Origin of the sequence: Polycladomyces abyssicola (assembly GCF_018326425.1) — a bacterium.
Lineage (GTDB): Bacteria > Bacillota > Bacilli > Thermoactinomycetales > JIR-001 > Polycladomyces > Polycladomyces abyssicola.
The window spans coordinates 2,720,196-2,835,538 of sequence record NZ_AP024601.1 but is presented as its reverse complement, the minus strand read 5'-3'; the positions used below and the strand labels follow the sequence as shown (position 1 = coordinate 2,835,538).

At 53.1% G+C, this 115,343-nt stretch carries 105 protein-coding genes and 3 pseudogenes (1 of these 108 only partly in view); 74 read left to right on the top strand and 34 right to left on the bottom strand.

Features of this window, described 5'->3' with window-relative positions:
* The 5 genes from metH to KI215_RS14085 all read left to right on the top strand — a co-directional run.
* Positions 1-3,161: the 3' portion of a methionine synthase gene (gene metH / locus KI215_RS14105; RefSeq protein WP_246512130.1), read on the top strand. The gene continues 286 nt to the left of window position 1, outside the view; 3,161 of the gene's 3,447 nt are visible here — the last part of the coding sequence; its start codon lies off the left edge, out of view; it ends in the stop codon at positions 3,159-3,161.
* A gap of 12 nt (positions 3,162-3,173) precedes the next feature.
* The gene (locus tag KI215_RS14100) at positions 3,174-5,045 is read left to right on the top strand and encodes a bifunctional homocysteine S-methyltransferase/methylenetetrahydrofolate reductase (RefSeq protein WP_212773331.1); all 1,872 of its coding nucleotides are present in this window, start codon (positions 3,174-3,176) and stop codon (positions 5,043-5,045) included.
* A 290-nt stretch (positions 5,046-5,335) separates the two neighbouring features.
* Positions 5,336-6,352, top strand: a complete 1,017-nt coding sequence (locus KI215_RS14095; protein ID WP_212773330.1) for an ABC transporter substrate-binding protein — start codon at positions 5,336-5,338, stop codon at positions 6,350-6,352.
* 31 nt (positions 6,353-6,383) lie between these two features.
* Entirely contained in the window at positions 6,384-7,658 is a 1,275-nt protein-coding gene (locus KI215_RS14090; protein WP_212773329.1) for a BaiN/RdsA family NAD(P)/FAD-dependent oxidoreductase, read from the top strand.
* Positions 7,659-8,721: 1,063 nt separating this feature from the next.
* A complete protein-coding gene (locus KI215_RS14085; protein ID WP_212773328.1) occupies positions 8,722-9,672 on the top strand; it encodes a 4-hydroxy-3-methylbut-2-enyl diphosphate reductase in 951 nt (316 codons plus the stop codon).
* A 63-nt stretch (positions 9,673-9,735) separates the two neighbouring features.
* Here KI215_RS14085 and KI215_RS14080 read toward each other — a convergent pair whose 3' ends face one another.
* Positions 9,736-9,906: a hypothetical protein gene (locus KI215_RS14080; RefSeq protein ID WP_212773327.1), complete on the bottom strand. Its 171-nt coding sequence runs from the start codon at positions 9,904-9,906 to the stop codon at positions 9,736-9,738.
* 221 nt (positions 9,907-10,127) lie between these two features.
* Here KI215_RS14080 and KI215_RS14075 point away from each other — a divergent pair, with 221 nt between their 5' ends.
* The 3 genes from KI215_RS14075 to KI215_RS14065 all read left to right on the top strand — a co-directional run bounded on the left by KI215_RS14075 (position 10,128) and on the right by KI215_RS14065 (position 12,068).
* Positions 10,128-10,358 carry a hypothetical protein gene (locus tag KI215_RS14075; RefSeq protein WP_212773326.1) on the top strand — a complete coding sequence of 77 codons (231 nt, stop codon included), beginning with the start codon at positions 10,128-10,130 and terminating at the stop codon, positions 10,356-10,358.
* Between the two features lie 384 nt (positions 10,359-10,742).
* Positions 10,743-11,669: an alkaline phosphatase family protein gene (locus tag KI215_RS14070; protein ID WP_212773325.1), complete on the top strand. Its 927-nt coding sequence runs from the start codon at positions 10,743-10,745 to the stop codon at positions 11,667-11,669.
* Between the two features lie 12 nt (positions 11,670-11,681).
* Positions 11,682-12,068 carry a hypothetical protein gene (locus KI215_RS14065; RefSeq protein ID WP_212773324.1) on the top strand — a complete coding sequence of 129 codons (387 nt, stop codon included), beginning with the start codon at positions 11,682-11,684 and terminating at the stop codon, positions 12,066-12,068.
* 135 nt (positions 12,069-12,203) lie between these two features.
* Here the strand turns inward: KI215_RS14065 and KI215_RS14060 are convergent, their stop codons facing one another.
* Positions 12,204-12,563, bottom strand: a complete 360-nt coding sequence (locus KI215_RS14060) for a DUF2512 family protein (protein WP_212773323.1) — start codon at positions 12,561-12,563, stop codon at positions 12,204-12,206.
* A 99-nt stretch (positions 12,564-12,662) separates the two neighbouring features.
* On the opposite strand from KI215_RS14060, the gene KI215_RS14055 reads away from it, so the two are divergent.
* A complete protein-coding gene (locus tag KI215_RS14055) occupies positions 12,663-12,854 on the top strand; it encodes a hypothetical protein (protein WP_212773322.1) in 192 nt (63 codons plus the stop codon).
* A 52-nt stretch (positions 12,855-12,906) separates the two neighbouring features.
* On the opposite strand, the gene KI215_RS14050 is transcribed toward KI215_RS14055, so the two are convergent.
* The gene (locus KI215_RS14050) at positions 12,907-14,610 is read right to left on the bottom strand and encodes a bifunctional metallophosphatase/5'-nucleotidase (RefSeq protein ID WP_246512129.1); all 1,704 of its coding nucleotides are present in this window, start codon (positions 14,608-14,610) and stop codon (positions 12,907-12,909) included.
* A gap of 311 nt (positions 14,611-14,921) precedes the next feature.
* Here KI215_RS14050 and fabI point away from each other — a divergent pair, with 311 nt between their 5' ends.
* Together fabI and speD are read left to right on the top strand one after the other, a co-directional pair.
* Entirely contained in the window at positions 14,922-15,695 is a 774-nt protein-coding gene (gene fabI / locus KI215_RS14045; protein WP_212773321.1) for an enoyl-ACP reductase FabI, read from the top strand.
* A gap of 207 nt (positions 15,696-15,902) precedes the next feature.
* The gene (gene speD, locus KI215_RS14040; protein WP_212773320.1) at positions 15,903-16,307 is read left to right on the top strand and encodes an adenosylmethionine decarboxylase; all 405 of its coding nucleotides are present in this window, start codon (positions 15,903-15,905) and stop codon (positions 16,305-16,307) included.
* Between the two features lie 158 nt (positions 16,308-16,465).
* On the opposite strand, the gene ptsP is transcribed toward speD, so the two are convergent.
* The 5 genes from ptsP to KI215_RS14015 all read right to left on the bottom strand — a co-directional run bounded on the left by ptsP (position 16,466) and on the right by KI215_RS14015 (position 22,538).
* On the bottom strand, positions 16,466-18,175 hold the full coding sequence (ptsP, locus tag KI215_RS14035) for a phosphoenolpyruvate--protein phosphotransferase (RefSeq protein WP_212773319.1): 1,710 nt from the start codon (positions 18,173-18,175) through the stop codon (positions 16,466-16,468).
* Positions 18,176-18,390: 215 nt separating this feature from the next.
* Positions 18,391-18,651, bottom strand: a complete 261-nt coding sequence (locus KI215_RS14030; protein ID WP_212773318.1) for an HPr family phosphocarrier protein — start codon at positions 18,649-18,651, stop codon at positions 18,391-18,393.
* A 6-nt stretch (positions 18,652-18,657) separates the two neighbouring features.
* Entirely contained in the window at positions 18,658-19,005 is a 348-nt protein-coding gene (locus tag KI215_RS14025; RefSeq protein WP_212773317.1) for a PTS lactose/cellobiose transporter subunit IIA, read from the bottom strand.
* A gap of 112 nt (positions 19,006-19,117) precedes the next feature.
* Entirely contained in the window at positions 19,118-19,438 is a 321-nt protein-coding gene (locus KI215_RS14020; protein ID WP_212773316.1) for a PTS sugar transporter subunit IIB, read from the bottom strand.
* Between the two features lie 364 nt (positions 19,439-19,802).
* Complete coding sequence (locus KI215_RS14015) at positions 19,803-22,538, bottom strand: sigma 54-interacting transcriptional regulator (RefSeq protein WP_212773315.1); 2,736 nt, start codon at positions 22,536-22,538, stop codon at positions 19,803-19,805.
* A 213-nt stretch (positions 22,539-22,751) separates the two neighbouring features.
* On the opposite strand from KI215_RS14015, the gene KI215_RS14010 reads away from it, so the two are divergent.
* A complete protein-coding gene (locus KI215_RS14010; protein ID WP_212773314.1) occupies positions 22,752-23,315 on the top strand; it encodes a beta-class carbonic anhydrase in 564 nt (187 codons plus the stop codon).
* 52 nt (positions 23,316-23,367) lie between these two features.
* Here the strand turns inward: KI215_RS14010 and KI215_RS14005 are convergent, their stop codons facing one another.
* Positions 23,368-25,683, bottom strand: coding sequence for a transglycosylase domain-containing protein (locus KI215_RS14005; protein WP_212773313.1), 2,316 nt, complete (start codon positions 25,681-25,683; stop codon positions 23,368-23,370).
* A gap of 302 nt (positions 25,684-25,985) precedes the next feature.
* Between KI215_RS14005 and bioA the strand changes: the two genes are divergently transcribed.
* The 6 genes from bioA (at position 25,986) to bioC (ending at position 31,984) form a co-directional block, all read left to right on the top strand.
* Positions 25,986-27,344, top strand: a complete 1,359-nt coding sequence (gene bioA, locus KI215_RS14000) for an adenosylmethionine--8-amino-7-oxononanoate transaminase (protein WP_212773312.1) — start codon at positions 25,986-25,988, stop codon at positions 27,342-27,344.
* Positions 27,341-28,063 carry a dethiobiotin synthase gene (gene bioD, locus KI215_RS13995; protein WP_212773311.1) on the top strand — a complete coding sequence of 241 codons (723 nt, stop codon included), beginning with the start codon at positions 27,341-27,343 and terminating at the stop codon, positions 28,061-28,063. Before bioA ends, bioD begins: the two co-directional genes overlap by 4 nt.
* A 206-nt stretch (positions 28,064-28,269) precedes the next feature.
* Entirely contained in the window at positions 28,270-29,271 is a 1,002-nt protein-coding gene (bioB, locus tag KI215_RS13990; RefSeq protein ID WP_212773310.1) for a biotin synthase BioB, read from the top strand.
* Positions 29,268-30,458, top strand: coding sequence for an 8-amino-7-oxononanoate synthase (gene bioF, locus KI215_RS13985; protein ID WP_212773309.1), 1,191 nt, complete (start codon positions 29,268-29,270; stop codon positions 30,456-30,458). Before bioB ends, bioF begins: the two co-directional genes overlap by 4 nt.
* The gene (locus tag KI215_RS13980) at positions 30,451-31,212 is read left to right on the top strand and encodes an alpha/beta fold hydrolase (RefSeq protein WP_212773308.1); all 762 of its coding nucleotides are present in this window, start codon (positions 30,451-30,453) and stop codon (positions 31,210-31,212) included. Before bioF ends, KI215_RS13980 begins: the two co-directional genes overlap by 8 nt.
* Positions 31,175-31,984 carry a malonyl-ACP O-methyltransferase BioC gene (gene bioC, locus KI215_RS13975; RefSeq protein WP_212773307.1) on the top strand — a complete coding sequence of 270 codons (810 nt, stop codon included), beginning with the start codon at positions 31,175-31,177 and terminating at the stop codon, positions 31,982-31,984. Before KI215_RS13980 ends, bioC begins: the two co-directional genes overlap by 38 nt.
* A 303-nt stretch (positions 31,985-32,287) precedes the next feature.
* On the opposite strand, the gene KI215_RS13970 is transcribed toward bioC, so the two are convergent.
* Both KI215_RS13970 and KI215_RS13965 read right to left on the bottom strand, forming a co-directional pair.
* On the bottom strand, positions 32,288-33,700 hold the full coding sequence (locus KI215_RS13970; RefSeq protein ID WP_212773306.1) for a branched-chain amino acid transporter BcaP: 1,413 nt from the start codon (positions 33,698-33,700) through the stop codon (positions 32,288-32,290).
* A gap of 169 nt (positions 33,701-33,869) precedes the next feature.
* On the bottom strand, positions 33,870-35,288 hold the full coding sequence (locus tag KI215_RS13965; RefSeq protein ID WP_212773305.1) for a branched-chain amino acid transporter BcaP: 1,419 nt from the start codon (positions 35,286-35,288) through the stop codon (positions 33,870-33,872).
* A gap of 226 nt (positions 35,289-35,514) precedes the next feature.
* On the opposite strand from KI215_RS13965, the gene KI215_RS13960 reads away from it, so the two are divergent.
* The 3 genes from KI215_RS13960 (at position 35,515) to KI215_RS13950 (ending at position 38,299) form a co-directional block, all read left to right on the top strand.
* Positions 35,515-36,288, top strand: a complete 774-nt coding sequence (locus tag KI215_RS13960; RefSeq protein ID WP_212773304.1) for a sporulation protein — start codon at positions 35,515-35,517, stop codon at positions 36,286-36,288.
* Between the two features lie 181 nt (positions 36,289-36,469).
* A complete protein-coding gene (locus KI215_RS13955) occupies positions 36,470-37,237 on the top strand; it encodes a sporulation protein (RefSeq protein ID WP_212773303.1) in 768 nt (255 codons plus the stop codon).
* A 798-nt stretch (positions 37,238-38,035) separates the two neighbouring features.
* Positions 38,036-38,299, top strand: a complete 264-nt coding sequence (locus KI215_RS13950) for a hypothetical protein (protein WP_212773302.1) — start codon at positions 38,036-38,038, stop codon at positions 38,297-38,299.
* A gap of 122 nt (positions 38,300-38,421) precedes the next feature.
* On the opposite strand, the pseudogene KI215_RS13945 reads toward KI215_RS13950, so the two are convergent.
* Together KI215_RS13945 and KI215_RS13940 are read right to left on the bottom strand one after the other, a co-directional pair.
* A pseudogene (locus tag KI215_RS13945) lies at positions 38,422-38,564 on the bottom strand (NucA/NucB deoxyribonuclease domain-containing protein); the annotation flags it as partial.
* 218 nt (positions 38,565-38,782) lie between these two features.
* On the bottom strand, positions 38,783-39,595 hold the full coding sequence (locus KI215_RS13940; RefSeq protein WP_212773301.1) for a calponin homology domain-containing protein: 813 nt from the start codon (positions 39,593-39,595) through the stop codon (positions 38,783-38,785).
* 446 nt (positions 39,596-40,041) lie between these two features.
* Between KI215_RS13940 and KI215_RS13935 the strand changes: the two genes are divergently transcribed.
* The 15 genes and pseudogenes from KI215_RS13935 (at position 40,042) to KI215_RS13870 (ending at position 53,552) form a co-directional block, all read left to right on the top strand.
* On the top strand, positions 40,042-41,262 hold the full coding sequence (locus KI215_RS13935; protein WP_212773300.1) for a 2,3-diketo-5-methylthiopentyl-1-phosphate enolase: 1,221 nt from the start codon (positions 40,042-40,044) through the stop codon (positions 41,260-41,262).
* Entirely contained in the window at positions 41,259-41,930 is a 672-nt protein-coding gene (locus tag KI215_RS13930) for a 2-hydroxy-3-keto-5-methylthiopentenyl-1-phosphate phosphatase (RefSeq protein ID WP_212773299.1), read from the top strand. Before KI215_RS13935 ends, KI215_RS13930 begins: the two co-directional genes overlap by 4 nt.
* A 100-nt stretch (positions 41,931-42,030) precedes the next feature.
* Complete coding sequence (mtnB, locus tag KI215_RS13925; protein WP_212775211.1) at positions 42,031-42,609, top strand: methylthioribulose 1-phosphate dehydratase; 579 nt, start codon at positions 42,031-42,033, stop codon at positions 42,607-42,609.
* A gap of 84 nt (positions 42,610-42,693) precedes the next feature.
* Positions 42,694-43,233: a 1,2-dihydroxy-3-keto-5-methylthiopentene dioxygenase gene (locus KI215_RS13920; protein WP_212773298.1), complete on the top strand. Its 540-nt coding sequence runs from the start codon at positions 42,694-42,696 to the stop codon at positions 43,231-43,233.
* A 195-nt stretch (positions 43,234-43,428) separates the two neighbouring features.
* Complete coding sequence (gene mtnK, locus KI215_RS13915; RefSeq protein ID WP_212773297.1) at positions 43,429-44,649, top strand: S-methyl-5-thioribose kinase; 1,221 nt, start codon at positions 43,429-43,431, stop codon at positions 44,647-44,649.
* A 1-nt stretch (position 44,650) separates the two neighbouring features.
* Positions 44,651-45,724, top strand: a complete 1,074-nt coding sequence (gene mtnA, locus KI215_RS13910; protein WP_246512128.1) for an S-methyl-5-thioribose-1-phosphate isomerase — start codon at positions 44,651-44,653, stop codon at positions 45,722-45,724.
* A gap of 217 nt (positions 45,725-45,941) precedes the next feature.
* A pseudogene (locus tag KI215_RS16380) lies at positions 45,942-45,989 on the top strand (hypothetical protein); the annotation flags it as partial.
* A 521-nt stretch (positions 45,990-46,510) separates the two neighbouring features.
* Positions 46,511-47,422: a DMT family transporter gene (locus KI215_RS13905; protein WP_212773296.1), complete on the top strand. Its 912-nt coding sequence runs from the start codon at positions 46,511-46,513 to the stop codon at positions 47,420-47,422.
* Positions 47,423-47,740: 318 nt separating this feature from the next.
* Positions 47,741-48,625 carry a sulfite exporter TauE/SafE family protein gene (locus tag KI215_RS13900; protein ID WP_212773295.1) on the top strand — a complete coding sequence of 295 codons (885 nt, stop codon included), beginning with the start codon at positions 47,741-47,743 and terminating at the stop codon, positions 48,623-48,625.
* A 91-nt stretch (positions 48,626-48,716) separates the two neighbouring features.
* Complete coding sequence (locus KI215_RS13895) at positions 48,717-48,905, top strand: YezD family protein (protein ID WP_212773294.1); 189 nt, start codon at positions 48,717-48,719, stop codon at positions 48,903-48,905.
* 108 nt (positions 48,906-49,013) lie between these two features.
* Positions 49,014-50,027 carry a sulfonate ABC transporter substrate-binding protein gene (locus tag KI215_RS13890; protein ID WP_212773293.1) on the top strand — a complete coding sequence of 338 codons (1,014 nt, stop codon included), beginning with the start codon at positions 49,014-49,016 and terminating at the stop codon, positions 50,025-50,027.
* A complete protein-coding gene (gene ssuD / locus KI215_RS13885) occupies positions 50,024-51,205 on the top strand; it encodes an FMNH2-dependent alkanesulfonate monooxygenase (RefSeq protein ID WP_212773292.1) in 1,182 nt (393 codons plus the stop codon). Before KI215_RS13890 ends, ssuD begins: the two co-directional genes overlap by 4 nt.
* Complete coding sequence (locus tag KI215_RS13880; RefSeq protein ID WP_212773291.1) at positions 51,171-51,947, top strand: ABC transporter permease subunit; 777 nt, start codon at positions 51,171-51,173, stop codon at positions 51,945-51,947. Before ssuD ends, KI215_RS13880 begins: the two co-directional genes overlap by 35 nt.
* Positions 51,948-51,972: 25 nt before the next feature.
* Entirely contained in the window at positions 51,973-52,740 is a 768-nt protein-coding gene (locus tag KI215_RS13875) for an ABC transporter ATP-binding protein (RefSeq protein WP_212773290.1), read from the top strand.
* A 236-nt stretch (positions 52,741-52,976) separates the two neighbouring features.
* Positions 52,977-53,552 carry a hypothetical protein gene (locus KI215_RS13870; protein ID WP_212773289.1) on the top strand — a complete coding sequence of 192 codons (576 nt, stop codon included), beginning with the start codon at positions 52,977-52,979 and terminating at the stop codon, positions 53,550-53,552.
* Positions 53,553-53,959: 407 nt separating this feature from the next.
* Here the strand turns inward: KI215_RS13870 and KI215_RS13865 are convergent, their stop codons facing one another.
* Positions 53,960-54,277 carry a YmaF family protein gene (locus KI215_RS13865; protein WP_246512127.1) on the bottom strand — a complete coding sequence of 106 codons (318 nt, stop codon included), beginning with the start codon at positions 54,275-54,277 and terminating at the stop codon, positions 53,960-53,962.
* A gap of 665 nt (positions 54,278-54,942) precedes the next feature.
* Here KI215_RS13865 and KI215_RS13860 point away from each other — a divergent pair.
* From KI215_RS13860 to KI215_RS13850, 3 genes are all read left to right on the top strand, one after another.
* Positions 54,943-57,366: a 3-hydroxyacyl-CoA dehydrogenase/enoyl-CoA hydratase family protein gene (locus KI215_RS13860; RefSeq protein WP_212773287.1), complete on the top strand. Its 2,424-nt coding sequence runs from the start codon at positions 54,943-54,945 to the stop codon at positions 57,364-57,366.
* A gap of 23 nt (positions 57,367-57,389) precedes the next feature.
* Positions 57,390-58,571, top strand: coding sequence for an acetyl-CoA C-acetyltransferase (locus tag KI215_RS13855; RefSeq protein ID WP_212773286.1), 1,182 nt, complete (start codon positions 57,390-57,392; stop codon positions 58,569-58,571).
* A 142-nt stretch (positions 58,572-58,713) separates the two neighbouring features.
* Positions 58,714-60,489, top strand: coding sequence for an acyl-CoA dehydrogenase family protein (locus tag KI215_RS13850; RefSeq protein ID WP_212773285.1), 1,776 nt, complete (start codon positions 58,714-58,716; stop codon positions 60,487-60,489).
* Positions 60,490-60,722: 233 nt separating this feature from the next.
* On the opposite strand, the gene KI215_RS13845 is transcribed toward KI215_RS13850, so the two are convergent.
* Positions 60,723-61,484, bottom strand: a complete 762-nt coding sequence (locus KI215_RS13845; protein ID WP_212773284.1) for a MerR family transcriptional regulator — start codon at positions 61,482-61,484, stop codon at positions 60,723-60,725.
* A 274-nt stretch (positions 61,485-61,758) separates the two neighbouring features.
* Between KI215_RS13845 and KI215_RS13840 the strand changes: the two genes are divergently transcribed.
* The 3 genes from KI215_RS13840 (at position 61,759) to KI215_RS13830 (ending at position 65,504) form a co-directional block, all read left to right on the top strand.
* Positions 61,759-63,036, top strand: a complete 1,278-nt coding sequence (locus KI215_RS13840; RefSeq protein ID WP_212773283.1) for a nickel pincer cofactor-dependent isomerase, group 22 — start codon at positions 61,759-61,761, stop codon at positions 63,034-63,036.
* A gap of 5 nt (positions 63,037-63,041) precedes the next feature.
* Positions 63,042-63,812, top strand: coding sequence for an SDR family oxidoreductase (locus KI215_RS13835; protein WP_212773282.1), 771 nt, complete (start codon positions 63,042-63,044; stop codon positions 63,810-63,812).
* A 564-nt stretch (positions 63,813-64,376) separates the two neighbouring features.
* Positions 64,377-65,504, top strand: coding sequence for a hypothetical protein (locus KI215_RS13830; protein ID WP_212773281.1), 1,128 nt, complete (start codon positions 64,377-64,379; stop codon positions 65,502-65,504).
* Between the two features lie 167 nt (positions 65,505-65,671).
* On the opposite strand, the gene KI215_RS13825 is transcribed toward KI215_RS13830, so the two are convergent.
* From KI215_RS13825 to KI215_RS13815, 3 genes are all read right to left on the bottom strand, one after another.
* Positions 65,672-66,295 carry a LysE family translocator gene (locus tag KI215_RS13825; protein ID WP_212773280.1) on the bottom strand — a complete coding sequence of 208 codons (624 nt, stop codon included), beginning with the start codon at positions 66,293-66,295 and terminating at the stop codon, positions 65,672-65,674.
* A gap of 162 nt (positions 66,296-66,457) precedes the next feature.
* Entirely contained in the window at positions 66,458-67,222 is a 765-nt protein-coding gene (locus tag KI215_RS13820) for an SDR family NAD(P)-dependent oxidoreductase (protein ID WP_212773279.1), read from the bottom strand.
* Between the two features lie 300 nt (positions 67,223-67,522).
* Positions 67,523-68,443, bottom strand: a complete 921-nt coding sequence (locus tag KI215_RS13815) for a proline dehydrogenase family protein (protein ID WP_212773278.1) — start codon at positions 68,441-68,443, stop codon at positions 67,523-67,525.
* A gap of 183 nt (positions 68,444-68,626) precedes the next feature.
* Between KI215_RS13815 and pruA the strand changes: the two genes are divergently transcribed.
* Positions 68,627-70,174 (top strand): L-glutamate gamma-semialdehyde dehydrogenase, encoded by a 1,548-nt coding sequence (gene pruA, locus KI215_RS13810; RefSeq protein WP_212773277.1) that lies wholly within the window; start codon positions 68,627-68,629, stop codon positions 70,172-70,174.
* A 25-nt stretch (positions 70,175-70,199) separates the two neighbouring features.
* Here pruA and KI215_RS13805 read toward each other — a convergent pair whose 3' ends face one another.
* From KI215_RS13805 to KI215_RS13795, 3 genes are all read right to left on the bottom strand, one after another.
* Entirely contained in the window at positions 70,200-71,600 is a 1,401-nt protein-coding gene (locus KI215_RS13805; protein ID WP_212773276.1) for a DCC1-like thiol-disulfide oxidoreductase family protein, read from the bottom strand.
* Positions 71,597-72,211 carry a DUF5819 family protein gene (locus KI215_RS13800; protein WP_212773275.1) on the bottom strand — a complete coding sequence of 205 codons (615 nt, stop codon included), beginning with the start codon at positions 72,209-72,211 and terminating at the stop codon, positions 71,597-71,599. Before KI215_RS13800 ends, KI215_RS13805 begins: the two co-directional genes overlap by 4 nt.
* Before the next feature lie 63 nt (positions 72,212-72,274).
* A complete protein-coding gene (locus tag KI215_RS13795) occupies positions 72,275-73,513 on the bottom strand; it encodes a cation:proton antiporter (RefSeq protein ID WP_212773274.1) in 1,239 nt (412 codons plus the stop codon).
* A gap of 383 nt (positions 73,514-73,896) precedes the next feature.
* Here KI215_RS13795 and KI215_RS13790 point away from each other — a divergent pair, with 383 nt between their 5' ends.
* The 6 genes from KI215_RS13790 to KI215_RS13765 all read left to right on the top strand — a co-directional run bounded on the left by KI215_RS13790 (position 73,897) and on the right by KI215_RS13765 (position 78,568).
* Positions 73,897-74,625, top strand: coding sequence for an amino acid ABC transporter ATP-binding protein (locus KI215_RS13790; protein ID WP_212775209.1), 729 nt, complete (start codon positions 73,897-73,899; stop codon positions 74,623-74,625).
* Positions 74,626-74,640: 15 nt separating this feature from the next.
* On the top strand, positions 74,641-75,480 hold the full coding sequence (locus tag KI215_RS13785; RefSeq protein WP_212773273.1) for a glutamate ABC transporter substrate-binding protein: 840 nt from the start codon (positions 74,641-74,643) through the stop codon (positions 75,478-75,480).
* A gap of 406 nt (positions 75,481-75,886) precedes the next feature.
* A complete protein-coding gene (locus tag KI215_RS13780) occupies positions 75,887-76,540 on the top strand; it encodes an amino acid ABC transporter permease (RefSeq protein ID WP_212773272.1) in 654 nt (217 codons plus the stop codon).
* 13 nt (positions 76,541-76,553) lie between these two features.
* Positions 76,554-77,207 carry an amino acid ABC transporter permease gene (locus KI215_RS13775; protein ID WP_212773271.1) on the top strand — a complete coding sequence of 218 codons (654 nt, stop codon included), beginning with the start codon at positions 76,554-76,556 and terminating at the stop codon, positions 77,205-77,207.
* A gap of 421 nt (positions 77,208-77,628) precedes the next feature.
* Positions 77,629-78,234 (top strand): undecaprenyl phosphate transporter UptA, encoded by a 606-nt coding sequence (gene uptA / locus KI215_RS13770; RefSeq protein ID WP_212773270.1) that lies wholly within the window; start codon positions 77,629-77,631, stop codon positions 78,232-78,234.
* 163 nt (positions 78,235-78,397) lie between these two features.
* Positions 78,398-78,568, top strand: coding sequence for a twin-arginine translocase TatA/TatE family subunit (locus KI215_RS13765; protein WP_212775208.1), 171 nt, complete (start codon positions 78,398-78,400; stop codon positions 78,566-78,568).
* 164 nt (positions 78,569-78,732) lie between these two features.
* Here the strand turns inward: KI215_RS13765 and KI215_RS13760 are convergent, their stop codons facing one another.
* From KI215_RS13760 to KI215_RS13745, 4 genes are all read right to left on the bottom strand, one after another.
* Positions 78,733-79,398 carry a peroxiredoxin-like family protein gene (locus KI215_RS13760; protein ID WP_212773269.1) on the bottom strand — a complete coding sequence of 222 codons (666 nt, stop codon included), beginning with the start codon at positions 79,396-79,398 and terminating at the stop codon, positions 78,733-78,735.
* 125 nt (positions 79,399-79,523) lie between these two features.
* Positions 79,524-80,198: a haloacid dehalogenase type II gene (locus tag KI215_RS13755; protein WP_212773268.1), complete on the bottom strand. Its 675-nt coding sequence runs from the start codon at positions 80,196-80,198 to the stop codon at positions 79,524-79,526.
* Between the two features lie 285 nt (positions 80,199-80,483).
* Positions 80,484-80,690, bottom strand: coding sequence for a YbdD/YjiX family protein (locus tag KI215_RS13750; RefSeq protein ID WP_212773267.1), 207 nt, complete (start codon positions 80,688-80,690; stop codon positions 80,484-80,486).
* A 12-nt stretch (positions 80,691-80,702) separates the two neighbouring features.
* Positions 80,703-82,766: a carbon starvation CstA family protein gene (locus KI215_RS13745; protein WP_212773266.1), complete on the bottom strand. Its 2,064-nt coding sequence runs from the start codon at positions 82,764-82,766 to the stop codon at positions 80,703-80,705.
* A 642-nt stretch (positions 82,767-83,408) separates the two neighbouring features.
* On the opposite strand from KI215_RS13745, the gene gatC reads away from it, so the two are divergent.
* The 5 genes from gatC (at position 83,409) to KI215_RS13720 (ending at position 87,981) form a co-directional block, all read left to right on the top strand.
* On the top strand, positions 83,409-83,699 hold the full coding sequence (gene gatC, locus KI215_RS13740) for an Asp-tRNA(Asn)/Glu-tRNA(Gln) amidotransferase subunit GatC (RefSeq protein ID WP_212773265.1): 291 nt from the start codon (positions 83,409-83,411) through the stop codon (positions 83,697-83,699).
* A 12-nt stretch (positions 83,700-83,711) separates the two neighbouring features.
* A complete protein-coding gene (gene gatA / locus KI215_RS13735; RefSeq protein WP_212773264.1) occupies positions 83,712-85,178 on the top strand; it encodes an Asp-tRNA(Asn)/Glu-tRNA(Gln) amidotransferase subunit GatA in 1,467 nt (488 codons plus the stop codon).
* On the top strand, positions 85,175-86,608 hold the full coding sequence (gatB, locus tag KI215_RS13730) for an Asp-tRNA(Asn)/Glu-tRNA(Gln) amidotransferase subunit GatB (protein WP_212773263.1): 1,434 nt from the start codon (positions 85,175-85,177) through the stop codon (positions 86,606-86,608). Before gatA ends, gatB begins: the two co-directional genes overlap by 4 nt.
* 212 nt (positions 86,609-86,820) lie before the next feature.
* On the top strand, positions 86,821-87,114 hold the full coding sequence (locus KI215_RS13725; RefSeq protein ID WP_212773262.1) for a hypothetical protein: 294 nt from the start codon (positions 86,821-86,823) through the stop codon (positions 87,112-87,114).
* Positions 87,115-87,201: 87 nt separating this feature from the next.
* Entirely contained in the window at positions 87,202-87,981 is a 780-nt protein-coding gene (locus KI215_RS13720; protein ID WP_212773261.1) for a sirohydrochlorin chelatase, read from the top strand.
* 118 nt (positions 87,982-88,099) lie between these two features.
* Here the strand turns inward: KI215_RS13720 and KI215_RS16050 are convergent, their stop codons facing one another.
* The gene (locus KI215_RS16050; protein ID WP_246512126.1) at positions 88,100-88,336 is read right to left on the bottom strand and encodes a hypothetical protein; all 237 of its coding nucleotides are present in this window, start codon (positions 88,334-88,336) and stop codon (positions 88,100-88,102) included.
* A gap of 49 nt (positions 88,337-88,385) precedes the next feature.
* Between KI215_RS16050 and KI215_RS16045 the strand changes: the two genes are divergently transcribed.
* Positions 88,386-88,835: a hypothetical protein gene (locus tag KI215_RS16045; protein WP_246512125.1), complete on the top strand. Its 450-nt coding sequence runs from the start codon at positions 88,386-88,388 to the stop codon at positions 88,833-88,835.
* An 85-nt stretch (positions 88,836-88,920) separates the two neighbouring features.
* On the opposite strand, the gene KI215_RS13710 is transcribed toward KI215_RS16045, so the two are convergent.
* Positions 88,921-89,424, bottom strand: a complete 504-nt coding sequence (locus KI215_RS13710) for a hypothetical protein (RefSeq protein ID WP_212773259.1) — start codon at positions 89,422-89,424, stop codon at positions 88,921-88,923.
* Positions 89,425-89,534: 110 nt separating this feature from the next.
* Here KI215_RS13710 and KI215_RS13705 point away from each other — a divergent pair, with 110 nt between their 5' ends.
* Both KI215_RS13705 and rlmD read left to right on the top strand, forming a co-directional pair.
* Complete coding sequence (locus tag KI215_RS13705) at positions 89,535-90,470, top strand: YegS/Rv2252/BmrU family lipid kinase (protein WP_212773258.1); 936 nt, start codon at positions 89,535-89,537, stop codon at positions 90,468-90,470.
* A 71-nt stretch (positions 90,471-90,541) separates the two neighbouring features.
* On the top strand, positions 90,542-91,921 hold the full coding sequence (gene rlmD / locus KI215_RS13700) for a 23S rRNA (uracil(1939)-C(5))-methyltransferase RlmD (RefSeq protein WP_212773257.1): 1,380 nt from the start codon (positions 90,542-90,544) through the stop codon (positions 91,919-91,921).
* Positions 91,922-92,072: 151 nt separating this feature from the next.
* Here the strand turns inward: rlmD and KI215_RS16040 are convergent.
* Positions 92,073-92,330 (bottom strand): annotated as a pseudogene (locus KI215_RS16040) (FAD-dependent oxidoreductase); the annotation flags it as partial.
* A gap of 244 nt (positions 92,331-92,574) precedes the next feature.
* On the opposite strand from KI215_RS16040, the gene KI215_RS13690 reads away from it, so the two are divergent.
* From KI215_RS13690 to KI215_RS13665, 6 genes are all read left to right on the top strand, one after another.
* Complete coding sequence (locus tag KI215_RS13690) at positions 92,575-93,783, top strand: MGDG synthase family glycosyltransferase (RefSeq protein ID WP_212773255.1); 1,209 nt, start codon at positions 92,575-92,577, stop codon at positions 93,781-93,783.
* 149 nt (positions 93,784-93,932) lie between these two features.
* The gene (locus KI215_RS13685; RefSeq protein WP_212773254.1) at positions 93,933-95,390 is read left to right on the top strand and encodes an O-antigen ligase family protein; all 1,458 of its coding nucleotides are present in this window, start codon (positions 93,933-93,935) and stop codon (positions 95,388-95,390) included.
* Positions 95,391-95,421: 31 nt separating this feature from the next.
* Complete coding sequence (gene yfbR, locus KI215_RS13680) at positions 95,422-96,018, top strand: 5'-deoxynucleotidase (protein ID WP_212773253.1); 597 nt, start codon at positions 95,422-95,424, stop codon at positions 96,016-96,018.
* A gap of 140 nt (positions 96,019-96,158) precedes the next feature.
* Positions 96,159-96,806, top strand: a complete 648-nt coding sequence (locus KI215_RS13675; protein WP_212773252.1) for a 3D domain-containing protein — start codon at positions 96,159-96,161, stop codon at positions 96,804-96,806.
* A 240-nt stretch (positions 96,807-97,046) separates the two neighbouring features.
* Entirely contained in the window at positions 97,047-97,955 is a 909-nt protein-coding gene (locus KI215_RS13670; RefSeq protein ID WP_212773251.1) for a DNA-3-methyladenine glycosylase family protein, read from the top strand.
* Between the two features lie 3 nt (positions 97,956-97,958).
* Positions 97,959-98,105: a hypothetical protein gene (locus tag KI215_RS13665; RefSeq protein ID WP_212773250.1), complete on the top strand. Its 147-nt coding sequence runs from the start codon at positions 97,959-97,961 to the stop codon at positions 98,103-98,105.
* A 25-nt stretch (positions 98,106-98,130) separates the two neighbouring features.
* Here KI215_RS13665 and KI215_RS13660 read toward each other — a convergent pair whose 3' ends face one another.
* Both KI215_RS13660 and KI215_RS13655 read right to left on the bottom strand, forming a co-directional pair.
* The gene (locus tag KI215_RS13660) at positions 98,131-99,105 is read right to left on the bottom strand and encodes a mechanosensitive ion channel family protein (protein ID WP_212773249.1); all 975 of its coding nucleotides are present in this window, start codon (positions 99,103-99,105) and stop codon (positions 98,131-98,133) included.
* A 15-nt stretch (positions 99,106-99,120) separates the two neighbouring features.
* The gene (locus KI215_RS13655) at positions 99,121-99,987 is read right to left on the bottom strand and encodes a YitT family protein (protein WP_212773248.1); all 867 of its coding nucleotides are present in this window, start codon (positions 99,985-99,987) and stop codon (positions 99,121-99,123) included.
* 214 nt (positions 99,988-100,201) lie between these two features.
* On the opposite strand from KI215_RS13655, the gene KI215_RS13650 reads away from it, so the two are divergent.
* The 6 genes from KI215_RS13650 (at position 100,202) to KI215_RS13625 (ending at position 106,848) form a co-directional block, all read left to right on the top strand.
* Positions 100,202-100,525, top strand: coding sequence for a hypothetical protein (locus KI215_RS13650; protein ID WP_212773247.1), 324 nt, complete (start codon positions 100,202-100,204; stop codon positions 100,523-100,525).
* A 2-nt stretch (positions 100,526-100,527) separates the two neighbouring features.
* Positions 100,528-101,901 carry a hypothetical protein gene (locus tag KI215_RS13645; protein ID WP_212773246.1) on the top strand — a complete coding sequence of 458 codons (1,374 nt, stop codon included), beginning with the start codon at positions 100,528-100,530 and terminating at the stop codon, positions 101,899-101,901.
* 13 nt (positions 101,902-101,914) lie between these two features.
* Entirely contained in the window at positions 101,915-103,021 is a 1,107-nt protein-coding gene (mutY, locus tag KI215_RS13640; RefSeq protein WP_212773245.1) for an A/G-specific adenine glycosylase, read from the top strand.
* 76 nt (positions 103,022-103,097) lie between these two features.
* Positions 103,098-104,489, top strand: coding sequence for a VanW family protein (locus KI215_RS16210; RefSeq protein WP_338048304.1), 1,392 nt, complete (start codon positions 103,098-103,100; stop codon positions 104,487-104,489).
* A 243-nt stretch (positions 104,490-104,732) separates the two neighbouring features.
* Complete coding sequence (locus KI215_RS13630; RefSeq protein WP_212773244.1) at positions 104,733-105,290, top strand: RNA polymerase sigma factor; 558 nt, start codon at positions 104,733-104,735, stop codon at positions 105,288-105,290.
* Positions 105,274-106,848 carry a DUF4179 domain-containing protein gene (locus KI215_RS13625; RefSeq protein WP_212773243.1) on the top strand — a complete coding sequence of 525 codons (1,575 nt, stop codon included), beginning with the start codon at positions 105,274-105,276 and terminating at the stop codon, positions 106,846-106,848. The genes KI215_RS13630 and KI215_RS13625 overlap by 17 nt, the downstream gene beginning before the upstream one ends.
* Positions 106,849-107,006: 158 nt before the next feature.
* On the opposite strand, the gene KI215_RS13620 is transcribed toward KI215_RS13625, so the two are convergent.
* Positions 107,007-107,744: a uracil-DNA glycosylase gene (locus tag KI215_RS13620; RefSeq protein ID WP_212773242.1), complete on the bottom strand. Its 738-nt coding sequence runs from the start codon at positions 107,742-107,744 to the stop codon at positions 107,007-107,009.
* Positions 107,745-107,981: 237 nt separating this feature from the next.
* On the opposite strand from KI215_RS13620, the gene KI215_RS13615 reads away from it, so the two are divergent.
* The gene (locus KI215_RS13615; RefSeq protein ID WP_212773241.1) at positions 107,982-108,296 is read left to right on the top strand and encodes a VOC family protein; all 315 of its coding nucleotides are present in this window, start codon (positions 107,982-107,984) and stop codon (positions 108,294-108,296) included.
* 199 nt (positions 108,297-108,495) lie between these two features.
* On the opposite strand, the gene KI215_RS13610 is transcribed toward KI215_RS13615, so the two are convergent.
* Positions 108,496-110,601 carry a molybdopterin-containing oxidoreductase family protein gene (locus tag KI215_RS13610; RefSeq protein WP_212773240.1) on the bottom strand — a complete coding sequence of 702 codons (2,106 nt, stop codon included), beginning with the start codon at positions 110,599-110,601 and terminating at the stop codon, positions 108,496-108,498.
* A gap of 77 nt (positions 110,602-110,678) precedes the next feature.
* On the opposite strand from KI215_RS13610, the gene KI215_RS13605 reads away from it, so the two are divergent.
* Positions 110,679-111,383, top strand: a complete 705-nt coding sequence (locus KI215_RS13605; protein WP_212773239.1) for a hypothetical protein — start codon at positions 110,679-110,681, stop codon at positions 111,381-111,383.
* A 228-nt stretch (positions 111,384-111,611) separates the two neighbouring features.
* Here KI215_RS13605 and KI215_RS13600 read toward each other — a convergent pair whose 3' ends face one another.
* The gene (locus KI215_RS13600) at positions 111,612-111,788 is read right to left on the bottom strand and encodes a cytosolic protein (protein ID WP_212773238.1); all 177 of its coding nucleotides are present in this window, start codon (positions 111,786-111,788) and stop codon (positions 111,612-111,614) included.
* A gap of 87 nt (positions 111,789-111,875) precedes the next feature.
* On the opposite strand from KI215_RS13600, the gene pabB reads away from it, so the two are divergent.
* Entirely contained in the window at positions 111,876-113,303 is a 1,428-nt protein-coding gene (pabB, locus tag KI215_RS13595) for an aminodeoxychorismate synthase component I (protein ID WP_212773237.1), read from the top strand.
* A 145-nt stretch (positions 113,304-113,448) separates the two neighbouring features.
* Here the strand turns inward: pabB and KI215_RS13590 are convergent, their stop codons facing one another.
* Positions 113,449-113,811, bottom strand: coding sequence for a hypothetical protein (locus KI215_RS13590; protein WP_212773236.1), 363 nt, complete (start codon positions 113,809-113,811; stop codon positions 113,449-113,451).
* Between the two features lie 103 nt (positions 113,812-113,914).
* On the opposite strand from KI215_RS13590, the gene KI215_RS13585 reads away from it, so the two are divergent.
* Both KI215_RS13585 and KI215_RS13580 read left to right on the top strand, forming a co-directional pair.
* On the top strand, positions 113,915-114,553 hold the full coding sequence (locus KI215_RS13585) for a hypothetical protein (protein ID WP_212773235.1): 639 nt from the start codon (positions 113,915-113,917) through the stop codon (positions 114,551-114,553).
* A gap of 125 nt (positions 114,554-114,678) precedes the next feature.
* On the top strand, positions 114,679-115,287 hold the full coding sequence (locus KI215_RS13580) for a class I SAM-dependent methyltransferase (RefSeq protein WP_212773234.1): 609 nt from the start codon (positions 114,679-114,681) through the stop codon (positions 115,285-115,287).
* Positions 115,288-115,343: the final 56 nt, after the last annotated feature.

Sequence of the window (115,343 nt, the reverse complement as noted above, 5' to 3'; positions counted from 1 at the left end):
GCGCAGCGGTGGCTTGCGCCCGCAAAGCTGTGGACAAATGGACGCGGGACGGTTCTCCCCGGTATGTGGCCGGGGCGATGGGACCGACAACCAAGACGCTCTCGGTGACGGGCGGTATCACGTTCGACCAGTTGGTGGACGCGTATTACGAACAGGCACGTGCGCTGTTGTTGGGTGGCGTGGATGCGTTGCTGTTGGAGACCTCCCAGGACACGCTGAATGTGAAAGCGGGCGGAATCGGGATCCGGCGGGCATTTGCCGAGTTGGGAACCGAAGTTCCGATCCTGATTTCCGGCACGATCGAACCGATGGGCACCATGTTGGCCGGGCAAAATGTGGAGGCTTTCTACGTGTCTATCTCCCATCTCCGTCCCTTGTGTGTAGGGTTGAACTGTGCGACCGGCCCGGAATTTATGCGTGACCACTTGCGAACGCTGGCTTCTATGGCCGATTGTGGGGTGAGCTGTTATCCCAACGCCGGTTTGCCCGACGAGGAGGGAAGGTATCACGAGACGCCGCAGGGACTGGCTGCCAAACTGGCTGCCTTTGCCGATGCCGGCTGGCTCAACATGGCGGGAGGATGTTGCGGTACGACACCGGATCATATCCGTGCGCTGGCGGAGGCATTGAGGGACAAACGCCCCCGCCCCGTACCGGAACGGCATATTCCGGCGGTATCCGGTATCGAACCCGTTTATGTAGAGGCGGACAATCGACCGATTCTCGTCGGTGAGCGGACGAACGTGATCGGATCGCGCAAATTTCGTACCTTGATCCAGGAGGGGGAGTATGAAGCCGCCGCGGAAATTGCCCGCAAACAGGTGAAAAACGGTGCCCAGGTGATCGACGTGTGTCTGGCTGATCCTGATCGGGACGAACTGGAGGATATGCGGCGGTTTTTGACCTACGCTGTCAAGGTGATCAAAGCACCGCTGATGATCGACTCCACATCGCCCGAGGTAATGGAGGAGGCGTTGAAGTTTTCGCAGGGCAAAGCCATTCTCAACTCGATCAACCTGGAAGACGGGGAAGAGCGGTTTGAAAAGGTGGTGCCCCTGATTCACCGCTACGGTGCGGCGGTTGTGGTGGGCACAATCGACGAACGTGGCATGGCCGTCGACCGCGAGCGGAAATGGGAGGTGGCCGAACGCTCCTACCGCTTGTTGACGGAAAAGTACTGCATTCCGGAAGAAGATATCATTTTCGACCCGCTGGTTTTCCCCGTCGGGACGGGCGATGAAGCGTATATCGGATCGGCCAAGGAAACTGTGGAGGGCATTCGTCTGATCAAGGAACGTTTGCCGCGTTGCCAGACGATTTTGGGTATCTCCAACGTGTCGTTCGGCTTGCCGCCGGCGGGACGGGAAGTGTTGAACGCCGTCTTTTTGTATCACTGTACCAAGGCGGGATTGGACTACGCCATCGTCAATACCGAAAAACTGGAGCGCTATGCGTCCATCCCGCAGGAAGAAGTCCGTTTGGCGGAACGTTTGCTGTTTGAGACCAACCATGAGAACTACGAAGCAGTGTTGGCCGAGTTTGTGCAGTTTTACCGCGCCAAGAAAACGGAGACGAAGTCATCGGGAGAAACGTTGCCGTTGGAAGAGCGACTGGGGCAATATATCGTGGAGGGAACCAAGGACGGATTGATCGATGATCTCAAGCTGGCGTTGGAGAAGTACAGTCCGCTGGAGATCATCAACGGTCCGCTGATGGCGGGAATGGACGAAGTGGGACGGTTGTTCAACGACAACCAACTGATCGTGGCCGAAGTGCTGCAAAGTGCCGAAGTGATGAAGGCGGCTGTCGCGTTTCTGGAGCCGTACATGGAGAAAACGGAGTCGAACATCAAAGGCAAGATTCTGTTGGCCACGGTCAAGGGGGATGTGCATGACATCGGGAAAAACCTGGTGGAGATCATCCTGTCCAACAACGGATTTGAAGTGGTCAACCTCGGGATCAAGGTGCCACCGGAACAACTGATTGCCGCCTGTCGAGAGGAACAGCCGGACGCCATCGGTCTGTCCGGGCTGTTGGTCAAATCGGCACAACAGATGGTCGTCACCGCACAGGATTTGAAAGCGGCGGGAATCAATGTCCCTTTGTTGGTGGGCGGGGCTGCTTTGACCCGAAAATTCACGGAAACCCGTATCCGCCCCGAATACAATGGGCTGGTCCTGTACGCCAAAGATGCGATGGACGGATTGGAATTGGCCAACCGGCTGACCGACCCTGACAAACGGAAACAGTTGGAGCGTCAGTGGCAGGAGCAATTGACAGCGGCGACCACGGTCACGGTTCGACCAAGTGAAGAAAAGGTGCCGACGGCACCGCGTCGATCCGATGTTTCCCGCGAAGCGCCGGTATTTACCCCGCCTGATTTCGACCGGCACATTTTGCGGAACTATCCGCTGTCCCATCTGCGGCCGTACATCAACGAACAGATGCTTTTGGGCAAACACCTGGGGCTCAAAGGCAACGTGGAGCAGCTGTTGGCAAACGGCGACGAAAAAGCGTTGCGGTTGAGGGAAGAGGTGGACCGCCTGCTGGGAGAGGCGCGGGAAAACGGGATTTTGCAGGCGCACGGGATGTATCGGTTCTTCCCTGCACAGGCGGATGGAGATGCAGTGCTCGTGTATGATCCGAATGACACGAACCGTGTGTTGCAACGGTTTGATTTTCCCCGCCAGAAGAAGCCGCCCTACCTGTGTTTGGCTGATTTCCTGCGGCCGAAAGAGTCCGGCGTGATGGATGTGGTCGGGTTTTTGGTCGTGACGGCGGGCGCGGGTGTCCGGGAACTGGCCGAGGAGTGGAAGCAACGGGGCGATTATTTCCGTTCGCATCTCCTGCAGGCGACAGCTTTGGAGTTGGCGGAGGCGTTCGCAGAGCGGCTGCATCAGGTGATGCGCGACGTGTGGGGATTTCCTGATCCGCCGGAAATGACGATGAAGGAACGCTTCGGCGCTCGTTATCAAGGAATTCGCGTCTCGTTCGGCTATCCCGCATGTCCCCGTCTGGAGGATCAGGAAAAGTTGTTTGCTTTGATGGAACCGGAGGCCATCGGTGTTCACCTGACGGACGGGTGGATGATGGAACCGGAGGCATCGGTGTCCGCGATGGTGTTCGCGCATCCGGAAGCACGATATTTCAATGCGGAATAAGGGGGGAGAAAGGTGTCCGGACGAGATTTGCGCCAGTGTTTGCAAAACGGTTTGCTCGTCGGAGACGGGGCGATGGCCACGTACCTGTACCAACAGGGCATCCCGGTGGGAATTTGTTACGAAGAGCTGTCATTGACGCAGCCGGATGTGATCCGTTCGGTCCATCGAGCCTATTATGAGGCGGGTGCGCGACTGATCGAAACCAATACGTACGGTGCCAACCGGGAGCGATTGGAGCGCTACGGACTGGCGGGGAAAGTAACGCGGATCAACCGTGAGGCGGTGGCGGTGGCCCGTTCCGCTGTGGATGACGATGCGTTTGTCGTCGGGTCGATCGGATCGATTTTGGCCGGGAGAGTGCCGCATTACGACACTGAGGCGTACCGCGACATGTATGAGGAACAGGCCACAGCGCTGTTACACGCCGGGGTGGACGGGATCGTGCTGGAGACGTTTCTCGATTTGGAAGAACTTCTCTTGGCCGTGGAAGTGATCCGTCCGCTGACAGACCGGCCGATCATCGCCCAGTTGGCTTTGATGGAAGTGGCACGGACACGGGATGCCTATACGTTGGATGGGGCGTTTGCCCATTTGGCCAAAAGCGGGGTGGACGGAGTCGGATTCAACTGCCGATTGGGTCCGACTGAATTGTTGCGTGCCTTGGAACAGACGGTGATGCCTACTGACTTGTGGATTTCTGTTTTCCCCAACGCGGGACGGTTGGGATTGGTTGACGGAAATTACGAATACCAGACATCGCCCGCCTATTTCGGTGAATCCGCATTGCGGTTGCGTGAACAGGGGGTGCGCATCATCGGCGGTTGTTGCGGTACCACGCCGGCGCACATTCGGGCAATGGCCGAATCGCTCCGGGATTTGCCCCCTCTGCCGCGGGTGAACCCGAAAAACAAGACCGAATCATCTGCCCGCCGCGTGCCGATCCATTTGCGCCAACGCAACAAGCCGACGATCGTCGAGCGGGTGCAGCGGGAATACACCGTCATCGTGGAGCTGGACCCACCAAAAGATCTGGAAACTTCCTCGTTCCTGGAAGGAGCTGCACGCCTGCATGCGGCGGGAGCGGCGGCGATCACCATGGCGGACAATTCGTTGGCCACCACGCGGATGAGCAACATGGCGCTGGGCGCGATCGTCAAATCGCAATTGGGGATTGATCCGTTGGTTCACATCACTTGCCGGGACCGCAACCTGATTGGGCAACAATCCCACGTGATGGGGCTGCATGCGCTGGGCATCGACCAAGTGCTGGTCATCACGGGGGACCCGACGCGGATCGGCGATTTGCCTGGGGCCAGTTCGATCTACGACGTCACCTCGTTTGAGCTGATCCGCATGCTCAAACAGCTCAACGAAGGCATTTCCTTCTCCGGCAAACCGCTGAAACAACGGGCACAATTCGTGGTCGGTGCCGCATTCAACCCACATGTGCGTCATCTGGATGCGGCCGTTCGACGATTGGAGAAAAAAGTGGAGGCCGGAGCCGATTTCATCATGACCCAGCCCGTTTACGACGCCGATGGAATCCGCCAGATCGCCGAAGCGACCGCCCATTTGGACATCCCGGTGTTTATCGGTATTATGCCGTTGACTGGTTACCGAAATGCGCTTTTTTTACACAATGAGGTACCCGGAATTAAAATTCCGTCGGATGTGTTGGAGCGGATGAAAGATCTGAAAGGGGAAGAAGGAAGAAAAATGGGCGTGGCGATCGCCAGGGAGCTGTTGGATGTGGCGATGGCGTACTTCCGCGGTATTTATCTGATCACGCCGTTTGCCTATTGGCAAATGACGGAGGAGCTGACCCGCTACGTGCTTCGGGCAAAGCAGAATGCATTGGTACAGAGCGCCGGCGGGCAGGGATGATGTCGTTAACAGTCCGTTTGAGATCCCTCTTTTGGGGAGTACCTTATTAAATGTACAACAAGGTGTTTGACCGTCAAAAGAATCCCGGCACCCTGTACGCTAAGGAAGCCGGGATTTGTTTATTCGTGATCACCACGTACTCTGCACCTGTCACATGCTGGGTGTAGGATCGTATCTGTCTCAATAAGAAATGGATTTGTTCACCTTTCTTTTCCTTGCCGGATTAACCTACTTAGGCTATATTGAAACGTGTTTCGACAATTCCCATATTATCCGTAAGGAGTGGGGCCATGTTCTATCACCGTTCCGTGAAACTGACGGTTGGGCGGTCAGGGATAATCTGGAGTTTGTGTCTGTGTTTGTTCCTCACCGGCTGTATGTCGCCAATGGCAGCCTCTGCTTCACAATCGCCGGTGACGGTGCATCACGAGCTGGGTGAGACTACGTTGAAATCGCCGCCTAAACGGGTGGTGCTGACCGATCCCTATCTGTTGGAAATCACGTCGGCCATGGGGATTCAACCGATCGGCGTGACCAAGGAGAATGAAAAACAAACGGGCATTCCAAGCTATTTGAAAGGGCGTATCCAACTCAACTTCAAGTGGGTCGGTACCAAACAGCAACCGGATTTGAACGCCATCCTCAAATTGAAACCCGATCTGATCATCGCCGATGTCAGTCAAAAGCAATGGTATCCTCAATTTTCTTCTATGGCGCCGACATTGGTGGTACGGGGATCGGGGGCGGATCATTGGCAGAAAGTGGCCAATCTCCTGGGCGTGGTGTTTCAAAAATCGGGACAAGCACAGGCGTTGATGAAGCGGAGTCAGCAGACGGCTAATCGTGTCCGCACATTGGCATCCCAGTATCAGGGGATGAAAGTGTTGCCGGTGGAAGTGATTGGTCCCCATCGCGTGCGGGCGTACACGAAACTGTCGGATTTGGCCGTTTTGCTGGACAATGTGGGATTGAGCGTTTCCTTTTCCAAGCAAAAACAACCGTACGTGGATCTGGATGGCGGAAAATTGGCGGGTCTTCCCACAGATACGCTGATCGTATTGCGCAAACCTTCGGATCCATCGGGTCAAATCAAAAAGGACCCGGTCCTGCGGCAACTGCCGGCAGTCAAAGCCGGGCGGGTGATGGAAGTGACGGCGGAATGGGCGTTGAAGCGAAATGGACCATTGTCCGACGAAAAATTGATGAACGAGCTGTACGGACAATTAAACAAAGGTCTGAACTGGGCAAATCCAAATCCGGCTCATCATATGCAACCGGCTAAGCCTGAACCGTCAAAAGTGGAATAACGTGATGTCGATGAGGCGAAGGAGCTTGAGGATGAGGTACGATGTTATCGTGATCGGCGGCGGCCCGGCCGGGTTGATGGCAAGTGTGTCAGCTGGTATGCACGGCGCCAAAGTGCTGCTGCTGGAGAAGGGTGAAAAACTGGGAAGAAAGATGGCTATCTCCGGTGGCGGACGATGTAATGTCACCAATATCAAGGAAATCGATGAACTGATCCGGCATATCCCGGGAAACGGCCGCTTTCTCTACAGCGTGTTTTCCATTTTCAACAATCGGGATTTGGTCCGTTTTTTTGAAGAAATGGGGGTCCCGTTGAAGGAAGAGGACAACGGACGCATGTTTCCCGTATCCGACAGCGCTCAATCGGTGGTGCGGGCGCTGGTGAAAAAGGTAAGAGCGGTAGGGACCGATATTCGGCTCAATATGCCGGTTCAGCGTGTTTTGTATGAAAACGGGAAAGTCAAGGGTGTCTTATGTCGAAACGGCGACGTCTGGAAGGCGCCGGCTGTCGTCGTGGCGGTGGGAGGAAAAGCGGTTCCCCAGACCGGTTCCACCGGGGACGGATATGCTTGGGCGGAAGAAGCGGGACATACCATCACCGAATTATTTCCGACCGAAGTGCCACTGACGTCGTCCGAGCCCTTGATTCAAAACAGAGTGTTGCAAGGCCTTTCCTTGCGCGATGTCGTTCTCACCGTTTACAATCCCAAGGGCAAAAAGCTGGTCCAACATCGCGGGGACATGATCTTTACGCATTTTGGCCTCTCCGGTCCGGCAGCACTGAGATGCAGTCAGTTTGTTGTCAATGCCTTGAAAAAGTCGGGTGCAGCTTCGACACCTTTGGCCATCGACCTCTTTCCGGATCACTCACTGGGGCAACTGGAACAACAATGGTGGGAAGTAAGGCAACAACATCCCAAAAAAACGGTGCGCAACACATTACGAGTGTTCCTGCCTGAACGGCTGATCCCGGTTTTGATGGAGCGGGCTCATCTTCCCGAAGATCTGACTATATCACATCTCTCCCGCGAGCAACTGCATCGTCTTTGCCGGGAGGCCAAACACTTGACCATCATGATTGATGGGACATTACCGCTGGAAAAAGCGTTTGTAACCGGCGGGGGCGTTCATGTGAAGGAGATCGACCCCAAAACTATGCAGTCCAAAAAAATGCGCGGATTGTATTTTTGTGGTGAAATCCTGGACATTCACGGTTATACGGGCGGTTATAACATTACCGCCGCTTCCTGCACTGGATATGTGGCCGGCAAGAGTGCTGCTGAACAGGCCCTCGCACAACCGTTGTGAAGAGTGAAACATTTTTTCATGGAGAAGCAATTTTATCCGTCACCATAACGGAATCCGTCAAAGATACGCCAATCTTTCACAAAATAGGGATGTCCAAAACAATGTATGGACGGTAAAATAAAGGCGAATCAGTACGTGGAATATACGCAACTTCATGATTCGCGGGAACGACCGACCGGGCATTCGGAGGCGTCAAGGAGGGATTCCAGTGTTGAAGCAAGAAGTTGCGACGACGGTCATTATCACATTTTTGATTATCATCATTTTGGTGTTGACGGCTCTGTATATACGCGAACGCGGTAAAAACAGCAAGTGAAGAGTGCCATATTCAAAGCCGGATCTCAGCCTCGCTGATGGAAAGGTTGTGGGAGCGAGGCGGGTGCGGCTCTTTCTTTTTGCAAAAAAAACTCCCCACATCGGGGAGGGATAGAGATGGCTGTTGCGGGGTTGATTCATCAAGATGAAATCTCAGGTGGAGCTACCCCCAACTGCGGGAGGAACTGTCCCATCTGCGGGAAGAACTTCCCCATCCGCGGGAAGAACTTCCCCATCCGCGGGAAGAACTGTCCCAGCGATGGTAGCCGCCATAATATTTCATACAGCGTCTCATGAATTTCTTCTCCAACCTATGGCACATTCTCATGTGGCGGTACCAATACCGCATCATCATCGGGTCCATCATGGGCATATGATGGTAGTGGTCGTACGGCATATGATGGTAGTGGTCGTACGGCATATGATGGTGATGGGGCCATCTGGGTATATGAGGTTTGTGGGGTATGGGGTATTTATGGGAATCTTTCGGCGGTAACGGCGGTGGGGGCGGCGGCAATGGAAATTTTTTTGGTGGTTCACCCATTCAACTTCACTCCTTACATCCTTTATGGGTACGCATCACAGTGTATCGTATGAATGTCTAGCCGCGGATGTACCGAGTGTACATGCCCAACTTTACGTCCAAACAGGCTGGTCAGCGGATCATGGTCGCTTGGTTCCACCGTCGAAAAAGGATATAATAGAGGCGGCCCTGACTGAATATACAGGGCAGGAGGGAATGGGTTTTATGGAAGTGAGAAAAATCACCCCGCGAGGGTATTGTTACGGTGTGGTAGATGCCATGGTATTGGCACGGCAGGCGGCAAAAAACCTGGACTTGCCGCGGCCGATTTACATCTTGGGCATGATCGTACACAACCGTCATGTGGTGAAGGCGTTTGAAGAGGAAGGCATCATCACACTGGACGGGGCCAATCGGTTGGAGCTTTTGGAGAAAGTGGATAAAGGAACTGTCATTTTCACCGCTCATGGTGTATCTCCGGAGGTGCGGCGCCGGGCACGAGAAAAAGGCCTTACGATTGTGGACGCCACTTGTCCGGACGTGACCCGCACCCATCAATTGATCAAGGAAAAAGTGGAAGAAGGCTACGAAGTGGTCTATATCGGCAAAAGCGGCCATCCTGAGCCGGAGGGAGCGATGGGGGTGGCCAAAGGTCACGTGCATCTGGTGGAAAAGGAAGAGGACATAGAAAAGTTGGATCTCAAAACGGACAAGGTGCTGGTGACCAACCAAACTACCATGAGCCAGTGGGATACTGCGCATCTGATGAACAAAGTGCGGGAGAAATATCCGACTGCCGAGATCCACAATGAGATCTGCCTGGCCACCCAGGAACGGCAGGAAGCGGTAGCCGAACAAGCCAAGGGAACGGATCTGGTGATCGTGGTCGGGGATCCCCGTAGCAACAATTCCAACCGTTTGGCGCAGGTGGCGAAGGAAATCGCCGGTGTCGATGCGGTTCGCGTCAGTGATGTGACGGAAATTCAACCAGAGTGGTTGTTCGGCAAAAAGTTGGTGGGAGTGACGGCGGGGGCTTCGACGCCCACACCGATTACGCGTGAAGTGATCCAGTATCTGGAGCAGTTTGACGAAAACGATCCATCTACTTGGAAACCGAAACGAACGGTCAACATGAAAAAGCTGTTGCCCCCCGTACGGGAGAAAAAAGTGCGATAATACGATCAACCGGGGTAATCCCCGGTTGATTTTCGTGCGAAACTTTCAGATAATTCAACCCAATTACATGCGCGTGTTGGGATACCGGGTCAGGATGTAATCGTAGCATTCATTCATGCTTCCGCGAAATTCCACCCGATGATCTTTTTTCATTGGATTGTACCATTGGAAATAATCGTCTTCTTTGAGGATGGAAGGCGGATATTTTTCAGAATCCCGGATGACGTAATACATGGCTGACACCTCCTGATTCCTATTATGTTCAAAAAACTTGCAACATAATCATTTTGAGGAGCGACGGGAATCAGTGTCGAATCCATAAAGACTCTTCACGCCAGGGGCGAGAATCGTTATCATGGAAAGGTAATCATTTTCCCTCGACATCCATTGTTTGAAGGATCGCCCCTCCGCTCCGGGGGGCCCTCGGTCGATCCTGTAGTGAAGGAGCTGAAAGGATGAGATGCAGCAGTTGTGAACACACTGTAGCGATGAGCGGCAAAGTGCTTGTTTGGGTGATCGGTTTGGAGGCTGGAGGACTGTTGGAGATTGGGCTTCTTAACCTTCCGTTGTTACCGACCGGGCTGAGAGAAGGCGTTTCCGTAGGAATCGGATTGTTTGTGGGTGGAATTTTATTTCGCAAATTGATGACGCAACCTTGTGCTTCTTGTCCGGTCAAGAGTAAATAAGGTGCTGATACATCTGTTGTCCTCGCTAAGCGGTTGTCTTGTTCCGGGGAGGCGGATGAGACTGATCGGAATCGTAACGGTTTCCCGTTCGCCTTCCCATTTGCCCCATGGTCATGACGCCGTTGATTTTTTCAGTGGAAACGGTCGGGGTGATCCTCCACCTCGTACACGACACCGGCTCGGATGAGCGAAGCGTCCGATTTCAAAACGAAGCTTTTCTTCTCATTTGACTGAACAGTTTCATATCGGTGTCTCTTTGTCCAATCAGGTACGTTGAGAAATGATACAATACTTCCCCTTTCCTGTTCGGTGACCGGTCAGATTGCCGTCACGTCCCGCTTTTACTGTGATACAATGAAATTGAGATATGGGATGGAGTGAGCAATGTTGGCGGTGATTCTGTTATTCATCGACGGAGTCGGCCTGGGAGAGGAATCCGATCACAATCCTTGGTATGTTCGGCCAACTCCGCATATCGACCGGTTGCTGGGCGGTCGTTCATTGGTCAGGAGCGCCGTTGGGCAGATCGGTTCGGACATGGTGTTGCTGGAAACGGACGCTTCTTTGGGTGTACCCGGGTTGCCGCAGAGTGCGACGGGTCAAGCCACTATCTTCACCGGACGCAATGCGCCAAAAGCGATGGGGGCCCATCAGAGCGGTCTTCCTTTTCAACGTCTTCGAAAATGGGTGCAGGCAGACAACATTTATCTGCAGATGGAACGACAGGGATGGCGTGCGACCTTTCTCAATTGCTACACGCCGGAGTACTTTCAACGTCCAGCCACTCGCAGGGGTTGGGTGTCCGTCTCCACTGCCGCCCTGTTGAGTTCTCGCGAACCCGTTCGTATGTTATCCGACTTATTGGCCGGGAAGGGAGTATACCATGATTTGACTCGGTGGACGTTAGCCCGAACAATTCCGGATGTCCCCGTGATTGAACCGGAAACCGCCGCCGACCATCTGCTGGATGTGGCACGGCAATACGATCTGGTCATCCATGAGTATTTTTTGTCCGATCTGGCAGGTCACAAACAGAATGAAGAGTTGATGCAAACCGTCATTGACCATTACGACCGATGGCTTGGTGCATTGGTCGACCGCAAGCAGACGGATGATGTCATCGTACTGGTAAGCGATCACGGTAACAGCGAGGATATTCGGGTGAGCACCCATACGAACAACCCGGTTCCCACATGGATCATTGGCGATGCTCATACGTGGCGGGAGATACCGCATCAGAAATGGGATTTGACATGCATTGTTCCTCTTTTGTTGCGTTTGGTGGAAAAAAGACGTATCACCACATCATGAGGGGGAATCGGAATGACACGGCGATACATACCGCAAGTGCGCTCGGCCGTCCTGCCGGATGATGGGGCATGGACCGAACTGAACGGTGAGGATGTCCTGATTTTGTCCGTTACGGAATGGCAGGGTCAATTAAGAGCATCGAGCCGAGGATACGAATATGTTTGGTTATATGATCGTCAATCCAAAGCGTATATTTTCTGCATCCGGATGTCCAACGGTGAAGAACGGGCAATCGCGTTCCCTCGCGAGCATGCGGGAACCTTGCTCCAGGACGGACGGGCATATGAGCCGTTTACGATTTTGGTGACCGATCAGCCGTTGGACAATATCGGGGAACAGTCGCAATTTCTGCTGTTCCGGGATGTCAAATTGAAGCGGCATCCGGAAGCAGGCTGGTAAACGACTTTGGACTGAGGTAAAACAGGTGTAAAAGGAAAAAAGGTTCAGTCGGAACAAGACATATGGATGGAACACGCTCCAGGAGTGTTTGGTATATCCGTAAGGGGAATGGTTTTCCCAGGTGGTCGACGAGAGCTATGCCCTATCTCCATTTTTTATGCCGTTCCGATACCGAAGGATGAATCGGTGCATCACCCATTCCACCGCACCCATTACCATACTGATGACAACGGCAGAATGCAAAGAGATCCACCAATAGGGCAACTCGATCGATCCGACGATCATGACGGACAGCATAAAAACGGTTCCTGCCACGGTAGATGGACCGTTTCCCAACCGGGGCAAAATCCATCGGTCGGCAAAATGTCCGACGACCGCAAAAAACAAAGCCAGAATGAACGGAACAATCATATGTTGGTAGTGTACGTCGGGCGTCAAATACGAAGCTGATTCCAAAATGGCGGCGTAAATGATGAATTTGAGTAATCCGTTCATCTATTTCCTCCAATTGGCGACGGTTGAATCCCTCCGTCGGGGGTTAATGGATGAAACCGGGGGAATCCTATCAATGAATGACTGAAGGAGGGAGCCGCCGTGTATTTGACTGACAAGGAGCGCCCCATCATCATCCGGGCGTTGGAAAAAGTGCTGGAAACGGAACCTGCCTATGCACGCGTTGATGAATACAAAAAGTTGCTGGATCGCCTCAAAGCGGAAGATCTGGCTCAATATGAGGCATCCCTGGGTGAAATTCACAGTCATGATTATTATGTGGATGAAGTGTGAGGAATATGAATAACCGGCCGCTGAACGGGTGCGGCCGGTTTTTTATGCAGAACTAATCTATTTTTGCGCCGACCACTTTCCAGTTTCCATCCGTCTCCGCATGCACCGTCCCGTGTTCACGGATGTAGTTGGTGATCAATTCGGAGACTTCCACATTAACCTCCCGTACCACAGGTTTCCCAGCAAACATGTTGTATCCGCCGCCTCCGCCGGCGCGGTAGTTGTTCAGCACGATCTCATATTCTTTATTCATGTCCAAAGGTTGACCGTTCAGATCGGTCAGCTCGGTGATCCGTTGTCCTTCCGGCTTGGAGACGTCAATGGTGTAGCGAATGCCTTCCCACATGTCGTAATTGTAATGTTGCGGATTCGGATACTCGAAGGCCGGATTGACCGCGATCGGGTCCGAACCGTTGTTTTGCTGAAAGTAGGTGGCCGATCGTTCCAATGCGTCTTTGATGTCTTTGCCGGTCACTTTGATCACTTTCAGCGTGTTGGGATAAATGTAGGTACCCAAAATATCGCGCACGGTCACATCGGACGGCAGCCCGCGAATATCGTTGCTGAACAGCGCAGTGGAGGAGATTGAAGTACCGCTTGCCTCCATCTGTACCCGGTTGAGGAACTGGATCAACGCCGTATCGTGTGTGCGCGTATACATCGGGTCCTTCACCGTCATGTCTCCTTGGATCTTCCCGACGGGATTGTCCAGAAACTCTTGCGTTTGCTTTTCGTAGGATTCGATCAGTTTGACTACTTCCGTGTCAGGTTGGGCTCGGGACGCTTCGAGAAGTTGCGCTTTTTTCTCTTGTACGATCCATTTGCCGTGAGATTGGATCAGTTTCATATCAACCACCGACAGGTGGGACCCCCATTTGTTGGGTTCGGTGATCAAAACACCGTTTACGCGGACATCGGCGATGGGAACATGCATGTGACCGGCCATAATGACGTCAATCCCCGGCACTTGCGTGGCCAATTGATATACCTGATTCTCCCCGTCGCTTTCCGGTAGGGGGATGATCTCGCCGTTCGGTCCGATTTTGTGTTCCAAACCGCCGTGATAAGAGACGAAGATCACGTCCGCCTTCTCTTTTTTCTTCATAATCGGCACCCATTTTTTTGCTGCCTGCACCACATCCACAAATTCCAGATTCTGAATGTTTTTGGGATCTTCCCAGCGCGGCACAAACTGCGTGGTCAGGCCCAGGACGCCGACGCGCAGGCCGTTGGGCATTTTGATGATTTTGTACGGCTTGGTGTAGACCTGATCAGTTCCCTTCATCAGAGTGTTGGCTGACAACCAGGGGAATTCCGCTTCACTCCGCGCTTTTGTAAACACTTGCGGACCGTAGTTGTACTCATGGTTCCCGATGGCCATCGCATCGTATCGCAGATGATTCATCACCAGCATCATCGGATCAATCGGACGATTGTCCACACGTGCGTGGTAGTAAGCCATCGGCGAACCCTGGATCGTGTCACCACTGTCCAGTAGCAGGGCATGTGGATTGCGCTGGCGGACTTGTTTGACCAGTGTGGCGATCTTGGCAAGACCGTGGTCTTTCGGTGCATTGTTGGTGTAATCCAGTGGCATGATGTATCCGTGGAGGTCGCTGGTGGACATGATGGTTAACAGCATGCGTCGGGGCGGATTCTCTTGGGTGGCTTGGGCGACGGGATAAGATGCGAGGATGAGGGAAACACAAAAGATGAGGATGATGGTCGCCACCCAGCGCGGGCGTTGCAAATTCAACCTTTTCTCCTCCTCTGGATGGAAAAGTTTTTGACGATTCATTTTCAGTCTACCCATTTTGGGATAAAAAGGAAAGGATGCTTTGCGTCTGACGATGAACTTCTGTGGCAAGCCGTCACGCTCATATCTCTGTATTCTTGTGACGCCTGCACGTACGTGCCCTGATCAACAGTTGCACTTGACTAACCGTTCACAAACATTGACAGGCACTCTGTTTTCCGTTACGCTGTTAGTTGGAATTAGGAGCAGGTACTAAATCCGAGGGTATGAAACATCGAAGGCATAGATCCTAAATGGAAGGGGAATGAAAAATGGCCAATTTGATGGAAGGCAAGCGGGTGCTGATCATGGGCGTGGCCAACAAGCGGAGCATCGCTTGGGCGATCGCCAAATCCCTACACAATCACGGAGCGGAACTGGCGTTTACATACCAAGGTGAACGGTTGGAACGCAAAGTGCGCGAACTGGTGGATGCCGAAATGCCGGGTTCGATGTTGATTGAATGCGACGTCACATCGGACGAACAAATCCAGTCCGCCTTTCATAAGATTGAAGAAGAATGGGGAAGCTTGGACGGCTTGGTCCATAGTATCGCATTCGCCAAGAGTGAAGATCTGGATGCCCCGTTCCACCAAACATCTCGTGACGGATACGCCCTGGCGCAGGATATCAGTGCGTACTCTCTGGTCGCCTGTGCCAAAGCGGCGAAACCGTTGATGAAAAATGGTGGCAGCATCATCACCATGACCTATCTGGGAGCGGAGCGCGTCATCCCCAACTACAACGTGATGGGCGTGGCTAAAGCGGCATTGGAAGCGAGCGTCCGCTATTTGGCCTCTGAGCTGGGACCGGAAGGAATCCGGGTGAACGCCATTTCCGCCGGACCGATTCGCACGTTGGCGGCCAAAGGGGTAAAGGATTTCAACTCCGTGCTTCATGTTGTGGAAGAACGCGCTCCGTTGCGTCGGACGACCGACCCCGCGGAAGTGGGAGATACGGCCCTGTTCTTGTGCAGTGACTTGTCCCGCGGCGTCACCGGTGAAGTGATCCATGTGGACAGTGGATTCAACATCATGGGAATGTAAGGGATTTGTCAAAATCTCGCGGTAAGGGTATTGAACTCTCCACCAAAATGTGATACGTTTGTACTCGTGAAATTGAGCTAGTAGGATCCAGGATTCACTTAAAGGGTTGGGACCTCACAGGACTAACCTTCCCCCGTGGTGAACGAGCAGATCCTAGCGGAATATTGGCTCAAGACCAAATATTTCCTAGGAAGGGGGCCGAAAGGTATGGAATACTCCACTTTCGGAAGACATGTGGCCATGGATGCGTGGGGCGTTGATTTTGATCTGCTCAACGACGCCTCCTGGTTGGAACACCAAATGGTGGAAGCGGCCAAGAAGTGTGGAGCGACGGTTTTATCCGTTCAATCCAAACAATTCGAGCCTCAGGGCGCTACGGTTTTGGTATTGCTGTCAGAAAGTCACATTTCTATTCACACCTATCCTGAAAAAGGGTTTGCAGCGTTGGACTGCTATACCTGTGGCCACACGGTTGATCCGATGCTGGCGATCCAGCACATGCTGGAAGTCCTGAAGCCGACGCAAGCGTTCCCGAAAATGCTGAAGCGCGGCGAAGGCCCAATCGAGGTCGTTCAACCTATTTTGACTGAGAAAAAAGAAGTTACGGTTTAAAACGATTTGGCGGATGAAAACAAACGCCCCTGACATGGGGCGTCTTTTAAATGCACTCATCTCTTTTGTAATCCTAGGAATAGCAGTCCACAGCTGACGAACCTGAATCTATTGGGAAAATAAAAAACCCACCCGTATTTCAACGGGTGGGTTTTTTATTACTCTTGTGCGATACGGCGTACCGCGTCAGGATCGGATTGAGCGAGAGCCCGTTCAGATTTGGCTTCGGCTGCGTTGGTTTGTACGCTTCTGATCCGTTCCTTCACTTCCGGAATGGCGCCGGCGCTCATGGACAGCTCGTCCAGCCCCAGCCCGACGAGGATCTCCGTCATGTTCGCGTCACCGGCCAGTTCACCGCACATGCCCACGGGGATACCTGCTTTTTTCCCGGCGAGGCAGGTTTGACGAACCAAACGGAGCACCGCAGGATGGGCCGCGTCGTAGAGATGAGCCACTTGTTCGTTTCCGCGGTCGGCGGCCAGCGTGTATTGGGTCAGGTCGTTGGTGCCGATGCTCATGAAATCAACTTCCGGTGCGAGCAAATCGGCTGTTACCGCTGCGGCCGGTACTTCGATCATGATGCCGACAGGAATCTTTTCTGCGACTTGAACGCCTTCTTTCACCAGCTCTGCCCGGCATTCAGCCAGCAGTTCTTTGGCCTGACGGATTTCCGATACGTTCTCGATCATCGGGAACATGATCCACAAGGTTCCGTGAACACTGGCTCGGAGCAGGGCACGCAATTGCGTTTTGAAAATCTCCGGATGGGAGAAACAGAAACGGATCGCGCGATGGCCGAGGAACGGGTTTTCTTCCTTAGGCAGTTCCGCGTACGGCAGATCTTTGTCTCCCCCGATATCCAGGGTACGAATGATGACCGGGTTCGGATTGAACGCTTCCAGGACCCGGCGATAGGCTTCGTACTGCTCTTCTTCCGTCGGCCAATGATCATTTTCCAAGTAGAGAAACTCGGTTCGGAACAATCCAACCCCTTCCGCCCCGCTTTGCAGAGCCAGTTCGATATCATTCAGGCTGCCGATGTTGGCAAACACCTGAACCCGTTTGCCGTCTGCCGTGCGGGCATCTTCTTTGGCCGCCGCCAACGCCCGTTCACGCCGCTCCCGTTGCCGGCGCATTTCTTCCCGTGCCGCCTGTTCGGCCTGCGGGTTAGGATTGCGGGTTACGTCACCCGTCGTTCCGTCCAGAATCAGTGTGTCGCCGTCCTGGATCTGATCAAGCGCTTTTCCGAGTCCCAAGACGGCCGGAATTCCCAGTGTGCGTGCCATGATGGCGGCGTGCGCCGTTTTGCTCCCGCGCGCGGTGATCATACCGGCGATGCCTTGCGGGAATTGCGCGGTATCCGACGGGGTCAGCTCCTCAGCGACGACTACGGAACCGGGTTCCAACAGCGATGGGTCGAACGGCTGACGTCCCGTGAGAATCAACAGCAAACGGTCGCCTACATCACGGATGTCATCTGCCCGAGCCTGCATGTATTCGTCCGGCAGAGCCGCCAACATGTCGCTCATTTCCTGTGTGACGGCGGCACAAATCGCTTCGGCGTTTTTCGCTTCGTCGCGGATGCGGCGTTCCATCTCCCCGGTGTAGGCAGGGTCGCTCAAAAATGCCAAGTGAGCGTCAAAAACGGCCGCTTCACTTTCGCCCATCCGTTCGGCTGCGGTTTCCCGCAAACGGCTGATTTGCTCTTGAGCCTGCTCGATTGCTTGCTTCAAACGTGCCACTTCACGTTCCGGATCTTCGACTGTATGAATGGTAAACTCAGGTCGCTCCTTACGCCACCACACGGCACGACCGATCGCCAAACCAGGAGCCGCACCGATGCCTTTCAACAGTTGGTCGGTTTGCATGTCAATCCCTCTTTTCATCGACAATCCCGTTTTTGCTCAGATGAAGGCGGTTTCGCAGTTTAGGACATGTCAGGGAAATCAATGAATCAATGAGACGATCTGGAAACCCTTTCCCCGGCTCGTCCCCCACGTGGTGAAGGCTCTCGGGGAAAGGGTTCCCTACCACTTGTCAGACACACCCTAGAACTGGGGATGATTTCCCTTCCATCGGTTTGTTATTCGCTCAAGTTTTCCAGACGCTCGACCAGCGCGGACACAGCTTGTTCGGCATCCGCTCCTTCGGCACGAACCGTGATTTCGTCACCTTGTTTGACTGCCAAGGACATCACGCCGAGCAAGCTTTTGGCATCTACTTCTTTGCCGGCTTTAACCAGGGTGATTTTGCTTTGGAATTTGCTCGCTTCTTGCACCAGCAATGAAGCCGGACGAGCGTGCAAACCACTGGGATGTTGAATGGTCAGGGTTTTTTCCGTCATGTGCCATCACTCCGCTTGTTCCAATTTTTCTACTCGCGTTTTAAGGTCCGCGATCACTCGATAGTTGTTCACCAACCGCTTGATCAGGTTCAATTCCGCCATGGCGGTCATCAAGTGGTCCTGTGCATGGATGACGAGAAATGGGGCGGCGGTGTCATGGGGGTTGTCGGAGTTTGTTTGTACCAGTTCCGTTTGATACCGGTGACCGGCGGCCAACTCTTCTTCCGCTTTTTCCAGGTGGTGCTCCGCAGTGGCAAAATCTAAGTTTTCAGCTGCATCCAGTGCTTCGTACGCTTCTCCGCGAGCATTGCCGCCGTGAAGGACGATATGAAAGATGATTTCCTCCAGGGTCAACGCTTTCACTCCTTCGGTGACAGGATCCGCCGACCCACTCCGAACGGCGGAGGGATGTGGTCAGGTGCTGAGCAGAATTCTGAAGTCTGATTCTCTTTGATTCGGTTAATCGTTAATCCTGTTGAATCAACCGCAACACCTGTTCCAATACCCGGTCACCGTCCATGGTGGCGAAAGCGACCGGATCGACCAGATCCCACGGGATGCCGCGTTCACTGGCCGCTTTGGACACCTCTTTTTTCAAGTGGCGCACCTGCGGCTCCAGCAGGGCGACATCACATGGTTTTTGCCCTTGTTTGAAAGCGCTGATGCCGTCTGCATCCGCTACCAAGGAGATCCCGCGCCGGTTGGCGGCTTCCTGCACCTGCTTGGCCAATCGGCTGGAGGTAGCACCCCAACTGCACAAGATCAGTAATCGGATCGGTTCCTTCATGAAAATCCCTCCGCGTATTGAATGGGTGTGTGAGACAACCACCCCACAACCGAAACCTGCGCCGGAGCACTTGATGTAAAGGGAGAACCCGTCCACGGTTTTGGGAACAACAACGAGGGAATGATCTCACCTTATTTTAACGCAAGTTTCATGCCAATTATCAATAGAAGCTCGCCAATTTGCAAACAAGAAATAGTGTGCAATTTTCGGTTGCACACTAGGGTGCGTATGGTCATTCCGTAAAGAGGCGATTTTTTCCCAGGCGAGCGACTGACCGAGCCCGGCCGAGCGAAGAACCGGAAAGCGCAGAAATCAAATCCATTACAAGATTCGGGTCCTGTTGTATGCGGTTCGGCAAAAACGGTCATGTTGACGGAGGGCGGCGTGACAATCCACACAGATGTATGGCCATTTGTTCCGGAATGGTCACGGAGAAGGTTTGAGACAATGCTTCCAGTACACGCTGCCACGTGCGGATGTCGGACGGGGATGCCGCAGACGGGAGATTGTCTGATTCCGATTGCGGACATTCCGGTGTTTGTCCGTCCAATTGGACACCAATCCATTGGTCAATCCAAGTGCCCATATGCATCCACAATCCCAATTCCCTGTCCGCCGAGAGGTCAAATTGCTCCCGAACTGCGTCCATCTCTTTCTGCATGATTCGGCAGAACAGCCTCGGATTGAGATGACGAGCCGTTTCCGACAACCCCTGTTCCACCAAGGAGGGAATCCGGTCATATGTCAAACGGTCGGACCGGGAAGGGAAGACGGGAGAGGTACGCGTGGCTGAAAGTAATTGTTTCAGCCGTCCCACGCCTTCCGGCTGCAACAGTTCCCATGCAGGAAGATAAGGAACACCCGGCAGCTCCGGCGCAACGGTGCCGACAACTGCGATCAGTCGGTGCGTGCGGGCAAGGTGTTCCAACAAGGGGGAGCGTCGGCTTTCCGGATCGATCCGGACAGAACGAACGGTCACGTCGGGATCCGTATCAGGCAGATGTTCCCTCAGCCAGTTTTCCAAGGTGACGGCGGCCCCTTCACCGGTGTAACAGACCGTGGCGATAATGCGGTTTGAAGGCCGATTCGACAGGATGGAAGGCAATTGCGCTGCACGGCGAACTGCATCTGCGATTTCCTCCAGTCGGTTTTCCGTGTACAAAGACTTTCGCCCGGCTTCGATCACCATGGGCAGGCTGACGTGTGGAACCGTCTCCACCGCTATGCCCAATTCACGGCTGATCGCTTCCCCCATGGTGGTCAGAGAGCCGATATCCACCAACAGCAACACGCCGGCTCCTTGATCAATCCGTCGCACGGTTTGCTTAATCCGTTCAAATGCGACGGATGAAGGTTGATGAAGCGGCATATCGACGGCATGAATCACGGGGCATCCCAGCAGGTTGTTGGTCACGTCCGCCATTGAACGCGCGGCGGATTCTCCGTGCATGGCCACCAGGACGGCCACCCGGCGTTCGGGCGATCGTTCCTGATCCCGGGGAGAGAGGATCAGTGCGATCAATCTGATTTCCCTTGTCGGTAAATTCAATCCCCAACGCACTTTAACATGGGTGGCGATACATTCCGCAGCACGGGTATAAGGAGCAGGGGCCGGTGGAATCTCAGGCAGGGAAGACAGGTTTTTTCTCCGCTCGGGATCGTTCAGCAAAGCTTGTATGTGCAGTCCCACAGCGGTCAATTGATGGATACTCACCGGGGAAGGCAAGAACACCCCCGCTTCGGAAACCGCTTTCTGCAGAAGCTTGTACAATTCCGGTTCGATCAGGCGTACGCCTCCCGACAGATCGTCCACATCCTGACGGGAAGTTTGCATCAATACACGGACATATTGATCCACCACTTCCTCCAGCGATTGCATCATCCGTGCATCGTCCACTCCACTTTCCCGTAACATCTGTTTGCGGTGCACCAGTTGTTCATAAATATTGGGGATCTGATCGACCTTCCCCTGGTTGCGGGGAAGCGGTTGTTCGACGGTTGTGACCGCTGTCTTCTCTGAGGCTTCCTGCAACACTGTTTGTGGCAAATCTTCGACCGTGACGGTGACGCGCGGCCCGGGCTGTTGAAGGTGACGCAGAAAAGCGCGGGCACAGGCGATTTGTACATCGGATTGCAATTGACCGATGTTCCCTTTGCAGGGATACGTCAACAGCATCTGTCGGCATTCGTCGCTCATGTTAAGCGGAACACCCATCTTCTCTTCTTCTCGCTCCAAAAACCGGCGCAATAAAATTTCCCGCTCTTCACGTGTCCGCTCGCTCAACGGAGGCAAGGTAACTTTAACGGAAAACCGCCGGTAGAGCGTTGGCAACAGCACGGTTTCCGGCGTTTCAGTGGTGGCACCGATCAACAGGACACGGGCCCGGCGTTCCATGGCCGTTTCTCCCAAACGACGAAACACGCCCTGATCGATGAGATAGAACAGCATTTCCTGCCCCGCAGGAGGAAGACGATGGATTTCGTCCAGGAACAGGGCGCCACCGTCAGCACGTTCCACCAGCCCTGGCCGATCATCGACGGCGCCGGTGAAAGCCCCCTTCTTGACACCGAACAATTGTCCCATGAGCAATTCGGGATTTTGGGCGTATTCGGCGCAGTTAAATGCGACAAACGGGGCGTCGTGGCGCAATCTACCCCTCTCCGCGGCGATCCGGTACAGGGTGTGGGCCAAATAGCTCTTCCCGGTTCCTGTTTCGCCGGTTATCAGCATCGGCAATCCATGTGGAGGGTACATCACAGCGGCGAGTGCTTCCTCCAAAACGGAGCGCAAACTGTGTTGGGCGCCTACGATCTCTGAAAAAAGTTCACTGATTGAAGCTTGTCGCGAAGAGGGTGACATGGAATCTGCCGCCCCCTTGCCGGAGTTTTCCTCTGTTTTTGCGGGAGGGTGAGGGAGATATCTCACCGGTCGTCCCGGAATTTTGCGTGCTTTTCCCTCTCTGACCAATTCATTGAGGTAACGACTGGCTGTGGACCGATCCAAATACAATTCTTGCCCCATCTGTTCCGCACTGATTCCGCGGGGGTACTGTTCACTCAATGATCGCAACGCGTTTTCGACCAGATCCGTTTTTTTCATGGTCTACTCCTCCCGTTCCTTCTTAATCATACACACTTTGCACACTATAGACCAACCCTGAGAACGTGGAAATTATTGGGTTGAGGGAGCTTCCGAAATGAAGGGATGAGAGTTTACGCCGTAATTTCCGGATTTTTTATGCCCCAGCTTGTTGATGTCAATCATGTCCAAAGGTAGAATCATGGGGGACAACAAAAGAAAAGGGTGAAGGGCATGCGATTGTTGGAAGCGGTGTTGCAACACAACGCGTCGTTTGTGGAAGGCAAAGGATATGAGCCGTATAGGACGAGCAAATACCCGGACAAAAAAATGGCGGTCCTCTCTTGTATGGATACACGCTTGACGGAATTGTTGCCCAAAGCGATGAATCTGAAAAACGGCGATGCGAAAATCGTCAAAAATGCAGGAGCAGTCATCACCGATCCGTTCGACAGTGTGGTACGCAGTCTGTTGGTCGCCATCATTGAACTGGGAGCGGAAGAAGTTTTTATCGTCGCCCATCACGGTTGCGGTATGGGGGCCATTCAACCGGAAAAAACACTGGAGAAAATGGTGAATCGCGGAGTATCCGCCGATGCGGTGCTGACACTGCAAGGAGCGGGAGTGGATTTGCACCAATGGTTGGAAGGGTTTGAATCAGTGGAGGAAAGCGTGAAAAGAAGTGTGCAAATGTTGCGGCAGCATCCGTTGTTTCCGCCGGATGTGCCTGTTCACGGTTTGGTCATCGATCCGGAGACGGGCAAGTTGGACCTGGTAGTGGATGGATACAAGGAATGACCTTCGCTGAAACAAAAGCCCAGCGGTTTATGCCGCTGGGCTTTTTTTACGTTTATGGCGTGGTGGGCGGGGAGGCGTTGTTGGATGAACCGGTGCCACCGGTTTGACCGGTATCGCCGCCGGTTTGACCGGTATCGCCGCCGGTTTGACCGGTATCGCCACCAGTTTGACCGGTATCGCCGCCGGTTTGACCGGTATCGCCACCGGTTTGACCGGTATCGCCACCGGTTTGACCGGTATCGCCACCGGTTTGACCGGTATCGCCACCAGTTTGACCGGTATCGCCCGGTTGACCGGTGTCACCTGTTTGACCAGTATCGCCGCCCGGTTGACCGGTGTCACCCGGTTGATCCATGTTGCCGGGTTGATCGGTATTCCCTGGTTGTTCTTTTGGCGGCTTTTGCTGTTGGTCGTCCTTATTCTGATCTTGATTTTGGTCTTCATCCGGCTCATCGTCTGTCACCGGAGGCGTCCAGGTTGCGGCGCCACCACCCAAGGCGTCAAATTTGAAGTGGGAAACTTTTCTACCGTCCAGCGCCTTGCTCATCACGACGGAAAAGAATTTGGCCGGATACTTGCCCCCTGACAATTCCACCATATCGGCTTTACCGTTGTTGAAAAACGCCACCGCCATGACGTATTCCGGCGTGTAACCGACAAACCAAGCCTCTTTCCCGTGTTGGGTGGTTCCCGTTTTACCGGCCACATCACGCCCGTCAGGCAATTGGGCTGCTTTGGCCGTTCCGTTTTGCACGACGTATTCCAGGATTTTCGTCATCAATTGTGCGGTTCGTTTACTGAACACCTGTTTGACTTCGACCGGGCGATCCAAATCCTTTTCATCGTTGTCCCGGCTGACGATTTTGGTGATGGCGTGTGCCTCGTACATCTGGCCGTTATTGGCGAAAGCGGAGTACGCTTGCGCCATTTGCACCGTGTTGACACCGTGGTTCATTCCGCCCAGTGCCATCGCCGCCAACGAGCGGTCTTCCTTGTCCGGATTCAATCCCAACTTTTGGGCATATTCGTATGCGGTTTTCAATCCCACTTTTTCATTGAGCAGCCAGACCGTCGCTACGTTGAGCGATTTGGCGGCCACCGTTTTCAGCGGGACATAACCGTGAAACTGATGATCGTAGTTGTCGGGTGAATATCCACCGACCGAGTACGGTTCATCCCGCACGGGCGTGTTCGGCCCGTATCCTTTTTTCTCAATGGCCGGAGCGTACACGGTCAGGGGCTTGATCGACGACCCGGGTTGCATACGCTGAGTGGCGAAGTTGATGTACCCCGGCAGATAGTTGCGTCCGCCGGCCATCGCCACGATTTGTCCATTGTGCGGGTTGACAATCGTCGCTCCAGCATCCAGTTGATCGTGGTTTTTGAACAGCGACGGATCTTTCATCGCTTGTTCCAGCGCATCCTGTGCTTTGGGATCCAAGCCTGCGTATACCTTGTAACCGCCGCTGGTCAGTTCCTGTTCGCTGATGTGATACAGCCGTTTCGCCTCTTCGATGACGTACCGTTTGTAAGCGGCGTATTTGTCTTTCTTGATGTACTTTTTGAGGTTGGCCCGATCGACGACCAATGGTTTCTTGGAGTAGAGTTCCCGCTCTTTTTCGGAAATCAGACCGGCATCCTGCATCTTTTTCAACACGATGTTGCGCCGTTTTTTAGCCAGTTCCGGGTTGTAGTACGGGTTGTATCCCTCGGGCGATTGCGGCAGACCAGCCAGCAGGGCAATTTGGTCGATACTCAGATTTTCTTTGGTGATATCTTTGTCGAAATAGATCTTGGCAGCCATTTTGACGCCGCGGACGTTGTTGCCCAAGTAGATGTAGTTGATATACGCTTCCAGAATTTCGTCCTTGGTGTATTGGCTCTCCAAGTTCAACGCGATGGCGATCTCGTTCAGCTTCCGCCAGATCGTTTTGTCCCGGTTGTCCAAAATGGCGTTTCTCGCCACCTGCATGGTGATCGTACTGCCGCCCTCAGCATGGCTCATCGTCAGGATATCCTTGACCAATGCCCGGGCCAAGCCTTTATAGTCAACACCGCTGTGTTCATAGAAGCGGCGATCCTCCACGGCGACGAAAGCTTTCGCCAGCATGGGCGATTTGATATCTTCCAGCTTTACGTATTCCAGAGGGGCGTCGCCTAATGTGGCGAAGCGTTTACCGTTGCGGTCGTAAAGGCCGGAGGCGAACTCCATCTTTTTCAGGTCGTATACCGTCGTTACCATCAAGACCGCGATAGTAGATATAATGACCAATAAAAAAGAAGTAAGGAAGACCAAAAGCCACCATTTTTTGCTTGCTTTGAAATTAAGAAGGTACTTTAGATAAAACTTCGGAAATCGCGAATTCATCCCATCACCCCTCCTAAACAATATATAACATAACTGGTAGATCGGGAATTTGAAACTTGTATAACATTCACGGCTGTTTCAGGCTGTGACAGTCGATATGTGCACGATATCTCCCGATTCCTCTTTTTTTTCTCCACATATACATTTATTCGTAAGCGTGCGTTTTTTTCCGTCAAGTTTCCCCGGAATAAAGAAAGCGGTGAACAGTATGTCTGGACGCGAGTTTTTACCCGTGCTATACTCAAAAAAGATGTTATGTTAACCACCTAAATATAATAAGTTGACATTCGAGGAGGGGAAACATGGGCCGGGTGACGACCCGATATGCGGAACTGTTGGAGAAAAACCGGCGGTATTTGTGGAATCCCTTCACACAAATGAAGGAATATTTGGACGATGAGCCCGTGATCGTCGAACGGGGCGAAGGTGTAAAACTGATCGACGTCAACGGCAGGGAGTATTACGACGGCAATGCTTCGGTCTGGCTCAACGTGCACGGTCACAACCGACGGGAATTGAATGAGGCGATCACGGAACAACTGGGAAAAATCGCCCACTCCACCTTGCTGGGGGCAGCCAACGTTCCTGCGTTGGAGCTGGCGGAGCGACTGGTGCAGCTGGCCCCGGACGGATTGAACAAGGTGTTTTATTCGGATAGCGGGGCCGAGGCGGTGGAAATTGCCCTCAAAATGGCTTTTTTGTACTGGAAACACCGTGGCCGACCGGAGAAGCGGCTGTTTTTGGGAATGACGAACGCTTACCACGGGGATACGGTCGGGGCGGTCAGTGTGGGCGGGATCGACTTGTTTCATGCTTCATTTGATGCCCTTCTGTTTGAGACGGAAAAAGTACCCTATCCCTACACGTACCGGTATCCCGGAAGTGAAGAAGAATGCGTTGAGGCTTGTTTAGAAGCGTTGCGACGGAAGTTGGAGGAAAAGGCGGATGTCCTCGCCGCGCTGATTGTTGAACCAATCGTACAAGGGGCGGGCGGCATCATCACCATGCCACCGGGATTCCTGAAAGCGGTTTCTGATTTGTGCAAACAGTACGACGTGTTGTGGATCGCCGACGAGGTGGCTACCGGATTCGGTCGAACCGGCAGGATGTTCGCGTGCGAACACGAGGGAGTAACCCCCGATCTGATGGCGCTCGGCAAAAAGATTACGGGCGGCTATCTGCCGGTGGCGGCGACACTGGCCACAGATGAAATCTATGACGCGTTTTACGGAGATTACGCTGAGTGCAAAACCTTCTTCCACGGCCATTCCTACACGGGCAACCCGCTCGGGTGTGCGGTGGCGTTGGCCAACCTGGATCTGTACGAGCGGGAGGATTTGATCACGCACGTACAGGAGGTGGCCGAACATACGGCCCGGGAGTTGGCACGTTTTTATGAGCTGCCTCATGTGGGCGATATCCGTCAGCGCGGATTGATGATCGGCATCGAATTGGTGCGGGACAAAGAGACCAAGGAACCGTACCCCTGGGAAGAAGCGATCGGTGTCAAGGTGTGTCGCCGGGCGCGTGATTTGGGCTTGATCACCCGTCCGCTGGACAATGTGATCACCTTCCTTCCGCCGTTGGCTGTCCGTAAGGAGGAAACAACAGAGATGCTGAGCATTTTGTATCAAGCCATTGCCGAGGTGACCGGTCGATGACGCGTGGGATCTTTGTAACGGCAACGGATACGGAAGTGGGGAAAACCGTTGTCACAGCGGGCTTGGCATTGGTACTCCGAGAACAGGGCTTACGCGTCGGTGTGATGAAACCGGTGCAAAGCGGGCATTTGGCCGACGATCCCGAAGGGGACGGGGGTCGTTTGAAGCGGTGGACCGGTGTGGAAGCGGGGCCGGAGGAAATCGTGCCGTATTCTTTTTCTCTGCCGGTGGCTCCTTTGATTGCGGCCAGGAGTGCCGGTGTCGCGATTGATCAAGCTGGGTTGGTTGAACGCATCCGCACGATGGCGGAACGATACGATCTGCTGTTGGTGGAAGGAGCGGGCGGCCTGTTGGTGCCGGTCGGCCCCGATTGGACGATGGCCGATCTGGCGGTGGAACTGGAATGGCCTCTTGTCATCGTCGCCCGTCCCAACTTGGGAACCGTGAACCACACGGTGCTCACCTTGGAGGCAGCACGCAGTCGGGGACTCCATCCGCTGGGTGTGATTCTCAACGGGTATCGCGAAGGGGAACGGGACCCCAGCCTGGAGGCCAACCCGGAAATGATTGAACGCTTCGGCGGAGCACCCGTGTTGGGCCGGATTCCGTGGATGGAGGAACCGATGACGACGGAAAAGCTGCGTGACGTATTTATTCGTGCATTGGACGGTCGTGCGTTGATGGAGAGGCTCCGGTTAACTGTCCGGGTTGAGGGATAACCGTTTGATATGACCTCGGAAACCAGACACCTCAATTCTCGGATTGTTGCGGGGAACCGGACAGCGCAGGAGCAAGAACGTGGGCAATTTACCACTAAGTGAAGCGTGTTTTGTCCGTCTTTCTTTACTTCTTTGCAGGGCGCAGGTGGAACAAGCCGGGTTGCGAATGATCGCGAACATTCAGATCGGAAAGGGGCAGTTTTCACATGTGGGAACAGCAAACTGTCGGGAACCGTTGGGAAACGTTGGCGGATAAAGCATTGGCGGGCCAATGCCTGACACGGGAGGAAGCGTTGTCGGTCCTGCGGGCGGACGATGATGAATTGTTGCCGCTGTTGCATGCGGCCTTTCGGGTTCGTCGCCATTATTTCGGAAAAAAAGTGAAACTGAACATGATCATCAACGCCAAAAGCGGTTTGTGCCCCGAAGATTGCGGGTATTGCTCACAATCCATCGTATCGCAGGCACCGATCGAAAAATATACCTTTTTGAAAAAGGACGTACTCGTGCAGGGTGCCCGACAAGCCTGGGAGAGAAAAGCGGGTACATACTGCATTGTCGCCAGCGGCCGCGGTCCGACGGAGCGGGAACTGGAGGAAGTAATCGCTGCCGTTCGTGAAATCAAGCAGGAGTTGCCGATGAAAATTTGCGCCTGTTTGGGTATTTTGACGGAGGATCAGGCGCGGCGGCTGAAAGAGGCCGGCGTCGACCGTTACAACCACAACCTGAATACCAGTGCCGATCATTATGCCAATATCACCACCACACATACGTACGAGGACCGGGTACAAACAGTGGAGACGGCCAAACAGGCGGGCATTTCCCCTTGTTCCGGATGCATCGTAGGGATGGGGGAGACAGATGAGCAGATCGTGGACGTGGCATATGCGTTGCGCGAATTGGATGCTGATTCGATCCCGGTCAACTTTTTGAACGTCATCCCCGGCACGCCGCTGGAGGGAATGGATGAACTCAACCCGCGGCGCTGTCTGAAAGTGCTCTGTCTGTTCCGCTTCATCTGCCCCAGCAAGGAGATCCGCGTCTCTGGCGGTCGGGAGGTCAATCTGCGTTCGTTACAACCGTTTGCTTTGTATCCGGGTAATGCCATCTTCATCGGGGATTATCTCACCACGCCAGGGCAACAGGCGGAGATGGATCATCAAATGATCCGGGATTTGGGATTTGAAATCGAGGAGTGTGCACTGTGAGTGTCTGGGAGGAAACCTTGCGCAGTCGATTGGCTCGTCTGGAGCAGGAAGGTCGTCTTCGTTCCCTGGTGCCGGTTGCACGCGCGGTGTACCCGGTGTTGGAACGGGACGGACGATCGCTGATCAATTTCTCCTCCAACAATTATCTCGGATTGGCGAATCATCCAGAGTTGATGGAAGCGGCTCGGAAAGGGGCGCAACGGGGAGCGGGAGCGACCGCTTCCCGTTTGATTGTGGGCCATGACGAGGAGACGGAACGGTTGGAACAGGAGATCGCCGCTTTTAAAGGAACGGAAGCCGCTCTCGTGTTTGGATCCGGGTACACAGCCAATATGGGGGTTTTGTCCGCCTTGCTGCAACGGGGCGATGCGGTGTTCAGCGACAAGTGGAACCATGCGAGCATTGTTGACGGCATTCGCCTGAGTGGGGCGACGCTGTTCCGGTATCGGCATCTGGATATGGATCATTTGGAAGCGCAGTTGCGTCTGGCAGAGAAAAAAGGCATTCGACGCAAGTTGATCGTGACCGACACGGTGTTCAGCATGGATGGGGATGTGGCTCGTTTACACGACCTCATCTCACTGAAGGAGCGTTACGATGCGGCATTGATGGTGGATGAGGCCCATGGCGGAGGCGTGTTTGGCCCCTACGGAGAAGGGGTTGCTCACCACATGGGTTTAGCCGGCAAGGTGGATCTGCATATGGGCACATTCAGCAAGGCATTCGGCGTAGTGGGAGCATATGTTGCCGGCAACCGGACATGGATTTCTTATCTCGTCAATACGTGTCGTCCCTTCATCTATACCACGGCATTGCCACCTGCCGTGATCGAGATGATTCGCACTTCCCTCCGGTTGGTGCGGGAGGCGGGAAGCCGGCGGATCGCACTTCATCGAAAAGCGGCCCGATTTCGCAACCGTTTGAAAGCGTTGGGTTTGAATGTCGGTCCGTCAGAAACGCAAATCATCCCGTTGATCGTCGGCGACGTGCACGCTACCGTCAAACTGAGTCAATCTCTGATGGAGAATGGTGTGCTGGCAGTTCCCATCCGTCCGCCCACCGTTCCGGAAGGGACCGCCCGGCTGCGGTTTTCCCTGATGGCGACCCACACGGAAGAACATCTCGAAACGGCGATTGACGCGATTGAACGGGCGGTGCGAACGGAGGGAGTAACCATCCATGATTGAAGAAATGTCTGTTTTGTGGTTGGCGGGTTGGAGCGCTCCTCCCTCCGTTTGGCAGCCGGTCATCGATCGCTTTTCCCGTTACAATTCTCGCGCCCGACACCAACTGGTTGATGTGCACACCTTACTGGAAAGGGAAAGCGGTATACCCTCGCAGGCTCACGATTGGTTGGCTGATGGGTTGTGGTGGGTAGTGGGCTGGTCGATGGGCGGGATGATGGCGTTGGAATGGGCACGGACGTTTCCCGATCGGATAAGGGGGGTTTTTGCGATCGGCGTGACGGATCAGTTCGTCCGGTCGCCCCGCTCGCCCGAAGGTTGGGATGAGCGTGTACTGAGGCGGATGGAACGACGGTTGCCGGATGATCCGGCACAGGTGCTTGCCGATTTCGACTGTCGGATGTTCTCTTCCACCGAGATGAAAGCAGGATGGCTCGAGCAGTGGCGTCAGTCATGCCGGAATCAGCAGCAACCGGATGTTTCCGGTCTGTTGACTGGTTTGGACTATCTTCGTCGTTTTTCGTTCCCGGATTCACTGTTGTCCGTTCCGGTTTTTCTGCTGCACGGCGAGGACGACGCGATTTGTCCCGTCTCGGGTGCCAGGCGTTTGGCCCGAACCCTGCCGAAGGCGGAATTGACGGTATGGGAAGGCGCAGGGCACTTGCCGTTTTGGACCCAACCCGAACGTTTTCATTTCTGGCTGAAGGAGCGAATGGAACGTGTTACTGAACAAAAAACGGGTGGCCCGTCAATTTAATCGCCATGTATCCACATACGATGAATACGCGGTTGTACAGAAGCGGATGGCCCATCGCATCATGCAGACGCTGTCGGAGCGTGATGTCAGGGCGGAGCGGATTTTGGAAATCGGGTGCGGGACGGGGTATTTGACGCAATTACTGTCGGAGCGGTACCCTTCAGCGAGGATCACGGCGGTGGATTTGGCCGAAAACATGGTGCAAGCCGCTAGAGAGCGGTTAGGCCATTTGGCGACAATTCGTTTTTTGATCGGAGATGCGGAAACGATGGAATGGGACGAGACATTTGACCTGATCGTTTCCAATGCTACCGTGCAATGGTTTGGTGCTCCCGAGCACTCGTTCCGCACATTGAGCGACCATTTACAACCTAGAGGCTGGATCGTGTTCTCCACTTTCGGCCCCGACACTTTCCAGGAGCTGCACCAACAATTCCGGGAGGTGGAGCATGATCTTCGTCTGCCTTCGGGCATGCACGGATTACGCCTTCGCAGCGCGGCGGAATGGGAGATCATCCTCCGACATGCCGGATTGGCGGACATCGGATCGATCGTTTGCTCGCATCGGATGGAATATCCGGACTGCTATGCTTTTCTGCAATCCATCAAGCAAACGGGGGCCAGTTACAGCGTTTCCTCCGCGGTTTCCCTGTCCGCTCAACGCTGCTTGTTGCGCGAAGTGGTCCGCCGATATAACCAGGTGTACCGGTCCAAAGACGGTGTATATGCTACGTATCAGCTTGTGCAGGTATGGGGGCGAAAAGAGGGATGAACCGAGCCGGAATTAACGTGATAATGTGTGGCTTTTGCACTCTATCGGAAAAATGGGCTTTGAAGTGGAAGGGGGCAAGTGGCACTCACTCCGGGTGGCGGGATGTATATGTGGATGCTGTAGATACGAAAAAATCCCCCATGTTATAGGGGGATTCAGGTTGAGGATATCGTCCGCGGGGTCCGAATTTCCCGTCCTAAACTCCGTGCGAGACGGGAAATTTGGACCGACTCCCTGAAAAATTCGCGAGTGGGTAGACCGCTTTGTCTACAGTCTCACCCCACACATACTCAGGGGGGTTGTTTAATGCGCTTTGGATGCATTCAGCGCGGAATGCTTGCGGGAATAGGTGAAGTAGACGATTAACCCGATCGTCAGCCAGATCAGAAACGCCGCCCAAGTGATCCACAGCAATTGGGACATCAAGAAAGCGCACAGCACGATCGACGCCGCCGGAACGAACGGGACGGCGGGACAACGGAATCCCCGCGGAAGATCGGGCTGGGTTTTACGCAGAATGATCACGCTGACGGAGACCATGATGAATGCAAACAAGGTTCCGATATTGACCAATTCGGCGATTTGGGTGATCGGCACCAACGCGCCGATCAGTCCTGCGACGATGCCCAACAACCAGGTGACACTGTAAGGGGTACGGTATTTTTCGTGTACGCGGGAAAACCATTTGGGCAACAGACCGTCTCGCGACATGGCGAATGCCACACGGGTTTGGGCGTAAAGAATCACCAGCATGACCGTTGTCATGCCCACGATGGCACCGAGGTCAATAAACGCGGCGAACCAGTTTTGACCGGCGATCTGCAGGGCCAGCGAGACGGGATGGTCTTCATGCCCGCGGATTTGCTGATAAGGGATGATCCCCGTCATAATGGCAGAAACCACCATGTACAACAATGTGCAAATTCCCAGTGAATACAACAGTCCCCGCGGTAACGTGCGTGCCGGATCACGCGCTTCTTCGGCCGCAGCACTCACCGCATCAAACCCCAAGTAAGCCGAAAAGACAACCGCCGCAGCTGTAAAGATGCCTTGGGTTCCAAAAGGAGCAAACGGTTGCCAGTTGGTCGGCTTCACGTAAAACACGCCGATCAGAATAAACAGCAGGACCACGCCCACTTTGATCAGAACCATCACGTTGTTGACCCGCTTGGACTCTTTGATGCCACGGGACAACAGCAGCGTGATCAGCATGACGATCAAAAAGGCGGGCAGGTTGAACAGCGTCGTCTTTCCGGGAACGGCACCGGGGGCCGCCGTCAGAGCGTCGGGCAATTTCAGTCCGAATCCGCCGAGCAGCGACTGGAAGTAACCGGACCAGCCGGATGAGACGGCGCTGACGGCAAGCAAATATTCCAACACCAAATCCCAACCGATGATCCAGGCAACCAGTTCGCCCAAAGTGACATAGCTGTATGTGTACACCGAACCGGACACGGGAACCGTGGAAGCGAACTCCGCATACGCCAAAGCGGAAAATGCACAGGCCAGTCCGGCGATGACAAATGACAACATCAATCCGGGGCCTGCTTTCAGCGCACCCGTACCGGTCAACACAAAAATACCGGTGCCGATGATGGCCCCGATGCCGAGCAGGGTGAGATCCCATACACCCAGTTCCCTTTTCAGCCCTTTATTTCGTCGACTGGTATCAATCAGTGAACGAACATTTTTTTTTCGAAACAGATCCACTTCCAATACCCCCAGGCAATATTATCTCCACTTCGCTAAATAGTCGCGCAATTCAGTTCAGAGTAGCCATCATTCCACATGTCCTATATATTAACGCGTTGGGGCATTAAAATGCAAAGGAAAAAACAAGAAAAAAGCCCCGGTTGAAAACCGAGGCTTTGGGACATAGTGGAGATCACTGATCGAGATGGATCGTCGATTGCGTGTTCAACGAGGAGCGCTTACGGGAATAAGTGAAGTAAATCGCAAAACCGATGGCCAGCCAGATGGCGAATCGGATCCAGGTGATTAGGGGTAGATGCGCCAACAGTAATACACAGAAGAGGATCGCCAAGAGCGGAATCCACGGCACGGCCGGGCAACGGAACGCACGAGGCAGATCCGGTTGCGTTTTGCGCAGGATGATGACGGCGATCGAAATCATGACGAAGGCAGCCAGGGTACCCATGTTGACCAATTCCGCGATGTCTCCCAGGGGAACCAGCGCACCAATCAACGCTGCAACAGTTCCCGAAATCCAGGTCGCACCGAATGGTGTGCGGAATTTTTCGTGTACGGTGGAGAACCCTCTTGGCAACAGACCGTCCCTGGACATGGCGAAAATGACCCGTGTCTGTCCGTACAACATCACCAGCATCACGGTGGTCATCCCGAGAATGGCACCGAGGCTGATGAAACCTGCGAACCAGTTTTGCCCAACCGTCTGCAGTGCCAGCGCGACCGGACGGTCTTCATACCCTTTGAATTCTGGATAACGCACGATACCGGTCAAGATTCCGCTGACCACCACGTACAGCAGGGTGCAGATTCCCAGCGAATACAAGATCCCGCGCGGCAGGTCACGGCCGGGATTCCGCGTTTCTTCGGCCGCAGTACTGACGGCGTCAAATCCGAGATACGCGAAGAAGACCAGTGCCGCTGCGTTGAAAATGCCATCCCAGCCGAATGGGGTAAACGGTTGCCAGTGGGCGGGTTTCACATACCACACACCGACGAAGATAAAGGCAAGAACCACCGCCACTTTCAGGACCACCATCACGTTGTTGGCCCGTTTGGACTCCCGAATCCCGCGCGCCAGCAAGAACGTGAGCAACATGACGATCAAAAAGGCGGGCAGGTTGAACAGCGTTGTCTTTCCGGGAACGGCTCCCGGTGCTGCAGTCAACACTGTCGGCAAGTGGATACCAAACCCCTCAAGCAGAGATTGAAAATATCCCGACCAACCGGCCGAAACCGCACTGACGGCCAAAAGATATTCCAGAATCAGGTCCCAACCGATGATCCACGCCCAAAATTCGCCCATGATGGCGTAGCTGTAGGTGTAGACGGAACCGGACACCGGTACGGTCGAGGCAAACTCCGCGTAGGACAGTGCAGCGAATGCACAAGCCAGACCGGCGACGACAAAAGAAAGGATCAGTCCCGGCCCTGCTTTGAGTGCACCTTCACCAGTCAGCACGAAAATCCCCGTGCCGATGATGGCGCCGATGCCGAGTAGGGTTAGATCCCATGCATTGAGTTCCTTGCGCAGGGTTCGACCTTGTTGCGTGGTTTTGATTAGATCAGGAATGCTTTTTTTGCGAAAAAGACTCATGTAAGACCCCCCTTGAAAAGAAACATGTGCGAATGAAAACGCTCGCCACATGATTATTCGACGTCAATAAAGTTTATCCCTTTAGAATTATCAGTCAATTTTGATGCCAAAAATATCCGGTTATTCGTATGGAAAAAAGATCCCCCATTTTCGGTTGAAACAGCGACATAGCGAAGACGATATGTTACGATTTTTTGTATGATCGGAATAAAGGAGGCAATTGTGTATGTTCAAAACCTTGCTTGCTTCATTGGGAGTGGGCGCTGCCAAGATTGATCTGATCCTTGATGATGACACCGTCACCATGGGGCAACCCGTCAACGGCAAGTTGGTGCTGACAGGTGGGAACGTTGAACAGAAAATTGAAAAATTGACGGTCGAATTTCATGTGACTTCAGCGTTTCAACGCGGTGATCAAACGATATATGTAGATGATACAGTATCCACAATCCCTGTGACAATGGATGCTTTTACCATCCATTCCGGAGAGGTACAGGAATTTTCCTTCTCGTTCGTATGTCCCGCGTATTTGCCGGTGTCCTTGGTACGTACGCGTTATGATTTTCGCAGCAATCTGGCGATAGTGGCAGGTGTCGATGCCAAGGACCGGGATGCGGTCGTCGTCCGACCGCAAGGGTTGTTGCGCAACTTGTTGGAAGGGTTTCAGCGATTGGGCTTCATCCCCATCTCAGAGGGATACACCGGCATCAGGAACGGCGGCGTGCAATTCATCCAGTTTCAACCGACCGACTGGATGCGGGGTCAATTTGATGAAGTGGTGTTTTCATACTCACCGGCTCGCACGCAAGAGCGGATCGAAGGGCACTTTGAGCTGGATAAGAAGACGCACGGCTTGATCGGTATGCTCGCCGATCAACTGGATCTGGACGAGAAAAAGGGGTTTTTCCGTTTTGAGGCGGCGGAGTTGGCCAGTGTCGAACGGGCTGCGGACACGATCAAACGATTCATCGAACGGCATGCACAGGGACTGATCGGATAGGGTGTGTCTGGTCATTTGCTAATGTGAGAGAAGGGTGGCCTGAATTCTGTAAGAACCTTTGAAAAGTCCTCCGGATCGAGTGAGGTTGAATCCTCAAAAATTCTTAATGTATATCTGATGCCCCCAAAATGCGGGTGTGCTATTATTTGAATCGTAAGACATGGAAAAGGAGGAATTGTCATTGTTCAAGACATTGCTTGCATCGCTCGGAATCGGCTCCGCACGCATCGACCTCGTGCTCGATCGCGATGAAGTCATTATGGGCGAAAAAGTGACGGGTCAACTGTATGTCTACGGCGGAAATGTGGAGCAGGAGATTGAAGGGCTGTCCGTCGATCTGCGTTTGATATCCCATCACGCCAAAACAGCGCAGGAAATGGAAGAAACCGTTTGCACTATCGAAGTGACCGACGAGGAATTCACCTTGCGTCCGGGTGTGGAGATGAAATTTCCGTTCTCATTCGTATGTCCGTACACCTTGCCGATTTCCTCAATCAATACAAAATATTACTTTGTGTCCAATCTGGAAATCGACAACGGGATCGACGCCAAGGATCGGGACTTTATCAAAATTAAACCGGCCGGGCCGATCGAGCAATTCCTTGAAGGCATGTACGAACTGGGAATGGAGCTGAAATGGGAAGGATTGTCCGGGAAAGAGGACGAGTATTTGCAAATGTTCCAATTCCGTCCGACCGATTGGCTTAAAGGTCAGGCGGATGAAATCATCTTCTGGTATGATACGGTCAAATCGAAAAAAGAACTGCGTGGCTTTTTTGAGTTCGACGGACAGTTTGCAGGTGAAGGTGGGGATCTGGCTGACTTCTTCAACTTAGACGAGTCTTCCGGTTCTTTTGTGTTTACTCAGGAACAACTGGCAACACGGAAGTCGGCGGCGGAAACGATTCGAGCTCATTTGAAACGCCATTTAAAAGGGCTGCAGGTCTAAAGGTAAGCATCCAACCGGTTTTGCGTATGTGATCTCTCTCAGATTGAGTCAAACATATGATTTCTCCGAGGCGCTGTCTTCCACGGCAATTTGGGTGGAAAATCAGCGCCTTTGACTGTTGATTGCAGTCGCTGTCGTCGCCGTTTTGGCGTCATCAGTGTGATGCATGAAGATCCAATTTACTATTTTTAATATAGGTAGAAATTTTCGCATTAATAAGATAACTAACTACTTTACCAGTTGATTGGAAGAAAAGGTAGGGAGAAAAAAGTAACGGATTGTGCTACACTTTGGGTGATTTTATGAAAAGAAATGATCTTTCTGTTTCGGGAAATGATTTTTGTAAAATCATCTCATATATTGGAAGAGAGCTTCTAGGGGGAAGGACTTTGAAAATATTGCTAGGATTATTTCTTCTCTTACTTGGAACTGCTGGGGTAATTTTATCTTGGGTGTTGAGATGGAAACCGAAAATACTTGAGAATCATATTATTGTTGATGCAATTATTTCTACTGTAGCATCATTTCTTGTCATTAATCGTTTTACGTTGGGCCTCTTCTTCCTCTTTATGGCGATATATGGATTATGTATGCTTTGGTGGAATTAGAAAACCCCATCAGCTACTTTGTGGACTTTGCCCAGCTTTTATGCTGGGTTTTTGTCTGTTTCTTCTGGATGTGGTACGTAAAGCGGGGAAAACGTATGATCATGGTTCACGCCTGGTTGTAAGCGTGGTAAGAGTAGATTAAATTAAGACAACGCCCTTATAGGCGTATGGTAACAGGGGGAACTTATCTATGGTAAAAAAAATAAAAACAATCATTGATTGGCTCTTTTTACCCCTTTTCTTGTCTTACATTTATTTTGGTATTACTAACACTACACCATCTTGGTATGACTACTTTTTAGGAGTAACGTATATATTAGCAGCTATTAGATATTGGATAGATTATTTTATGGAAGAAAAAGAAAAAAAATCATTGCTTATTGTTGCAGCCATCTTTGTAGTTATTGCCATTCTAATCTTTCTTATAAAACCTATAAAACAAGGAATAATCTAGAAAGCATTTCAAAAGTCGTTCTTTTCGGTGACACCTTAGCGAACTGAATTTCTGATGAAACTTGCCCATTCTGTTACCCGGAACACACGAAAAGCTACCCTTATCGGGTAGTTTTCTTCTTTTCATTGAACAATAAATTTTACCCGAGTACCGTCCGGATAATCCTCAAGTTGGTTGCTTACCCAGGCACCGGCTCCTCGGTTATCCGATGGGGAGATGTACCGAACCTCGGCACCTACACCGCCTTCAAACACATAGCCATTGGCTCTGTTTCCGCTACATCATCTAAAAATTCAACACCTTACCCATGATACTAGCTGTAAAATAATCATGTGTAAACGGTAACAACCTTTATATAACCACCCGAATCGTGTCCAATGAAGAATCACTTTATTTTGGAAGTGATGATTACTTCTCAGGTGCTCATACAGTCCAAAGTGATTTCAAATAATACAAAGGACCGCGTGACAGCGGTCCTTTTTCTTATCCCCAAATCACGGGATTGCCGGTTTCCACAGATGCCTGAAACACATTGATCAGCGGTTGAAGGATGTAGTCGAAGTCTTTCCCCGATATCTGTCGTTTCTCCACTTGCAGCAATCGGGGCAGCCGTTCCCCATCCTGGATGGACAGGTTGGACAAGATGCGGGTACCGGAACGGAGATCCTGAAACAAAACGGCCCTTCCATTGGATTTTCTTATCTGTTCGAAGTGGATGGACCGAAACAGGATTTCTTCCACCTTTAGATCCCGCTCCGCCAGTTTACCCACGAAAAATCCTTCTTCATCCAATCCGATGGCGGTACGATCTTGTACGTTCCAGCCGAGAAAACTGACCGCATCGGAGGTGTGCAGATAGAGCATTTCCCCCGTTTCTCCGTCCAAGAGATGGACTCCTGTTCCCAAATCGGTTCCCTCACGAACATCATGCAGTTCTTCCAAGGCCCTGCGAGCCAGTGCAGCGTCCGTTCGCCCCTCGTTACCGGAGGGGAGTGCCTCGTACAGTGCGGGGAAACGTTGCCAACCAGCCTGCTCCAACACTTGTAAAAAACGAGTGTATCCTTCCCAATCGGTGATCCGTTCATCTGCATACCATAAGTTGGGATGTGGACAACACGATCCCAACCATTCGTCAAACATGGCCAGATATTCGTCAAACCGTTCGTCTTCCATCGGAAAGTCGAGATCGGGGTATCCTTCCTCATCCGTCACGATGTAGGTACGAATCGTTTCCGGCGGTGGTTCGGTGACCCCCTCCCGGAAACAGGTACAATACACGACAGCATCCAGTCCCATTATCCTTCTCCTTTCTCACTGGGAGTGTGGACATGCCAGGGTCTGAGGAAAGAGCGGTCTTTTTCCCTCTAGCAACTTTGGCGTGTTAAGAAACAGAAGGTAGGGAAAAAGGCACGTGATCTGACTGATCGAACGGTTTGCAGACGTTTCGTATCCTCAGAATGGAGTCGATGGCGGGTGACGGCTCACGTCCTTTGGTAGGACATGTCATGTCTCATTGTACCACAACCGATTGAAGACCACCGCTGTTTCGTGTAAACCCATGTATTCCAACCTTTTTACACGAAATTAGTCGAAAAAGCGTCATCATCTTTGCAAAATCGTGCTTTACATTAGAGGGGAAGCTGTTGCATAATTGCATGAAAAAAGATACAATGCACTCTTGATTTTCATTTCAAAAAGGAACGTCGCATACGAATCAATGATGGTGGGAAGGCGGTGAACCGATGGACTCCGGTTACATATATGCAACGTATCTCATAGAAGGGGCATCGGACTTGGAAAAGAAAGCCCGCGGCATCGCTGTCGGATTGACGGTGGGAACATGGACTGGGTTGCCTCGGGAAAAGCAGGAGCAGATGGCCCCGTATTTGGGTAAGGTGGAGGAAGTAGTTCGTCTGGAGCCGGCTGACGACGGTTCGCCTCGCGGTCGAATCACCATCGGGTATCCGATGCGCAATCTGACAGCTGATCTGCCGGCCGTGTTAACGACCGTATTCGGTAAATTGTCAATGGACGGCAAAATCAAACTGATCGATCTGCAATTGCCGGAGGAATTTTTGTCCCGTTTTCCGGGACCGCGGTTTGGGATCGAGGGCATTCGCGAGCGTTTGGGTGTACACGACCGGCCGCTGTTGATGAGCATTTTCAAGCAATGTATCGGTCTTCCCCTTGACGAGTTGGAAACGGAGTACCAAAAGCAAATAGAAGGCGGCGTCGATCTGGTCAAAGATGATGAAATATTTTTCCGGGATGATTTGGCTCCGGTGGGGGAGCGGGTCAGGGCGTTTGAACGGCGCAACCGTGTTTGGGAAGAGCAGACCGGAAAGAAAGTGTTGTATGCGGTCAATCTGACTGGTCCTGTCACGCAATTGCCCGATCGGGCTAAGCGATTGGTCGAAGCCGGCGCTTCCTGCCTGCTGCTCAACGTGGCGCCGTACGGATGGGATGTGCTGCATCGGTTGGCGGAGGACCCGGACATCCCCGTTCCGATCATGGCGCATCCGGCGTTTACTGGTGCCATCTACGCATCTCCCGATCACGGTCTGTCCGCCGCATTGCTGTTGGGCAAACTCCTGCGCTGGGCGGGGGCGGATATCGTGCTGTATCCGTCACCGTACGGCAGTGTGGCCATGCCGAGAAAAGAAGCACTCAAAGTGGCGCAGCATTTGCGGGAGAACAACGGGGTACACCGACCGGCATTCCCCGCCCCCTCGGCCGGAATCCATCCGGGGTTGGTACCCGTGCTGTACCGCGATTTCGGCAGGGACGCAATTGTCAATGCCGGAGGCGGTATTCACGGACATCCGGACGGCTCAACGCAGGGCGGTCGCGCTTTTGTCGATGCCATCGAGGCGGTGGTGTCCGGTGTGACGTTGGAGGAAAAAGCGGAAACGTCGGCGGCACTCCGCAAGGCTATTGATGCGTGGGGAGTGGTGAAAGCGTGACGCATGAGCGCAAACGCGTCATTTTTTGCGACTTTGACGGCACGATTACGACCAACGACAACATCGTGCAGATCATGAAACACTTCGATCCACCCGGCTGGAAGCGCATCGTGGATGACATCCTGTCGCGACGGATCAGTGTTCGCCAGGGCGTGGGACAGCTGTTTTCACTGCTCCCGTCCGCCCGGAGGGAGGAAATCGTCTCCTATGTCCTGGAACAGGCTGAGATCCGTCCGGGATTTGAGGAGTTCCTGGCATTTTGTCGCGAGCGGGATATTCGCCTGCTGATCACCAGCGGGGGAATCGATTTTTTCGTCTATCCGATTTTGTCCAAATTCGACATACCCCGTGACGACATTTACTGCAACGCCAGCGACTTTTCGGGAGAGACGATTCAAATCCTGTGGCCGCATTCTTGTGACGAGCACTGTGACAATGACTGCGGCATGTGCAAAACCAGTATCATTCGTTCCTTTTCTTCGGAGCGATACGAAAAAATCGTGATCGGCGACAGCGTCACCGATTTGGCCGGGTCCCGGTTGGCCGATTGGGTGCTGGCGCGAGACTACCTGCTGGAGAAATGCCGGGAGCTGAACCTCCCGCATGCGTCGTTCGATACCTTCTACGATTGTATCGACCGGTTGAGCTCCCCGGTTGGTGTGAAGTGAGGAGGAAGACTACGTGACAGTGAACCAAACAAGCAATCGGGGGATTGAAGTTCCGCTCGAATCCGTGCAACAGGCATTTGATACCTTGCGGCGGATCAAAATGCGCTTGGCCGAACGCGGTTGGTTTCCCGCCACGAGCGGCAATCTGTCCGTCAAAGTGACGTATGGCGGGGCATCGGTGATCGCCATCACCGCCAGCGGCAAAGATAAGGCGGTTCACACCCCGGAGGATTTTTTGCTGGTGGATGAAAATGGTGTTCCGGTGGCACCCACCGAACTGAAGCCTTCTGCGGAGACGGCGGTTCATACGGCGCTGTATCGGAAGTTTCCCGAGTGTGGAGCGGTGTTTCACGTTCACACTGTCTCCAACAACTTGGTTTCCGAGTTGTACGGTGACAACGCTGCCGTCACCTTTACCAATCATGAACTGATCAAAGCTTTGGGACATTGGGAGGAAGGTGCCAGCGTCACGGTACCGATTGTGCCCAACCACGCTCATATCCCCGCATTGGCGGCCGCTGTGGAACGGGTGGCGGCCTGGGACAACCGGGGCGTGTTGATCCGAAATCACGGGATTTACGCCTGGGGGGATGATGCATTTTCCGCTTTACGCCATTTGGAAGCTTGGGAGTTTCTGTTTGAGTATGAAATCAAGCGGCGTTTATTGATGAGTGGGTAAGTTCCTAGTAGAGCAGGAGATGAGTTTCGCAATCATTTGGCATGGATTTTTTTGTTGATATTCAATGTGAAAGGAGCGATAACGATGGCCAGCATTCGCATTCGAAATACGGGAGAGCGGATCGAAGGAGAGGCAAACGTTCGCGCATTTTTGGAAGAGCAAGGTGTGTTGTATGAACATTGGGACACGGAAAAACTGCCGGAAAAGCTGAGAGACAAATTTGTCCTGACCGATGAGGAAAAAGAGGAGATTTTGCGGGCGTACGATGAGGATATCCGGTCATTGGCCGAGCGAAACGGCTATGTGAAGTGGGATGTGGTGGCGCTGTCACCGGAAACGCCCAACCTGGACGAGTTGCTGAAGAAATTTGAGCAGGTTCATGTTCACACGGAGGATGAAGTACGGGCCATCGCTGCCGGCAATGGCATTTTCACGATCAAGGGCAAAGAGGAAACGGGCTATTTCGATGTTGAACTGTCCGCCGGTGACGTCATCTCGGTTCCGGTGAACACACCGCATTTCTTTACGCTGATGGAGAACCGGCGTGTGGTGGCCATCCGCTTGTTTATCGATCCGTCGGGTTGGGTGGCCCATCCGGTGGAAGACCCGGCATTTCAACCATAAGAGCCATAGGTGGAGTTGGCTTATGAGGAACGGAAGCCGTCTCCTAACCTAAGTCTGATGAACAGATACGGAGCGGAGACGGCTTTCCGCATGGTGATGAGCGGCTGGGTTGGGCAATCCTGTGGCCAGATGCCTCATCGTAAACCGAATTTTCAATTGGTTAAAGCAAAACGATTGCGAGGGAGGAGAGGGGATATGTCAAATTACCATCCGCTGACGGAAGCTGAAGCGGTTCAATACGCGCGATCCGTTCCGGGGCTGTTTTCCGAAGGGGCTGTATTGACCAGCAGGGAAATCGGGGACGGCAATCTGAATCTCGTGTTCCACATTCGGGAGGAAGGCCGGGAAAAGGGAGTCATTCTCAAACAGGCACTCCCTTATGCCCGCGTGGTCGGCGAATCATGGCCGCTTACGTTGGACCGGGCGCGCATCGAATCCGAAGCGTTGCAGGTACAGGCGAAACTGGCGGAGGGTTTGGTTCCCCGGGTGTACAGGTATGATCCTGACCTGGCTCTGACTATCATGGAAGATCTGACCGATCACATCGTGATGCGAAAAGGGTTGATCGCTCGTCAACAATATCCGTATTTCGCTGAGCACATGGCCCGGTTTCTGGCCCGGACGCTCTTTTTCACCTCCGATTTCTATGTAGACCGTCAGGAGAAAAAAGAGTGGGTGCGCCGGTTTCTCAACCCGCAAATGTGCGACATCACCGAAGGATTGGTCTTTACCGATCCCTATTACGATGCAGAAACCAACTCGTTCAACCCGTTGATCAGGGACGAGGTGGAGGCGATTTGGCGGGATGATGCGCTCAAGCGGGAAATCGCCGAACTGAAAGAGGCGTTCATGACGCAGGCGCAAGCGTTGGTACACGGTGATTTACATACTGGTTCCATTATGGTGACGGAGACGAGTACCAAGGTAATTGATCCGGAATTCGCCTATTATGGGCCGATGGGCTTTGACATCGGTGCATTGTTTGCCAACCTGTTGTTGTCCTATGCTTCCCACGAGGGGCATACAGTGGACAGAGAAGTCCGAATCGCCTATCAAGAATGGTTGTTGGAAACGATTGAAACCATCTGGAACAGATTTGAGGAACAATTCTCCGCTTTGTGGCAGGAGCACGTCAAGGATGAGATGTGGCGCGTACCGGGATACTGGGAACGCTTCCTCTCCCGTGTGCTCCAAGACAGTGCCGGTTTCGCCGGTTGCAAGATGTTGCGCAGGGTGATCGGGTTGGCCCCAGTAGCTGACCTGGAGACCATCGAAGATCCGCAGGTTCGCGCGGAGGCGGAAGTGTTGGCTCTCCACATCGGTCAGGCATTGATCAATCGGCGGAAGACGCTGGAGACGATCGGACAGCTGACGGCATGGGTCCGGGAAGTAGCCAAAGAGAAGGTGGTGAAATGATATGACGGTCTCGATGGAAAAAATTCCGCACCCGCGTTCCGTTGTTTGGCGGGAAGATCGGCTCCTGCTGCTGGATCAACGGCGCTTGCCCACAGAGACGGTCTATTTGGAGCTGACGACACCTGAGGAAGTGCGGGAAGCAATCGTGAAACTGGCGGTTAGAGGGGCGCCGGCGATCGGGACGGCGGCGGCGTTCGGGATGTATCTGGGAGTAAAGGATATCCCGGATGTGGATGCAGGCCGATTTTGGTCCACCTTGCGCCGGGTGGGGGAAAATCTTCGCTCCGCCCGGCCCACTGCGGTCAACCTCGCTTGGGCGCTGGAACGAATCCGGAGACGGTTGGAAACGCTGAAGGAGCGCCCAGTTTCTGAGCTGAAGGCCGCTTTATTGGCGGAAGCGCACGAGATCCAACGGGAAGATGCAGACATGTGCAGGAAGATCGGTGAGCATTTGCTCACCTTGTTGGAAGACGGGATGGGCGTGCTGACGCATTGCAACGCGGGCGGATTGGCCACGGCAGCCTACGGAACGGCGTTGGCACCATTGTATCTGGCGAAGGAACGGGGATGGCATCTCCGCGTATTTGCCGACGAGACGCGTCCGGTTCTGCAGGGCGCCAGGCTGACCGCATACGAGTTGCAGCAGGCGGGCATTGACGTCACACTGATCTGTGACAACATGGCCGCCGCTGTGATGCAGAAGGGATGGGTGCAGGCGGTGATCGTGGGAACGGACCGCGTTGCTGCCAACGGAGATGTGGCCAACAAAATTGGTACTTATGGACTGGCTGTGTTGGCAAAAGCACATGGGATCCCCTTCTATGTGGCTGCACCGACGTCTTCCATCGATTTGCAGACGGCAACGGGGGCGGACATCCCGATTGAGGAGCGACCTGCCGAAGAAGTCACCCGGGGATTCGGTGCTGTGACCGCTCCGGAGGGGGTTCAGGTGTACAACCCAGCATTCGATGTCACCCCGGCCGAGCTCGTCACTGCGATTATCACCGAGCACGGCGTGATTCGTCCGCCTTTTGGACCTGGTTTGCAAGAAGCGGTTCAACGTTCGCAGGGGTGAGGGTGTGGTCTGTTCCCTTTCCGGATCGCTCCACCTGCGCCCAGCAAGGAAGCTGGTCTGGCCGCTCCGAACCGTGGAGCACGGAATGCGGGCAAAGTACGCTTCGCTTTAACCAGACGCGGAGACAGGAAATCGGAGCCGGCGGATTATGATGCCGAGTGGTGACGGGAACTGATGTTATTGGAATTACTACGGGGCGTTTTTTACCGCCACCGGTTTGAATGAACATAACGAGTGTATCGATAACGTATACCGAATAGGGGAGGCGTGGTGCAAGTCTCCCAACCGCTGTATGCCGTGTTGGAAGCCGGCCAGGTTGTGGGGCGTCCCCGAACGCGTGTGTCGGATCAAGGAGTTGGGGGTACCGGTTGGTATCGTCAAATACAATGATTGGTATTCAGTGCCTCTCCCGATCGGGCGGAATGGGTCGAATTGGCGATTGCCCCTATTTGACGGAAAGTTGGACGCAAATGCTGAAGCGGTGTCTGCGGTAAGCAGCCTGTCTGGCAGATGAGGGCGTGTCTGACAAGGGATGAGATGGAGGGAACCCTTTCCCAAAAGCGTGACTTCACCACTGGGGACGATTCGGGAAAGAAGGTTCCCCAGAGTATAGCCGTTGAACCATTGATCTATTAGGCGCGTCCTAGTTACCAATTGAGAGGAGGAACGAACATGGCATGGAAGGGTGTGTTGCCCCCTCCCCGTCGCGTTCCCGTTTCCTGACACGGGCGGGAGCGCAAGTTGACCCGCCCGACGGTGAACAAACTGAATCGGGAGGGGTCCGGAATGAGAATTGGTATGTGGGGAGTAGTAGCAGCGGCCGTATTATGGGGGACGGCTGGAATGACAGCCAAAGTGCTGACGACAAATTATGGAACAGATCCGTTGACGATCGGGGCGTTTCGTTTACTGTTCAGCGCACCGGTGTTATTGGCAGCGACATGGCAGGAGAGCGTCCGCACGGGGAGTATCGGAAGGCTCACAAGTCGTTCCTGGCTTTGGTTGGTGTTGTTCGGAGTGGGGGTTGCAGGGTATCAGGCGTGCTATTTTTCCGCGGTGGGCCAGACCATGGTGTCGACGGCTACCCTGCTCACCGTTTGCACGGCACCACTGATGGTCAGTGTGGTGGCGAGTTGGTGGCTCAAGGAGCGTTGGACCTCAACCACCGGTTGGGCATTGGTATTGGGCGTGATCGGCACGAGCATGTTGATCGGGCTCCACAGCCTGCAGGGATTGACCGAACCGCGCCTGTGGCAGGGTAACCTGCTGGCATTGGCGGCAGCGGCCTGTTACGGTGGCTATACGTTGATCAGCAAGCGATTGGTTGGGGACGTACCTCCGTTGTTGGTGATCGGAGTAGCTTTTTCGATCGGCGCAATCCTGTCGATTCCGGTGCTCAGTTGGCCGGTGCTTCCTTGGCAGGGATGGTTGCTGCTCGTTTATCTGGGCTGGGTCCCGACGGCCATGGCTTATGTGCTGTTTATCCACGGTATGCGTTACGTTACAGCAACATCAGCATCCATTTGGTCATTGGCGGAGCCGTTGACCGCTACGCTGTTGGCCATCACGCTGCTGGGAGAACGGCTGTCCTTCAGCGGATGGTTGGGTGCGGTCATACTGCTGTGTTCCATGTTTTTGACCGCGAAAAAAGAGGCGAAATCAAACGATTCGACCATTGCTGACAAAATGAAAACGTGACAACATGTAGTTGCGGCGGGATGGTTGCTGGTCCCGCCGTTTTTTCTATTGTTAAAAATAGGTGTCGTGAATTTAACAGAAAATTTCAATTAATGACCCCATTATTGACATTTGAATAATCGGATAGTAATATGTGTTTCAATAAACCAAGTAATTTTATCGGAATAAGATAATTTACATACAGAACGTGATCAGCCGAGATCGGGATGGATAACAAAATTTCGAACAATGAGCCCTATTTCGTCATATCATGCACTAGTGTTGAAAAGCCGACTATTCTGCTCAACATGATCAAATAACATCAGGAGGAAGATGGGCATGCAGAGATTGATTGTCCTGGCATTGATTGGGTTTGCTGCACAACTGGTTGACGGTGCATTGGGAATGGCTTACGGTGTCACTTCCACATCCCTGTTGTTTTTGTTTGGTATCGCACCTGCGGTAGCCTCCGCCTCTGTTCATATGGCGGAAGTGATCACCACGGCTGCTTCGGGAGCCTCTCATATCCGGTTCGGCAATGTGGATCGGACTGTCGTCATACGTTTGGTTATTCCAGGTTCGATCGGCGCATTCATCGGTGCTTGTTTCCTCAGCAATCTGCCGGGTGATCAGGTAAAACCGTACGTGGCTGCTTTTCTGTTTATTCTCGGCTTTTACGTACTAGGACGGTTTTTGTTCGGAAACGGGAATGGCACTGAGCGGAAAGAGAGTACCATTTCCAAGCGTTTTCTCATCCCGTTGGGCCTGATTGCAGGGTTCGTCGATTCCACCGGTGGCGGGGGATGGGGACCGCTGACGACGCCGATCCTGCTCAGCCGGAAGGGGTTGGAACCCAGAAAAGTGGTGGGTTCGGTGGATACGAGCGAATTCGCGGTCGCCGTTTCCGCCACTCTCGGCTTCCTGATCTCCATAGGCTGGTCCAATATCAGCTGGACATGGGTTGCGGCGCTGATGATTGGAGGAATATTCGCCGCTCCCATTGCCGCTTGGCTGGTTCGGATCATTCCTTCCCACCTGTTGGGTGTTTTGGTCGGGGGATTGATCATCATCACCAATGCCAAAACTTTGTTGAAGACGCTTGACTGGATTCCTTCTACTTGGCATACCGCCATCTACAGTGCTTTGACCCTGTTGTGGGTGGGCAGCATTCTGCTGGTCGTGTGGCGAAGGGTGGGGCAAAAATGGGTATCCCTGTCGAAATAACGTCGTCATTCGCCGTTTCATCCTTGGATCAAGAGGATGATCATTTTTTCCGCAATCTTCGTGAACTTCCCAAAAGGGGGCTTCATTCCAGATGAATCCGTCTACCGAACAGGTTGAGCGTATTCTTAAAGCGTTGAGAGGAATGCAATACGGCTCCGTAGTGATCACTGTTCACGACTCACAAATCGTTCAGATCGACAGAACTGAGAAATATCGCATCCCTCTGGAAAAGTCTACCCGAGCGGCAAGCCGATCGGTGAAAGGACAGCAACAGCAGTAACGAATGCATAATCGATATCAGGCCGACCGGACAACCGGAGGCTCCACTCTCCCTGAAATAGGGGGAATGGGGCCTTTTTTGCTTATCATGCGAACGAGGTGATAGGAAATGCTGGGTTTTTTCAAATGGAAACGGCTTATCTCGACGGTGATTGCTTTATCCATTTGCTTACTGGCTGGAGGGGTGTTGGGAGGCTGCAATGCAGGTGCTTCTGAAGCTGATGGGAAGGTGGTGCGGATCGGTTACCAGAAGTTCGGAACCCTCAGCATCCTGAAAGCTCGCGGAACCCTGGAGAAGCGTCTGAAATCCAGGGGAGTCAAGGTGGAGTGGGTCCATTTTCCTGCGGGTCCGCAGCTCTTGGAGGCGATGAATGTCGGCAGTATCGATATCGGCCATACGGGCAACACACCGCCGATTTTCGCCCAGGCAGCGAAGACGCCACTGGTGTATGTCGGTGCCGGTACGCCCAAACCCGAGAATGAGGCCATCGTGGTACCCAAAGATTCCCCGATCAAGAGTGTCAAGGATCTGAAAGGGAAGAAAGTGGCACTGAACAAAGGCTCCAATGTTCACGATCTCTTGTTGCAAGCATTAGACAAGGCGGGGTTGAAGTATAAAGACATCCAACCTGTCTATCTCCCCCCCGCGGATGCCAGAGCGGCCTTTACCAGAAAAAGCGTGGATGCTTGGGTGATTTGGGATCCGTATTATTCTGCGGCGGAGAAGGAATTGGGTGCCCGAACGATCACTGACGGTCGCGGCTATACGACAAACCGGGAATTCATACTCGCCTCCGATACCTACGCAAAGGAACACGGTGATATCGTCCGCACCATATTGGAAGAAGTAGAAAAAACAACCGATTGGTTCAACCAACATCCCGATGATACGGCGAAACTGCTCTCCAAGCAGATCGGGATGGACGTGGGGGCGGTGAAGAAGGCCATCACACGATCGAAATACGGGCTGCAACCGATGGACGAAGGTATCATTCGGGAACAGCAGCGGATCGCAGATTCCTTCTATCATGTGGGTTTGATCCCCGAAAGAATTCAGGTCGAAAAAGCGGTCTGGAACGGTAATCGGGTCAAAACCAAACAGGAAAGGACGGAGAACCGATGAACATCTTTTGGTTTATTCCCACGCATGGAGACAGCCGTTACCTGGGAACCGCAAAGGGGGGGCGTGCCGTTGACCATTCGTATATGAAACAACTGGCCCAGGCGGTGGACCACCTGGGATACGAAGGTGCACTTCTGCCCACGGGGCGATCCTGCGAAGACGCGTGGGTGGTTGCTTCTTCTCTGTTGTCCGTCACCCAGCGCATGCGTTTTCTGGTTGCGGTTCGGCCTGGCCTCATGTCCCCGTCTGCAGCGGCGCGCATGGCTGCCACCTTTGACCGCCTGTCCGGGGGACGCCTGCTCATCAACGTGGTGACGGGAGGCGATCCTGTTGAGCTGGCGGGGGATGGCATTCACCTGGATCACGATACGCGTTATGAATTGACCGATGAGTTCCTGACCGTTTGGCGGGAAGAGATGCAAGGCAAAGAGGTCGATTTCCGGGGGCGTCATCTGGATATCCGGGGCGGCAAGTTGCTTTTCCCGCCGGTGCAAACCCCTTATCCCCCCCTGTACTTCGGCGGCTCTTCTCCGGCGGCGTTAAAAGTGGCGGCCAAACATGTGGATGTTTACCTCACTTGGGGGGAACCGCCGGCTCAAGTGGCTCAAAAGATAAAACAAGTACGCAAACTGGCCGAAGAACACGGAAGGACGGTGCGATTTGGCATCCGCCTGCACGTGATCGTACGGGAAACGGAACAGGAAGCCTGGGAGGCCGCCAATCGCTTGATCCGGTATGTGGATGACGAAGTGATCCAAGCCTCGAAACGGGTCCTTTCCCGTTACGATTCTGTCGGACAGCAGCGCATGTCGCAACTGAACGGGTTCACGAGAAAGGATTTGGAGGTGAGTCCCAATCTATGGGCCGGGGTTGGTCTGGTCCGGGGTGGCGCTGGCACCGCGCTCGTCGGTGATCCGCGTACGGTGGCGGAACGGATGAGGGAATATGCCGCATTGGGAATCGATACATTCATTTTGTCGGGATACCCTCATTTGGAAGAGGCGTATCGGGTGGCGGAACTGCTCTTCCCAGAACTGCGCCTACAGCATACCCCTTCCGCTCCAAAGCAACATTTCCTCAGCCCGTTTGGAGAGATTGTGGCCAACGACCACTTTCCAAAAGAGCGGAAAGGAGTGTTTGCTGATGATCAACAGCTATTCACTGCGAAAAACGGTTAAACCGTTGATTCCCTGGAGTGTTCCCATCGTATTGGTGATTGTGTGGCAATGGTTGGGGATTATCGGGTGGATTTCCACGCGAACACTGCCCGAGCCGACTGATGTGGTACTGGCAGCCATTCGCTTGGCCGAATCGGGTGAACTGTTTCGGTATATCGGAGATAGTACCTCTCGTGCATTGTGGGGGCTGGTGATTGGGGGCAGCATCGGATTGGTGTTGGGCTTTTTGAACGGCCTTTTTCCTGTTGCGGAGCGGCTGTTGGACACCACCGTCCAGATGCTCCGCAATATCCCGCACCTTGCCTTGATTCCACTGGCGATATTGTGGTTCGGTATCGGGGAGGAAGTCAAACTGTTTCTCGTTGCGCTGGGTGTGTTTTTCCCGATTTACCTGAACACTTTTCACGGGATTCGTTCTGTCGACCCCGGACTCGTCGAAATGGGGAAAGTTTACGGCCTTCGGGGATGGATGCTCTTTCGGAAGGTGATGTTGCCGGGTGCGATGCCCTCCATTTTGGTGGGGTTAAGGTATTCCCTCGGGATCATGTGGTTGACCCTGATCGTAGCGGAAACCGTCTCTTCCGATACCGGCATCGGGTATATGGCGATGAACGCTCGGGAATTTATGCAGATGGACGTGGTGGTGTTGAGCATTTTGCTGTACGCATTGCTCGGCAAGCTGGCCGATGTGCTGGCCAAGGGACTGGAGCGCCGTTGCCTGCGTTGGCGGGTCAGCCGATAACTGAGGGAGAGGGGAGTGCCTGCCGATGGCGAAAATGGTTTCAGGTGCCCGACTGGAGATCGAGGGATTGCAAAAGAGATTCGGGGATCGTCTGGTTCTGCGTCATATCCACCTCCATGTGAAGCCGGGTGAATTCGTGGCCATCGTCGGAAGGTCTGGGTGTGGGAAGAGTACCTTGCTGCGCCTGATTGCGGGATTGGAAACACCGACGGTCGGAGGGATTGCACTGGATGGTGACCTTGTTCGGGGCTTGAATCCATCCGCACGAGTCATGTTTCAAGAGCATCGGCTCCTGCCGTGGCTAACAGTAGCGGACAACGTGGCATTGGGAGTGTCACAAAATCGGGAGGAAGTGGAGAAGCGGACAGCAGAAGCGCTCCGTCAAGTGGGACTGGCCGAATACGGCGGAGAATGGCCTGCTGTGCTATCCGGCGGTCAACGTCAACGGGTCGCCTTGGCCCGGGCGTTGGTCAGCCGTCCGAGGCTGTTGTTGCTGGATGAGCCGTTGGGCGCGCTGGATGCCCTGACGAAGATCGAAATGCAGCAGCTGATCGAGCAGTTGTGGCAGGAGCAGGGATTTACGGCACTTTTGGTCACCCACGATGTGGAAGAGGCGGTGGCGCTGGCAGACCGGGTGGTGTTGCTGGAAGATGGCAGAATCGCGATGGATTTGCCGATTGTGCTCCCGAGACCGAGACACCGGGGTAGTGCCAAATTCGCGTCGTTGGTTGGCACGATTCTGGACCGACTCATGAAGACGGTGGACGCCGTCCGCCATTCGAATCAAGGTTGAGAGTGTGAACACCGCCTCCGCAAATGCGGAGGCTTGTTTTTCAGATAAAATGAAAGATAGATAGATTAGATTTACCGTTTCCAAAAGATGTGATTCTGTTGGGAGGAATACATATCCAAACACGATTTCATTTTGAGGCTGTAAATTTAATAGGATTATCCCCGGAGATATCCGCAGATCGTTGGAGAGAGGTGGAAGAGAAAGAACGTGAACTACAAAGAAGGCTTCCGCTCGCATTGAAAGAATTGTATGCGGTAAACGGGTTGGAAGATTGGTTCTCCCGGGAAAGCCGGGACCGGATCGAGCCGTTAGCACGGCTGACAGTGGAAAACCGGGAGTATTGGGAAGAGGAGATGGGGCTGACGTTTCGGGGAATACCCGCACACCTTCAAGCGAATGAAGGCATTCCTTTCTTTATCGAATGTCAAGGGTGTTGGTGGTGGTGGGTGTTGTTGACAGGGGATGACGATCCGCCCGTGATTGTGGAATGCTTGGAAGAAAATGTGCAGATTTTGGCTTGTGAAAGGTTGTCAGATTTTATTTTTGCTTGTGCGTGGGACTTTTCGCTTATGGATCGGCCGTTTTTCGTTCAAGGAGAATATGGTCGCGAAATTGAGTTTCTCATATGGCTTCGAAATAACTGGGAGGAGAGGCCAGGGACGAGACTGTCGTCTTCAGTCCATCGTTATCGTTTTGGGAAAAAGGACAGACGGCTGTTGCTTTGGGACGAAACCGGTCAATTTTTTCTTTCTGCCGATACGAAATCGTCAGGGGAGGAAGCGCTCCGACAGATTAACCCTTTCGTGAAATAGGTGGAACTTGGGAACGACCTCCATGTCTATTGACCCATTTTTCGGGTAGATAGTTGAAAGCACTGTATCCCAGAGCGAGCGGGAAAACTCAGAGCTTCAGGAATCACCCAGGCTTGGACGAAGCTCGTAGATCGATGTGGGTTGTCACGCCAGATGAAGCGAGAAGCCAACGGCTACCAAAGGGACTGCCACTGGTGCTTCAGCCATGTGGGGAAAGTCACGTATGGAAATCAAGGAGTTTGTTCATGTGAAATCAGCTTGGATACGGTATCACCAATCTATCGTCCTGTACCCCCACGGGTAACAAACAAACTCCACTTCGCACCGGAAGTGGAGTTGCGAACAAAGTACCCTTCACTCAGGGGAAAGTACCTGCGAATTGATCCTCGTGCTTGAAAATCATCTTACTATACTAGTGGTCGATCAATTAGAGTAGTAAATACAAATCGATGAACATGACCATCATTGAATGTGGTCACTCCTCTTACAAGATGGATGTGTTTTCCATTCCCTACCGGTATTGCCGGCCCTGTTTTGATGATCAGTTTGTGATGGTGGTCAAGAAAGTCTGTATTCACCCTAATAATATGGACGTGATTTCCACCTTTGATGGGGATGGCTTCACTGGTAACGCCTGCAAATCGGTGATTATGTCTATCCTCACCTGGTTCTGCTAATTTCGTACTACCTAAAAATTCATGAGTATGTCTTTGTTTTTTGCCCATCATCAATCCTCCTCCATATCACTTTTTGGTATTTGTCCTTTTGTGATGAACCAGTATATGTACACAATAAATTTTTGTTCTTAACACAACGATTTTGTGTATCTGCCTATCGTCATAAAACGGGATGTAACGTTCCGTGTCTTTTTTGGACATACAGCGCTGTCATCTGGCATCCATTTTTGAAGCAAATGGTAAACTGACAGCGTTAATAACACCCCTACCGGTCGACGTCTCTTCCCATCCAATTTCACTCATGGCCCGTACAGAAAGAAATCTTTGCAAATGGTTCGAAAAATATGTATTCACCCCTTGACGTACGTGGTCGATCAGATAAATAATAATCTTTGAAAGGATCATAAAGAGCAAGCGGGAAAACCCACAAGTCGAGAAGTGAGAAAACACTTAAAACTACTATCGAGCGAAAACTCGTTAAACTAAAATCACCCAGGCTTGGACGAAGCTATCGTGGATGGATGTGGGTTACCACACCAGATGAAGCGAGAAAGCCCACGGCAACCCAAGGAAGTGTCTCTAATGCTCTTTAGCCGTGTGGGGCAAGTCCGAATGGAATGGAAACAAGCACCGACCCGGATGGAGGGGTTTTTTTCTACACCACAAATGAATGATCATTCATTCACTAGTTAGTCCATCGGGTCGACGCCAGTATGGGAGAGGAGGAATCCGTTTTGGCGAACATCAAACGAGCGGCCGTCATCGGTGCGGGCGTGATGGGAGCGGCCATTGCGGGACATCTGGCCAATGTGGGGATTCCCACCTTGCTGTTGGATATCGTGCCTCGGGAGGAGACGGAGGAGGAGAAGCGAAAAGGTCTCACCCTCCAGGACCCGCAGGTGCGCAACCGGCTTGCCGAGGCCGGAAAAGCACGGTTGTTGAAGGAAAAGCCGTCTCCTGTCTATCATAAGGAAGTTTTGGAGTTGATCACTCCGGGCAACTTGGAGGACGATCTCGACAAATTATCCGAAGTGGACTGGATCATCGAAGCGGTCGTGGAGAATCTGGCGATCAAACAACAACTGTTTGAAAACATCGAAAAAGTGTGGAAAAGAGGAACGATCGTCAGTTCCAACACGTCGGGAATTTCCATTCATGCCATGGTGGAAGGACGTTCGGAAGCGTTCCGCCGTCATTTTCTCGGCACACACTTCTTCAATCCACCGCGGTACATGAAACTGCTGGAGATTATCCCGACCAAGGATACGGACCCGGCTATCGTCGACCAGATGAAAGCGTTCGCGGAGAATGTGCTCGGCAAAGGCGTGGTGATGGCCAAGGACACGCCCAATTTCATCGCCAACCGGATCGGCGTGTACGGAACGCTGGTCACCTTACAGGCGATGTTCGAGCAGAACCTGGGACCGGACGAAGTGGACGCGCTCACCGGCCCGGTGATGGGACGGCCCAAAAGCGCCACGTTCCGCACGTTGGATTTGGTTGGGTTGGATACTTTCGTTCATGTGGCGGAAAATGTTCGGAGCAATGTGGATGACCCCGAAGAAAAGGCAGCGTTTGAAGTACCAGATGTTCTGAAGGAAATGGTGTCGCGAAACTGGTTGGGTGAGAAATCGGGACAAGGGTTCTTTAAAAAGGTGAAAACCGACAAAGGCAAAGAGATTCTCGCCCTGGACCTTGCGACGATGGAATACCGTCCCCGCAAAAAACTGAAAGCGGCTTCGCTGGAAACGGCGAAACGGGCCAAAACCTTGCCGGAAAAACTTCGCACTTTGGTATATGCGGACGACCCGGCGGGGAAATTCGCCTGGCATATCTTGAAAAAGGTGTTGCTCTATACGGCGGCGCGCATTCCGGAGATCGCCGACGACATCGTCAGCGTCGACAAGGCGATGAAATGGGGCTTCAACTGGGAGTTGGGTCCGTTTGAAACCTGGGACGCGATCGGCGTGGAACGTTCAGTCGCCCGCATGCGGGAAGAGGGAGAAAAGATCCCGCCGTTGGTGGAGGAGCTGTTGGCTTCCGGTTATACGTCGTTCTATTCCCGTGAGAAGGGCGAGCCCCCCCGGGTATTTGCAATCGGCGGAAAATATGTCGGCGTGGAGGAACATCCGAAAACGATTGATCTGGCTCGTTTGAAAGAACAGAACAAAGTGATCCGTTCCAACAAGGGTGCCTCCTTGATCGACATCGGGGACGATGTGGCTCTGTTGGAGTTCCACTCGCCCAAAAACGCCATCGGTGCGGACATCATCGCCATGATCAACGCGGCGGTCAAAGAGGTATCGGCCAACTACCGCGGATTGGTCATCGGCAACCAGGGAACCCATTTCTGCGTAGGTGCCAACCTGATGCTGATTTTGATGGAAGCGCAGGATCACAACTGGCCCGAGTTGGACCTGATGGTGCGCCAGTTCCAAAAAGCGATGGGCTCTCTGCGCTACCTCGACAAACCTGTGGTGGCAGCACCGTTCGGCATGACCCTTGGCGGCGGAGTGGAAGTGTGTCTGCCGTGTGACCGGATTCAGGCGGCCGCCGAAACTTATATGGGTCTGGTTGAAGTAGGCGTCGGTCTGATTCCCGGCGGTGGCGGCAACAAGGAGATGTTGCTTCGTTGGATGGAGGGGGTCGACCCCAAGGATCGCGTCGCGTTGCAACCGTTGGTCAACCATGTGTTCGAAGTGATCGGCACGGCCAAAGTGTCCACCAGCGCACGTGAAGCACGGGATTACCGTTTCCTTCGTCCGGAGGACGGCATCACGATCAACACTGACCACCTGCTCTATGATGCCAAGCAAACGGTGCTGGCCATGGACCGCGCTGGTTACCGTCCGCCGCAACCGAAGAAAATCCCTGTCGTCGGTGAAACGGGATATAACGTGCTTCGTTTGGGTGCGTACACGATGCTGCAATCCGGTTACATTACCGAACACGACTACAAGATCGCCAGCAAACTGGCCTACGTGTTGGCAGGAGGCAACGTGCCGGAAGGGACGTTGGTTACGGAGGAGTATCTCCTGGATCTGGAGCGCGAGGCATTCCTCAGCTTGTGCGGCGAGCCCAAATCGCAACAGCGGATGCAGTACATGTTGACCAAAAACAAGCCGCTTCGAAACTAAACCCGACAAAGGAGGAGAGAAGCATGCGTGAAGCCGTCATCGTCGCGGGTGTACGTACGGCGGTCGGGAAAGCGCACAAAGGCACCTTGCGGTCGACGCGACCGGATGAAATGGGCGCGGCCGTTGTCAAAGAGCTGATGAGACGCGTTCCCCAGCTGGACCCCCGCGAAGTGGAAGATGTGATTATGGGTTGCGCCATGCCGGAAGGTGAGCAGGGTCTCAACATCGCCCGCATCATTGCGTTGCGGGCCGGTCTGCCGACCGACGTACCGGGCATGACGGTCAACCGGTTCTGCTCGTCCGGCCTTCAGACGATTGCCATTGCGGCGGAGAAAATCATGTGCGGGTTTGCCGATGTCGTGATTGCCGGCGGGGTGGAGAGCATGAGTCTGGTACCGATGGTCGGATACAAACCCGCGCCCAACCCTTACCTGATGGAGCATATGCCGCAAGTCTACATGTCGATGGGGCACACGGCGGAAGAAGTGGCCAAACGATACGAGATTTCTCGAGAGGATCAGGATCGTTTCGCCGTGGAAAGCCACCGCAAAGCGTACGAGGCGATTCAGTCCGGCAAGTTCCGGGATGAAATCGTTCCGCTCAACGTGACTCATCGCACGGTGGATGACAATGGAAAATTGCAGGAACATGAAGTGGTGTTTGACACCGACGAGGGGGTACGTCCCGACACTTCGCTGGAATCGCTGGCCAAGTTGAAACCGGTCTTTCGCGTCAATGGGACGGTGACGGCAGGCAACTCCTCGCAGACCAGCGACGGTGCCGCGGCCGTGGTGGTAATGTCGGCTGAGCGGGCGCAACAGTTGGGGATCCAACCACTCGCTGTGTTCCGTTCCTTTGCCGTCGGCGGCGTTGATCCGGATGTGATGGGGATCGGCCCGGTCGTAGCGGTTCCGAAGGCGCTGAAATTGGCTGGCATCACGCTGGATGAGGTGGATTTGGTGGAACTGAATGAAGCGTTCGCTTCCCAGTCCCTCGCCGTCATCCGTCAGCTGGAGCTGAACCCGGACATCGTCAACGTCAACGGGGGTGCGATTGCACTGGGACACCCGCTGGGCTGTTCCGGGGCCAAGCTGACCGTCACTCTGCTCAACGAACTGAAACGTCGCAGCCAAAAATATGGCGTGGTCACCATGTGTATTGGGGGCGGTATGGGCGCAGCCGGCGTATTTGAAATGGTGCAGTGACACCGCATCAGAAATTCCGGTTGTCGACAATGAGAGAAGGGTGACCATTTTCCCGCGAACTTGCAACGAAAATGGTGCCCTTCGTAAACGATGGACTGCTTTCCGTTAAATTTGTCTTCATATTATAAAGGAGGAATAGCGCATGTCCACGGATACTGTGATCAAAGGCGGATCGTTCCTGATCGATCAACCCGACCCGACTGACGTGTTCACCCCGGAAGATCTGACCGAAGAACACAAAATGATCGCCAAAACCACGGAAGATTTCGTGAAAGAGAAAGTGTGGCCGGTGCTGGAGGAGATTGAAAACCACAACTTTGAGCATTCTGTCCGCCTGATGAAGCAAGCAGGCGAATTGGGTCTCCTGGGTGCCGACGTGCCGGAAGAATACGAAGGTTTGGGGCTGGACAAAATCAGCTCCACGCTGATCACCGAGAAAGTCGCGCTCGCCCGTTCGTTTGGCCTGACCCACGGTGCGCACGTGGGGATCGGGAGCTTGCCGATTGTCTTCTTTGGTACAGAGGAGCAAAAGAAAAAATACTTGCCCGCTCTCGCCTCGGGTGAGAAAATTGCGGCCTATGCGCTGACCGAGCCGGGGTCCGGTTCCGACGCCTTGGGAGCGAAAACGACGGCCAAACTGAGCGAGGACGGGAAGTATTACATCCTCAACGGTGAAAAACAGTGGATCACCAACAGCGGTTTTGCCGATGTCTTTGTTGTGTACGCCAAGGTCGACGGTGAGAAGTTTACCGCATTTATCGTCGAGCGGGACTTTCCGGGTGTATCCACTGGTCCGGAAGAAAAGAAAATGGGGATCAAAGGCTCTTCCACCCGGACGCTCATTCTGGAAGACGCGCAAGTCCCCGTGGAAAACCTGCTGGGTGAAGTGGGCAAAGGACACGTCATCGCCTTCAACATCCTGAACATCGGCCGCTGGAAACTGGCCGCGGGGTGCTTGGGTTCGTCCAAACGGGCAATTGAAATCTCGGTTAAATACGCCAAGGAGCGAAAACAATTCAACACGCCGATCGCACAATTCCCGCTCATCCAAGAAAAATTGGCGCAAATGGCGACCAAGACGTTTGCATTGGAGAGCATGGTATACCGTACGGCCGGTTATTTCGAAGACAGCTTGAACCGCGTCGAGAATGCCGAGGGAGCGGAAGTGGCCAAAGCCATCGCCGAGTATGCCTTGGAGTGCTCCATCAACAAGGTGTTCGGCTCGGAAACACTGGATTTCGTGGTGGACGAGGGTGTTCAGATCCACGGCGGTTACGGTTTCATGCAGGAATACGAAATTGAAAACATGTATCGCGACTCGCGCATCAACCGGATTTTTGAAGGAACCAACGAGATCAACCGCTTGCTGATCCCGGCCACCTTGCTGCGGAAAACGATGAAGGGCGAACTGCCGCTCTTGCAAGCTGCGCAATCTCTGCAGGAAGAGTTGCTGACGATGATGCCCAGTCTGCCGGAGGAAGAACCTGCCCCGCTGGAAGAAGAGGCCAAATTGATCGACATGGCCAAGAAGATCTTCCTCATGACCGCCGGTCTGGCTGTAGAGAAATACCAGCAAAAGCTGGAAAAAGAGCAAGAAATTCTGCGCGATACCGCGGATATTGCCATCGAAATCTATGCGATGGAATCCGCATGGCTCCGTGCCAAAAAAGCGCTGGACAAAGACGGATTGGAAAATGCGCAAGCCAAAGTGGATATGGTTCAGGCATACGTCTACGATGCATTCGGTCGGATCGAGAAAAAGGCACGCCGCATCCTGTCCGCGATGGAAGAAGGAGATGTCCTGCGTACCCAACTCTCGATCCTGAAGAAGTTGACCCGCCACGAACCGATCAACGAAGTGGCGTTGAATCGCCGTATCGCCGCACGGGTGATTGAGGCGGAAAAATACGTGGTGTGATCCTAGCTCTGTGCCCCCGCCAGATTAGCACCTTCCCCAATCGGGGAAGGTGCTTTTCAGTTTGTTGACAAAGGTACACGGTTTCCGATTTTCCGTATCCGTGTCTGGCAAATGTCCTTTAAGTGGAGCGGGCCGACTCATCAGATATAGCTAGCCTCGGCCACTTTGTCATCAGTCTCATGAGCAGTTCACTGCTGCAAAAGGCCGTTTCCCTCCTGTTTTGGGAAGCGTACCTATCTCGTAACGCCTGTATAGATGTGAATCGCGTCTCTCAGGAATTCGGTCATACCTGGTTTCTTTTCATAGTACGCCTTAAACCGTTCATCTTCCACATACATTTGGGCAAGGTTAGCATGCGCTTCTTTGCTGTATTCGCTCCAGTAATACATCAGCCACTTCTTATGCAACTCAGCCGTTTTTTGCGCGATGTCGCTGGCTGGATCACCATTTGCAAACGCTTCGGCAAGCGTCGCCAGGACTTCATCCGCCAGACGGGTAACCTCTTCATACTCTTCTTTCGTCATGTTCTTCAATTTTTCATTGGATCGGTTCACGACGTCATCGCCATATTTCGCACGGATTTCTTTTCCGTACTTGGCCTCGTTGTCGTCAATCATCTGTTGCTTGAAACCTTCAAACTTCTCTTTATCGGTCATGATGATTCTCCCTTCCATTGAAGCAATTGTTTTTTCCACATTGGCGATCAGCACATCCAACCGCTTTCTTTTTTCGAGGAGCTTTTCACGGTGTTCACGAAGAGCTTTGGCTCCGTCATAGGTAGGGGAAGTGACGATTTCTTTAATCACGTCAAGACTGACCCCTAATTCTTTGTAAAACAATATTTGCTGTAAACGGTCTACTTCCGCCTGACCATAGATCCGGTAACCCGACGAGTTTATTCTTGCTGGCTTCAGAATCCCGATCTCATCATAATACCGAAGCGTTCTGGTACTGATTCCTGCCAGCTGGGCCAGCTTCTGCACGGTGTATTCCATTTGTTCACCTCCTGACACCATAACTGTACACCTTTACGTATACGTCAATGTCAATCCCTTTTTTGGATGACAGCGTACACTCTCTCCAATTGTTGTGACCATGATTTGGGAAAACATTGCTTCCTTACGGAATGACCAGACACGACCTGGTAAGGTCGGCGGTTTTTAGTAAATATGCTCTATTCCGATTCCTGCAATCTAAATATTGTCAATCATCCGACCATAGACTTACAATGAAATGAAAAGATAGCATGATCAGGTGGGAGGTGCCCGCGTGGGTGTACTGGAGGAACTGCTGCGGGATGTACCGCTTCCCCGCATGGTGAGGGTTCGGCAACGGTTTGACGATTCACGTCTGGAGGATTGGGAACGGAAACTGATTCGGCAGTTGCAGCAACCGGACCTGAGAGGACGCCTTTCCCCCGGAGCACGGGTCGCCGTGGCAGTGGGCAGCCGCGGCATTGACCGAATCGACGAAGTCACCCGTGTTATTGTGACAGAACTGCGGAAGACGGGGGCGGCTCCCTTCATCGTGCCAGCCATGGGCAGTCACGGTGGGGCCACCGCGGAGGGGCAGCGGGCGGTGCTGGCCAAGTTGGGCATAAGGGAAGAGACGGTGGGGGCACCAATCTGCTCCTCGATGGAAGTGGTGCGCGTGGACACCTTGCCCAACGGTTTGCCGGTCTATGCCGACAAGGCGGCCGCGGAAGCGGATGCGATCGTGGTGATCAACCGGATCAAACCGCATACGGCCTTTCGTGCCAAGATTGAAAGTGGTCTGATGAAAATGATCAGCATCGGTTTGGGCAAACAGAAAGGGGCGGAAGCATGCCACCGGCTGGGCTTTGGGCAGATGGCGGAAAATATCGTGGACATGGGGCGTATCCTGATTTCCCGTTTGCCGATCGTCTTTGGGGTGGCCTTGGTGGAAAACGCGTACGACCAGTTGTGCCACGTGGAAGTGGTATTGTCCGATCAGATTGAAACACGAGAACCCACTCTGTTGGAGATGGCCAAATCCCGCATGCCGCGGCTGTTGTTTCCCGATCTGGACGTACTGGTGATTGACCGGATCGGCAAAAACATCAGCGGGGACGGGATGGACCCCAATATTACCGGGCGTTATCCTACCCCCTACGCCCAGGGAGGTCCCCGGGTTAATAAAATGGTGGTGCTGGATCTGACGTCCGAGACAGGGGGAAACGCCAACGGTGTCGGAACGGCGGATTTTACCACGCAACGTCTGGTGGATCAAATGGACAACATCGCCACCTACGCCAACGGCTTGACTTCAACGGTCGTCGCGCCGACCAAGATTCCGACCACCTTGCCCAACGATCGGTTGGCGGTTCAAGCCGCCGTGAAGACTTGCAACATCCTTGATCTGCACCTGGTAAAACTGGTTCGCATCCGAGACACATTGCATCTGGGGGAAATCCGGATTTCAGAGACGTTGTTGCCGGAAGCGGAGCAGCATCCGGATGTGGAAGTGTTGTCTCAACCCGAGCCGATGCAGTTTGATGGAGAGGGAAATTTCACGGATGGATGGTGAGAGACATGGAAAATCTGTTTGATCTGACAGGAAAAACTGCAGTGGTGATCGGAGGAACCAGTGTATTGGGCAGTGCTATGGCGGTCGGATTGGCGGAACACGGCGCACGCGTGGCCATCGCCGGACGCAATCAGAAAAAAGCGGGGACCGTGTTGGAACAAATCGAAGCCGCAGGTGGAAAAGGACAAGCATTTTTTGTGGAAGTGACGGTGAAGGAGAGCATTCAGGAGCTGGAGCGTTCGATTCGTGAATGGGCCGGCGGATACCACATATTGATCAATGCCGCAGGGGTGAATGCATCTACCCCGTTTTTTGATCTGGACATGGAAGAATGGGATTACATCATGAGCGTCAATTTGAAAAGCGTCGTGATGGCTTGCCAGGTGTTTGGCAAAGGGATGGTCGAGAGCGGAAATGGCGGAAGTATCATCAACATCTCCTCCGTATCGTCGGGACCGCCGTTGTCCAAGGTGTTTTCGTATTCGGTGAGCAAGGCGGGCATCAACAATATCACACAATATCTGGCGCGGGAATGGGCACCTCACCGGGTCCGGGTCAATGCGATTATCCCTGGATTTTTCCCTGCTGAGCAGAACCGGAGATTGCTCACCCCGGAACGAACCGAGGCGATCATGCGCCACACGCCGATGGCGCGCTTCGGTAATCCCGAAGAATTGAAGGGCACCGCGGTCTGGTTGGCTTCGGAAAAGGCGTCCGGTTTTGTGACCGGCGCATTGATCCGGGTAGACGGCGGATTCGGGGCGATGACATTGTAATGGTACAGGTGAACGCGGAGACAGCCATTTTTCCGAATAATAAGGAATCGTCTCCGCGTACCCGACACACACTGAATGATTTTTCTCCCTCACGCCAATCCGTCCAAACTCTTCTTTGAGCGTGCTTTTATCCCCGATTCAGGGTCTTTTTTTATATCTACCTCGGATAGAAAAACATCGAGCTGTGTAGAAGTACAATAGGATTGTTGGAGGTAAAACTGAGGAACGAGGTGGAAGCAGTACGTATGTTGTTGGTGGATACCCCTGAAATCCATCCCATTAATCACAGGGGGTACCTGGACAACCAGGAGATCCATATGGTTTAGATGCCGACCGTAATGGTGTGGCTTGCGAGCGGTCGTCCGTCATTCATGTTCTCACTACGGTGTTTTTCCATATTTCCATTGAAATGGATTCAGTGATATTTGCACCACGGCTTTCCTCAGCGTTTCATGAAATTTTAAATAAAATAAAGAAGGGATGGGGGTTCTTGGTGTAGAAAGGAAGTATACACATTTTTTGGGTATTGAGGCGGTGTGATGACCGCCGAAGGGAGCAATCGGCATGAAAAGGTGGATAGTCGTCTGGTTGGTATTTTTTCTGGGTACGCCGATTGTCGGAACGTTTATTCTCATCATCGCCTATCAGTTGGTATTGGACAGTGTACGTTTTTATCCGTTTTGGCTGGGAGAATCGTATCTGTATCTTTGGTTTCCCGCCGCAGCGATTGCCACGATGACGACGCACTGGGGAAAACGGCGTCCTAAAGGGTATAGTGTATTGACGATCATGCTGTTTGTGTTGGTCATCGTTCTGGGAACGGCGGATATCATGCGACAGTACGGCCCCGTCGTCAGAGAGACGGTCATACTCAAAGGCTATACTGCTAACGCATTGGTGACCGACCGTCATGTGTACCGGGTGCCGTATTTTCCTTTTGATCAGGTGAAAGTCCTGGAGGCGGTACGGGAGGAACGGGCGGTACCCGTTTATCTGGCACGGGATGAAGGGATGATTCTGGCGTTTGCCGATCCCGAATACACAGGATACACATGGACCGATCGCATGGTGCACCTGGCCGTGGGGTTGACGGCATTGGGCGCCTTCGTGGGTTATTTCGCCTATGTGCTCAGTGTGTGGACTCGTTACGTCCAAATAACCGACGAAGCGCTCGTCTTTCACCGTTGGCGTTCTTTCACCCTTCTGCCGTATAAGGAGATCATTCATATCCGTATCGATGAGAATCTAAAACGAGTCTCGGTCGAGACGGAAGAAGTGGTTCATCATTGGACAGCAGAACCGGAGGTGAAGGAACAGTTGCGACAAACCGCCAAAAAGGCCGGTCTGATCGCTCATGCGCAGGGGAGATACAGTCGGCCGCAACAGTACCGGGAGATCCGGTTAGCGGATGATGCCGTTGTCATCATGGAGGATGGAGAGGAGACGCGTATTCCTTATTTGGATGTGATGGAGGTATATTGGGACGGCGCCGTTCGGATCACTGCCAGCGAAGAGGACGTGCTGATCACTGATGAACGGTACGTTCACCGGGATTGGTTGGAAGAATTGACGAAACGGTTGAAACAGGCCTGGCAGGAACGGGGCATCGGCCATTCTATGGAAGTGAGCTTGGAAGAGGGATATGTGTGGCTGGGATCGGAGGAGACGTGGGAGTCAACTACCCACCACTGAAGTGGTGGGCTTGCAGTTCATCAGAAAATGACCGCGTTCGACAGGTTGACGGCTGACCGACTCGCAAAGGTACGAGCCGCCACATGGTCACGAGGGCAGCGTCCTGCCGTCGTGAAATCGGTGGGAGAGGCGAAAGCCGTTTGCCAGCCAGTCATCCCTGATGTTTTTCAACGTTCCATCAAAGCGAGCCGGATTCCCAAAATGGCGAACAGAGCCGCCTTCACCTTGTTGACATGTCTTGCAACGGCCGGACGTCGAAGCCATCGTTGCCCGATCATACCGGCAAATATGGAGACAGCGGTAAACACCGCCAGAGCTTGCAAGAGAAAAAGGACGCCCAATAACATCATCTGCCATACGGCATTCTCCGCGGACGGGGGAACAAACTGCGGCAAAAACGCGAGAAAAAACAATGATACCTTCGGATTAAGCAAATTCATGAAAATCCCTTTGCGGTAGAGAGCGCTGTGCGAACGTCGTTCCGCTTGCGGCAGATCAAACGTTGCTTTTCCTTCACGAGCCGACTGCCAAGCCAAATACAGCAGATACAGCGCTCCGGCGTACTTCAAAACGGCAAATGCGATCGCCGATTGATGCAATATCGCTGCAACACCCAGTGCAGCAGCCAGCGTGTGAACGATCAATCCGGTACACAAGCCGAGAGCGGTGGCGATCCCGGCGTTTTTTCCCCGGCTCATGCTTTGCGCGATCACGAACAAAATGTCGGGACCGGGCATCAGTGTGATGGCCACCGAAACGGCGAGAAAATACAGGATGTGGACTGGATCCATTTTGAGCCACCTCGCGTTCAATGAATGAAAGGATAAGCCGATATCATGGGTGCGGATGAACCCAACCAACAAGAATCTCCCTGGAGGAGATCACGCGATTCAAACCGAATTTCAGGCAGAGCCAACCATTACGTTAAGGAAAGGTCATCCCGACTAAGGATGTCAACGTTTCGGTCTGCGATCACGGAAAAAAACGGCGATGAGTCGGCGCATGGCTTTTCTCGACAAAATGCGGGGCAATCTGGCAATCCAGCGATTGCGGATACCGGTCACCACGACCGTTTTTTGTTGTTCCCATCCGTCAAGAGCCTCACGCACCACTTGTTCGGCTGAAACGGCATAGGGCTGCGTTATCCCCGTTCGCTCCGCAAATTCGCTTCGGGTACTGCCCGGACAAACAACAGTTACAGTGATGCCGGTGCCTTTCAGCTCCTCAGCCAACGCCTCCGTGTAATGAAGTAAAAAGGTTTTGGCCGCCCCATATACGGCCATGTAGGGAGTGGGGAAAAAGGCCAGAGAGGAGGACACTTGGATGATTCCGCCCTGCTTTCGTGCGATCATATCGGGCAAAGCGGCACGGGTGAGAGCCAACGGTACTTGGATATGAAGACGCACCAACGCCTGTTCCAAGGCGGCGTCGGTGTGAATGACGGGGCCGTACAGCCCGATGCCCGCATTGTTGACGAGCAAGTCGATTTGATGCTGAGTGATCCACTGGCTGATCCGGGTAACCTCATCCTCGTTGGTCAAATCGGCCGTGATTACGGTTGCCTTCGCCCCCCGTTGTTCGACGGAGGTTGCCACCTCCTGCAGCAAGGAGGTTCGGCGGGCGACCAGCACCAAATCATATCCCCTGTTCGCCAGCTCCTCGGCAAACGCGCGGCCGATCCCCGATGATGCCCCGGTGATAAGAGCAACCGGTCGCATGATGATTCCTCCTTATAAAAACAACAAATCTCGATGAGATTGCCATCGAGGTCCTGGAACCACATCCATTTTACTTCTTCCATTCGCCTTCATGGTTTTGAATCCCTATAGGACAAAAACAAAAAAAGAAAAGGCGGCCTGGTCCATCCAGCCACCTTGTCAGAGCCGGGAAAGCAATGTGGACAGTATTCACCAGACACACCCTTAAAAAAAGGTGGCCGTTTTCCAACGAGCGATCTTTGAGCTTGTGGAAAGAGAGAAAGGGAAAACGGCCTAAGTCGCAATTGGTATCGGGGTTTTTTAATCCTTGAAAAAGCTTTTGAGCACGAACAGTGCGTTGGCCGGGCGTTCAGCGATCCGGCGGGTAAAGTAGGGATACCAATCTTTTCCGAACGGCGTATACACCCGAACTTTGTAGCCTTCAGCCACCAGTTGCCGCTGCAGGCCGTTGCGCACACCGTACAACATCTGGAATTCGTAAAGGTCGTCGGGGATGTTGTTTTCCTTGACGAACCGTTTGGTCCAGTTGATAATGTTTTCGTCGTGGGTGGCGATCGCCGTGTAACAGCCGTTTTTCAGGTGCATGGCGACCAGCTTGAGATAATTTTCGTCCACATCTTTTTTGTCCGGGAAAGCTACGTCTTTGGGCTCCTTGTAGGCTCCTTTGACAATCCGCAGATTGACGCCCATCTCACCCAGCTCTTTGACGTCTGACTCAGAACGGTACAGATAGGACTGGATGACAAGGCCCACATGTTCTTTCCCGTATTCCTGGACCAGCGTTTTGAACAGGTCGATCGTTTGTTGCACCCGAGGCGAGTCTTCCATGTCGATGCGGACAAAGTTGCCCTTTTCTTTGGCTTTGGCCGCAATCCGGCGCATGTTTTCCAAACAGAAGTCGTAGCTGATGTCCAATCCCAGTTGGGTCAGCTTGACGGAGACGTTGGAATTGACACCGTTTTTGGCGATGGCGTCAAATATTTCTATAATTGCGTCAGTGGCTTGCCGGGCTTCTTCCTCGGTGGTCACACTTTCTCCTAGCAAGTCCAATGTGACGACCAAGCCCTCTTCATTCAGCTTTTTGACGATGTCCACCGCTTCGTCCAATGTTTCTCCGGCGACAAAACGGGATGCCCCCAGCTTCAAACCGTATTTGGAAACGAATTTCGTGACGAGAGGGTTTCCAGCAATTGTTAGCACCACTTTACGTGAGAAGGACATCCTCATTCCTCCTTTTTCGAGGCCGATTGTATATAATAGTCATAGCATTCACCATTAAACCGTTTTCATTATACACTAGCATGGGTGATCTGCAATCCTTTTTATCATTCGAACGATTTGAAGATTTTCTATGAGGTAGGGTACAATAAGGGAGGCAAATCAGGATAAGAGGAGGCGTTTTCGTTGGTAGTCGAATTTCGAAATGAACCCTTCACCGATTTCTCCAAAGAAGAAAACCGACGCGCGTTTGAAGAAGCACTGGCCAAAGTGGAATCCGAACTGGGTCGCGAATATGACTTGATCATCGGCGGAGAGCGGATCAAAACCGAAGAGAAGTACCACTCCATCAACCCGTCCAACTTGGATCAGGTAGTCGGTTATACGTCCAAAGGCACGGAAGAGCACGCGGAAAAAGCCATCCAAGTGGCCGCGAAAACCTTCGAAACCTGGAAAAAAGTTTCTCCTGAAGCACGTGCCCGGATTTTGTTCAAAGCGGCGTCCATTCTGCGCCGGAAAAAACATGAGTTCTCCGCTTGGATGGTGTTCGAAGCTGGCAAATCCTGGCCGGAAGCCGATGCCGACACCGCCGAAGCGATTGACTTTATGGAGTTCTACGGTCGTGAAATGATTCGTCTGAGCGAACGGCAACCGTTGACCCGCATTCCGGGAGAAGACAACGAGCTCACCTACATTCCGCTGGGTGTGGGGATCATCATCCCGCCGTGGAACTTCCCGTTGGCCATCATGGTTGGCATGACCACTTCCGCGATCGTCGCGGGTAACACCGTGGTGCTGAAACCGGCCGGGCCGACGACGGTGATCGCCGCCAAGTTCATGGAAATCCTGGAGGAAGCCGGTCTGCCGGCGGGCGTTGTCAACTTCGTGCCCGGTTCCGGACCGGTCGTGGGTGAGTACTTGGTGAAACATCCGTTGGCACGGTTCATCTCCTTCACGGGTTCCCGTGACGTGGGGCTGCGCATCAACGAGCTGGCTGCCAAACGGGCCAAAGGGCAAAAATGGATCAAACGCGTCATCGCGGAGATGGGCGGAAAAGATTCCATCATTGTGGACAAAGAGGCTGACCTGGATCTGGCTGCTCAAGCGATTGTCACTTCGGCGTTTGGTTTCTCCGGTCAAAAATGTTCTGCTTGCTCCCGGGCAATTGTCCATCAAGACGTCTACGACGAAGTGCTGGCCAAAGTAACCGAGAGAGTAAAAAACCTCAAAGTGGCTGAAGCGCGTGAATTCGGCATCGATATGGGTCCGGTGATCGACGAAAACGCCTACAAGAAAATCCTGGAATATATTGAGATCGGAAAACAGGAAGGCCGTTTGGTGATCGGTGGCGGAAAAGCCGAAGGAAACGGGTACTTCATCCAGCCGACGATCTTCGCCGATGTGGACCCGAACGCCCGGATCGCCCAAGAAGAGATCTTCGGTCCGGTAGTGGCGTTCATCAAGGCGAAAGACTTTGATCATGCGCTGGAAATTGCCAACAACACCGAGTACGGTTTGACCGGTGCCGTTATTTCCAGAAACCGCGCCAATCTGGAAAAAGCACGTGAAGAGTTCCATGTCGGCAACCTGTACTTCAACCGTAAATGTACCGGTGCTTTGGTGGGTGTGCATCCGTTCGGTGGCTTCAACATGTCCGGTACCGACTCCAAAGCAGGCGGACGCGATTACCTGCTCTTGTTCACCCAAGCCAAAGTGGTTTCCGAGTTGTTCTGAAGTCACAAGCAAAACCCCGGCAGGTTTATGCCTTGCCGGGGTTTTCTTCTTCGCTGGTGGATGCAGTCTCTTTTTCTGCCGGGTTGACAGGACATGCATCATCGCAACCACCCGCAGGAATCACCGTCCGGCGGCTGGCAATGAAATCGTACACTTTTTGGCCCATCCCGATCCGGCGTGCGATCCACATCAGTGGAACCAAGGGCCACAGAAGCGGCAGGCGGGAGGACATCTGGATGATGCCGTCAATCCCGTCACGAAAATGTCGGCCGTCCACGGTACTGTGCAAGCGTTTCTCCACTTTTTCCGCCGACAATCCGTATCGTTCGATGACGCCCGGCTCACGGAAAGAGACAAACGTCAGCAGGGAGAACCAGTCCAGTTTGCGAGCCGTCTCCACACTTTGCCTGCAAAACGGGCACCATCCGTCATAAAACACGATGACACGGTGACGTTGCGCCCAGTTCCTCTCTCCAATCCACTGGGTCAATTTCTCCCATCCTATCCTCATTTGATCTCCCACCCATGTGATGGCTAAGCCGATCCGCCGGTAGTCGCGGTCGGTCAGCAATATCATTTCACTTCCGATCATCACCCACGAAAATTCGATCAACCCCATGAACAGAGCGATCCCGATATGCATGAAGACGGCGAAACAGACAGCCGCGTATTTGGTGTAACGATTGAGCAGCAAAAACGGAAATCCGACCTGAAAAAACACGGTGGCATAGCTTAACAAGACCACCACGATATCATATTTCCAGATCCACTCACTGTAACCGGGCCAGTAAAACTCGTTGACCCGCGTGGCATAGTAGATGGCTGTCCCGTGTTGCCACATGCTGCCCATCACTTTATACATACCCGAAGTAAAATAAACCATTGACACTTGAATCATGATGGCCAGTACTGCTGCGTTGTGAAGAACCGCCAGCATCTGGCGAGGGAGCGAGGCGGCCGTTTGATCCGGCTGCCTCCGACGACGGCGGGCATCCCACGAGAACCAGGCACCGGTGTTGGCGAACATGAGGTAAAACAGGTCCAATCGGAGAACGTTGTCCCCACCGTTGGTGATAAAAGGGTTGCGGATGAACAGGGACCAATACAGCACCGCGAGCAGCACGCCGGTGACCCGTGTCCGGTAACCGATCAGGTAGGCCAATGCGACCAAAATGGTCGCGTGGTACACCCATTCGAAATAGATGCGATCCGCACTGAGTTGGTAGAGCGAAAAGGTGTGACGCTCCCGAAGATACCGCAAAAAGTCGTCGTATGGCCAAATGCCGTGAGTGCCCCACAACAAATGGCGATCGGTATAGTTGGAGAGTAAGTAAAAAAGAATGGCCGCAGCGACGGCGATCCGTACCAGACTGGCTCCGATCAACATATGTTCCTTGGTGAGAAAGCGGAAGATCCGGGTGGTCATCGGAAGCTCCCTCCCGTCGTTCCCGAATCGATGGGACGAACGTTCATCCAATTTGTTTCGCGGTAGTAAAACGTACCCTTGCGATCAGGCTTGTACCGTTCGTAAAACCGCGGAAATACGTTGGTGACGATGCGCACTTTCACTTGCAGTACGTGGGGCCGGTGCGGAAAGTCGCGGATTGCGTTGGCGGCCACCCGCTCCAGCATCTGTTCACCCTTGGCCTTGCGGTTCCGGTCTTTGTCGGTGAACCAGGTGATGGCGGTGTATTGAAACCGGTACAAACGTCCGTCGTTGGAAAAGCGGTCCCGTTGTATGTGGGTGATCAGGGGCTGGGAAACATCACGCCAAGGGGTTTCCTTGATTTGGCCCGTCTCCGGATCCTTCCACTTGGCCTTGACGAAGATATTCTGGTGTTGGGAAACGGGATTGGGAGCAAATAATTTCCAGTTCTGCATGAACAAAGGGTCCATATATTTCATCATAGGCTCAAACCATGCTTGCTTGACCGGGTTGGGTGGTGCCAGGTACAAAGCGGTCATGCCGAAGTGAAAGCCCAACAAGCACGCCAGGCCAATGATCCAAGTGCCCAATACGGCGGTTTTCCAATTCACGGACCTCACCTCGTCCGGGAAGGTTCAGCTATTATCCTATCATACTTGGGAAACAAAAGCCGTTCATTCTTTGGCTACATCCACACCGAGCCAACGGGCGACCACGCCGGTGGTGCTCGCCTGGAGCACGATGGTCAACAGGATGGCGATAAACGTGACTGCCGCGATCACATCGGCATGCGCGACACCGGCACCGACGATCATACCGGACAAGGCGGCGGGGATTACGCCGGTTTCCCTCACCCAAAAGAAAAACAATACCTCCCGCCATCGCCAGCGAGCGATCCGGTCGGGCAGGGCGCATGCCAGCACGGTAAATGGACGTGCGACAAACATCAACACAAGAACGACCAGTATGCCTTGCCACCAGTATTGGGACAATACGTCGAAATTGACTTGTGTCCCGAGCAGAACGAAGATCAGTTTGCGTAACAGCAATGTGACAGTGTCTCCGAATAAGACGATTTCCGAAACGGTGTTCTCCGGGATGCGCAACCGGAACTGATCCGGGTTGCCGAAAACAACGCCCGCGGCAAAAGTGGCCATGAAACCACTGGCGTGTATCGAGCCTGCCGCCAGGTAGGAACCGATCGCCACCAGCAGGCTGACGACTGTACCATACCGGCGAAATACGCCCATTCGATGCTCGGATGTGACCAACAAACCCAGCCAGCCAACCAGGATGCCGACGATCAATCCGCCACCGGCCTCGCGAACGAAACTCCAGATGGTATCAATGGCGGAAAAACGGGTTTCGCCGAGGATCAGTCCTAGAATAGTGAAGGTGAGAATCGAGCCGGTGGCATCGTTGAAAGCGGATTCTGATTCGACGGTTTGACGTACCCGGGGTTCCACCGCCACTTGGCGGAAGACGGGGATCAATGTCGCCGGATCGGTCGACGCGATCACCGCTGCCAACAAGGCGGCATACAAAACCGGCAATTTCAATATGACGACCGCCGTTGCTGTCACGATGGCGGCAGTGATGAGCACGCCAGGAACGGATAACAGGGTCACCGTGATCCATACGCGCTTTAATACGGTAAATTGAATCGCTCGTCCTCCTTCAAACAGGATCAACGTGGACCCGATCAAAATGATGAACTGATAAGCCACAGAGTTGCCGGGCTGTACGATCCAGTTCAAACCGGCCGGACCGACGAGCATGCCAAGTATCAAGAATAATGCAACGTCGGGGATGCGGATCCATTCCGCCAGTCGGGTGGCGATCAGCCCGAGCAGAAAGACCATGGAAAACATAAACATTTCGGTTTGTGCGATTTCCATTACTTTGGATTCCATTGTGCGGACTCCTTCTAAGGTCTCATACGAGATTGTTCGATTGTACCGTTTTCCATTTCGCCCAGCAACGCTATAGGCCACTCTGCACCTCGGATTGTTTCAAGTCGCTCAGCTGGGGAAAATATCCCGTATCATGATTACATGTGCAGGTGCCAATCTGATTATACCTTAATGATGATCGATTTGTTGGACGATCATGGGTACATTTGGTAACATAACCAAAACTCGCTCGTTTACCCTCATTTCTTTCCGATAAAACAGAAGAATCCGATTGATTCCTTGACATTGGGAGGGAGGAATGGGTATATTCACCTTACGGAAAGTGTTTTTCTTCCTCATTCCTCATATTGATTTCAAAATTGTCTGCAATGGAGGGATGTACGATCATTCAGTTCCGCCAGGTCAACAAATGGTTCGGAGATTTTCATGTCCTAAAAGATATCAACTTGACGATCCAAGCGGGCGAAGTGGTCGTGATTCTTGGACCCAGCGGATCGGGCAAAAGCACCTTGCTCCGCTGTATCAATCAGTTGGAAACGGTTTCTGAGGGCGAAGTGATTGTGGACGGGGTAAAAATGAACGACCCCAAAACCAACCTGAACAAAGCGCGACAAGAGATCGGCATGGTTTTCCAGCACTTTCATCTGTATCCCCACAAAACGGTGTTGGAAAACATCATGCTCGCCCCGATGAAAGTAAAAAAAGTGCCGGAAGAGGAAGCGCGAAAAATTGCAGAATTTTACCTGCAAAAAGTGGGAATCCCAGAGAAGGCCAACGCCTATCCCTCCCAATTGTCGGGCGGTCAGCAGCAACGCGTCGCGATCGCCAGAGGATTGGCGATGAAACCGAAAATCATGTTGTTTGACGAGCCAACTTCCGCACTCGATCCCGAAATGATCGGCGAAGTGTTGGATGTGATGCGAACGCTGGCCAAAGAAGGCATGACCATGGTGGTTGTGACCCACGAGATGGGGTTCGCACGGGAAGTGGCGGATCGGGTGATCTTTATGGATGAAGGACGGATTTTGGAAGAATCCGAGCCGGAGACGTTTTTCAACAATCCAAAAGAAGAACGGACCCGGCAGTTTTTAAGCAGAATTCTGAAACATTAAAAAAGGGGGAATTCGATGCGTTTTTGGAAGCGTTGGTTGGTGCTGTGTCTGTCCGTGGTGTTAGCGTTTTCCCTGACGGCGTGCGGTGATGGAAGCTCGGCCGACGATTCGTCACTGGCAGCGATTAAAAAGCGGGGGAAATTGGTCGTCGGTGTCAAGTATGATACCAACCTGTTCGGCTACAAAGATCCCGCTGACGGTCAAGTCAAAGGTTTTGAAATCGATTTGATGCGCGAGTTTGCCAAGAGACTGCTGGGAGATGAAAAGAAAGTGGAGTTCAAGGAGGTCACCTCCAAAACGCGGATCAAGATGCTGCAAAGCGGCGATGTCGACGTGATCGCGGCGACGATGACCATTACCGACAAGCGGAAGAAACAGGTGGATTTTTCCCGCGTCTATTTCATGGCCGGACAATCCTTGCTGGTGCCGACCAACAGTCCGATCACGGGGCTGAAATCTTTGAACGGAAAAGTGGTGGCCACGGCCAAAGGAGCCACGAGCGGCCGGAACTTGGAAAAATTGGCTCCCGGTGTGAAGATCAAGGAGTATGAAAACTATGCCGATGCATTCACGGCGCTCAAGAGCGGTCAAGCGGATGCCGTGACGACCGATGACAGTATCTTGATGGGCATGCAACAACAGGACCCCACCCACTTCAAACTCGTCGGCGGGCAGTTTACGCAAGAGCCGTACGGGATGGCGGTGAAAAAGGGGAACAAGGATCTCCTGAAAGCGTTGAACGATTTCTTGAATGACATCATGAAGGACGGCACCTATCAGAAGCTCTATCAGAAGTGGTTCAAAAAAGACCCGCCAGCCAACATTCCGGCAGACGCAGTACAAAAAGCTCCGTGATACGCGTACGGCATATCCGGGCTTGGACAAATCCACTGTGGATGAATGTAGATTGCTACTCCAGATGAAGTGAGAGGCCCACAGCGACCATAGGGAGTGCCTCTAGTTCTTCAGCCGTGGGAAGCAACGATTTCCCGGGTGAACGGCTTTCCCAAGCCCGACCGAGGGAGCGCCGGTAAGCGCAGGAATCACTCGCGGGCATTTACCCGTTCGAAGCGTAATTGCCCGCGTCCTGCCCCCGGTTCCAAGCGTCCATGAACTGCTTCCCGAGAGGGTGCAGGTGGAGCAAGCCGGGAAAGCGATGCGGGTCATAGATCAGACAGGTCCTGGCTGGAGCCACGATCGTGTATCAGATGATCGACAGATATTGACCAGATTTGTCCTGAGACGAAAGCGGGGGTGAGCGATGTTCGACGTAACAGTTTTGGCCGATTACAAGCAGGAGTTTATCGATGGGTTTCTTGTCACGCTTTCGGCAAGCGTACTGGCATTGGGACTCAGTTTGGCCATCGGTACGTTCATCGCGGTGTTGCGGTTGTCCGGAGTGCGGCCATTGGAAATCGTGGGAACGGCTTATGTGGAGTTTTTTCGCAACACGCCCATTGTGATACAGGTGTTTCTGTTTGCAATCGGACTTCCCACGTTGGGCATTCGGTTTTCTGAGTTCACCAGTGGCGTGCTGGGACTGTCCATCTACACCGGGGCATTCATCGCCGAAGCGCTACGTGCCGGGATCCAGTCCGTGCCGAAAGGGCAGATGGAAGCGGCACGTTCATCCGGAATGAGTTATGTGCAGGCCATGCGATACGTGATTTTGCCGCAAGCGTTTAAGCTGGTCATCCCACCGCTCGGCAACCAGTTCGTCAACCTGGTGAAAAACTCATCGGTTCTGGCTATCATCGCTGGTGGGGATTTGCTGTATACCGCCGATCGGGTATCGTCGGATACGTTTGAGGTGGCACTCGTATACGGTTTTGTCGCTTTGCTGTATCTGGTTATCACTCTGCCGCTCAGTTTGGGTGTCAATTGGTTGGAACGTCGGCTGAGTAAGAACTACTGAAAGGGGGATGCCGATGGATTTACAACACACATTCGCACCAGCAACGCTCCGGTCGTTGATGGAAGGCCTACTGGTCACATTGGAAGTGGCGGCATCCGCCATTGTACTCAGTTTCGTCTTCGGTATTATTCTGGGTATCCTGCGGTATACGAAATTGCCGGTATTATCCCAGCTCGCGGTGTTGTACATCGAGGTGATGCGCAATTTGCCGCTGTTGCTCATCATTTTCTTCGGCTATTTCGGTTTGCGAGACATGGGAGTAGAATTGCCCGTGACCATGGCGGCGATTGCGGGGCTTACGGTATTCACCTCGGCGTTGATCGCGGAGATTGTGCGAAGCGGATTGAACTCAGTGGAAAAAGGGCAAATCGAAGCCGCACGTGCCCAAGGGTTCACCTATGTACAAACCTTGTGGTACATCATTCTGCCGCAGGCCCTCAAACGCATGATCCCGCCGTTGGTCAGCCAGTTTATCACATTGGTGAAGGACACATCGCTCGCGGTTGTGATCAGTTTGGAGGAAATTATGCACAACGCGCAGATCGTTTACAACAAGTACGTGAATGCGACCATCCCGTTGCTCTTGCTGGTGGCGTTTATCTATTTCACCATCAATTACAGCCTCTCAAGGGTGAGCCGGTATTTGGAAAAACGCTTGGCGGGCTGACACGGCAGACCTCCACTGATATTTCATCCCGGTATTGGTACAGGACGTCTGGTCTCACCACCGCTAATTATCGCCCATCCCGAATGATTTCGGATTGTGACCAATGCGTGGACTCCGAGGTGGCATTTTTCGGGGGAACGAGAGTCTGGTCTGGGGTGTTTTTGGCTCAGACATGACCCCAGCGTATTGGATGCAGTTTCATCCAACACACAATCTTCACGGAATCCCTTTCTGTGAATATGGACACAACAATGTAGATCGAATAAGATCAAAAGTGGCGAACTCATTCAAAAAAGGACATACTGTCTTGGCCATGTGGCATACATATGCGTGGATGCCCGTTTAACGGGTTGGCTATTGATGTGATTCCCACTTTTGTATATATACCATGAATCAATGGAGTCGAAGAAAGGGGTCAGGGATGGGCGAATTTATTCAATCCTTTTTACAGTGGTTGGCAGATCTCGGTTATCTGGGGATCGCTCTGGGATTGATGGTGGAAGTGATCCCGAGCGAAATTGTGCTAGCTTACGGGGGTTACCTTGTATCTCGCGGAGAAGTGACGTTTGTGGGTGCCGTGATCGCCGGTACGATCGGTGGTGTGCTGGCACAGTTGTTTCTGTACTGGGCAGGGTATTATGGTGGTCGGCCTTTCTTGGAGAAATATGGGAAATACGTCCTCATCAATAAAAAGCATCTCGATGTGGCGGAAGAGTGGTTTCAACGCTACGGGGCGGGCGTTATCTTTGGTGCCCGTTTCATCCCGGTTGTGCGTCATGCCATCTCGATCCCGGCCGGAATTGCCAAAATGTCGTGGATTAAATTTACGGCGTATACCACGGCGGCCGTCATCCCTTGGTCGATTTTCTTTATTTATATCGGTTGGGAGCTGGGAGATCGCTGGGAAGATTTCAAAAAGATCGCCGAACCATATGTACAGCCGTTGGCAATCGTTGCGGGGATCCTGCTTGTCGTTTATGTGTTGATCCAATCGATGAAGAGAAAACGCGCACAAAACAATGGCTGATCACTGGGAAAAAATGAGGCCATGAAAATGTCAAGATGCCCTCCCATGGATACAGGAATCTTTGTTACAATAGGGGCAGAACAGGGTACGCTGAAAACAAACGCAGTCATCGAGCGTTCACATATGGGAAACTCAAAAAACGGGGAGGGCGTCATCGATGCACATGCCTTCGTTGAGCGGATGGATCATCATTTTGGTGATCGCGCTGTTGGTGTTTGGCCCGAGCAAGTTGCCGCAGTTGGGTAAATCGCTTGGCAGTGCCTTGCGGGAATTCAAAGAAGCTGTCGGCGGTGTAGGCAAGGACGAACAAAACAAAGACAAAACCAGCAACTGAGAAGAAAAGGGACGGGGAATAACCCCGTCCCTTTTTTCAACAACAGTGCCGGGCACCTTTGCCGCCATATTTTTCATCGGTGGCCCAGCGATGTTCTCTTTCTGACATGGGCTGTTGGTCTTACACATTCAAGTTATTGGTTATCTCATTCCATCTTCTCTGCCTTAAGAGGATTTAGCTACTACTTTTTTAAGTTCATCGAGGACTTCGGATGGTTCAACACGATCTTTATAATCTGCTTTCGTGTATTCAAAAGCGATTTTACCATCCTGTCCAATGATATAAGTGGCAGAAACAGGAAGGGTCCAGGAATGGTCACCGTTATAGGCTGCAACATCCAATCCGAGCTCTTTATACAAGTCAATCAAGTAATCGGGTAAACGGTAAACGAGATTATATTTTTGAGCCACTTTATTTCCCACGTCACTTAACACATGGAACCGTAGCTCGTTTTTTTCTTTGGTGCTCAAGGAATGGTCCGGCGTTTGGGGGCTGATTGCAATGAGTTGACCGCCTGCTTGATGAATGTCATTCAAGATATTTTGGTATGCCCGCAATTCCATGTTGCAATACGGACACCACCCTCCACGATAGAAAGTGAGGATGACTGGGCCTTTTTTAAGTTCTTCGTACAAAGATACGTCTTTTCCGGTTGCATCCGGCAAAGTAAAATCCGGAGCCTGTTGTCCCTTACGTAAACCCGTTGCTACACCGGACGCCTCCAGTTCTTCAATTGCCCGATTCATCAATTCTTGCTGCTCTTGTGGTACTTTCTTTCGAAAACTTTCCAAATACTGTTTAAACTGTTCGCGCATTTGCGTTTTTGCCATTGATTTTCACTCCCCCTATGATAACTTAACTTCTATCAGATTAACTTCTATCAGATGTTGATATTACCTCTTCTCATCCATATTTTGGGATGACACCGAGCTATTCAAAAAATGGCTCTTTATTTTTAATAGCAAACAATCCTGACTAATTCATTTAAATTAGAAATAATATGATCCGGTTGCTGACCCATACGATCAAAAACCGATTGAGATTTTCGGTTGACCCACGCTGTTTGGAACCCAAAGCTAGATGCACCTGTAATATCCCATGTATTCGATGAAACGAATAATATGTCTTCGCGTTTGCAATTGAATCTGTCGAGAGCATACGAGTATGCCGCTGGCGAAGGTTTGTATTGTTTTACGTCATCAATACTCATCACTTGAGTAAAGTATGGGGTCAGATGATGATATTCCACTAATGGTTGAATCATGTTAAGTGTTCCATTGGTCAAAATGGCAAGATGATAATGGTTTGCCAACTGTTTCAGTGCGTTCGGTACTTCTTCATATAAAGACAGGGTCAAATATGAATCGAGCAAGACCTTCTCCTTTTCCTCCGTAAGCGTTACTCCTAATTGTTCGCAAGTAAACCGAAGACTGTTTCTCGTAATTTCATCAAATGGTTGGTAACGACCGATGATTTGTTGGATGAACGCATACTCCAGTTGCTTCGTTCGCCATAACTCGCTGATCTGTCGACCACGAGTTGGGAAGAGTTCCTCACTTTTTTCTGAGACGGAATGAACGTCAAACAAGGTTCCATATGCATCAAAAACAATGGTTGTAAGGTGTTTCAACTCAATTCATAGCCTCCTTTTAGGGGCTTGTGTTATGCTTTTACCCAATTTGGATCCATTCTACACCCGCTGCATTCAGTGTTGTGTAGACCGGGCAACGCAAATCGGTTTTTTTCCAGTAATTCTTTGATATGTTCTTCTGATTCGCGATTTGTCGATCACACCTAACATCCGGCCAGTGAAGAGGCTATTGACAAACCCAGCGGAAAAACCGCTGGGTTTGTTGGGACTAACCTGATACCCTTTGTTCATAGTCTCGGGACGGGGCTTTTCCCTGTCCCTTTTTCAACAACAGCGCCGGACACCTTTGCCGCCATATTTTTCATCGGTGGCCCAGCGATGAAATTCACTTTCTGACATGGGCTGTTGGTCGGGATGGTGGCGGCGCATGTGTTCCAGGTATTTTTGATAATCAGGTACACCGGCGATGGCGTTCAGATAGTTGGCTACCGCCTTCAACGGGCGCAGGCAACGCGTCAACAAACCGTCCATGCATCTCCCTCCTCATCGGGTCGACGTTACCGGTGTGTAGGGCGTTTCCATGAGCGGCAAGCGTTCCCGCTTAATGATCAATTTATACCATACGCGTAACGAATCCAGTATGATCAGGGCGACCAGCAGCATGAAGATGGCGGTCAAAATGGCATCGATCTGGTTGTTCAGCACGATGCGGTGCATTTCCTCCATCGATTGCGCCGGAGGCAGTACTTTGCCGGCGTTGATTGCCTCCTGGTATTTGTCGGCTGCTGCCAGGAAGCTGATTTTGGCGCTGGGATCAAACAGTTTCTGCCATCCCGCCGTCATGGTGGCGGTGGTCAGCCAGGCGGTCGGTAGCAGGGTCACCCAGGCGTAACGGGTTTTGCCCATTTTCAGGAGAATCGTCGTGCCGACAACCAGTGCGACGACCGCCAGCATCTGGTTGGCAATCCCGAAGAGCGGCCACAGCGTGTTGATGCCACCGAGCGGATCGACGACCCCTTGGTAAAGGAAGTAACCCCAAGCCGCCACGATCAAACCGCTGGCCAGCACATTGGCAAAATAGTTCGACGTATCGCCTAATTTTTTGTAGAAGTTTCCGAGTAGATCCTGCAGCATAAACCGTCCGACACGCGTACCAGCATCGATCGTCGTCAGAATAAAAACGGCTTCAAACAGAATCGCAAAGTGGTACCAGAAGGCCATGAACGCTTTTCCACCGATAACAGCAGAGAAGATTTGCGCCATACCGACCGCCAGCGTGGGCGCACCGCCGGTTCTGGACAGCAGGGTTTCCTCTCCGATATCTTTGGCCAATGTTTGCAATTGGTCTGGTGTCAAGGTGAAGCCCCACGAGGTGATCGTCTTCGCCGCGGTCACCACATCGGTACCGATCGCGGCAGCGGGGCTGTTCATCGCGAAGTAGACGCCCGGTGTCAGCGCGCAAGCCGCGATCATGGCCATGATCGCAACGAACGATTCCATTAACATGGCGCCGTATCCAATCATACGAGCGTGGGATTCGCGTGCGATCATCTTCGGCGTTGTGCCGGAGGAAACCAGCGAGTGGAACCCAGAGACGGCACCACATGCGATCGTGATGAAGACAAACGGGAACAAGTCACCGGCAAACACCGGACCCGTTCCGTCGATAAACTTGGTGAACGCCGGCATATGCAAAGGTGGCAATACCAGCAGAATGCCCAGCGCCAAAGCGCCGATCGTGCCAATTTTCAGGAACGTGCTCAGATAATCGCGCGGCGCCAACAACAGCCACACGGGGATAACGGAGGCGACAAAGCCGTAGATGATCATCATCCAGGCGATCGTGGTGCCTTCAAAGGTGAACATTTTAGACAACGTGGGATGCTCCGACACATACTGTCCCAGATACAGGGAGAGCAACAGCAGAGCAAAACCGATCACCGATGTTTCCAACACCCGTCCCGGGCGGATATAACGCATGTACACACCCATGAACAAGGCGATCGGAATCGTCGCGGCGATGGTGAACATACCCCACGGACTGTGTGCGAGCGCTTTCACCACAACCAAAGCCAAAACGGCCAACAAGATGATCATGATGCCGAGGATAGCGAACAGCGCGATGAATCCGCCAACCGGCCCGATCTCCTGTTTTGCCATTTCTCCGAGCGATTTGCCGTTGCGGCGCATCGATCCGAAAAGAATGATGAAGTCCTGTACAGCACCGCCTAATACCACACCGACCAGAATCCACAAGGTCCCGGGGAGATATCCCATCTGCGCGGCCAAAATCGGGCCGACCAACGGTCCCGCGCCGGCGATGGCGGCGAAATGGTGGCCGAACAACACCCACTTGTTGGTGGGCACGTAGTCTTTACCGTCATTGATGCGTTCAGCCGGTGTTTTCCGGTTGTCATCCAAACCGAAAACCTTGTTTGCTAAAAAGCGGCTGTAAAAACGGTACGCGATGGCATAGGTGCAGATGGCGGCCACCAGCATCCATGCCGCATTCACCGTCTCACCGCGATTGAGTGCCAAAACGGCGAACCCAGCCGTGCCTGCCGCGGAGATCAATCCCCAGAGCAAAACGGAAGCCCATTTGTTCATAATATTTTGACCCCCTTTGACAATATTGATGAAGGAATCTTCCCTCATTAATGATTATACTGCAAAATGCACCAAATCTGGACCGGTCAATTTTTCCCTTTGGGATGTGCCGTCAAGATTTTGTCCCGAAAAGCTGTACGGCCGGTGAAAGAAAAGGGAAGAGTTTGTGCTATACTGTCATAGGAAGGATGGGAGAAAACGGACGTGGGGTTCGTCCGGTTTGTAAAAGCGGGAGAAGTTTTCTGGAGTGAGCGATGCTGGAGCACTGCCTGGGATGTGTCTGGTTCGACCATCAGGCGACAACGTTTCTTTTTGCCGCGAGTACCTGGGGTGTGTCTGGTCAATCCAAGAAGGAGTAAATGCTTTCCCGGATGAGCGACTGAGCTAAGCCCGGCCGAGTGAAGACCCGGCAAGCGCAGGAATGAAATCGCGGGCAACTTCTTTAAGTGAAACGTGCTATGCCTGCGTCCTGCGTTCCGGGTTGGAGCGGCCATGACCTGTTTTCCTTGCCGGGCACAGGTGGAGCGATCTGGCAACGAGAAACGGACGATCTGGATCAAACTCACCCCAACGAACGTGGCTTCCCCGCGCTTTGCATGATACAATGGATCAGATACTGAGCGCTTTTCGGAGGTGAAACCGATGGCCATTTCCAAGGAACAAGTGCAGCATGTCGCGCATCTGGCGCGTTTGTCGTTGACGGAAAAGGAAGTGGAGCAGTTCACCACGCAGTTGAACGATATCCTTCACTTTGCGGAAAAATTGAACGAATTGGACACGGATAATGTGGAGCCGACCACTCATGTTTTGCCGTTGGCCAACGTGTTGCGAGAAGACGAAGTGCGTCCGTCTATTCCGCGGGACAAAGCACTGGCCAACGCACCGGAAAAACGGGACGGCATGTTCCGCGTACCGGCTGTATTCGAAGAGTAAAGGGGGAGAACCATGTCGCTGTTGAGAGAATCGCTGAAGTCGATACATAGCCGTCTGGCGAACCGCGAACTGACAGTACGCGATTTGGTCGATGCATCGCTCGCCCGGATTCGCGAAGTGGACGGGCAGGTACGCGCGTTTTTGACGGTGGATGAAGAGGGAGCCCGTGAACGGGCGGAAGCGCTTGATCGGGAACGGGTGGAGTCGGATCAGCGGGGGATCCTGTTCGGATTGCCTGCGGGCATCAAGGACAACATCTGTACGGAAGGGCTGAAAACCACTTGTGCCAGCCGGCTGTTGGCCAACTATGAACCGATTTACTCAGCCACGGTGATGAAGAAGCTGGAACAAGCTCAGGCTGTCACGGTCGGCAAAATGAACATGGACGAGTTTGCAATGGGATCATCGACGGAAAACTCCGGGTTTCACCCCACATACAACCCGTGGGATCTCAGTCGCGTTCCCGGCGGTTCCAGCGGGGGATCGGCCGCCGCCGTTGCAGCGGGGGAAGTGTATTTCGCGCTCGGATCAGACACCGGCGGATCGATTCGGCAACCGGCCGCATATTGTGGGGTTGTCGGGTTGAAACCCACTTACGGACGGGTGTCCCGGTTCGGTTTGGTCGCGTTTGCTTCTTCGCTGGATCAGATCGGGCCGCTGACGAAAAACGTGGAAGATGCGGCGTATGTGTTACAGGCGATTGCTGGACACGATCCGATGGATTCCACCTCGGCCGATGTGGAGGTCCCGGATTATCTCTCCGCGCTGACGGGAGATGTGAAAGGGCTCAAAGTGGCCGTTCCCAAGGAGATGATGGGAGAGGGCATCGATCCCGGCGTTCGCGAGAAGGTGCAGCAGGCGTTGCGGGTGTTGGAAAGCCTTGGTGCTGTCATCGAGGAAGTCTCCCTGCCGCATTCCGAGTATGCCGTGGCCACGTATTACCTGCTGGCTCCGGCTGAAGCGTCCTCGAACCTCGCACGTTATGACGGAGTGCGCTACGGGGTGCGCGTCGAAGCGGACTCGTTGGTGGAGATGTACAAACAGACGCGCAGCCAAGGGTTCGGCAGCGAGGTGAAACGCCGGATCATGTTGGGGACGTACTCTCTGAGCTCCGGTTACTATGATGCCTACTATCTGAAGGCGCAAAAGGTGCGTACCTTGATCAAACAGGACTTCGACCGGGTTTTTGAGCAATACGACGTCATTGTCGGACCGACTGCACCGACCACCGCTTTCAAAATCGGGGAAAAGGTCGACGATCCGCTCACGATGTATCTGAACGATATCCTCACCATCCCGGTGAACCTGGCGGGACTGCCGGCGATCAGCGTGCCGTGTGGGCTGTCTGACGGACTGCCGGTCGGTCTGCAAATCATCGGCAAGGCGTTTGACGAATCCACTGTGTTGCGGGTGGCCCATGCCTACGAGCAGCACGGGGAGCGTTTGCCGGAGCCGACGATCGGAGGTGCGGAAGCATGACGCAGTTTGAAACGGTCATCGGATTGGAAGTGCATGTGGAGCTTTCCACCAAAACGAAAATTTTCTGTGGTTGTTCCACCGAATTCGGCGCCCCGCCGAACACGCACACTTGCCCGATTTGCCTGGGGCATCCCGGCGTACTTCCCGTGTTGAACCGGCAAGCTGTGGAATACGCGATGAAGGCGGCCATGGCGCTCAACTGCGAAATCGCCGAATACAGCAAATTCGACCGGAAAAACTACTTCTACCCCGATTTGCCAAAGGCCTATCAAATTTCGCAGTATGATCAGCCGATCGGTCGAAACGGATGGATCGAAATCGAAGTAAACGGAGAGAAGAAACGAATCGGAATCACACGTGTCCATCTCGAGGAGGATGCGGGCAAGCTGAACCACATGGACAACGAGGAAGGCTCACTGGTCGACTTCAACCGTGTGGGTGTCCCGCTGATCGAGATCGTCTCCGAGCCGGATCTGCGTTCACCGCAGGAAGCACGCGCATATCTTGAAAAATTGAAGGCGATCATGCAATATACCGGAGTCTCCGATGTGAAAATGGAAGAAGGATCACTCCGGTGCGACGCCAATATCAGTTTGCGTCCGGTGGGCTCCGAGAAATTCGGTACCAAAACCGAGCTGAAAAACCTGAACTCGTTCCGTAACGTGGAACGCGGTCTGGAGTACGAACAAAAACGGCAAGCGGAAATCCTCTCCCAAGGGGGCGAAATCACCCAACAAACGTTGCGGTGGTTGGAGGATGAAGGACGGACCAAAGTGATGCGCAGCAAAGAGGAAGCACATGATTACCGTTACTTCCCGGAGCCGGATCTGGTCCGTCTGCACATCGATGCTGACTGGAAAGAGCGGGTTCGCGCCACGATTCCGGAGCTGCCGGACGCACGTCAAGCCCGTTATACCAAGGAGTACGGCTTGTCCAACTATGATGCCGGTTTGCTTACTGCCTCCAAGGTAATCGCTGACTTTTTTGACCAAACGGTTGAGGCCGGGGCGGAACCGAAAGCGGCGGCCAACTGGATCGCCAGTGAATTGCTGGGTTATCTCAATGCCCACGACAAAGAACTGGCCGACACCCACATCACGCCACAAGGGTTGGCCGGCATGATCGGGTTGATTCAAGACGGAACGATCAGCACCAAAATCGCCAAGAAAGTGTTCAAGGAACTGGTCGAAAAAGGCGGAGACCCGAAACGGATCGTCGAGGAAAAAGGTTTGGTACAAATCAGCGACGAGGGGCAATTGCGGCAGATCGTGGAGCAGGTGCTGGCCGAGAATCAGCAGTCGGTGGAAGATTACCGCAACGGAAAAGACCGCGCTCTGGGATACCTCGTGGGACAAGTAATGAAACTGACCAAAGGTAAGGCCAATCCGCAGTTGGTCAACCAGTTGATCCGGGAACAGATCAACGCTTGATGTCGAGATCAAGCAGACCGGTGTCAGTTTAGAGGATGCCAAGCTGCGGACTCTCCGATGGAAGTCTGGGAGCCGTCTCCTGAACGACGGGAGAACGGCTCCCGTCAGGTTTTTGAGATCCGCTTGTGAAAACGAACGCCGTCATTCAGCGTGTGTTTTGCCAAGAGAAAAGATGATCTGTTAAGTCGGCGTTGGGGTGGGAGGTGTTGGAAGTGCAAGGTTTGTACACCGCCATTGTGCTATTGTTTTTGGGCATGGGCGTGTATTATTTGAATACGGAACCGGTCGTGGCGGTGCATCATTTTTTGATCTCCCTTTATTTCTTTGTTTTTTTGTTTGAGATTCGGGGAAAACCCTTTTCGAGAAGCGTCTATTGGTTGTTGTTGCTGTTGTTGGTCGGGGATGCTTTCATGCAGTTTTCCATTGGGGATATGAATATGATCAGCGGCTTGGTCAGTGCGATGTTTGCACTGTCCACCTGGCAAGCCCAACGGCGATTGTCTTGACGATGATCCGTCTCTGTGTGTGTCACGATCCCGTCCGCCGGTCTTACATGTGATTGTTTGAACATGGACAAACCGAGGTGGTCACAGATGGCCCAACGTGGTGTTTTGGTCATTGCGCACGGGTCCAGCAAACCGGAATGGGTGCAGTTGGTTGATGATGCGGTATCACGGGTTCGATTGGATTTGCCTGTAGAAGTTGGTTATTTGGAGATGGTGCCGGGCCGGGCGATTGTGGATGCCATACAGTCACTGCGCCGCCGAGGGGTGGATGAAATCATTGCCGTACCACTGTTCGTTTCATCCGGAAGTACACATATTGAGGAGATCGGATATTTTTTGGGTGTCATTGCCAAGCCGCGTCTTTCGTTTGAAGAAAAACCCATCCCCTTGGAGATTCCCGTTCATTATACACCGGCGATGGATGGTCACCCGTTGATCGGTGAGATTGTGACGGAGCGTGCCCGTAAACTGAGCCAACGGCCGGAGGAAGAAGTTGTCGTGCTGGTCGGCCACGGCAGCGAAGTGCCCGGATTCCGGGAAAAATGGGAAGAAGGCGCCAATCAGCTTGCTGCACAGGTACAGCGTGCATTGGGATTCCGGCAAGCGGTATACGCTTCTTTGCATCCGGACCATTTGCATGAGGTGGTGCGCACTTGGAGCGCCCAACACCGGGTGTTGGTGTTGCCATTGTTTTTGAGTGAAGGATATTTTACCAAAAAAGTAATCCCGTCGAAATTGGCGGGGTTGGAGTATGTGTATTCCGGAGAGACATATCTGCCGCATCCGTTGATTTCCCGTTGGATAGAAGAAATGGTGAGGGATGCGATCGGTCAATCCCGGCGCGCACCTTCTGCCGCCACCCAGTGAATGAAACCGGCGTAGGTACAACGCTGCCACGGGGCGAACAATGTCGGGCAAGACCGGCAGCCGGATGTCGGCATCCCCGCCCTGACAGTCATCAGCCGTCCCGTGAGGGACGGTTTTTTCACGCCTGTTGATGCCGTTTGACATACAGCGCCAACTGACGTTTGGTTACGGGATTCAGATTGTTGATTTGCCGGATCAACAATTGTTTGGTGTAATGGTACAACTGTAGGTCGAGAGCATTGTTTTGTTTGATGATGTGGATCAGTTCCTTGGGAATCTGTTGTTTTTGCGGGCGGCGCTTGGTGACATTTTGTCTGGTGTAGTTGACATTGCCCCATCCCAGAGCCTGTTTCACTCAGAAACACCGAATGCGGATATAATTCGGTAATCCCCGCGACAGCGTAATGTTTGCGGAGATGTTGTTTGGCCAGATTCCGATCCGGCTGATGTTTGCCGGAGAGGAACCGGGTTTGGTGATTCCAAAGCTGCGTTTGAATGCCGTCGTCTTTACTGAAAATGAACTCTTCGAAACTCATACGGTTGGCTTTGGCATAGAGTTTGTTGTTGGTGTTGGATTTGAGGTAATAATAGGCGGAAATGACTCGGTTGACGGGATCGCGCAACATGGTGATGTACCTGAAGGGACGACGGAAATAGCGATGAATCCCGAAACGGCAATGACCGTATACACATTTGATTTTCTCCCGCTGGGTGGCGGACAGGTTTTTTACGGCTTCCTTTTGGTGATGGGCCGGGTATTTGTAGATCTGGCCGGTCGGTACTGTTTGTCGATAATGCTGCGTAAGGTCAGGCCGCCTGTTTTGGGGATGTGGGAAAAAATGATGACGGGTTGACGCACGTGGGCGTTCTCCTCCTTTTGACTGCTCTTGGTATACCATATGGACCAGTGTACAAACCCGTTCTAGGGATCGTCCTATCTTATGTTTCGGGCATCCACCGGGTCCATTGCCGCGTACCCAACAGATGCTGTGCACCGACCATCGCTTCTTGCAAATGCGCCTCCGCATGGCGGTTCCAAACGAGAAGCAATTCCGCCGTGGGACGGAATCCTTCCGGCGCTGAACCGCACAACCGGTGAAAATATCCTTGTTTGATGCGATCCGCCCGTCGGGCGAGATACAAGCATTGTACCAGTGTCATCAACAGGGTTTCATGCCAATCACCCATCGCCATTCGTTTGAGGCAACCGGAAGCGGTCAGACGGTAGTGGTTGGACAGCATGCACTCCCGATGTGCTTCCTCCCAGCCGTCCCAATCGCATGCAAACACGGAACAACGCAGTTGATAACAAATGGAACTCAATGTTTCGTCTGCGGAGATGCTCTGGTCCAACGCGTGTTGTACTTCGGTCAACCGATAGGGCTCCGGTCCGTCCTGGATCGGTTGCGACTTTCTTCCGGAGGATGAATGGGAATCAGTCATTGACGGTTCCTCCTTTCTCAAGCGGGCGAAGTCTTGTCTTTCACCATTGTATGCGGTGGACGGGAAATTAAGCAGACCGTCCGGCGAAACGACAAAAGAGGTGATCCCGTATGTACAGGCGCGCGAGATTGATTTACAATCCCACCGCAGGGAGAGAGATGTTTGTACGACAGTTGCCCCGCATTCTCGAACGGTTGGAGCGGGCGGGATTGGAAACGTCCTGTCACGCAACGCGTGAGCCGGGTCAGGCGACCATAGCAGCGCGTCAGGCGTCGGAACGCGGGTTTGACGTGGTGATCGCTGCTGGAGGAGACGGGACAGTGCATGAAGTGGTCACCGGCATATCACAGGGTCCGCACCGTCCGATCCTGGGCGTTTTGCCGTGTGGTACGACCAACGATTTTGCGCGTGGTATGGGGTTACCCCGTGACTTGTTACGGGCGTGCGACGTGATTGGTGACGGATTCGTGCGGACAGTGGATGCGGGGCGTGTAGGAGATCGGCTGTTTGTCAACGTGGCGGCGGTCGGTGACGTGACGGCCGTCACCTACGAGGCGCCCAGCAGATTGAAAACGCTGGTCGGCCCGTTGGCTTATTATTTGAAAGGACTGGAGAAAATAGGATCATTGTCGCGTTCATTTCCGGTTCGCATCGAGGCGGACGGCCGACAATGGGAGGAAGACATTTTATTGATGATGGTGGCCAATACCCGATCGGTGGGCGGGTTTGAACAGTTGGCTCCGAAAGCGGATTTGAACGACGGGAAACTGGATGTGATCGTGGTACGCAAAACCGGTATCGCCGATCTGATTCCTTTGGTCAGAATCGCGAGGAAGGGCGGACACATCTATGATCCCAGCGTCGTGTATTTTCAAGCGCGATACCTCTATGTCGAATCGGATGAGCCGCTGCGCTGGAACCTGGACGGGGAGCTGGGCGGGATCCTGCCCGGTATCTGTGAAGCGTTGCCGGGTCATCTGCGGGTATTTTGCCCGCGGCCGGCTGTAAAAGATCGAACAGAGCCGGATGAAACGGTTCTGGTATAATAGAGCCCTGACTCTGTGAATCGAGTTACGGCAGTTGAAGAATGATGGTGAGGAGCAAAGGAGCAAACGAGATGAAACCACCTGTTACCACGGGAGAAATCATCGAACTGACCGTTACCGGTCAGAGCCATACCGGGGACGGTGTGGGAAAATATGAGGGGTTCACCGTATTTGTGCCGCTGGCACTGAGGGGTGAACGAATCCGGGCGAAAATCACGAAGGTGAAGAAGACATACGCTCACGGACGAATGTTGGAGATTTTGGAAGCATCTCCGGCACGGACGGAACCGGCTTGTCCCGTTTTCGAGCGGTGTGGCGGATGTCAGTTGCAGCACGTGAGCTATGAGGAGCAGTTACGGATCAAGCGGCAGCAAGTCATCGACAGTTTTCAACGGATCGGTGGGTGGGAAGAAGAGGTGCCCGTTTTGCCCGTAATCGGGATGCAAGATCCGTGGGTATACCGCAATAAAGCGCAAGTACCGTTCGGCTTGAGCGGCGGGGAGTTGGTGGCCGGTTTTTACGCCGCCGGTACGCATACGATTGTCGACATGGATACTTGCGGCATTCAACATCCGGACAACGACCGGGCAGTCCGGGAGGTAAAGCGGCTGGCCAAGGAATTGGGAATCCCGCCGTATGATGAAAAGAACCACCGTGGGGTACTGCGCCATGTCATGGTACGAACCGGGTTTGCCACCGGCGAGATGATGGTCGTACTGGTGACCAACGGAAAACAGTTGCCGCATCGGGAGACGCTGGTGGCTGAACTGCGGAAGGCACTGCCGCGGATGAAATCGTTGGTGCAAAATATCAACGATCGTCGCACCAATGTGATATTGGGTCGGGAAAATCGGCTGTTGTGGGGGGAGCCGGTAATCCGTGACCGGATCGGGTCAGTGACCTACGTGATTTCTCCGCAGTCATTTTTTCAGGTTAATCCCGTCCAGACACGTGTGCTGTACGACCAGGTGCGCCGGTATGCCCGGTTGACGGGTCGGGAGATCGTGATGGACGTCTATTGCGGTGCCGGTACCATCGGATTGTATCTGGCCGACGGCGCGGCATGGGTGTACGGTGTGGAATCGGTGCCTGAGGCGATTGAGGATGCGCGGCGCAATGCGCGGATCAATGGCATCGAACATGTCACGTTTGAGGCAGGCAAAGCGGAGGATGTCATGCCGAGGTGGCGGGAACAGGGCATCCGGCCCGACGTCATCGTGGTGGACCCGCCGCGCAAAGGTTGTGATCCTGTTTTGTTGGATACGGTGGTGGACATGCATCCCAAGCGGTTGGTCTACGTCTCGTGCAATCCGGCCACGTTGGCACGCGATGCCCGTTATTTGCGGGAGCGGAGCATTGAAACGCTCGAAGTGCAGCCGGTGGACATGTTTCCGCACACCAGTCATGTGGAGTGCGTTGCTTGGATGAAACCGGCGGGGAAAACCCTTTAATGATTAGACACGTGATTGAATTTGACTTTGTCCCTGGTAACAGCTTCGCTGGTATTAACTCTAATCATAGAAATAGGCGCGGGATGGTTCCGCGCCGTGTTTTTCCCAACCAAACTATGTGTTTTCCCGTCTCCAATCATTCTGCTGGCAATTAGGGGTTACTGGAAGATACATTGGATTTTTTAAACTGATCATTACCCGGCAAGTCATTTACTTCAAGGGCAACTCTTATTCCCGATTCGATTGCTTTTTGAATCCAGGCATGAGTAAGTGAAGTGTGTTCATCCGCAAAGTGAACTCTCTCAGGGACAGGGATGTTGGGGAAAAGACCTGTTTCCAGGTATGGTTTAAACATGGAAAAAGCACCCTTGAAATACGGGTCTAAATCCCAGGATTGCACAGCTCCGGTTGGCGGGGCTTTTTTCATGTAACCAAAGTTGCACCCTTTTCCGAAACAGGTCAAAATGAGAAGGGAGTTCCGGAAAAAGAAGATGGCTGAAAAGGAGAATTTTGTATCGTCTGGCGAATAACATGGGAGAGTCTGACTCATACATATGGTATAATAAGGGAACTTGAAACCGAACGGCAATGGAACACGTTCGCTGGGGTGGATATGTGGGAATGTGAGAGGGCAAAAAGAGGGGGAGGAAAGCATGGATCGGATCGCTCAAACGGGCGCCCGGAATGGGTTGGCGAGAACCAATGATGCAGTGGATCATGGCCCCGTCGATATCCTGCTGGTCTCCGAAAACTTCGGAACCGGTCATACACGCGCGGCGGAAGCCTTGGCCCGCGGCATCAAACAATCTCGCCCCGAGTTGCGGGTGCAATTGATTGAGTTGGGGAGGGCATTGCAACCGCAAATCAACCGTGCTCTCTTGACCTCTTATTTGAGCATGATCAGACGGGCGCCCAACTTATGGCGAAAAGTGTACGGGCGACACCATGAACGGCTGTTTCCCCGTTGGTTGCAGTGGTGTTTGCATCAGACACTGTATGCCAGTTTATCCGATTTGATTGAAACCTTCCGCCCCAAACTCGTCGTTTCCACCCATCCATTTGCCAGCTCCGGCGTGGCCAAACTGAAACAAAAAGGGTTCCCCCTTCGCCTGTGTACAGTCATCACCGATTTTACAGCACACGGCTCATGGGTTCATCCCGAAGTGGACCGTTACTTGGTTCCCATCCCCCAGGTACGTGAACAATTGGTGCAGTTGGGTGTAGAGGATCGCCACATTCAGGTGACGGGCATTCCAACGGATGTGCAGTTTTGGGAAGAGGGAAATCGTTTGCATGCCCGAGAGCGCGTTGGTTTGTCGGACAAGCCGACCGTTTTGATCCTGGGAGGAGGACTGGGTATCGGGACGGACATGCTCGTCCAGATGGCTGCCAAGTGGAAAGAAGAAATGCAAATCGTGGTCTGCACGGGGCATAACCGAAAAGTGTACCAATGGTTGCGGAGCGATCCATCTCTAAGGCACCCCCACATACGCATCTTGGGGTACACTCGGAGATTGTCGGATTGGATGGAAGCGGCCGACCTCATTTTGACCAAACCCGGTGCGTTGACATGTTCGGAAGCGATCGCCAAGGGAACACCGCTATTGTTGTATGGATCGATCCCCGGACACGAGGAACAGAACAGTCGGTTTCTGGTTTCTCACGGACTGGCTGTCCAGGCGAAAAACGAAGAGGAGCTGGACGCGTGGTTTGCTCAGTTGTTGCGTAAACCGGATCGGTTTCAAACCATACGGGAGAATATGCTCCGATGGCGCAAGCACATCCACCCCTCCAAAAGTGTGGAGGCCGTGTTGGAGATGATGGTGTCAGAACCGTCCTCAGGGTTCCTGATAAAGGCATAAATGTGAGGTTTTGTTTTACTTGCCCTTTTGTGCATCCATCGATATAATGCAAAGGGCAGGTATAAATTCACAGATGCGACAAAGCCTTGCCAACGCAGACGGCGGGGCAATCGCAGTAATCGACATGGGATGAGGATGTTATTGGAGCCATGGATAAACAGCCTTCAGATATCGTGATACCGGATACCGGTATTTATTCCAAGAAGCTGGGGCAAACCGACACCCGGATCAGAGCCTGGATAGTTCGGTTCGCCCAGTTTTGGGTAAAGGGAGTCATCTCTTTGAAGATTGAATCGACTCAACAGCTGGCCATTCGCATCATCCATCTGTTGTTTTTGAGCATCTTGGTGTCGCCATGGCTGCCGCCATTGGTGACGCTTGGCATCGGCTTGTTGACGCCTTTTTTCTATAAATGCAAATGGCCAGTGCGTGGTTGGCCCGAGGGGATTTTTCTCAGTTTTGCATTTCTGTCTCTCATCAGTTGGGCGTTTAATCCCTCGTGGTTTTTGTGGATTCCCATCGGTATCATCCCGATCATCCTGTTCGGGTTGTATTATCTTTTGACGATATGGATCAAACATCTGTCTGAATGGTCGTGGCAACAACTTCAGCGGTTGTATCTTCAATTTTGGCTGGGCGGCATTTATGTCGCCATCGTCGTGATTATGCAGCGGTGGGACCTGTTGCCACGCGAAAAGTCGTTTTGGACGTACATGCTTGGGTTTTATCCGTTGTGGCAGACGGACATGGAACGGAGTGTGGGTACGGCAGCCAACTCCAATTTGGCTGCGGCCATGCTGATCTGTTTGGCACTGATGAGTATTTACGCTTCCTCGGTCGTGCGGGGAGCGTGGAAAAAAGTCGGTTGCTTCGCGATGTTTGCCTTGTATTCGGTGGCCATTTGGTGTACCGGTTCCCGCGGTGCATGGGTGGGTTTGTTGATCGGCCTCTTGGTTCAGGTATGGATGACAGGAAACCGCCGTCGTACGGTGTTGTTATTCTGTGCACTGTTGATTTTAGGCGGTGTGATCTATACCAATCAAACCCTGATCCCGCGGGAGGAGACGCTGTTTGCTACGGTGGAAGTGCGTATTTTCGTCTGGCAGCATGCGTTTCAAATTTTCCGGGAACATTGGTTGCTTGGCGTTTTGCCGCTCCATTTCGGCCAACTGTTCGCCAAACTGACGGGCAAATACATGTTCCATGCGCATAACGTCTTTTTGGGTATTGCAACGGAGTACGGTGTTATCGGTCTGGGATTGTTTTTGGCGTTGATCGTGGTAACGACTTACCGTGCCCGCCGGTGGCGGAAAACGGCCAATCGGAAGGAAGAAAAGCGGTTGGCCGGGTTGTTGATTTCGATTCTCTTTGCACTGTTGGGTCACGGGATGTATGATTATCCCATCATTTCCCCGCAAATCGGATTGATCTTCATTTTGAGCCTGATCATGATCCATGCGCAGTATGAACGGCGGTGCCTGAAGAAACCGGAGTGGAGTCAGGAATTGTACATGGACAATGCCACCGAGAAAAAGATGGATAAATGGGAGGCGGCATTGATTACTGCGCGCAGTATATGGAAGGCGTTGCTCGGAGGCCGGGTATAGTGTTTCTCATTTCAGATGATTGAGGTGGAAAATGAACGCATTTTTCGCCTATTTGTATCGATTGCGGTTGATCCGGAGATGGAGCCTGATGCGCAACGTGATGCCGGAAAACGTGGCGGAACACAGCTATCATGTTGCGTTGCTGACACATGCCCTCTGCACGATCGGCATCGAGGTGTTCGGAAAGCAGATTCCGGTGGAAAAGGCAGTTACACTGGCATTGTTTCACGATGTGACGGAAGTGATCACCGGCGACATTCCTTCCCCGGTGAAACATCACAACGACAAGCTGCTGGGTGGATTTCGCGAATTGGAGAATTTGGCTGCGGAACGGCTCTGCGACATGATTCCCGAACCGCTGCACCGGCATTACCGCCCGTTGATTCATGGTGAAGATTCTGATTTGCACCGTTGGGTGAAAGCGGCCGATTTGCTGGATGCCTTTCTCAAATGTGAAATGGAGATTTCAGCAGGAAACCGGGAATTCGTTGTAGCCAAACAGGAGATAGAGCGGCGTTTGCAATCGCTCGACATGCCGGAAGTGGATTATTTCCTTCGCCATTTCGGCTCCAGTTTCACCCAGACACTGGATGAATTGCATGATAAGGACGATTCGGAAACAACCTGATGGCGCGAACGGCGCCTTTTTCTTTTTAAGCGGGTTCAGCCCAGTTAATTAGCTGAGGAAAAACGTCCATCCGAGTATAAAACCGGAAAAGCGCGGTCATGCTGTTACCAGAATCTATCAATCTATGAGGTGGTTTTACTATGTTTAAACACCGCGCTTTCTGGTTGATCGTCGGCGTCATCACCATCATTGGTTTGACGCGTTGGGACGGCGACTTACCTTCTTCTCCGCAAGCGTACGCGGAAAAAAAGGGGCTCATCGCTGTTCGTGTCCATCATGGGGACACTCTTTACCGGATCGCCAAACAACACGGGACCGATGTGGACACCGTGACACGGATCAACCATTTGCGTGATCCATCCCGCATCCGAACGGGACAGATTTTATGGGTGCCCGAGACACAAAGGCATAATGACGCACCCTTACGAGAATCTGCCTCTGTTCCTGCGATGTCCCGTGGAATCTCAATGGGTGATTTTACCCTGACTGCATACACTGCCGGACCGGAATCGACGGGGAAAGCACCGGGTCACCCCGCCTACGGTATCACCGCAACCGGTGCCAAAGCCAGAGAAGGTGTCACCATCGCCGTTGACCCCAAGGTCATCCCGATTGGATCGCGTGTATATATTGAGGGCATCGGGTATCGGACGGCACAGGATGTGGGTGGGGCGATTAAAGGAAATCGGATCGATGTGTTTATGAACGACCTGAGTGAGGCACGAAAATTTGGCGTGAAGAAACACGTTCGGGTGATGTTGGTGCCGGCATCCTATGTTTTGGAATGAACCTCCCTGCGCTAAAAAGGATTCCTGGGTCGTTTATGTCACCCGAAGCCGATTTGTAAGCAGTGCCGTAAATTTTGTGTTTTGTGGTTGTTTTTCCGGCTGGCTTCTAGACAACGACTTGGATTCAAGGATATGGAGCATAAGCGCAAGACCCGTTTCCCAAGGAGAACGGCAGTGGAGCGAGGCGCCAAAATACGATAAAATGGACGGGCAGGAACCCCACGAAAAGGGGGGAAGTGGATGGAACGGGTGTTTCCACTCCGTTATCCCTACTCGTTTGAGGCAACCGTCCGGCGGCTCGTTTCTTTCGAAAAGTCCAGCTATCGCTTACATAGCGGACGTTTGGTGCGGGCGATCGAAGCAGGGGGACGTCCTTATGCGGTGGAAATCGGTTGGCAGACGGAACCTCGTTCGCTGACGGTATACGTACACGGTAATCCACCGAAAGCGGAACAGGAACGGTTGGAAGCCAAACTGCGCCGGATGTTTTCGGTGGATGTGGATTTGACTCCTTTCTACCGACAGGCGGAAGCAGACCCTTACCTGGGACCCGTTGTCGCAAAACGAAAGGGTTTGCATCTGGTGTTGGATGCTTCGTTGTACGAATGCCTGATCAAAACCATCATCAGCCAACAACTCAACTTGGCGTTCGCTGCCAAGTTGATCGAGCGGTTGGTCGACCTGGCAGGTGAACGAGTGCCGTTTAAGGGGGAGTCGTTGCCCGTATTTCCCTCGCCTGAACGGGTGGCCGCACTGGATTACGAGCAATTGCAGGCACTGCAGTTCAACCGGCGGAAAGCTGAGTATATCATCGACATCTCCCGACGAGTGGCCTCGGGGACATTGGATTTGGAAACCTTGTGGAGAATGGAAGACGAAGCGGTGATGGAATGTCTGTTGCCCCTGAGGGGAGTGGGGCGATGGACGGTGGAATGTTTGTTATTGTTCGGTTTGGGGCGTCCCGATCTCTTGCCGGCGGCGGACATTGGGCTTCGAAACGCGGTCCGTCACGTGTACGGATTGGCACATCAACCGGGGGAAGAAGAAATCCGAAAGATCGGACGAGATTGGTCTCCCTGGCGAAGCTACGCTACGTTTTATCTGTGGGATGCGTTGAGCGAATGGAAGCCGAAGAAAAAAGGAGGATAAAGGATGGGACGGAAGAAGAAAAATCAGACCGAAGTAAAAGCAGTTGATCCGATCGTCACACTGACCCATGATCTGAAGCGGGTTGTGCTGTGGACGGCAATAGCGGTCGGAACAGCGGCGGTCTTGGCGTTGACGATCCCGTCGTTTTGAAAAAACAAGGCCGGGAGGGAAGCTCCTAGCCTTGTTTTTTTGTTGAGGGCGGTTCTGATGATTCTTTCGGTTGGGTGGATGCCCGCATCATCGCGATCTCGGGCGGACTCATCAGGATTTGCCGCGGGTAGGCCACCTCAATGTCGTGTTCTTGGAAAGCAGTGATGATGGTTTTGCGTAATTCGCGTTCAATCCGCCACACTTCCTGCGGATCGCTCAATGCGGTGACAGTGAATTGCACCCCGTCCCGCTCAATATTGGTCACGCCAAATACGGACGGTTCCTCCAGCAGATAGGGGGAGAACCGTTTGTGTATGTCCCGGCATACCTCTTCCAACACTTCGTGCACCCGTCCCAGATCGGATTCATACGGAACCGTAACAGTTACGATCGCCCGCATCCGATCGCGGTTGTAGTTGGTCACCTGCGTGATTTCGCCGTTGGAGATGTAGTGCAGCCGTTGGTTCCATTCACGGATTTTGGTCACCCGAAGCCCGATTTCCTCCACCGTGCCCGTAATTTGGCCATTGATCTCGACAAAATCGCCTACTTCCAGCTGATTTTCAAAGATCAGGAAAAAGCCGGTGATCACGTCTCGCACCAGATTTTGCGCACCAAAACCGATTGCCAATCCGAGGATCCCAGCGCCGGCCAGCACCGGTGTCATGTTGACGCCCAGCCGATCCAGAATCATCAACAGCGCAATGAAATAAATGGAATAACGCGCCGTTGATTTGATCAGCTTGCTCATGGTAACTGCACGTTTGCTGTCCGTTTTGCTCAATTTCAAGATATGATCGATCAGTCGGTTAACCAAACGCAAGGCGATCAGCGTGATCAGGACGATCAACAAGATCTGCCCCAGCGGCAACAAGAGGTATTCCACCGGGTTCTTGAAAATCGCGCTCATTTTATCGCTCATGCTTTGGATCAAGCCCACACTGTGATCGGGATGAGCGGGGGTTTCGGGTTTGGTGAGCTCCAGTTCCTGTTCAAGCATGTAATCACCCCTCGATCAGTGGATGGATTTTTTCTTGAACCGTCCGCCCAACACATCGTGTACATGCTCGATGGCCACGAAGGCGTGCGGGTCAATTTCACTGACGATACTCTTCAACTTGGCGACTTCCAGCCGTGTCACAATGCAGTAAAGCAGTTCCTTCTCCTCTTGGGTGTAGCCGCCTTTTCCATAAATATGCGTTACGCCGCGACCCAGACGGTACAGAATAGCCTCAGATATCTCATCCGGTTTGTCGGAGATGATCATGACCGATTTGGATTCATCCAGTCCTTCCACAACAACATCAATGGTCTTGTATGCGATGAAATACGCAATAAGCGAATACATTGCCTTGTCCCATCCAAAGACGAATCCCGCACTTCCCAGAATGAAAACGTTGAAAAACATGACGATCTCGCCGACGGAGAAGCCTAGTTTTTCGTTGCCGATGATGGCCAATACTTCGGTCCCGTCCAACGATCCACCATTACGGATGATGAGTCCTACGCCCATACCCAGGATGATGCCACCGAAAACGGTCGCCAAAAAGAGGTTGTCGGTTGCTCGCGGAAAATGGTGGATGAATTCGGTCAACACGGCAAGTAGAATCACAGAATATATGGTGCAAAACGTGAAGGTCTTCCCGATTTGTTTGTAGCCCAGAAACCAAAAAGGCAGGTTGAATAATACCAGAAAAACAGACAAGGACCAAGGTGTTATCGTACTGAAAATGATGGAAATACCGACCACACCGCCGTCGATAATCTGATTGGGGATCAAAAACAGGTCCAAACCGATGGCAACTAAGATACAGCCCAGTGTGAGTGAAATGAGGCGTCGCCACCAGCGCCAAGAGGGAATACGAAAAATGGCTGGGTTCACTGTGTGCGAGCTCCCTCCTATCCGGATCTATTTTGTAGTCTTTCACGATTATAGCACAGCCTGGAAGGTCGACGGGGACGTTTGATTGATTGTCACAGATGGCAGACAGGAGATGGAATCGGTGATGCCGTATCGTGGGACATGGAAAGTGTCATCCTTTCTCCCTTAACCCAATCGCCCGTTTTTGTTAAACTGGACCAAAGGAGTGCTGTTCGTGGAAAACGGTGGTTTTATTGTCTTTCTTGAGTATCGAGTACATACACATAAAAGGGAACTGTATCTACAACTTCTGGACTATTTGCGATCGGAAACCGCCCGTGCCGGTGCGATTATCCGGCACGAGTGGATGGAAAGTGTGGATCAACCGGGATTGTTCGTCGAGATGATTCGTGTGCCGGATGAAGAAACCAGCCAACGTGTGATCTCTCTCAGAAGAAACCTCGCTTTGAACGGGCGGATGAAGGAAATGACAGACAAACTGAATATCTGGATGTTCCGGCCCGCCGAACAATCTTCCACCGGAGAAAAGGATGTTTGATCATGGGCGCGAAAGATCCGTCGGCTCGCCGGTCTGTATGGCGGCGAACAAGAAGGCGGTTTCGTCGGCTTTGTATGGTTCCTTCAGTGTGGCCGGTGCGCTTTGCGGCGTTGACGGGATTATTGGCTGCCGCTTTTATTTGCCTGCTGATATGGGGATGGCGGGATGAAGAGAGGCCGCGCGTTCCTTCACCTGTTATTCGAACGGTGGAATTTCAGGAAGTGAGACCGGAGCGCCTTCAAGAAGATCGTTTCTTATTCCGAGGGAAGTCGGAGCGGGGGGAAGCTGATTACGAGTGGAACCTGCGCTCGGGAGATTTATTGAAAGTGGACGGGAAAAGCGGAACGGGTGTATTCCCCTTGGGAAAACACGGCGTGTTGACCATGTTGTCTGAAGGTGCCGCCCTGTCATTGGTGGTGCAAAAAGGAGGCACACGGATTGCTTTCAGCGTCCCGGCGGGGATGCGCCATCCGATATCGGTTTCGCCGCGGGGAGATGCCATCGTGTATCCGGTTGAAGATGCGGACGATGTGGCGTTGGCCCTGTTTCGTCCCAAGGAGGGACGTTCTCACCCTATCCCCGATGCCAAGTTTTCCTCCCGTACCAACATAGCGTCGGCTGTATCTTGGTCACCGAGTGGCCGTTTTCTGGCAGTGGCGGACAGAGTGTACGAGGTGGGTGATTCTGTCCCTGTCACCATCCTTCGAAGCAGTCCGGGTTGGTGGTCCCCAACGGCAGATGTGCGGGTGATCGTGGAGGACAATCGACGTTTGGTTCTGTGGAATGCCGTGACGGGGAAACGACAGGTCGAGTTCGAAGCACCTGCGGGCGAGGAGATCGTCCCGCCCGTTGTGTGGGATCCCAAAGGTCATTATTTCGCTTTTGCAACCGGTCGCAGGGTTAGCGGAGAGCTATTTTTTGAAAAAGTACACGTTATGGACGGACAATTGTATCATTACGTGGAGAATGAACATAATCTGCAATCAACACAGTTGGATCGCCTCATGATCGGACCCGACGGCGGTTATGTATCGTACGTGATCAACGGGATGTTGAAGCTGATTCATCTTCGCACGCAAAATTCGCAGATATTCGATGTGTATCATCAGCTGGCGGGACAGTCCCATCCCTTCATCCGTCATGAGCGTAACGGGGTGTGGTTGGCGGAGGGACACCATATCCTGTTTATCGGTGACAGCATGAAGGAAAAGGAAATTTACCGAACTTCCCGTCCATTGATGGGATTTTATCTGTCACCTCGTTTGCATCGACTGTTGATTGTGGAAAAAATGCCGGAAGGGTGCAAGTTGAGCCTGATCGATTTGAAACGGTTGGGCCAATCGTCGTCCTCCGGCGATCCCGGCAATACAAGATAAAGGAGCACGAGCAATGGCCAAAGTCTCAACAAAGCAATCGGCACTTCCTTTTACGGAAGAGCGAAAAACATCCATTCAACAACGTTTGCTCCAATGGTATCGCATTCACCAACGGGATCTGCCTTGGCGGCGGGATCAGGACCCCTATAAGATCTGGGTGTCCGAAGTGATGTTGCAGCAGACGCGGGTAGAGACCGTGATCCCTTATTTTCATCGTTTTTTGGAACGGTTCCCCACACTGGAAGCGCTAGCGGCGGCCGATGAGGCTGACGTCATCAAAGCGTGGGAAGGATTGGGGTATTATTCGCGCGTGCGTAACCTGCACGCCGCTGTTAAGGAGGTGGTGGAGAAACACGGGGGGAAAGTGCCCGACACACTGGAGACCATCTCTCAGCTGAAAGGAGTGGGACCGTATACGGCAGGGGCCATTTTGAGTATCGCCTATAACCGGCGGGTCCCGGCCGTCGACGGCAATGTGTTGCGCGTCTTTTCCCGGTTGTTCGCTTCGACGGATGACATCGCCCGTGTTCAGACACGCAAAAAAATGGAAACGTGGGCTTATCATCTGATTCCGGAATCCAATCCGCGTGATTTCAACCAGGCATTGATGGAGCTGGGGGCGATGGTGTGTACACCCACGTCGCCTTCCTGTGCGACTTGTCCGGTCCGCTCCGATTGTCTGGCATATGAAAAAGGGATGCAACACGATTTGCCCGTCAAGAAAAAAGCGAAACCGCCCGTTCCAGTCTCGCTCGTGTTCGGCTGGATTCGGGACGGCGATCGCGTATTGCTGGAACGAAGACCGGAGACGGGACTCTTGGCGGGGTTGTGGGGATTGCCCACACTGGAGACGGATGCCAGCGATTCAGTGCAAGCATTGATCGCGTGGATGGAGAAACATGGTATGTCCATACAACCCGGCGAAACGTTGGGGATGGTGGAGCATGTCTTTACGCATCGCAAATGGCGTGCTACGATCATCGGCGGTACGTGCGTCGGGATAAAGAGAGAACTTCCGCAACATTGGCGGTGGGCAACGCTGGATGAACTGGAAAAGGTGGCATTGCCCAAAGTATACCAAAAGGCTGTCCAAACAGCTTTATCTTCCATTTTTGCTTGATCTTTTGACCATGAAGGGAAACACGGTGAATGTGGCCACCGTGCAGGCGAGGGAGAAACCGAGGGGGAAATGATCCGTGGAAGAGAAAAAAGATCGGAGCGTCGGCGACTCAAAAGAAACAACAAACGAGCCGCCGTCCTCCCCAATCGCCCCCGATTCGCAACCGAAGGCGGATCGGTCGACAGAGACAAAGACGGAAGTGGATGAATCGGTACCGGTATGGGTGGAGATGTCCGAAGAAACAGAATCAAACGACCGTGAGGCTACAACGGAGACGGGTGGTTCAGCGGAAAGTGCGCCTTCTTCTCCCGAACGGGAAGAGATGGCCGCCGCTGCATGGGTGTCTGGATCCCCACAAGTGAGCTTGTGGGATCGGATCACCCGAGTGTTGCATCGTGTACCGCTGGTCAACCGCATTCCGTTTGAACAAATCGGTCCGAAAAAAACGGTCATCGGCACGCTGGTGGTGGCTTTCGCTTTGGTAGGAAGCTTGTCTGTGTTTGCGTTTGACGGAACGACCGATGCCAAAGAGGCTCCACGGGCAGGTGTAACAAAGCCGCATCAACAGCTGAAACCCAAACCGATTCCTTTTATCGTCACCTTTGAGGGCCGACAATGGACTGTTGACCTGCGTACGCTTGGCTATGACGGAAAAGATCCATCCACCTTGAATCGCGACAAATGGTTGGATTGGTTTCGTAGGGTGAAAAAAGAAGTGGACCAACCGGCCGTGGACGCGGAGCAAAATTGGTTTGGCGGTAAGCTGACCCCGTCGAAAACGGGAAAATTGGTGGATATGGACACCATCGAAAAAGAATGGCTGCCCCGTTTGACGACGATGACCGGTCAGCCGCAAGAGCTGCCGATGGTGATCGATCAGCCGGAGGTGACCGAAGAGGATTTTCAACAGGTGGATCAACGGTTGATCGGCAAGTATACGACGTACTTCGATGGAAGCAACGTCAACCGTACCACCAACATCCGATTGGCATCCAAGGCGATCAACAACCTGATCCTGAGCCCGGGAGAGCGTTTCTCCTTCAACCGTGTCGTAGGTCCTCGCACATCGGGTCGTGGGTACAAATCAGCCAAGGTGATCGTGCGGGGGGAATACAGTGAAGGCATCGGCGGCGGGATCTGTCAAGTGTCAAGCACACTGTTCAACAGCGTGGATGAAGCGGGGCTGAGAATCCTGCAGCGCAATTCCCACAGCAAAGAGGTGGCCTACGTTCCGCCCGGGCGCGATGCAACCGTTTCCTGGGGTGGACCGGATTTCCGTTTTAAAAACAATCTGACCAAGCCGGTATTGATCCGTATCCGGGTGACCAGCAATTCGATCACGGCCTATGTATACACGACACCGGACGCCCGAGTGAAAAAACGGAAACCGGTGCAACCCGCACCGACCAAAGTGGAGTCGGTGCCCGTCACCAACCCCGGTGCTTCGAACGGGAAAAAACCGCAGTGACCAATGGGAAGGCCGTCCCTTTACGGGACGGCTTCAGAACGTTTTGGTCATTTCATTCGACACCTTCTCGAAGACTTGGTTGCCATGAACATTCGCCAAGAAAGATTGAATCCACAGGGGTCGCCCCAGGCGGGCGGCTTTTTTCCGTTTTTGTGTGATAAAAAAATGTGTCCCGTGAAATTTCTGCACCGGGATTCCGTATATAGGAGTGAAACCGGATCTGAAGGAGGGCAGACACAGAAGGTGGACGACATACAAATCGTGGAGCGGGTGCTGGACGGAGACCGGGACGCGTTCAGCCACCTCGTCCGGAAATACATGAATGCCGTGTATGCCATGCTGCTCAGAATGGTTCATCACGAAGAGGAAGCCCGGGACCTCGCGCAGGAATGCTTCATCCGGGCATATCGGAACCTGCACCGGTTCGACCCAGCGCGCAGCTTTGCCACTTGGCTGTTTCAGATTGCCCGGAACGCCTGTGTGGATGAATGGCGCCAAAAGAAAGGTAACATGGCCCCGTTCTTGGAAACGGACGTGGCCGAAAAGAAAACGCCGGAAGAGATCGTGGTGGAAAATGAGGAGATGGAGGAGATGGCCGGATGGATTCGGGCGCTCCCGCCACATTACCAGGCAGTGCTCTTACTTCGGTATCGGCACGATTTCAGTTACAAGGAAATCGCGGAAATCCTGGAGATCTCCCCGCACGATGTGGCCAACCGGCTTCATCGGGCGAGAAAGAAGCTTCGGGAGATGAGGGACCGGAATCAAAGGAGGGAGATCAGGGATGAATTGCTTTGCTGATGAGGTGTTGTGGGACTTCCTCGAAGGGGGTTCTTCGGATAAGGATGCCGTTCTGAAGCATATCCAGCACTGCGACAATTGCCGGAAACGGCTGGAAAAACTGAAGGCTGAACAGTCCGAACTCCGGCAGGCCGCCGGCCAGGTGAAACTGCTGGATGAGTCGTTTGTCGGAGAAGTGATGAACCGGATCACGGAACTGGACGAAAAGGAGCACCCCGTGAAAGAAAACCGGAAGCCGGCAGGAAGGTTCCGCAGGTGGAAATGGTTCGGCACCGTCGCGGCCGGACTGGCCGTAGCCGTCATCGTCGGAGCCGTAGCTTCTCCCACCTTCGCTTCGTATCTCCCGCTGTTTCGACAGTTCGTCCAGGTCCAGGAACAGGACATGAACAAACTGTATCGCAAGGAAGACATCAAGGTGACGGACAAGGGGCTCACCGTTCATGTGAAGCAGATTGTGGCCGACTCCACCCAGCTGATGGTCTTCTACCAGATCGAAGACAGCCGGGGGAAGGTGCTCCCAATCTACCATCACTGGATTCGTTATCCTTACCTGGTGCTGGATGACGGAAGCGGCCAGCCACAGGTTGGGGGATTTCGTCCGGGTGGATATCCGGGTCAGGATGTAGACAAGGCCACCTGGGCCGTGCTAGTGTTCGACCTGAACAAGGTGAAACACAAGGACCGGCTCGTCCTCAAGCTTGACACGAAACAGGTTGGAAGCGTCAAGGGCTCTTGGAAGCTGAACGTGCCCATCGATCTCAGCAAGCTGAAAGGCACCCTCCGTGAAGTAGTGATCGGAAAAACCTTGGAAGCGCACGGTGTCCGGGTGACACTGAAGAAGATCAAGTACACGCCCCTCGGCACTTTCCTGGAACTGGACCGGCAGATTTCCCCGCAGCTGAGGAACCAGTACGAACAAACTTACGGCCCGAAGTTCGCCCGTTTCGCCCTGGGGGACGTCGACTACGGGTTCCGCATTTTGGATGAGACCGGCAAGGTGCTGGTGGAGAAAGAAGCAGGGATTGGAGGAAGATTCCATATGATGGATAAGTATGGGGCGCATATTTATGAAAAGCTCGATAACTACTTGTTCCAGCCGTTCCCTCACAACAAGCGCCTCACCTTTGAGCTGACGGAAGTCAACCGGGTGGAGTCGGCACCGCTAACCCTGACGTTTGACCCGCGCAAGCTGCCGGCCAAAGTGGAAGATGGGCAAGGAAACAGCCTGGCGGTTACATTCGCGGCCATCAAGCCGAAGTCGTTCTACATCCAGAATGCTCCCCAGAAAAAAGTGTTCGCGTTTTATGCCAAGGGGCACCTGAAGGAGAACGATTTTCCCTCCCACCAAATGACTATGGCTGTAACGGTCGAAAGCGGGAAAAGATACTGGCCTTTAGGAGGCGTAGGCATGAAGAAGAGAGGGACGGGCGTGGAGATGACAGGGACGTTCATCGTCGACGAAATTTCACAGCTGCCACAAAAGATCACACTGCAACCGTTTTGGGTGAAGAAATATGAAGGCTTGTCCGTCGAGACGGAACTGCCTGTGAACCCGTAAGTGGTAGGGCTGGCCGTTTCACTTCTCTCCACTCTGATAAGATCACGCGTTTCCGAATTCATTGGGAGCGTGTGTTTCTTATTTGCTCAAAATATGCAATCACCAAGCCTGCAGACTTGTTTCTTACGGAACTTTGTTTACAGGCTGAAGCCGTCCCTTTACGGGACGGCTTTTTTAGGTAAAGGATTGTCGATTGAATGAGGCCGTTCTTCGGAATAATCTATATCGTCCAGTTGCCAGTCGATGGGTTCCAAACCGACCTTTTGCAAAAATTCATTGGTTCGGGAAAACGGACGGCTGCCGAAAAAGCCGCGATTGGCGGAATACGGACTGGGATGGGCCGATTCGATCACCAGATGATGATCGCGGGTGATCAATGCTCTTTTCTCCTGCGCATTTCTTCCCCACAAGAGAAAGACGACGGGTTGTTCCCGTTCATTCAACGTGCGGATCACTTGGCTCGTGAACGTTTCCCATCCTTTCCCCTTATGGGAATTGGGCTGACCCCGGCGAACGGTCAGGACGTTGTTGAGGAGCAGGACACCTTGTTCTGCCCACTTAACCAGATGACCGTGGTTGGGAATCCGGCATCCGAGATCATCATGCAACTCTTTGAAAATGTTTTTGAGCGAGGGTGGCACTTTCACCCCGGGCTTAACGGAAAAGCTGAGCCCGTGCGCTTGACCCGGTCCATGGTACGGGTCTTGTCCGATGATGACGACCTTGGTGTTGGCATAAGGGGTGAGGTGCAAGGCGGAGTAGATATCATATTTGTCCGGATAGACGGTATACGTATTGTATTCGTGGATCAAAAACTGGCGCAACTTTTGGTAATACGGCTTTTCGAATTCAGCATTCAAATGATCGGCCCAATCATTTTTCAGGATGGGCGCCATGTTTCTCTCCTCCCGATTATGTAGCTTATTTATAAAATTATTTTCACATATGTGATGGTGCCTTGTAAAATGGGGTCATTGTCAAAAAAAGCTTCGGGGCAGTTTCTCGTTTTGCCATGTCCGGCATGAGGGTTGGGAGAGAAAACGTGCCCAATCTCTAACAAAACATATTTTTTAAATTAATATGTTTATAAATAGTCATAAAACGGGTAATACCTCAAACGGAGGTGATCCCCTGTGCAACAACCCATAATCCGCGGATTGCATGCGGTTGTCCTGTTCGTCAAAGACTTGGAAAAACAAAAGAGGTTTTATCGCGATGTGTTGGGTTTGGAGGTGACATACGAGTCGGATCAGTCGGCCTTTCTCAAGTGCGGTGAGCAAATGATCGCCCTCTTTACTCACGAAAATCACCCGGAAGGTGCACGTCGCTTGGAAGGAGCGGTCAAAGGCATCTCTCATCTTGAATTCCGGATCAAACGAAGCGACAAAGAGTATTGGCTCCAAAAACTGCGGGATGCCGGTTATCACGCCTACAAGGACAATTTCTAGGATGAAGACGGCAACTTGTTCCACTTTGTGTATGAAGACTGAATGACAATTTGTGAGGGTGAGCCTTTTTCCTCCTTGCACCTTTTTCGTCACGACGCAAAGGTCATCTTGGGAAAAGGCCCACCCTCCCCCGGATTAAGGATGATCAGGCACGAATTGCTCGGGAATGCCCCAGTTTCTCCGGTCCATTATCTCTTCATCATTCCGCTTTTTCCAGTTGGACTGCTGTGGAGAAGAAGACGGCACCGCCCCCCATATCAGCTTCCCGGTCGGGAGTGAGTTGGTTGATCCCTTTTCCGTCCGGATAGGAGGACAACCACCACAATCCCATGCTGACCAACACGCCGGGAAGGACTGCGTCGGTTACCTTGACAGTTAAAGTGCAGCTCCCCCGCTCATTCCAGATGCGTACGAGGCTCCCGTTGACAATCCCCTTCCGCTCTGCATCTTTCGGGTGAATTTGCAAAGTGGGCCGTCCTTCCATCTTCTGCAGTTTGCCAATGTTGCCCATGCTGGAGTTGAGAAACTGATGGTTGGGCGGGGAGATGAGCATGAACGTATCGGGATCTTCCGCGTTTCGTTCCCCGTCAGTCCCCTCTTTCGGCGGGGTGTGAGCGGGGAGGGGATCCAATCCCGCTGCCCGGAGCGATTCGTTGAACAGGAGAATACGCTCACCGCGCTGCAACCGTTCCGGGAATACCGCGTTCTCCGATATATCCAGCTTGACGATCTCTTTTTCCATCAGCTCGTCAAAATCGATTCGGGACAGGCAGGGATTGTCGGGGTTATCCAGGACTTGTCGGATCAGGTCTTCCTCCGTATCGTCAAAGCAGGGTTCGGTGAACCCCATCCGTTTGGCTAGTGTACGGAACAGTTTGTAGTTGGACCAGGCTTCACCTTGCGGTGGCAGGATCGGACGAGCTACTTGGACATACATATGCCAGTAGGATTTGTACACATCCAAGTTTTCAAAATGGGATGTGGCGGGCAGCACCAGATCGGCATAACGGGCGGTATCCGTGAGAAACAGATCATGTACCACTGTGAACAGATCTTCCCGCGCCAGACCGCGCAACACCTTTTCCTGAGACGGTGCCACCGCGGCCGGATTGCTGTTATAGACGAACAGCATGCGAATCGGTGGATCAGCCTCCAGCAAAGCCCTCCCCAGATGGATCATGTTAATGCTGCGTACGTTGGGATTGGGCAACAAATCGGGACGTTCCAGTTTGTCGGTGTCCACTTGGACCAAACCGTTCCCCTTGAGCGCTCCGCCGCCTTTGTACCGCCATTGGCCAGTGAGGGCCGGCAGACAGGTGATGGTGCGGACGATCATGCCGCCATTGTCATGATGTTGCAACCCGTTGCCGATCCGGATGAACGAGGGAGACGTTTTCCCATACTCCCGGGCCAGCCGGATGATGGTCTCCTTCGGGACGCCCGTGATGCGGGACACGCGTTCGGGCGGATATGCTTTCAGCCGTTCCCGCAGTTGCTCCCATCCAACGGTATAATCGCGCAAAAACGCTTCGTCGATCAGGTTTTCCCGCTCCAACACGTGCATCATGCCGAGCGCCAGTGCGGCATCAGTGCCGGGATACAACTGAACGAACTCATCGGCCCACCGTGCCGTCTGATTGCGATGGACGTCGATGACCACGATTTTGGCCCCTTGTTTGCGGGCTTGTTCAAACAACATGACCTGATGCATGTTGGTGCTGACGATGTTACCGCCCCAAACGATGATATACCGGCTATGGACCGTGTCTTCGGGATCGATTGCCCCCTTGATCCCCATGGTGGCTTGGAATCCTTGACTGCCCGCCACGTTGCAGATGGTGCGATCCAGCCGCGACGCTCCGAGACGATGAAAGAAGCGTCGATCCATCGTCCCATTGTTGACCAAACCCATGTTGCCGTAATAACTGTAGGGAAGAATCGATTCGGCGCCGTGTTCGGCGATGAGTTGCTTCATTCGCGACGTGATTTCGTCCAGTGCTTCTTCCCAAGTGATCCGTTCAAACTTGCCTTCCCCTTTCTCACCCGTGCGTCGCATCGGGTAAAGCAGCCGTTCAAGATGGTGGACACGGTCAGGGAAGTGGCGTACTTTATGGCAAATCACTCCGCGGGTGATGGGATGATCGGGATCGCCGGTCACCCGGGTGATGCGGCCGTCTTCCACTATGACGCGCAAACCGCAGGTGTCCGGGCAATCCAGCGGGCAGACGGAGCGAAAAACCTCTCGGGTTGATTGTGACACGTTTCTCTCCCCCCAGCCTTTTTCCACATATTTTACCTTTTGCATAAGCGGTTGGAAAGAGACTGTACGAATCCGGTATCGTTTGAGACAATGCTCATGATGAAAGCAAAGGAGGGACTGATGTGCTGGCCCAATTGTGGCGGGCGGCCGGATGGGGTGTGCCGTCCCATGAAGAGGCGAAAATGTGGGTGGAACGGGCGTTGAAAGAGGGAGAAAAACGAAAGGGACGGCTGGGAGATCAACGGCATGAATGGGTGGATTGGCCCATGTCGCCGAGTGTTCGTTTTCGTGTGGTGACGGACGGAACACGTGTGGTGCAATTGGTACCGGCGCTCATTTGCGGCTTGTCTCATACGTTTCTGCCTTCCACCGTACGGCAAACGGAACGCCACAGCATCGTCTGGGGAGCGTGGCGGAGCATACCGGGTGGAATTTTGCACAGAACAGCAGTATGGTTGCAAAATGACTGGGGGGCGGAGCAACCGGGGCCGTGGACGATGAGAATTACCGGTCTGGCGTATCAAGTAAAGGTGGATCCGATATCTTTGGGCACGGCAGGATCGATGCCACTGTTTGCGCAGGTGGCTCGCTTTACACGTGAGATCCCCTTGGAGGAGCAGGCGAATTATGCCGTTCGGGGAAAGGTAGAGGGAGTGGAAGAAGAGGTTAACCGGATCACCGGTCAAACACTTTGGAAAATCACATTGTCAGGAAAAGACCAGTGGCGGTTGACAATGTTGACACATCCATCTTTGGTCGAGGGGAAAATCCGCCCGGGTGTTTGGGTGGTGGCTGAGTGTCGGTTACAAGGGGAAATGGTGGATTAGGGCATGTCTGGTAAATCTGTGAGGGAGCAAATGTTTTCCCAGATGAGCCAATTACCAACCCCGAAGACCTGGAAAGAGCAGGGATGAAATCGCGGGCAACCTCCTCTAAGCGAAGCAAACTTTGCCCGCGTCCTGCATTCCGGGTCGGTGCGACCATGTCCTGCTTCCTCCTTCTCTCACTCAGATGATTTTGACGGGTTCCCCCTGGCGGGTGTACCACATCTTGGATTACCGTTGGTTGCGCCGTTCGATTTCCTCGATGATCTGATGATGCAGGCTGATGCCCTGTGCATTCATCAGCGGGGATAGCTGTGAAAAAACGGCATGCTGAAACGCCAGCTCCTCATCAGTCCATTGGGGAAGCGGTGTGGTGTGCAACGTTTGCCAATCACGGCCGACAAACATGATAGCTCACCTCATTTGCATCAGGTTTGCTTTCAGTATGGTTGAATTCAAAGATTTGATACATCGAAACGTCAAGGAGTTGTGATCATGAGGATCGTAGTGCGTTCCCTGCCGGATGAGATTGAACCGGAGCGCGTGTTCGCCCGGTTGTACGGAAGTTGTACCTATGCGTTTTGGCTGGATGGTCAAGGAAGTGACCGCAGTGGCCGTTTTTCCTGGATGGGAGGAGATCCGTTTCTGCTGATGTCCACCCGGGATGGGCGGACCACGATGAACCGAAACGGTCAGGTACGCACATATGGAGACCATCCGTTCGCATTATTGAAATCGCTGGCCCGGTCGTGGTCGGTGACGGACGTCCCTTTGCCGGATATCCCGTTTTTGGCAGGCGGTGTCGGATATGTTGGGTATGAGATGAAGCGGTATGTGGAGCAACTGCCGCAGACCGGCGCCGACCCGTTTGGACTGCCGGAAATGTGCTGGATGTGGTTTGACAAAGTGATGGTATTTGACCATGGGGAACGACGTGTTTGGCTCTGCAAATGGAGATTGGACGGAGAAACCGCTTCTGAAGTGGAACAAACGTTAAACGAATGGGAAACAGCTCTCTTGCGTGCCGCTCAGTGTCCCCTCCCCACCCGTGTGTGGCCCGATACTACCGGGATCGATTTGGATGAGTCGGCGTTTCGGTACACGGTGAGCCGTGATCAATATCTGCGCAATATCGAAATCATTCAGCGCCATATTGCGGATGGGGATATTTACCAAGCTTGTCTGACGCATTTGGTCACTGCTGATTTGTTGACGAATGGTTGGGAGTTGTATCGGGTATTGCGCCGAATCAATCCCGCACCTTTTTCGTGCTATCTCAAATTGGGAGAAACAGAAGTGGTCTCTTCCTCTCCGGAACGCTTTTTGCGTGTGCGTGCCGATCGCATGGTGGACAGCAGTCCGATCAAAGGAACGCGTCCGCGGGGACGTACCCCGGAGGAGGATGCACGATTGGCCCATGAGCTGGCCACGCATGAAAAAGACCGGGCTGAAAACGTGATGATCGTCGATCTCGTGCGCAATGATCTGGGCAGAGTTGCGGAGCCCGGCAGTGTGCTTGTGTCGGAACTGCTTGCGGTGAAATCCTACGCCACCGTTCATCAATTGGTGTCCACAGTGGAAGCCAGATTGCGGGAAGACCTGCACGCCGTGGATGCGTTGCAGTCCGCGTTTCCCGGCGGCTCGATGACGGGTGCGCCCAAGATTCGTGCGATGGAGATTTTGGATCGGTTAGAACCGACGGTGCGGGGGATATATTCCGGTGGGATCGGTTATTTGGACGTCCGCGGGACAATGGATCTCAGTATGGTGATCCGTACGGTGATTTGTCAAAAGGGACAAGCCTTTTTTCACGTGGGCGGCGGGATCGTCGCCGATTCTGATCCCGAGGCGGAGTATCAGGAAACGATGGACAAAGCCCGTGCGCTCAAGGCAGCGATCCACTGGGTAAATCGCAAAAATTGAAACCACCTGCCACGGATAAAAAAACCTTTTTCCGGTTGATTGAGAACCAAAGGAAAAAGGTCATGGAGTCAAGTGTACGAGGATCGTCAAAAATGATGCGAGAAGCATGTATCTCGTTGTTTGCGACGGGAAAAATAGGAAAACGTCAATGCGTTCCCGTTCGGATGTTGGACAGTATTCTGACTTCAAATGGTTTGTGCGGGGCGATATCACCCACATTGCGATGTACCTGTCGTTTGAGACGGTGGTATTGCTCCGGTTTTACCCAGCGTTCCGGCTCCACGTATACGATGAGGCGTCGCCCATCGTAGTCCATCCGGGCGGATCGAACTCCGTCGACGTTTTGCGCCGCCTGTATCATATGGCTTTCAGGATAACCTACATAGGTATAGGATTGACTGTCATTGGACAATCCTTGGCGTTGTTCCGGCGGTTTGGCCCATTGGCATCCCACTGAAACGGTCAACAAGAAACCGCACACCAAACTTGCGAAAATGCGATGATTCATTCCCTTCCCTCCTCTTTTGCATAGTTTGGATTGAAGAAAGTCCGGCTTTACAAGGGAAATCTTCCCTGTTGGTCCGAAGCTTGATGAAAAAGAGGTGGAGAATGTGGCCGTACCCATACGTGTATCGAAGTGGTTGCTTCCGGTTACCCTGGCGGTGCATGCGGGAGGGGTGGCCGGATGGTTGGTTTGGTATTGGCGGGATGGAGAGGGAGGGTCGCCGGCGTGGTTGTGGCAGGCCGGCATATTGGCAGCTTGTTGCATGGCTGTTTGGTACGGGAGATGGTATCGGTACTTTTCCGCTGAATACGGTGCCTTTCTTTCGTTGGCATGGTTGATATGGGTGATTGGGTCTGCTTCCGTTGTCCTGCACCATGTGGTCCAATTGACGATGATCTCCGCTTTGACTGAATTGCTGAGGCAAATTCCGTCAGTTGGGTTGCAGGCATATTTGGCCGAATGGAACCGTTTGCTGTACGTTTTTGGCGGCATATTCGGTCACTTCTGTTATGTATGTTCCGGTTTGATGAGTACGGTGGTCTTGTCTCGGCATCCTTCGTTTTCGGCGCGGGTGGCTGGTTGCTCATTCGGTTTGTGGTTGGTGGGTCTGGCATCCGTACTCTGGTGCTGGTATGTAAATGTTCCGTCAGCTTGGTTGTTTGGGTTTCCGCTGTTTTTGTCCGGCGGATGGTCGGCATTGATGGCGGGAGCCACCCCCACAGAGGACGGGGCAGCATCTTGTTGACTGATTGGGGGCTGAAGAAAATCGCTTTTTGGCTTGTGTTAAGAGAAATTTAAGGGCTTTCCCCCTGTAATGTTAAGAATCCGCGCTTAAACTGGTAGTGTCGAAGGGAACAAGGGAGTGATATCGTGGAGTCATTGATGGACCGTATGGCGTTTTTGTTGCGTTTTTTCCGATCTCCCCGTATGATCGGCAGCATCACCCCCAGCTCCGCTCACCTCGTTGGGGCCATGCTCGATCCCATTCCGTGGGAACGGGTCAACACAGTGGTTGAATTGGGAGCGGGAACCGGGGTGATCACCGAAGCGTTGGTTCAACGGATCCGTCCGGAGACCCGAGTCATCGTATTTGAACAAGATTCCCAGTTGCGGGATTTGCTTTTTCACCGTTTTCCGTACCTTCATCATGCCGATCATGCGGAAAAATTGGGTGAGGTGTTGGAGCGGTACGGGATCCGACAGGTGGATTGCATCCTGTCCAGTTTGCCTTTCACCAATTTTCCGAAAAGAATACGGCAAGTCATCTTGAATGAAGTGACGGAACGGTTGGCACCGGACGGTATGTTTGTCGCCTACCAGTACACACTGCACATGTTGCCCCTTTTGCGGGAGCGATTTCACCACGTCTCGTTCCGGTGGGTCCTCTGGAATTTGCCGCCCGCTTTCGTCTATGTATGCAGCAAACCCAAAACACAGGAGAAGGAAAAGGGAAATAGATGGGCAAATTTGAATCCATAGCTGTGAAAGATCATCTGGCATGGGCGGAGAATGACAAAGGGTAGTGGTTGGAGGGG

Excerpts from the sequence above, each read along its gene's own strand:
- KI215_RS14095 (WP_212773330.1), top strand. The coding sequence starts at position 5,336 with ATGTTCTATCACCGTTCCGTGAAACTGACGGTTGGGCGGTCAGGGATA.
- KI215_RS14090 (WP_212773329.1), top strand. The coding sequence starts at position 6,384 with ATGAGGTACGATGTTATCGTGATCGGCGGCGGCCCGGCCGGGTTGATG.
- KI215_RS14085 (WP_212773328.1), top strand. The coding sequence starts at position 8,722 with ATGGAAGTGAGAAAAATCACCCCGCGAGGGTATTGTTACGGTGTGGTA.
- KI215_RS14080 (WP_212773327.1), bottom strand. The coding sequence starts at position 9,906 with ATGTATTACGTCATCCGGGATTCTGAAAAATATCCGCCTTCCATCCTC.
- KI215_RS14075 (WP_212773326.1), top strand. The coding sequence starts at position 10,128 with ATGAGATGCAGCAGTTGTGAACACACTGTAGCGATGAGCGGCAAAGTG.
- KI215_RS14070 (WP_212773325.1), top strand. The coding sequence starts at position 10,743 with ATGTTGGCGGTGATTCTGTTATTCATCGACGGAGTCGGCCTGGGAGAG.
- KI215_RS14065 (WP_212773324.1), top strand. The coding sequence starts at position 11,682 with ATGACACGGCGATACATACCGCAAGTGCGCTCGGCCGTCCTGCCGGAT.
- KI215_RS14060 (WP_212773323.1), bottom strand. The coding sequence starts at position 12,563 with ATGAACGGATTACTCAAATTCATCATTTACGCCGCCATTTTGGAATCA.
- fabI (WP_212773321.1), top strand. The coding sequence starts at position 14,922 with ATGGCCAATTTGATGGAAGGCAAGCGGGTGCTGATCATGGGCGTGGCC.
- speD (WP_212773320.1), top strand. The coding sequence starts at position 15,903 with ATGGAATACTCCACTTTCGGAAGACATGTGGCCATGGATGCGTGGGGC.
- ptsP (WP_212773319.1), bottom strand. The coding sequence starts at position 18,175 with ATGCAAACCGACCAACTGTTGAAAGGCATCGGTGCGGCTCCTGGTTTG.
- KI215_RS14030 (WP_212773318.1), bottom strand. The coding sequence starts at position 18,651 with ATGACGGAAAAAACCCTGACCATTCAACATCCCAGTGGTTTGCACGCT.
- KI215_RS14020 (WP_212773316.1), bottom strand. The coding sequence starts at position 19,438 with ATGAAGGAACCGATCCGATTACTGATCTTGTGCAGTTGGGGTGCTACC.
- KI215_RS14015 (WP_212773315.1), bottom strand. The coding sequence starts at position 22,538 with ATGAAAAAAACGGATCTGGTCGAAAACGCGTTGCGATCATTGAGTGAA.
- KI215_RS14010 (WP_212773314.1), top strand. The coding sequence starts at position 22,752 with ATGCGATTGTTGGAAGCGGTGTTGCAACACAACGCGTCGTTTGTGGAA.
- KI215_RS14005 (WP_212773313.1), bottom strand. The coding sequence starts at position 25,683 with ATGAATTCGCGATTTCCGAAGTTTTATCTAAAGTACCTTCTTAATTTC.
- bioA (WP_212773312.1), top strand. The coding sequence starts at position 25,986 with ATGGGCCGGGTGACGACCCGATATGCGGAACTGTTGGAGAAAAACCGG.
- bioD (WP_212773311.1), top strand. The coding sequence starts at position 27,341 with ATGACGCGTGGGATCTTTGTAACGGCAACGGATACGGAAGTGGGGAAA.
- bioB (WP_212773310.1), top strand. The coding sequence starts at position 28,270 with ATGTGGGAACAGCAAACTGTCGGGAACCGTTGGGAAACGTTGGCGGAT.
- KI215_RS13980 (WP_212773308.1), top strand. The coding sequence starts at position 30,451 with ATGATTGAAGAAATGTCTGTTTTGTGGTTGGCGGGTTGGAGCGCTCCT.
- KI215_RS13965 (WP_212773305.1), bottom strand. The coding sequence starts at position 35,288 with ATGAGTCTTTTTCGCAAAAAAAGCATTCCTGATCTAATCAAAACCACG.
- KI215_RS13960 (WP_212773304.1), top strand. The coding sequence starts at position 35,515 with ATGTTCAAAACCTTGCTTGCTTCATTGGGAGTGGGCGCTGCCAAGATT.
- KI215_RS13950 (WP_212773302.1), top strand. The coding sequence starts at position 38,036 with ATGGTAAAAAAAATAAAAACAATCATTGATTGGCTCTTTTTACCCCTT.
- KI215_RS13940 (WP_212773301.1), bottom strand. The coding sequence starts at position 39,595 with ATGGGACTGGATGCTGTCGTGTATTGTACCTGTTTCCGGGAGGGGGTC.
- KI215_RS13935 (WP_212773300.1), top strand. The coding sequence starts at position 40,042 with ATGGACTCCGGTTACATATATGCAACGTATCTCATAGAAGGGGCATCG.
- mtnB (WP_212775211.1), top strand. The coding sequence starts at position 42,031 with ATGCGCTTGGCCGAACGCGGTTGGTTTCCCGCCACGAGCGGCAATCTG.
- KI215_RS13920 (WP_212773298.1), top strand. The coding sequence starts at position 42,694 with ATGGCCAGCATTCGCATTCGAAATACGGGAGAGCGGATCGAAGGAGAG.
- mtnK (WP_212773297.1), top strand. The coding sequence starts at position 43,429 with ATGTCAAATTACCATCCGCTGACGGAAGCTGAAGCGGTTCAATACGCG.
- mtnA (WP_246512128.1), top strand. The coding sequence starts at position 44,651 with ATGACGGTCTCGATGGAAAAAATTCCGCACCCGCGTTCCGTTGTTTGG.
- KI215_RS13905 (WP_212773296.1), top strand. The coding sequence starts at position 46,511 with ATGAGAATTGGTATGTGGGGAGTAGTAGCAGCGGCCGTATTATGGGGG.
- KI215_RS13900 (WP_212773295.1), top strand. The coding sequence starts at position 47,741 with ATGCAGAGATTGATTGTCCTGGCATTGATTGGGTTTGCTGCACAACTG.
- KI215_RS13895 (WP_212773294.1), top strand. The coding sequence starts at position 48,717 with ATGAATCCGTCTACCGAACAGGTTGAGCGTATTCTTAAAGCGTTGAGA.
- KI215_RS13890 (WP_212773293.1), top strand. The coding sequence starts at position 49,014 with ATGCTGGGTTTTTTCAAATGGAAACGGCTTATCTCGACGGTGATTGCT.
- ssuD (WP_212773292.1), top strand. The coding sequence starts at position 50,024 with ATGAACATCTTTTGGTTTATTCCCACGCATGGAGACAGCCGTTACCTG.
- KI215_RS13880 (WP_212773291.1), top strand. The coding sequence starts at position 51,171 with ATGATCAACAGCTATTCACTGCGAAAAACGGTTAAACCGTTGATTCCC.
- KI215_RS13875 (WP_212773290.1), top strand. The coding sequence starts at position 51,973 with ATGGCGAAAATGGTTTCAGGTGCCCGACTGGAGATCGAGGGATTGCAA.
- KI215_RS13865 (WP_246512127.1), bottom strand. The coding sequence starts at position 54,277 with ATGGGCAAAAAACAAAGACATACTCATGAATTTTTAGGTAGTACGAAA.
- KI215_RS13860 (WP_212773287.1), top strand. The coding sequence starts at position 54,943 with ATGGGAGAGGAGGAATCCGTTTTGGCGAACATCAAACGAGCGGCCGTC.
- KI215_RS13855 (WP_212773286.1), top strand. The coding sequence starts at position 57,390 with ATGCGTGAAGCCGTCATCGTCGCGGGTGTACGTACGGCGGTCGGGAAA.
- KI215_RS13850 (WP_212773285.1), top strand. The coding sequence starts at position 58,714 with ATGTCCACGGATACTGTGATCAAAGGCGGATCGTTCCTGATCGATCAA.
- KI215_RS13845 (WP_212773284.1), bottom strand. The coding sequence starts at position 61,484 with ATGGAATACACCGTGCAGAAGCTGGCCCAGCTGGCAGGAATCAGTACC.
- KI215_RS13835 (WP_212773282.1), top strand. The coding sequence starts at position 63,042 with ATGGAAAATCTGTTTGATCTGACAGGAAAAACTGCAGTGGTGATCGGA.
- KI215_RS13830 (WP_212773281.1), top strand. The coding sequence starts at position 64,377 with ATGAAAAGGTGGATAGTCGTCTGGTTGGTATTTTTTCTGGGTACGCCG.
- KI215_RS13825 (WP_212773280.1), bottom strand. The coding sequence starts at position 66,295 with ATGGATCCAGTCCACATCCTGTATTTTCTCGCCGTTTCGGTGGCCATC.
- KI215_RS13820 (WP_212773279.1), bottom strand. The coding sequence starts at position 67,222 with ATGCGACCGGTTGCTCTTATCACCGGGGCATCATCGGGGATCGGCCGC.
- KI215_RS13815 (WP_212773278.1), bottom strand. The coding sequence starts at position 68,443 with ATGTCCTTCTCACGTAAAGTGGTGCTAACAATTGCTGGAAACCCTCTC.
- KI215_RS13805 (WP_212773276.1), bottom strand. The coding sequence starts at position 71,600 with ATGACCACCCGGATCTTCCGCTTTCTCACCAAGGAACATATGTTGATC.
- KI215_RS13795 (WP_212773274.1), bottom strand. The coding sequence starts at position 73,513 with ATGGAATCCAAAGTAATGGAAATCGCACAAACCGAAATGTTTATGTTT.
- KI215_RS13785 (WP_212773273.1), top strand. The coding sequence starts at position 74,641 with ATGCGTTTTTGGAAGCGTTGGTTGGTGCTGTGTCTGTCCGTGGTGTTA.
- KI215_RS13780 (WP_212773272.1), top strand. The coding sequence starts at position 75,887 with ATGTTCGACGTAACAGTTTTGGCCGATTACAAGCAGGAGTTTATCGAT.
- KI215_RS13775 (WP_212773271.1), top strand. The coding sequence starts at position 76,554 with ATGGATTTACAACACACATTCGCACCAGCAACGCTCCGGTCGTTGATG.
- uptA (WP_212773270.1), top strand. The coding sequence starts at position 77,629 with ATGGGCGAATTTATTCAATCCTTTTTACAGTGGTTGGCAGATCTCGGT.
- KI215_RS13765 (WP_212775208.1), top strand. The coding sequence starts at position 78,398 with ATGCCTTCGTTGAGCGGATGGATCATCATTTTGGTGATCGCGCTGTTG.
- KI215_RS13760 (WP_212773269.1), bottom strand. The coding sequence starts at position 79,398 with ATGGCAAAAACGCAAATGCGCGAACAGTTTAAACAGTATTTGGAAAGT.
- KI215_RS13750 (WP_212773267.1), bottom strand. The coding sequence starts at position 80,690 with ATGGACGGTTTGTTGACGCGTTGCCTGCGCCCGTTGAAGGCGGTAGCC.
- KI215_RS13745 (WP_212773266.1), bottom strand. The coding sequence starts at position 82,766 with ATGAACAAATGGGCTTCCGTTTTGCTCTGGGGATTGATCTCCGCGGCA.
- gatC (WP_212773265.1), top strand. The coding sequence starts at position 83,409 with ATGGCCATTTCCAAGGAACAAGTGCAGCATGTCGCGCATCTGGCGCGT.
- gatA (WP_212773264.1), top strand. The coding sequence starts at position 83,712 with ATGTCGCTGTTGAGAGAATCGCTGAAGTCGATACATAGCCGTCTGGCG.
- gatB (WP_212773263.1), top strand. The coding sequence starts at position 85,175 with ATGACGCAGTTTGAAACGGTCATCGGATTGGAAGTGCATGTGGAGCTT.
- KI215_RS13720 (WP_212773261.1), top strand. The coding sequence starts at position 87,202 with ATGGCCCAACGTGGTGTTTTGGTCATTGCGCACGGGTCCAGCAAACCG.
- KI215_RS16045 (WP_246512125.1), top strand. The coding sequence starts at position 88,386 with ATGTTTGCGGAGATGTTGTTTGGCCAGATTCCGATCCGGCTGATGTTT.
- KI215_RS13710 (WP_212773259.1), bottom strand. The coding sequence starts at position 89,424 with ATGACTGATTCCCATTCATCCTCCGGAAGAAAGTCGCAACCGATCCAG.
- KI215_RS13705 (WP_212773258.1), top strand. The coding sequence starts at position 89,535 with ATGTACAGGCGCGCGAGATTGATTTACAATCCCACCGCAGGGAGAGAG.
- rlmD (WP_212773257.1), top strand. The coding sequence starts at position 90,542 with ATGAAACCACCTGTTACCACGGGAGAAATCATCGAACTGACCGTTACC.
- KI215_RS13690 (WP_212773255.1), top strand. The coding sequence starts at position 92,575 with ATGGATCGGATCGCTCAAACGGGCGCCCGGAATGGGTTGGCGAGAACC.
- KI215_RS13685 (WP_212773254.1), top strand. The coding sequence starts at position 93,933 with ATGGATAAACAGCCTTCAGATATCGTGATACCGGATACCGGTATTTAT.
- yfbR (WP_212773253.1), top strand. The coding sequence starts at position 95,422 with ATGAACGCATTTTTCGCCTATTTGTATCGATTGCGGTTGATCCGGAGA.
- KI215_RS13675 (WP_212773252.1), top strand. The coding sequence starts at position 96,159 with ATGTTTAAACACCGCGCTTTCTGGTTGATCGTCGGCGTCATCACCATC.
- KI215_RS13670 (WP_212773251.1), top strand. The coding sequence starts at position 97,047 with ATGGAACGGGTGTTTCCACTCCGTTATCCCTACTCGTTTGAGGCAACC.
- KI215_RS13665 (WP_212773250.1), top strand. The coding sequence starts at position 97,959 with ATGGGACGGAAGAAGAAAAATCAGACCGAAGTAAAAGCAGTTGATCCG.
- KI215_RS13660 (WP_212773249.1), bottom strand. The coding sequence starts at position 99,105 with ATGCTTGAACAGGAACTGGAGCTCACCAAACCCGAAACCCCCGCTCAT.
- KI215_RS13645 (WP_212773246.1), top strand. The coding sequence starts at position 100,528 with ATGGGCGCGAAAGATCCGTCGGCTCGCCGGTCTGTATGGCGGCGAACA.
- mutY (WP_212773245.1), top strand. The coding sequence starts at position 101,915 with ATGGCCAAAGTCTCAACAAAGCAATCGGCACTTCCTTTTACGGAAGAG.
- KI215_RS13625 (WP_212773243.1), top strand. The coding sequence starts at position 105,274 with ATGAATTGCTTTGCTGATGAGGTGTTGTGGGACTTCCTCGAAGGGGGT.
- KI215_RS13620 (WP_212773242.1), bottom strand. The coding sequence starts at position 107,744 with ATGGCGCCCATCCTGAAAAATGATTGGGCCGATCATTTGAATGCTGAA.
- KI215_RS13610 (WP_212773240.1), bottom strand. The coding sequence starts at position 110,601 with ATGCAAAAGGTAAAATATGTGGAAAAAGGCTGGGGGGAGAGAAACGTG.
- KI215_RS13600 (WP_212773238.1), bottom strand. The coding sequence starts at position 111,788 with ATGTTTGTCGGCCGTGATTGGCAAACGTTGCACACCACACCGCTTCCC.
- pabB (WP_212773237.1), top strand. The coding sequence starts at position 111,876 with ATGAGGATCGTAGTGCGTTCCCTGCCGGATGAGATTGAACCGGAGCGC.
- KI215_RS13590 (WP_212773236.1), bottom strand. The coding sequence starts at position 113,811 with ATGAATCATCGCATTTTCGCAAGTTTGGTGTGCGGTTTCTTGTTGACC.